Here is a 113,080-nt window from a genome sequence, read left to right on the forward strand (position 1 = left end):
GTCAGGGTACATTCCAGTTCCTGATCAGTTTTTTTCTAATGCTGTATCTGTTGTTCTTCCTCATTCGAGACGGACGAGACCTGGTCGTTCGGATTCGACGAGCACTACCTCTGAGCGATAATCAGAAGCGTAGGTTGTTCAGCAAGTTCACCCGTGTGGTCAGGGCTACGGTTAAAGGCAACATTGTGGTTGCAGCTATCCAAGGCTTTCTCGGAGGGGCGATCTTTGCAGTACTGGGAATTCCAGCGGCCGCGCTCTGGGGCGTTCTCATGGCATTCCTGTCGTTGCTTCCGGCGGTTGGGGCAGGGCTGATATGGACGCCGGCAGCACTCTATTTTCTGATGAAGGGCATGGTTCTGCAGAGCGTGATTCTTACGCTCTATGGAATCCTTGTAATTGGCTTGGTCGATAACATCCTGCGGCCAATTCTCGTAGGCAGGGACACCAAGATGCCAGACTATCTGGTGTTGATTTCGACGCTGGGTGGGCTCGCTCTGTTCGGTCTGAATGGTTTCGTGATCGGCCCGCTCATTGCTGCCCTTTTTATGTCGACGTGGGGATTGTTCACTTCACCCGAGGGGAATCGCTAATTAGCCGCGTCCGACCATGCCGGACGCGGCCGCAAACTAAATCACTCGACCGCCATCGTCACGGCTGATTATCACCGTGGCGGAACGTGGCCGGCGTCCCGCGCCATCGGGCCATGTGCTGGTGTACTCGGTGGAGGTTGAACCTTCGCCGGGGTGTTGGATGTTGACGAACAACGTGCGGAAATCCGGCGTTGCAGTTATTCCCGTCACCTCGGCGCCTTGGGGACCTACAAGGAATCGCTTGGTTTCGCCTGTTCTGGGATCTGATACCAGCATTTGGTTGTTGCCAAACGGCCCGTCGCTCAGTTGGCTGCCGCTCATATCGGTCTGTATCCAAAGCCGCCCGTCGTTGTCGAACCAGAGTCCGTCAGGGCTCGCCAGTATATTTTCCTCGGTCAACGGTTTGCCGCGAGGATCACGGCTGTCGTTTTGTGGGCCGGCGAGAAGATACAAGTCCCACTGAAACCGAACGCCGGTGTGGCTCCTTCCCTCTTCGCGCCAACGAATGATATGTCCGTAAGGATTCGGCGCGCGTGGGTTCGCCGCGTCGGTGTCCCGCCGAGAGCTATTGTTCGTCAACGTGAAATACACCTCGCCAGTGTCAGGGTGTACGGCTCCCCATTCAGGACGATCCATTTTCGTCGCACCGACAATATCGGCAGCGAGGCGGGTATTGATCAACACCTCGCCTTGGTTGGCAAACTCAACATTGGCGGCAGCACAAGCCTGTTGAAAATCAGCGTTTTCAATGTCAAGCGGCAGCCAGTCACCGCTGCCGTCTGGGTTGAATCGGGCCACGTAAAGCGTTCCGTCATCAAGGAGCTGGCCGTCGCTGCGCAGCGGGCGATACCTATCGCGGCTTACATACTTATAGATGTATTCATTTTGCGAGTCGTCTCCTGAATAGCAGACCACCGGCCAGCCAGGCTTGACGGGCGCGAACACCAGTCCTTCATGTGCAAATCGGCCGAGTGCGGTGCGCTTTACCGGTGTGGAGTCGGGGTCGAACGGATCGATTTCGACGATCCAGCCAAATGTATTGGGCTCGTTGCGATAGTCGGCTCTGAAATCCTCTGCCGTTGCCGTTGCGTCGAAGCGCTGGAATTCATCACCCGGAATCGTTTCCCAGCCGTAACGGCTAGTCGAGGGAAGACCATAGCGCCGCAGGTGGCGGGGCAGTTCAGAATCGCGACTCGCGAAATAGCCCGCCCAGTTTTCCTCGCAGGTTAGATAGGTTCCCCACGGTGTGTAGCCGTTCGCGCAATTGTTCAACGTTCCTCGTGCAGATGTGCCGCTTGGGCTGTAGCGGGTCTTCATCAGATCATGACCTCGCGCGGGCCCTTCGATCCGCATGGGGGACGCGCCAGTGATGCGCCGGTTGCGGGCTGATGGCAATACCGCCCATTCGCCGCGGGCGTTGCGGCGAATCTCTACAATCGAAACGCCATGAGCGTTTATTTCCTTACGGACTTCATCGGCGTCGACGCGTTTGCCGTTGACGACAGTGGCGCCGTTGCGATGTAGCAACGGTACATCTATGTATTCATGGTTAAGCGCGAGCAAGCCGTGATCGCTCTTGCGGCCCTTGAATTTGGCATCCATAGGGAAGAAATGCATGCCGTCGTGGTGCATGCCGGTCTGCTGTGCCTGATCTTCCGCGCTGTTGCTAGCGTCTTCGAGATACGCAGGATAGCTTCCGCAAATCGGCGTGCCCCAAGGAATGAACGCTGTTGCGGAGAACCCGGACGGCACTGTCACCGTGTCAGCTCTGGTAATGCTTACCGCACCAAATGGGAGTCGGGTCCGACGTTGGAAGGGCAAGCCACGGTCAGTAGCTGGAGCTGCTGCGTTGGTAATCGCAGGTAGACCGCCGAGAAACGCAAGTGCGCCGACTGCCGCACCGCTGGTGAGCACCTTGCGCCGCCCCGCGTTGATGACATCCTGGATATGGGGATTGGCTGAACGATTGCTCGGCAATTCATCACCGTTGCCAAACATGAGGTTGTCGTTATTGTCAGTCACGATGCAGCTCCTTAGGTAATCGACGGAACTGCGACGCTAGGCTGAACTCGCGACAGATTAATGACAATCCAACAGCGGCCGACAAGCGGTTCGCTTGATGATTTTTGAATACAAACAAAAGCCCCGGTATCTACCGGGGCTTTTTTACACCACCAGCTCGGGCCGAGGCCCGAGCCAGAACCATTCTTTAGTGGAACTGGTTCATGGTGTTGTCTTTACCGCTTGCCTTCAAAGCCGCTTCGCCAGCGAAGTACTCCTTGTGGTTGTCGCCAATGTCGGAGCCAGCCATGTTCTGGTGCTTAACGCAGGCAATGCCTTGGCGCAGTTCTTGACGCTGAACCCCCTTGACATAGGCCAGCATGCCTTCCTCTGCGAAGTATCCTTTGGCCAGATTGTCGGTCGACAGCGCAGCGGTGTGGTAAGTCGGCAGCGTGATCAGGTGGTGGAAGATACCGGCGTGGACGGAACCGTCCTTCTGGAAGGTGCGGATCTTCTCGTCAGCTACCTGGGCCAGTTCGGTTTCGTCATACTCCACGCTCATCAGCTTGGCGCGGTCGTAGGCGGAGACGTCCTTGCCCTCGGCGACCATGGCGTCGAACACCTGCTGACGGAAGTTTAGGGTCCAGTTGAAGGACGGGCTGTTGTTGTAGACCAGCTTGGCATCCGGAATGGTCTTGCGGATTTCGTTGACCATCTCGGCGATCTGGCCAACGTGCGGCTTCTCGGTTTCGATCCACAGCAGATCGGCGCCGTTCTGCAAGCTAGTGATGCAATCCAGTACGCAGCGTGCTTCGCCTGTGCCCTTGCGGAACTGGAAGAGGTTGGACGGCAGACGCTTCGGACGCAACAGCTTGCCTTCGCGCTTGATCACGACATCGCCGTTGCCCAGTTCGGCTTCGGTGATTTCTTCGCAATCCAGGAAGGAGTTGTACAGGTCGCCCAGGTCGCCCGGCTCTTTGGTCACGGCGATCTGCTTGGTCAGGCCGGCACCCAAGGAGTCGGTACGCGCAACGATTACGCCGTTGTCGATGCCCAGCTCGAGGAACGCATAGCGAACGGCCGCGATTTTGGCGAGGAAGTCGGCGTGGGGAACGGTCACTTTGCCGTCCTGGTGGCCACACTGCTTCTCATCCGAAACCTGGTTCTCGATCTGGATGCAGCAGGCGCCTGCTTCGATCATGCGCTTGGCCAGCAGGTAGGTGGCTTCCGGGTTACCGAAGCCGGCGTCGATGTCGGCAATGATCGGGACGATGTGAGTTTCGTAGTTGTCGATCTGGTTCTGGATTTCCGCTGCTTTGCCGCTGTCGCCAGCTTCGCGAGCGGCGTCCAAGGCGGTGAACAGCAGGTCCAGTTCGCGGGAATCAGCCTGGCGCAGGAAGGTGTAGAGTTCTTCGATCAGGTTGGAGACGGCAGTCTTCTCGTGCATCGACTGGTCCGGCAGCGGGCCGAATTCGGAGCGCAGCGCGGCAACCATCCAGCCGGACAGGTAGAGGTAGCGCTTGTTGGTGGTCTTCAGGTGCTTCTTGATGGAGATCAGCTTCTGCTGACCGATGAAGCCATGCCAGCAACCCAGCGACTGGGTGTAAACGGACGAATCGGCATCGTACTCAGCCATGTCCTTGCGCATGATGTCGGCGGTGTACTGAGCAATCTCCAGACCGGTCTTGAAACGGTTCTGAGCACGCATACGGGCAACGGATTCAGGGTTGATAGCGCTCCAGCTGCTTCCAGCTACTTCCTTCAGAGCGGCAACGGCCTTGATGTCGTTTTGATAAGCGGACATGGTCAATCCTTTCAAAAAAAATTCGTGTTTGGTTGAGCACCGACTGTTCCCACCGAAACCTACGTGCTGATCGCATGATGATGCGGGCAACACGCGGCAGAGCGTCGAAATACTGACCGGGACGAGGATTGAACCAAGAGAGGAGGGTGTGCAGTTACGACCGCTGGAAGATTCGGCTAGCTGTGGAATGATCGTGGCATTCCGGCACACAGCGGCTTAGGCCGTCGGGCGACTCAGCAGAACTGGCATCTTCGAGCTGATGCGTTAATCGCTTCCCCGTCCCTCAGGACGACTCGTTCCAGTCGCAACCTCGTCAGTCCGCCTTGTGGGCAGTACAGTCACGGACCCCTCAGCTGGTTGGCTAAGTATGACCCGGAGGCCCGTGACAGGGCCCCTGATTAGCGGGAGCGGGGCCATGATGCTCCGGCCAAAATGGTTCGTCAATTGTTTTGTAGTGAAATTTTCAAGGCACTACATTTTTCTACAAACATCGAATCTCTCTAAGTCGTTCTATTTCAGCATGTCGACTTTGAGTCGTAGCGACAGACTCTGGCGACCCTCAGTGGAGTAGCGTCGCAGCGTTGCGCTGTCATTGGAGCTGGCGGATTCGTCGATGCCGCCAAGCGATATCCATTCACCGAGGCGTCCGTTTACACGGGTATCGGTTTGCTGAACATTGATAGTATCCGGCCGATAGGCGCTCATCCGGTCGTTATGGCTGCTAACGGTGACTTGCACTTGATCACCATGAACCGTGGCAGTGGCGTAGAAGCCGCGCGTGACATTACGATATTGGGTCTGCTGATAGATCTGGCCGTAGCCATCGGCGCCAGTGGTGGTAATAGGCACGCTTTGGCCGACCTGTATCAGAGCAGGGTAGCCCTCGGTAACCTGAATCTGTTGAACGCCTCCGCCTTGGCTGTTGGTGCTGCGACGGATGATGCGGACCTGATCACTGCCTCTGGCTTCCCCGCGCCCGGTCTGGATTTCCACGTCACCGATACGGGCGGAGCCATCGACTCGATAGCCATTGTCACTACTCATCGCCGAGTTTTGCGTATCGACACTGATGAGCAATCGACGGGGCTCAGTATCGATCTGGGACAGCACGTCCTGCAGCTCAGCGATTACAGCGGAAGGCGCGTTCACGATCAGCTGATTCCCGTAAGCGTTTACCTTGCCTTGATTGCCGACTACCGATTGCGCGATTGGCAATACGTCTTCGGCCATACGGAATTCGAGAGGGATTACCTGTGTCGCGGCATGAAGCGAGAGGCTGACGAATGCCAGGAACACGGCGAGGAGATAGCGCTTCATAGCAGGAAACTCCGCAGGTCGGGGTCAGACAGGCTGTGGTCCCAGGCGTTGTCGAATAATCGCTGTCGCTGGCGGGCGCGACCGGGATCCCGGTATAGCGCATGGCCGGAAAATTGGTCTGGCTCAGGGCGAACCAGCACGCCACAGTTGTCGGCTATCAGGAAAGCGCACGCTTGCATCGGATAGTCCGGATGAAATTTGCGAATCGCCAGGTTGCTGGTCAATCGGCGCGCCAGCGTAACCAGACGATGCCCTTGCTTGACGGCGCGGGAGGAATCGCCGACCAGAATTCGCAGGCGATTGCGTGGGTGTGCCAGAAGAAAGTGCGAGCAAGCCTGTTGAATACAGCTGTGGTTGTACAGCCAGGGCTCCAAGTCTGGCGTGTAAATATTCAGACTACGTCGGGCCTGTTCAATCAGCGCTAACGCATGCTGGCGAGCCTCAACCGCGCTGTTGAAGGCCTGAGCTGGGCTACTACCCAGAACGAATGAAGCAGAGCTCCATTGCTCCAGGCCTGTTGGCGATGCCGATGGGTTATTGATTTCGAAACGACCCGGTGAGTGAAAATCGATATCTGCCAACTCTGCGGAGGTGGCTGGTCGATCCGGGTCATTGCGATTCATGGTGGATCAGTTGCTCTTTCGAAGCATATCGACGTGGGGCAGGCCCGCTTCCAGGAACTCCTCGCTGATCACTTCAAAACCGAGGCGTTCATAGAACGAGGTGGCATGGACCTGGGCGGTCAGTCGTTGTTCGCGGAGACCACGACGTTCTGCTTCTTCGATCGCGGCCTTCATCAGCGCGCCTCCAACATGCATCCCGCGCCAGTCGCGTAGCACGGAGACGCGACCGATATGTCCATCATTCAGCAAGCGCGCCGTGCCTATGGGATAGCCACTTTCAAGGGCGAGGAAATGCACGGCCTCGGCATCGTCCGCATCCCATTCGAGCTCAGGCGGCACCGACTGCTCGGCGATGAAAACGGTCTCGCGAATTCGACGCAAATCGGCGTTGTCCTGCTGCCAGTCGGCGATGCGAACTTCTATATCACTCATCAGCAAACTCCAGACTTCCCTGCTTGACCAACTGCCACACCAGATTACGCCCATCTTCGTCGTTCAGCCACGGTGTGAGGTTTTCCGCATGTATCGCATCAGCCGAGCAGATCAGTTTCAAAAGATCTTTCAAATGCGAAGGCAGTAAGCGGCTCTGGCCGCTGGCGAACAGCAGAAGGCCAATGTCGACCTCGCTCCAGGCCAGGCGCGCGCTGAGATTACGGATCAGGACCGCGCCATCTTTCAGCGCAGCGAGTAGCGCATGCTCCTCTATGTCCGGGCCCTGCACGCGTTCCGGATAGCGAGGTTCGGTCATGAACTGGCCGAACCAAGTGAGCAGCAGGCGCTCATCGCCCATGTGTTCGGTGAGCATCGCCCGCAGCCGATCGAGCGCGTCGCCCTGGATCTGGTAGGGATCATCGGTGGGAGTGAGGTCAGCGTCGCTATAGCGTTCTTCGTCGGGTAGGAATTGAGCGAGAAAGTCGGTGAAGTGTGTCAGGACTTCAGCGGCGCTAGGCGCTCTGAAGCCGAGCGAATAGGTCATGCAGGCATCTTCGGCGGTGCCGAAATGCGCCAGCCGAGGTGGCAGATAAAGCATGTCGCCGGGTTCCAGAACCCATTCATCGGTGCCTTGGAAATCCGCAAGGATGCGCAAGTCGGCGTGTTGCAGCATGAGACTGTCGCCGTCACACATCTGTCCTACGCGCCAACGGCGTTGACCCTGAGCCTGCAGGAGGAAGACGTCATAGTTGTCGAAATGCGGGCCGACGCCGCCTCCCGGGGCCGCGAAGCTGACCATCACGTCGTCGATCCGCCAGTTGGGCAGGAAACGGAAATGTTCGATGAGCTCGGCGACTTCTGGAACCAGTTGATCGACCGCCTGGACCAGTAGCGTCCAGTCGCGCTCCGGAAGATGCTGGTAAGTATCTTCGCTAAACGGCCCGCGGCGCAGTTCCCAAGGGCTGTCGCCATGTTCGATGACCAGGCGCGACTCGACTTCCTCTTCCAGCGACAGCCCGGCTAGTTCGTCGGGCGAAACCGGACTTTCGAACGAGGGAATCGCCTGACGGATAAGCAGTGGTTTTTTTTGCCAGTAATCGCGCAGGAACTCGCGCGCGCTTATGCCGCCGAGAATTTGCAATGGAATATCGGAAGTCATGCAGGTACCTTGCTCTGCTACAGAGCTGCAAATAAAAACGCCCGGCACAGCCGGGCGGCAAAAAGGAGGCGTCGTTCAGATCCGCTTGGCCTGGGCGGCCGCGTTGCCGATGTAGCCAGCCGGGGTGAGCTTGCGCAGCTCGGCTTTGGCTTCGGCTGGTATATCCAAGCTCTCGATGAAAGTTTGCAGGGCCTCGGGGCTAATGCCTTTGCCTCGGGTCAGCTCTTTGAGCTTCTCGTAGGGATTTTCGATGGCGTAGCGGCGCATCACCGTCTGGATCGGCTCAGCCAGCACTTCCCAGCAATTGTCGAGGTCTTCGGCGATACGCGCCTGGTTGAGTTCCAGCTTGCCAATACCTTTGAGGCTCGCCTCGTAAGCGATGAGACTGTGGGCAAAGCCGACGCCAAGGTTACGCAGGACTGTGGAGTCGGTCAGGTCTCGCTGCCAACGGGAAATCGGTAGTTTGCTCGCCAAGTGCTGTAGCAGGGCATTGGCGATTCCCAGATTACCTTCGGAGTTCTCAAAATCGATCGGGTTAACTTTGTGCGGCATTGTCGAGGAGCCGATTTCACCGGCAACGGTGCGTTGCTTGAAATAGCCCAGCGAGATGTAGCCCCAGATGTCGCGGTCGAAGTCGATGAGGATGGTATTGAAGCGCGCCACAGCATCGAATAACTCCGCGATGTAATCGTGAGGTTCGATCTGAGTGGTATAGGGGTTCCAGGTCAGGCCCAGGTCATCTTCGATAAACGCCCGCGCGTTGGCTTCCCAGTCGACCTCGGGATAGGCAGACAGGTGCGCGTTGTAGTTGCCGACAGCACCGTTGATTTTACCCAGCAGCGGAACGGCTTCGACCTGTGCGATCTGTCGCTCGAGGCGATAGACCACATTGGCCAACTCCTTGCCCAAGGTGGTTGGCGAAGCGGGCTGGCCATGAGTGCGGGACAACATGGGAACATCGGCGTGCTCGACCGCCAGCGCGCGAATGGCATCGGCCAGCTGGCGCATCACTGGCAGCAGTACGTTGTCGCGGCCTTCACGCAGCATCAATGCATGGGACAGATTGTTGATGTCTTCGCTCGTGCAGGCGAAGTGGATGAATTCGTTTACTTTAGCCAGTTCGGGCAGTTGCTTGGCCTGCTCTTTCAGCAGGTACTCCACCGCCTTCACATCGTGGTTGGTGGTGCGCTCGAACTCTTTGACCCGCTCGGCATGCGCCAACTCGAAGTTTTCAGCCAATTGATTGAGCAGCGCATTGGCTTCCGAGGAGAAGGGCGCGACTTCTGGGATACCGCTGTGCGCGGCCAGACGCTGCAACCAACGCACCTCGACCTGAACGCGGCAGCGAATCAGACCAAACTCGCTGAAAATAGGGCGCAGGGCGCTGGTTTTGCCGGCGTAGCGGCCATCGACGGGGGAAACCGCGGTGAGCGTGGAAAGCTGCATAAGAGGCATCTCGGCAGTCGAGCAACGAAAAGAGGGCGCAGATTATACACGAAAGCGGCGGGGTGACCGTCGCCGTGCCGCACCGATGGCGCTTATTCCGACCGGAGCATGGGGTACAGTGCATCGAGGAGTTTGCGGCGGCTGAACACCATTTGCCAGCGGTGCCCACCGAGCTGGCGCCACAGCCGCGCGGAACGAATTCCGGCCAGAAGAAGCGCGCGGATCTTGGCGGCATTGTCGGTTTGCTGAAGGTGACGCATGTCGCCTTGCACCTGGATGCGCTGCCGGAATGTGCTGAGCGTGTCCTGATACAGACCGCCGAAGGAGGCGATCACATTTTCGTGGGTCAGCCCGAAATGGTCGACCTGCTGTTGTATCTGATCGAGGCGACTTCCTATGACCTGTAGCAAGTCGCTGCGTTTATCCAGCTGACGCTCGAGGCCAATCATGGCCAAGGCATAGCGCAATGGCTCGCGCTGCAGGCTGCTGGTGTCGCGCTCCAGCGCACCGACGAGTGCTCGATAACCATCGCGTAGATTGAGGTCGTCGCCGCCATAGATTTCCCGTGCCGGCTTGTCCTCCCGAACGAGCAGGCTGCCTAGCATGCTGCCAAGCGCGGCGTTAGGGACCTGACCGGTGCGGGCGATCCGATCGACCAGTGCAGCAGCTTCGAATACCGCACCGAGCGCGACCAGCTGTTCCTGCAGGGGCGTCATGGGCGAACTCCGGCAAACCAGGGTTCGGCAGTTTCGATGACGCCACCACCGAGGCAGACCTCGCCGTCGTAAAACACCACGGACTGCCCAGGCGTGACGGCGCGTTGAGGATCATCGAATATGGCTCGGTAGCCATTGGCTGTCTGCTCCAAGGTGCAGAGCTGATCGCTCTGGCGATATCGAACCTTAGCGGTGAGGCGTAGAGGTGCGGACAGCTCCAACGGATTGACCCAATACATCTCGGAGACGAGCAGGGCGCGGGAGAAGAGCCAAGGGTGATCGTTGCCCTGTCCCACCACGAGTACGTTGCGCTCGAGATCCTTGCTCAATACGTACCAGGGTTCATCGCCGGCATCCTTGAGGCCGCCAATGCCCAGCCCCTGCCGCTGACCGATGGTGTGATACATGAGGCCGTAGTGGCGACCGATGGTTTCGCCGTCGATGGTCTCGATATCGCCGGGCTGGGCTGGCAAGTATTGCTTGAGGAAATCGCTGAACCGGCGTTCACCGATAAAGCAGATACCCGTCGAGTCCTTCTTTTTAGCCGTCGCGAGGCCATGTTTTTCGGCCAGGGCACGGACGGCTGGTTTTTCCAGTTCGCCGACGGGAAACAATGTCTTGCTCAGCTGCTCGCCGCCCACGGCATGAAGAAAGTAGCTTTGGTCTTTGTTCGGGTCGAGGCCCTTGAGCAGCTCGCTGCGTCCGTCGGTGTCGCGGCGGCGTACGTAATGGCCAGTGGCGATCAGGTCCGCACCCAGCGCCAGAGCATAGTCCAGAAAGGCTTTGAACTTGATCTCGCGGTTGCACAGGATGTCCGGGTTGGGCGTTCGCCCAGCCTTGTATTCGGCCAAGAAATGCTCGAATACGTTGTCCCAGTATTCAGCCGCGAAGTTGGCGGTATGCAGCCTGATGCCGAGCCGATCGCAGACGGCCTGAGCATCGGCCAGATCCTCGCGCGCGGTGCAGTACTCGGTGCCGTCATCTTCCTCCCAGTTCTTCATGAACAGGCCTTCGACCTGATACCCCTGTTCGAGCAGAAGCAGAGCGGAAACCGAAGAATCGACGCCGCCGGACATACCGACTATGACGCGAGGGTTTTCAGGAGCAACGGATGTGGAATCAGACATAAAAACTCAGGGCTGACGACAAAGAATCGAATTCTAACAGGCTGGCCAAGCCGGCGGTTAAGGCGGATCAGTCGCGTACCACGGTCAGGTCGTACGTCGGCCCCGCCAGATAGTCGTCGATGCAACGGAGAATGAGTTCGCTGCGCCAGCGTTCCGGCTGCGCTGACAATTCATCACGAGACATCCAGTGAGCGCCGACAATACCGGTGTCGAGTTCACGCTGCGGGTGATGACGAACCGGATTGGCCGCAAAGCAGACACGCTGATAGGTCACGCCATTGCTCGGCGCAGTGTAGAGGTAGATGCCAACCACGCCGTTCAGCTCGACCTCCCATCCTGTTTCCTCGAGTGTCTCGCGCACCGCTGCTTGCCGCAGCGTTTCGTTGGGTTCGAGATGGCCTGCCGGCTGATTCAGCACCAGTCGACCACCTTTCGATTCCTCGACCATGAGAAAGCGGCCTTCTGCTTCGACGATGGTCGCGACTGTGATGTGGGGGTTCCAGGTCATGTTCGGGCTTGTCCTCCGGCTGAATAGTAGCGTCAGGGTGTGTTGGAAAACGGAAAACCCCGGCACGAGGCCGGGGTTTCCATGTAACGCAACGGCGCTAGGTTAGCGCCAGCCGTCTCAGACCATTGCGGCGAGTGCCGCGTTGAAGGTCGCGCTTGGACGCATTACCTGGCTGGTAAGCTCCGGGTTGGAGCGGTAGTAGCCACCAATGTTTACTGGCTTGCCCTGGACTTCTGCAAGTTCAGCAACGATAGCTGCTTCGTTTTCGCTCAGCTGCTTGGCCAGCGGTGCGAAGTGAGTCTGCAGCTCCATATCTTCGGTTTGTGCCGCCAGTTCCTGGGCCCAGTACAGCGCCAAGTAGAAATGGCTGCCGCGGTTATCCAGCTCGCCGGTGCGACGCGATGGCGACTTGTTGTTGTCGAGCAACTTGCCGGTCGCGGCGTCCAGGGTCTTGCCCAGCAGCTTGGCTTTCGCGTTGTTTGTCTTGATTCCAGTTTCTTCCAGTGATACCGCAAGCGCCAGGAATTCACCGAGCGAATCCCAGCGCAAATGGTTTTCTTCAATCAGCTGCTGCACGTGCTTGGGCGCCGAGCCGCCAGCGCCCGTCTCGTACATGCCGCCCCCGGCCATCAGCGGGACGATCGAGAGCATCTTGGCCGAGGTGCCGAGTTCCATGATCGGGAACAGATCGGTCAGGTAGTCGCGTAGTACGTTACCGGTAACCGAAATGGTGTCCTGACCGCGGACCAGACGCTCCATGCTGACGCGGATGGCTTCGTTGTAACCCATCATGCGAATATCCAGGCCGTTCAGGTCATGGTCTTGCAGATAGGTTTCAACTTTCTTTTGAAGCTCGCGATCGTGGGCGCGCTCCGGGTCGAGCCAGAAAATCGCCGGGGTATTCGACAGGCGGGCGCGGGTGACGGCCAGCTTGACCCAGTCGCGGATCGGCGCGTCCTTGGTCTGACAGGCACGCCAGATATCGCCTTCCTCAACTTCGTGCTGCATCAGCACGGTACCGTCGTTCAGCACGACGCGCATGGTGCCGTCGGCGATCATTTCGAAGGTTTTGTCGTGCGAGCCGTACTCTTCCGCTTTCTGTGCCATCAGGCCGACGTTGGGCACCGTGCCCATGGTGGTCGGATCGAATGCACCATTGGTTTTACAGAAGTTGATCATTTCCTGATAAATACGGGCGTAAGTGCTTTCCGGCATCACCGCCTTGGTGTCTTTCAGCGTGCCGTCCTTGCCCCACATTTGCCCGGAGCTGCGGATCATCGCGGGCATCGAGGCGTCGACGATCACGTCGCTCGGGATGTGCAGGTTGGTGATGCCCTTGACCGAGTCCACCATCGCCATTTCCGGGCGGCGGCTATAGCAGGCGTGGATATCGTCCAGGATCTCTTCTTGCTGCGAGACCGGTAGGCTCTTGATCTTGTCGTGGACGCTGCTCAAACCGTTGTTCGGATTGACGCCCAGCTCCTTGAACAGGTCAGCGTATTTATCGAACGCTTCCTTGTAGTAGACGCTGACGGCGTGACCGAAAACGATCGGATGGGAAATCTTCATCATGGTTGCCTTCACGTGCAGCGACCACATGACTCCGGTTTCTTTGCAATCCTGCAGCGTCTTCTCGAAGAACTCGCGCAGCTTCTTGCAGCTCATGAACATGCTGTCGAGGACTTCGCCCTCCTCGAGCGTGAGCAGCTTCTTGACCTCAACCTTACCGTCTTTGCCGACGAACTCGATGCGCACGTCACCGGCCTTAGCCATGGTGACGGATTGCTCGCTGGAGAAAAAGTCGCCGCCGCGCATGTAGTCCGCGTGGGATTGCGACGCCATGCTCCACTTGCCCATCGAATGCGGGTGCTTGCGAGCGAACGCCTTGACCGCGGCGGGCGCGCGGCGGTCGGAGTTGCCTTCGCGCAGTACCGGATTCACCGCACTGCCAAGCACTTTGCTGTAGCGAGCGCGTACCTCTTGCTCTTCGTCAGTCTGCGGGTCTTCCGGGAGGTTCGGGACGTTGTAGCCCTGAGCTTGGAGCTCGGCGATGGCGTTGCGCAGTTGCGGCACCGATGCGCTGATGTTCGGCAGTTTGATGATGTTGGCTTCTGGCTGAGTCGCCAGAACGGCCAACTTGGCGAGGTCGTCATCGATCCGCTTATCCGCGTCCAGTTGATCCGCGAAGGCCGCAAGAATGCGCCCTGCAAGAGAGATGTCACGTGTTTCGACGGAGATGTCAGCGGAAGCGGCAAAGGCTTCTACAATAGGCAGAAGCGAGTAGGTGGCCAGCGCCGGGGCTTCGTCGGTGAAGGTGTAAATGATCTTCGAGCGGGTGGACATGTAGAGTTAACTCTCTCTTGCTGAGCGTGCACAGAATCTCGAAACGCAGGTAGGCGGCCTGGCTACGTTCATTGAGCCAGCATCGAGATTCGCCGCGATGATGTTGGATGCAGCACCACTAGAGTGTTGAGTGTTCGATCCGTCCGGCTGCGGTTAGCAGCCTGGCGGTACAGGGCCAAGGGTCTCGTTGGCTCCTCATGACTCGTTAGTCACCTAAGCAGTATATCACCGCGGCTCGTTGTCAAAAAATGCCCGTGGCCATAGACCAATGAACAATATGGTTTCGGCTGATTCAACTGGGTTACTCTTCGGAGATGACCGCTGTTTAATGTTTAACCACAAAAACGGAGTCCAGCATGGGATACCAAAAGATCCAGGTGCCTGCCAACGGTGACAAAATCACCGTCAATGCCGATAACACCCTGAACGTTCCCGACAATCCGATCATTCCCTATATCGAGGGTGACGGGATTGGCGTTGATATCAGTCCGGTAATGATCAAGGTGGTCGACGCGGCTGTAGAGAGAGCCTATGGCGGCAAGCGCAAGATCGCTTGGATGGAAATCTATGCTGGCGAGAAAGCGACTCAGGTCTACGACCAGGACACCTGGCTGCCAAAGGAGACGCTGGAGGTCGTTCGCGACTACGTCGTGTCCATCAAGGGACCGCTGACCACACCGGTTGGTGGTGGTATCCGTTCTCTCAACGTCGCGCTGCGCCAGGAGTTGGATCTGTACGTTTGCCAGCGTCCGGTTCGCTGGTTTACCGGTGTACCTAGTCCGGTCAAGAAGCCGGCCGATGTCGACATGATCATCTTTCGCGAGAACTCCGAGGACATCTACGCCGGTGTCGAGTGGAAGGCGGGCTCTGCGGAGGCGGAGAAAGTTATCAAGTTCCTCACTGAGGAAATGGGCGTCAAGAAGATTCGCTTCACCGAAAACTGCGGCATCGGCATCAAGCCGGTTTCGCTGGAAGGCACCAAGCGGCTGGTGCGCAAGGCGCTGCAATACGCGGTAGACAATGACCGCAGTTCGGTAACCTTCGTGCATAAAGGCAACATCATGAAGTTCACCGAAGGTGCCTTCAAAGAGTGGGGCTACGAAGTCGCGCGCGATGAATTCGGTGCCGAGTTGCTGGATGGTGGGCCCTGGATGCAATTCAAGAACCCGACCACTGGCAAGAACATCGTCGTCAAGGACGCCATTGCCGACGCCATGCTTCAACAGATTCTGCTGCGTCCGGCCGAGTACGATGTCATCGCCACGCTTAACCTCAATGGCGACTATCTGTCAGACGCGCTGGCGGCGGAAGTAGGCGGTATCGGTATCGCCCCGGGCGCTAACCTATCCGACACCGTCGCCATGTTCGAAGCGACCCACGGCACCGCACCGAAGTATGCTGGTCAGGATAAGGTCAACCCCGGCTCACTGATTCTCTCCGCCGAGATGATGCTGCGCCACATGGGTTGGGTGGAAGCGGCAGATTTGATCATCAAATCGACCGAGCGCGCGATCGCTGCGAAGACGGTGACCTATGACTTCGAGCGTCTGATGGACGGCGCGAAACTGATGTCCTGCTCGGAATTTGGCGATGCCATGATCTCGCACATGTAACTGCGCAAGCGACACAAAAAGGCCGATCACAGATCGGCCTTTTTGTTGCCTGGGATCAGGCGTCTACGGTTGCGCTCTGTAAAACAGGTGCCGCTACATCCACAGTGGTCTGCAGCGACCTGATGTTGGTTGCATGCAGGCCCTTGGGACCTTGCAGAATATCGAACATGACCGCTTGCCCAGCTTTTAGAGTTCTGTACCCTTCCATTTGGATGGCCGAGTAGTGGGCGAACAGGTCCTCATCGCCGCCGTCTGCTACGATGAATCCATAGCCTTTGGCGTTGTTGAACCACTTGACCTTACCGCTTAGCATGCTGTTATCCCTCTGCAAAGGAGTCCATCACTGGAGTAACATCCATTTCATTCCGCGCTGATGCAGCACTTGGCCCATACGCGCAGCCCGTTGCCGTTGTGGCACATTACTGTTTGTATCATCGTTTTGCCGATAGTCAAGGCGACTCGTCAGGTGGCTGTGAAGCCTTTCCACTTACCCGGCCTCGGCGCCCCGATTTAGAACTGTCATACGCATGCGTGCATCTCCAACATTTCAACTAATATTCAATCAGGATCGTCCAAAACCGTTGGATGACGACTCTTCCGGCTTGGCGGTCGAAGAAGCCAAGCCGCAACTGAAGGCACCACCGATGTTCAAAGTTGTCATGTTTAATGACGACTACACGCCGATGGATTTCGTCGTGGAGGTGCTCGAAGGAATTTTCAATCACAATCGGGAGGTCGCCACCAGAATCATGCTGGCGGTTCATACCGAAGGACGAGCCGTCTGTGGTGTTTACACGCGAGACGTCGCAGAAACCAAAGCGATGCAGGTCAATCAATATGCAAGGGAGTGCCAGCACCCGTTGCTTTGTGAGATCGAGAAGGACGGTTAAACCCGACTGCTGGGTAAGAGGTGAAAGCTATGTTGAACCGTGAGCTCGAAGTCACTCTGAATCTGGCTTTCAAGGAGGCTCGTACCAAGCGTCATGAGTTCATGACGGTCGAGCATCTTCTGTTAGCTCTGCTGGATAACGAAGCGGCCGCAACGGTGTTGCGCGCTTGCGGGGCCAGCCTCGATAAATTGCGCCATGACCTACAGGAATTCATCGATTCCACCACGCCTCTGATTCCCCAGCATGACGAAGAGCGCGAAACCCAGCCAACCTTGGGTTTCCAGCGAGTGCTTCAGCGGGCGGTTTTCCATGTACAGAGTTCTGGCAAGCGCGAAGTCACTGGTGCGAATGTGCTGGTTGCGATCTTCAGCGAACAGGAAAGCCAAGCGGTGTTCTTGCTAAAACAGCAGAACGTCGCTCGTATCGACGTCGTCAATTACATTGCTCACGGCATTTCCAAGGTGCCGGGTGATAACGGCAATCCTGACGGCGATTCGGAAATGCAGGATGAGGAGGGTGGAGAGTCCGCCACTTCGGGCAACCCGCTCGATGCCTATGCCAGCAACCTCAACGAGCTGGCTCGCCAAGGCCGTATAGATCCACTCGTTGGACGAGAGCATGAAGTCGAGCGAGTCGCGCAGATCCTGGCGCGTCGTCGCAAGAACAATCCCTTGCTGGTTGGTGAGGCTGGTGTCGGTAAGACCGCGATTGCCGAGGGCTTGGCAAAACGCATCGTGGACAATCAGGTGCCGGAGCTGCTTGCCAACAGCGTTGTTTACTCTTTGGATCTCGGTGCCTTGCTGGCCGGGACCAAATACCGGGGTGATTTCGAGAAGCGGTTCAAGGCGCTGCTGAATGAGCTACGCAAGCGGCCTCAGGCGGTTTTGTTTATTGATGAGATTCACACGATCATCGGAGCTGGCGCGGCTTCGGGTGGTGTGATGGATGCCTCCAATTTGCTCAAGCCACTGCTTTCGTCCGGAGAGATTCGCTGTATCGGGTCGACCACATTTCAGGAGTTCCGCGGCATCTTCGAAAAGGATCGTGCTCTGGCTCGACGCTTCCAGAAGGTCGATGTTTCCGAGCCGTCCGTCGAGGACACCATCGGCATCCTGCGTGGCTTGAAGGGGCGTTTCGAGCAGCATCACAGCATTGAGTACAGCGATGAATCGCTCCGTGCTGCTGCAGAACTGGCTTCGCGCTATATCAACGATCGGCATATGCCGGACAAGGCGATCGATGTGATCGACGAGGCGGGAGCATTCCAGCGCCTACAGCCGGAAGATAAGCGCGTCGCTCGAATCGATGTGGAGCAGGTTGAAGATATCGTTGCCAAGATAGCGCGGATTCCACCCAAGCATGTCAGTACGTCTGACAAAGAGCTATTGCGCAATCTGGAGCGTGATCTGAAGCTGACCGTTTTCGGTCAGGACGATGCGATCGATTCGCTCGCCACGGCCATTAAGCTGTCGCGTGCCGGGCTGAAAGCGCCTGACAAGCCTGTGGGCTCATTCCTGTTCGCTGGCCCTACCGGCGTCGGCAAGACGGAGGCGGCGCGGCAGCTGGCGCGGGCGTTGGGTATCGAATTGGTGCGCTTCGACATGTCCGAATACATGGAGCGTCATACCGTGTCGCGGCTGATCGGTGCTCCGCCCGGCTACGTCGGTTTCGATCAGGGTGGGCTGTTGACCGAGGCGATCACCAAGCAACCGCACTGCGTGCTCTTGCTTGATGAGATAGAGAAGGCCCATCCAGAGGTATTCAATCTGCTGCTGCAGGTGATGGATCACGGGACGCTGACGGATAACAACGGCCGCAAAGCCGATTTCCGCAACGTCATTCTGATCATGACCACCAATGCTGGTGCGGAAACGGCAGCACGCGCTTCGATTGGTTTCACTCATCAGGATCACGCATCCGATGCGATGGAGGTGATCAAGAAGAGCTTTACGCCGGAGTTCCGCAACCGCCTGGACACCATTATCCAGTTCGGCCGCTTGAGTCACGAAGTCATCAAGAGCATCGTTGACAAGTTCCTCATCGAACTGCAGACGCAGCTCGAGGACAAGCACGTCACGCTTGAGGTGTCCGACGCAGCGCGTGGTTGGTTGGCCGAGCGTGGTTACGACGTCCAAATGGGCGCGCGGCCGATGGCTCGCCTAATTCAGGATAAGATCAAGCGGCCGTTGGCCGAGGAAATCCTTTTCGGTGAGTTGGCGGAGCACGGTGGTGTGGTGCACATCGATATTCGCGATGGTGAGCCATTCTTCGAGTTTGAAACCTCGGCTGAATTGGCTTAACGCATACTGGTATCGCAGCGCTGACAGAAACGCCCGGCATTGCCGGGCGTTTCTGTTTGGATCATCCGGCGAAATGCAGAAGGCGGGTGGGCCTGTGAGGAGTGGTGATCGGTTGTAGCGGGCACAAACAAAAAAGCCCGGTCATAACCGGGCATTCTTTCTCGCGTACCGTTAACGGGCGCGGTAGGTGATGCGACCTTTGCTCAAATCGTACGGTGTTAGTTCTACGCGAACCTTGTCACCGGTAAGAATCCGGATGTAGTTCTTGCGCATCTTTCCAGAAATATGCGCAGTAACGACGTGCCCATTTTCCAACTCCACACGAAACATGGTGTTGGGCAGGGTGTCGACGACAGTACCTTCCATTTCGAAGCTGTCTTCTTTCGACATTCAGTAAAGCCCTCGGTGTCCAATGATTGACCCGGCGCAAGCATGCGCGGGTAAAAGCGGCAAGCATTGTGCCTGAAAGGGCTCCGAGAGCCAAGGGCTCAGCTCAGAGTAATCCAGCGCTGATTGACCAGGAGTTCGATTGGGCGGTACTCGGTTTTGTAATTCATCTTGCGGCAGTTCTTGATCCAATAGCCCAAATAAATAGCCTTCAGGCCTAGGCGAGCTGCCTCGTTGACCTGCCAGAGAATGGCGAAGCGTCCCAGGCTGCGGCGCTCCTCGTTGGGGTCGTAGAAGGTGTAAACCGCAGAGAGGCCATTGGGCAGCACATCGGTCACTGCCAGCGCCAGCAGGCGGCCTTCCAGGCGGAATTCATAAAAGCGGGAGAAGGGGAGGTCGCGGACCAGAAAGGTGTGGAACTGGTCCCGGCTTGGCGGGTACATATCGCCGTCAGCATGGCGCTGCTCGATGTAACTTGCATAAAGCGAATAATATTCTTCGGTGAACGAGGGGCGAACATCCGTCACGGACAAGTCAGCGTTGCGTTTAAGGATTCTTTTCTGCTGACGATTGAGTTGCAGCCCATCGGAAGGTATCCGTGCTGGGATGCAGGCGGTGCAGCGTTGGCAGTGTGGGCGGTAGAGATGATCGCCGCTGCGGCGGAAGCCCATTTCGGACAGTTCTGCGTACACCTGTACGTCCATCGGCTGGCTGGGGTCGAGGAAGAGCGTCGTGGCCTGCTCGTCGGGCAGGTAACTGCACGCGTGAGGCTGGGTTGCGTAGAACTTGAGACGAGCCAGTGAAGTCATGGTCAGCTCTCGAAAAACTTGAACTCAGTGTAGGTCAGCTTGGCTTAGTCGACTAGGGCTCCCATCGGGCTGAGCTAGGTTCGTCCAGGTACTTGGTAAGCGTCTCGGCGAAGGCCTCGCGGGATATGGAGCGCGCGCCGAAACTGGCCAGGTGTTGCGTCGGCATCTGGCAGTCAATCATTTTGAATCCCCAATCTTGGAGGCGTTCCACTAATGTCACGAACCCAATTTTGGACGCATCGGTTGCCCGACTGAACATCGATTCGCCGAAGAATAGTCGACCCATGGCGAGGCCATAGAGCCCGCCGACCAACTGTTGGTCCTGCCAGACTTCAACCGAATGTGCGATGCCGAGTTGATGCAGCCTCACATAGGCGTGCTGCATCGTTGTCGTGATCCACGTGCCGTCGGCGTAGCTGCGCGGGGCGGCGCAGCCTTCGATTACTTCTCGAAATGCACGGTCGAAGGTGACACTGAATGGGCCCTGGCGTAATTTCTTGCGCAGGCTACGCGAGATATGCAGTTCCTCCGGATAAAGAACCGTGCGCGGGTCGGGTGACCACCAGAGCATTGGCTGCCCGTCCTGATACCAGGGAAAGCAACCATGCCGGTAGGCGGCCAGCAAGCGCTCCGAAGACAAATCGCCTCCAGCGGCGAGCAGTCCGTTGGGTTCGCGCAAGGCCTTTTCTAGCGGGGGGAACGACAAGTCGTCGCGCTGCAGCCAGGTCAGCATTATCGGTGCGTCACGAAGGGGGGGGATACGCATACTATCCGCCCGGCTGTGGTCACTGATCCAGATACTTTTCGGCATCGAGCGCGGCCATGCAGCCGGCACCCGCGGACGTGATGGCCTGACGGTATACGTGGTCGGCCACGTCGCCAGCTGCAAAGACGCCTGGGATAGTCGTGCAGGTGGCGTCGCCCTCGCTGCCGCCCTTGATCTTGAGGTAACCGTCCTTCATCTCAAGCTGACCCTGGAAGAGATCGGTGTTGGGCTTGTGGCCAATGGCGATGAATACGCCCGACAGTTCAAGCTTCTGCTCTTCGCCCGATACCGTGCTCTTCAGCCGCACGCCCGTGACGCCGCTGGCATCGCCCAGAACCTCTTCCAACGTGTGATTCCAGTGCAGCCGGATATTGCCGTTGGCCGCTTTGTCCATAATCTTGTCCTGCAGGATCTTCTCAGAACGCAGCTTGTCGCGACGATGAATCAGATGCACTTCCTTGGCGATGTTCGACAGATAAAGTGCTTCCTCGACGGCCGTGTTGCCGCCACCGATCACAGCCACTACCTGATTGCGGTAGAAGAAGCCGTCACAAGTAGCGCAGGCCGACACGCCGCGGCCGGCAAACGCCTCTTCGGACGGCAGGCCGAGATACTGAGCTGAGGCGCCTGTGGCAATGATCAACGCGTCGCAGCTGTAGGTAGCGCTGTCGCCTTTGAGGATGAAGGGACGTTGCTGTAGCTCAGCCGTGTGGATGTGGTCGAAAACCACTTCGGTATCGAAGCGCTCTGCGTGTTTCTGCATCCGCTCCATCAGCGCGGGACCGGTAAGACCTTCGACGTCGCCCGGCCAGTTGTCCACTTCGGTAGTGGTCGTGAGCTGACCGCCGGGCTGAATGCCGGTGATCATCACGGGCTTCAGGTTAGCGCGGGCAGCGTATACCGCGGCGGTATAGCCGGCCGGGCCCGAGCCGAGGATGATCAGACGTGAATGCTTGACTTCACTCATAAAAAGCCCTCATAAGCCTTTGTCGCAAATAGAGAAGCGTGCTCCAGTCGAGCCGCGCTGAAAAGCTGGGCGTTTATGCTACACCGAAGCATCGAGAAAAGCCCAAGCGGCACGGAACCGGAATGCCATCGAATCGACAAAGCCGTACAATGTCGGGGTTCAGGCTGACCACGGTTCATAGAGCGCGCCGCAGGCGCAGGAAATAAAGCGTTTTGAAGAATACCTCCTCTACCGCGCCGGCTTCCGTCTGGCGACAGCAATTGCATTACCGTCTCAAAGAGGGCGCGTTGATCGCGCTCGGCGCTTTGTGTGCCTATTTGTGGATGGCTCTGCTGACCTACGATCCGTCCGATCCCGGCTGGACGCACACCAGCAATGTCGAACAAGTTCAGAACGCAGCCGGCCGTGCCGGGGCCTGGTTCGCCGACGTACTGTTCATGGCGCTTGGCTATTTCGCGTTCCTGTTTCCCTTGTTGCTGGGCGTCAAGACCTGGCAGGTATTTCGTGCGCGTCATCAGCCTTGGACGTGGAACGGCTGGCTGTTTTCGTGGCGGTTGATCGGACTCGTCTTTCTGATTTTGTCCGGCTCTGCGCTGGCTTACATCCATTTCCAGTTCGCCAACAGCCTTCCTGCTTCGGCAGGTGGTGCATTAGGCGAGAGCCTCGGTCAGCTAGCCGAGGCCGCGCTTAACGTTCAGGGCAGTACGTTGTTGCTACTGGCTTTCTTCCTGTTCGGTCTCACGGTGTTCACCGATCTATCTTGGTTCAAGGTGATGGACCTGACCGGCAAGATCACGCTCGATCTGGTCGAGCTGATTCAGAGCCTTTTCAGCCGTTGGTGGTCTGCGCGCAATGAGCGCAAGCACATCGTTGCGCAGCTGCGTGAAGCCGATGAGCTGGTAAACGACGTGGCTGGTTCGCTACCCGACCATCGTGAGCGCGCAAAGGTGAAGGAGCGTTTGCTCGAGCGTGAAGAGTCGCTGAGCAAACACATGAGCGAGCGGGACAAGCGTCCGGCTCCGGTGATTCCGCCTGCCGTCCCCCCGAAGCCGGTGGAGCAAAGCAAGCGTGTGCTGAAGGAAAAACAGGCCAATCTGTTCGTCGACCCCTTGATCGAAGGCAGTCTGCCGCCGATTTCCCTGCTCGATGCCGCCGAGAAGCAGCAGAAGCAGTATTCCCCCGAATCTCTGGAAGCCATGTCCCGGCTGCTGGAGATCAAACTGAAGGAGTTCGGCGTCGAGGTGATCGTCGAGTCCGTGCATCCGGGCCCGGTGATTACCCGCTTCGAGATCCAGCCGGCCGCCGGGGTCAAGGTCAGTCGCATTTCCAATCTGGCCAAGGACCTGGCGCGCTCGCTGGCGGTGATCAGTGTTCGCGTGGTCGAGGTGATTCCCGGCAAGACTACTGTGGGTATCGAGATTCCCAACGAGGACCGGCAAATCGTGCGCTTCTCTGAAGTGCTGTCGTCGGCACCTTATGACGACGCCAAGTCGCCGGTGACCATTGCCCTGGGCCACGATATCGGCGGCAAGCCGGTGATCGCCGATCTGGCGAAGATGCCGCACCTGCTAGTGGCGGGCACGACCGGTTCGGGTAAGTCGGTGGGCGTCAACGCCATGATCCTGTCGATCCTGTTCAAGTCCGGGCCGGAAGATGCGCGGCTGATCATGATCGACCCGAAGATGCTCGAACTGTCCATCTACGAAGGCATTCCGCACTTGCTGTGTCCGGTGGTGACGGACATGAAGGAAGCGGCCAACGCGCTGCGCTGGAGCGTTGCCGAGATGGAGCGCCGCTATAAATTGATGGCGGCCATGGGCGTGCGCAACCTGGCGGGCTTCAACCGCAAGGTGAAGGAGGCGGAGGAGGCCGGCACGCCGCTTACCGACCCGCTGTACCGCCGCGAGAGCATGGAAGACGAAGCGCCACTGCTGCAAAAATTGCCGACCATCGTGGTGATTGTCGACGAATTCGCCGACATGATGATGATCGTTGGCAAGAAGGTCGAAGAGCTGATCGCGCGTATCGCGCAGAAGGCTCGGGCAGCAGGCATTCACCTGATCCTCGCGACCCAGCGGCCTTCGGTGGACGTGATCACCGGCCTGATCAAGGCCAACATTCCGACCCGCATGGCGTTCCAGGTGTCCAGCAAGATCGACTCGCGGACCATTCTCGACCAGGGCGGCGCCGAGCAGCTCCTGGGTCATGGTGACATGCTCTATCTGCCGCCTGGCACTGGTCTGCCGATTCGCGTACATGGTGCCTTCGTGTCCGACGATGAAGTGCATCGCGTGGTCGAAGCCTGGAAGGCGCGTGGCGCGCCCGATTACATCGAGGAGATTCTGGTCGGTGCCGAAGAGTCCGGTAGCGGTTTCGACGGCGGTGGCGAGAGCGGCAGTGGCGAAGGCAGCGAGGAAGATCCGCTGTACGACGAGGCTGTGCGCTTCGTTACCGAAAGCCGCCGCGCGTCGATTTCCGCCGTGCAGCGCAAGCTGAAAATCGGCTACAACCGCGCCGCCCGGATGATCGAAGCTATGGAGATGGCCGGCGTCGTGACCTCCATGAATACCAACGGCTCGCGCGAAGTGCTCGCGCCGCCGCCTATGCGCGACTGAGTCGCACCGAGGAATTATGCAATTGATTCGTTTGCTGTTCGCCTCCGTTCTGTTGTTTGCGCTGGTTCCGGCCCAGGCCGACCAGGCCGCCTCTGTCCAGCGCCTGACGGGCCTGCTGCAGAAGGCCGAGACCCTGACCGGGCGCTTTTCCCAGCTGTCGCTCGATGGTACCGGCACCCAACTGCAGGAAACCTCCGGCGAGATGGCACTGAAACGGCCGGGCCAGTTCCGCTGGAAAACCGACGAGCCGATGGCGCAGCTGCTGGTTTCAAATGGCAAGAAGGTTTGGCTGTACGACCCGGATCTGGAGCAGGTCACCATTCAGACCCTGGATCAGCGCCTGACCCATACGCCGGCGCTGCTGCTGTCCGGAGACGTTTCGGCCATCAGCGAGAACTTCCAGGTCTCGCACAAGGAGGCCGGCGAGGTCGTCGATTTCACGCTCGAGCCGAAAGCCAAGGACACGCTGTTCGATAGCCTTCGGCTGTCCTTTCGCAATGGCGTGATCAACGACATGCAGATGGTTGACGGCGTCGGTCAGCGCACCAACATCCTCTTCCATGGCGTCAAGCTGAACGATCCGCTCAAGGCGGACCTGTTCACCTTCGAGATTCCCGAAGGAACCGATGTCATTTCCGAGTAAGTCGTAGAGCCCTTGATGGACCTGTTCAGCCGTGCCCCTGTTGCCCAGCCGTTAGCCGCACGCTTGCGTGCCGCCAGCCTCGACGAATACGTCGGGCAGGAGCACCTGCTGGCGCGCGGCAAGCCGCTGCGCGAGGCACTGGAGCAGGGCGCGCTGCACTCGATGATCTTCTGGGGACCGCCGGGCGTGGGCAAGACCACGCTGGCGCAGTTGCTGGCCAAGGTATCCGACGCCCATTTCGAAACCGTCTCGGCGGTGCTGGCCGGGGTGAAGGAGATCCGCCAGGCCGTTGAGATCGCCAAGCAGCAGGCGGCCCAGTATGGTCGACGCACGATTCTCTTCGTCGATGAAGTACATCGCTTCAACAAATCCCAGCAGGATGCTTTTCTGCCCTATGTCGAGGACGGAACGCTGATTTTCATCGGTGCGACCACCGAGAACCCGTCCTTCGAACTGAACAACGCCTTGCTGTCCCGCGCGCGGGTCTACGTGCTGAAAAGCCTCGACGAAGCCGCCTTGCGCAAGCTGGTTGAGCGCGCGCTGAGCGAGTCGAAAGGGCTAGGCGACCTGCATCTGACCCTGCCCGAAGAGAGTTTCCAGATGCTGGTGGCTGCGGCCGATGGCGATGGCCGGCGGTTGCTGAACCTGCTGGAGAACGCCTCGGACCTGGCCGAAGAAGGCGGCGAGATCAGCGTCGAGTTGCTGCAAGATCTGCTGGGCGACAGCCGCCGTCGTTTCGATAAAGGCGGCGAGGCCTTTTACGACCAGATCTCCGCATTGCACAAGTCGGTGCGCGGTTCCAATCCGGATGCGGCGCTGTACTGGTTCGCGCGGATGCTCGACGGCGGTTGCGATCCGCTCTATATCGCGCGGCGCGTGGTGCGCATGGCCAGCGAGGAAATCGGCAACGCCGATCCGCGAGCGGTTGGCCTGTGCCTTTCCGCCTGGGACGTCCAGGAGCGCTTGGGCAGCCCCGAGGGCGAGTTGGCGGTAGCGCAGGCGATCGTCTATCTCGCCTGCGCGCCGAAAAGCAATGCGGTCTACATGGCCTTCAAGGCCGCCAAGCGTGACGTAGCCGAAAGCGGCTCGCAGGAAGTCCCGCTGCATTTGCGCAATGCGCCGACCCGCCTGATGAAGGAGCTGGGCTACGGCAACGAATACCGCTACGCCCATGACGAGCCGAACGCTTACGCCGCTGGAGAGGATTACTTTCCCGAGGCCATGGAGCCACGCCAGTACTATCATCCGGTGCCGCGTGGGCTGGAAGGCAAGATTCGCGACAAGCTGGAGCACCTGGCCCGACTCGATCGCGAAAGCCCACGGCAACGGAGAAAGACATGATCCGCTTGGTGCTGGCCGTTGCCGCGGGCGGGGTGATCGGCACGCTGCTGCGTTTTGCCGTGTCGACCTGGGTATCGGCGCACTGGCCGCGTCATTTCTATCTGGCGACGCTTGCGGTTAACCTGCTGGGCTGCTTGCTGATCGGCTACCTCTACGCGCTGTTTCTCATGCGCCCGGACGTATCGCCGGAACTGCGCGGCGGCTTGATCCTTGGCTTTCTGGGGGCGTTCACCACCTTTTCCAGCTTCTCTCTCGACGGCGTGCGGCTGCTCGAGAGCGGCCAGCTTGCCACGGCCTTCGGCTACATTGGCCTCAGCGTGCTCGGAGGCCTGGCGGCAACCTGGGCAGGCCTGGCCCTCGGCAGGTTATGAAGCGGGCCGCTATCGCAGTAAACTCCGCTTCCTCTTCGCCTTTCCTCAAAGCTTTCACAGACGAGACTCACCATGCTTGATTCGAAACTGCTACGCACACAGCTGCAAGATGTCGCCGATCGGCTGGCTACCCGCGGTTACCAGCTGGACGTGGCGCGTATCGAGGCGCTGGAAGCACAGCGCAAGACCGTGCAGACCCGCACCGAGCAACTGCAGGCCGAGCGCAACGCCCGCTCCAAGTCGATCGGTCAGGCCAAGCAGCGTGGCGAAGACATTGCACCGCTGCTCGCCGACGTCGACCGCATGGCCTCCGAGCTGGATGCCGGCAAGCAGGAGCTGGACGGCATCCAAGCCGAACTGGATCAGTTGATGCTGACGCTGCCGAACCTGCCGCATGAGTCGGTGCCGGTGGGCAAGGATGAGGACGAGAACGTCGAGGTGCGTCGCTGGGGCTCCCCGAAAAACTTCGACTTCCCCGTTCAGGATCATGTCGCGCTCGGCGAGCAGCACGGTTGGCTGGATTTCGAGACCGCCGCCAAGCTCTCCGGTGCACGCTTCGCCCTGATGCGCGGGCCGATCGCCCGCCTGCATCGTGCGCTGGCGCAGTTCATGCTCGACCTGCACACCCGCGAGCATGGCTACGAAGAGGCCTACACGCCTTATCTGGTCCAGGCGCCGGCGCTGCAGGGCACCGGCCAGCTACCCAAGTTCGAGGAAGATCTGTTCAAGATCAGCCGCGAAGGCGAGGCCGATTTCTACCTGATCCCGACCGCGGAAGTCTCGCTGACCAATATCGTCGCCGGCGAGATTCTCGATGCCAAGCAGCTGCCGCTGAAGTTCGTCGCCCATACGCCGTGCTTCCGCAGCGAAGCCGGTGCGTCCGGTCGTGACACCCGCGGCATGATTCGTCAGCATCAGTTCGACAAGGTCGAAATGGTGCAGATCGTCGACCCGGGCCAGTCCTTCGAGGCGCTGGAAAGCCTGACGGCGAACGCCGAGAAAGTGTTGCAGCTGCTGGAGCTGCCTTATCGGGTGCTGGCGCTGTGCACCGGCGACATGGGTTTTGGTGCGGCCAAGACCTACGACCTGGAGGTTTGGGTGCCGAGCCAGGACAAGTACCGTGAAATTTCCTCCTGCTCCAACTGCGGCGACTTTCAGGCACGCCGTATGCAGGCACGCTACCGCAACCCGGAAACCGGCAAGCCCGAGCTGGTGCATACGCTCAACGGTTCCGGTCTTGCGGTGGGTCGTACCCTGGTGGCGGTGCTGGAGAACTACCAACAGGCGGACGGCAGTGTACGTGTGCCGGAGGTGCTGAAGCCTTACATGGCCGGCATCGAGGTCATCGGCTGAAAGGCCGATTCCGGCGGTCCTGAGGTGCTGCCGGTGCGGTAAATTGCCCCGATATGCGCTGCTTCAGGGCTCGATCCGGACTCCTTGATTCCCGACAAGGGCCACCATCGGCGTAACGGCTGAGATGGCCCTTACCTTCATGGACACCAGGATTCACTGATGGATTTCTTGCCGCTGTTCCACAACCTCAAGGGCCGCTTGGTGCTGATCGTCGGCGGTGGCGATATCGCACTGCGCAAGGCGCGGCTGTTATCCGAAGCGGGCGCGGTGCTGCGTGTGGTGGCGCCCCAAATTGAGGCACAGCTGGCCAAATTGTTGCAGCAGAGCGGCGGGCATTCCTTCAAGCGTGGTTATGCGAGCGACGATCTAGCTGGCTGTGTCCTGGCGGTAGCCGCCACCGATGACGAGCCGCTCAACGCGCTGGTGTCACGAGATGCAAAGGCACTCGGCATTCCGGTAAATGTGGTGGATTCCCCCGAACTGTGCACGGTGATTTTCCCGGCCATCGTCGACCGCTCGCCACTGATGATTGCCGTCTCCAGTAGCGGCGACGCACCGGTGCTGGCGCGCCTGGTTCGCGCACGGATCGAAACCTGGATTCCCTCGGCGTACGGACAGCTGGCCGGGTTGGCGAAGAAATTCCGTGCCCAGGTCAAGGCGTTGTTGCCAGATGTGCAGCAGCGTCGGGTGTTCTGGGAGGACGTTTTTCAGGGGACCATCGCTGAGCGCGCGCTCGCCGGACAGGAACTAGAAGCCGAACGGCTGCTACAGGCCAAACTGTCAGGCGCGGCCCCTCGAAGCCTGGGCGAGGTCTATCTGGTCGGTGCCGGCCCAGGCGACCCCGATCTGCTCACTTTCCGCGCCCTGCGCCTGATGCAGCAAGCGGACGTGGTGCTCTACGACAGGCTGGTGGCACCCGCGATTCTCGACATGTGCCGGCGTGATGCCGATCGCATCTACGTAGGCAAGCAGCGCGCCGATCATGCCGTCCCACAGGAGCAAATCAACCAGCAATTGGTAACGCTGGCACTGCAAGGCAAGCGAGTGCTGCGTCTGAAAGGTGGTGACCCCTTCATCTTCGGTCGTGGCGGCGAGGAGATCGAAGAGCTGGCGGCCAACGGTATTCCCTTCCAGGTCGTGCCGGGCATTACCGCCGCCAGCGGTTGCGCAGCCTATTCCGGTATACCCCTGACTCATCGTGATTACGCGCAATCGGTCCGTTTCGTCACAGGGCATCTCAAGGACGGCAGTTGCGATCTGCCCTGGGCCGACCTGGTCGCGCCGAGCCAGACCCTGGTGTTCTACATGGGCCTGGTTGGCTTGCCGGTGATCTGTCAGCAACTGATCGCTCATGGCCGCGGCGCCGATACGCCGGCGGCGCTGATCCAGCAGGGCACCACCAGCAATCAGCGGGTGTTTACCGGAACGCTGGGTGATCTACCCGAGCTCGTCGCGAGCGAGCAGGTCCAGGCACCGACACTGGTGATCGTCGGTGAGGTCGTGACGCTTCGCGACAAACTGGCCTGGTTCGAGGGCATGGCCAAACCGGAGTAAATCAGCGCGACCAGATACCCTTGCCGGGCAGTCGTTCGCGATCATGTGCGCGGTCCAGCGACAGCTGCGGGCCCTTGGGAACGATGCCGTTGGCGTTGATTTGACGATGGCTTGCGTAGTAATGGCTCTTGATGTGGGTGAAATCGACGGTTTCGGCGATACCCGGCCATTGATAGAGCTCGCGTAGCCAGTTCGACAGGTTCGGATAATCCTCGATCCGCCGCAGGTTGCACTTGAAGTGGCCGTGATAGACGGCGTCGAAGCGGACGATGGTGGTGAAGAGCCGCCAGTCCGCCTCGGTGAGGAATTCACCGGTCAGGTAGCGCCGCTCCGCCAGGCGCTGCTCCAGCCAATCCAGTTCGCTGAAGACTTCGTTGAAGGCCGCTTCGTAGGCCTTCTGCGTGGTGGCGAATCCGGCACGGTAGACGCCGTTGTTTACTCTGGGGTAGATCCGCGCGTTGAGGTCGTTGATTTCCGCGCGCAGTGGTTCGGGGCAAAGATCCAGTTTCGAGCCGGTCAATCCGTCGAAGGCATTGTTGAAAATACGGATCAGCTCGGATGATTCGTTGTTGACGACCCGCTGCTGTTGGCGATCCCAGAGCACCGGCACCGTCACGCGGCCGGTGTAGCTGTCATCATCGATGATGTAGCGCTGGTGGAGATACTGCAGCCCATCGAGCGCATCACCGCTGGAGCCGGTGCTCCTGTCGAAGGTCCAGCCATGCTCGGCCATCAACCAACTGACCACCGATACGTCGATCAATGGTTCGAGCTGCTTGAGCTTGCGGTAGATCAACGTGCGGTGGGCCCAGGGACAGGCGAGCGAAACATAGAGGTGATAGCGCCCGGCTTCGGCCTTGACCGCCGGCCGACCATCGGGACCGGGCGAGCCGTCCGCGGTCACCCAGTCGCGACGTTGCGCCTGCTCGCGCTGGAACTCGCCGTCATCGCTGTTCTCGTACCACCGATCCTGCCACTGACCATCGACCAGAAGTCCCATGACTGCCTCCTCGTTATGAACGTTAGGGGCACTCTAGGAGACAAGGTTCGATGGATAGGACCTAATGACGGGACAAATCCATCGTTCAGTTCGATGAATTCCTGTACTGCCAATACTGCCTTGCCAGCGCGAATGCCTGTTCTCGAGGCCTACCCAGGCCTCGCAGGACCAACGCCATGGTCGCCACGACGGCCAGTTCACCATAGGCGTCCTCGGCGCCGTTCCATACGGCCAGCAGATGCTGCGGGTCCAGCTGTGAGGGCTTTACGTGACGCTGCGGCGAGAGGGCAGGCCAGTCCTCATCCCAGCTGGCGCCGGTTTCGGTGCCGTAAAGATGAGCAATACCGTCAGGGTTGACTTCAATTTCGCCGCCTTCGCCCTTGATGACGATTGCGGTGTCGCCCAGCAGGCGGCTGGCTTCGCGGTGATTGGCCTGGTAGCCGGGGTGGAAGATGCTCTGCAGGCCGCAACGGGCGCCGAGCGGGTTGAGAATGCGCGCCAGCGAGTGAATCGGCGAGCGCAGCCCGAGCACGTTGCGCTGATCGATCATTCGCTGCAGCAGAGGCATCCAGGCACGCAACGGCATGAAGGCCACCTCGCCGCGATCCAACGTAGCGGCGACCGTTTCCCAGTCTTCGCAGCGGGTGATGCCGAGCAACTCGAGCAACTGCTCGGTATACATGCGCCCAGCGGTGTGGGCGCCGCCGCCATGCATCAGGATGCGAACGCCATTCTGCGCCATACATTTCGCGGCAAGTAGATACCAGGGCAGATGCCGCTTCTTGCCGGCGTAGGTCGGCCAGTCGATATCTGTGGCAATGACCGGCGCCTGAATTCGCTCACGAACGGCTTCGGTGAAACCGGCGAGTTCTTCGGCACTTTCCTCCTTGTGGCGCAGCAGCATCAGGAAGGCACCGAGCTGGGTATCTTCGACTTCGCCATCGAGCAGCATGCCCATGGCTTGACGCGCTTCCTCGCGGGTCAGGTCGCGAGCGCCGCGCTTGCCTTTGCCGAGAATCCGCACGAAGACGGCGAAGGGGTGTTCTGCTGGCGTGACGATGCTCATATGCAGTTGCTCGGTTTCGGCAGGCCAGCCAGCTTGGCGGCGAGCTTGGCCGGCGTGCCTTTGAATAGACGGTTGAGGTGCATGCTGTTGCCCTTGTCGGGGCCGAGTTTCAAGGCGGTGTATTTGATCAGCGGGCGCGTTGCGGGCGACAGCTGGAACTCATCATGAAAAGCACGTAGCAGACGCAGGATTTCCCAGTGCTCATCTTCCAGCGCCAGGCCTTCCTGCAGGGCGAGGGCCTCGGCCACCGGCGCGCTCCAGTCGTTCAGGTCAGCCAGATAGCCTTCCTGGTCGATTTCGATGGGTCGGCCGTCGACGATCAAGGTGTTCATAACCAGGCATTGGTCCGGTCATAGCGACAGCAGAGCTCGACGAAGCCGGCATAGTCGATCGTTTGCAATCTTTCGGGTAGCGCCGCCAGGCTGCGCGCGACGACATCTTCCTCCAGGGCGAACAGCGCGATGCTGACAGGCATCAACTCCAGGGCCTGGCGCTGGGCCGTGCCGGTCTGCAACGCGTAAACGGCATCGCCAGTCAGCAACAGAGCATCCTCCGCTGACAGCAGTTGCAGGCAACTGGCCAGGCGACTGTCGGCGAAAGGAGAGTGCGAAAGCAGGTGCAGGGTGGCCATCAGAGCGTTATCACCTGGTCGTAGCGGTTGATGAGGGCGCGCAGCGCGGTGTCGTCCAGGACTTCTACCGGTAGCGACAGCGCGTTCTGGTCCAGGCCGCGCTCCTGGAGGCTGCGCTGGGCCGCATACAGCGAGTCGACACCGAACATGGGCAGCGCCTGCAGGTTGGCTGTTAGATCTTTCTGCTGCAGTTGCGCTGCTTGCTGTGCCTGCACCAGCTGCAACACACCATCGTCGAGAAACAGCATGCCCAGGGGCAGCTCGAAGGCGCCTCCGGCCAGCGCGATATCCAGCGCTTCGCGCGCCGATGGACCGGACCAGGGCGATTGCCGGGTGATGATCAGCATCGAGCGCGGCATCAGTGACCTCCGAAGCAGACGAGGCGATCGGCTTGTTGTGCCGCTTCGTGCAGCTGGCCCAGGCCGGAAAGCTCCCAGGCGGGCAAGAGGTTGGCAGCGGGGCGCGAGTGGCGTTTGGCTTCCTGTTCGTCCAGTACGCCCCGGCGTAAGCCTGCGGCGATGCAGACGACGCCGTCGAGCGCATGGCTACGAACGAAACGCTCCCATTCACCGGCCAGGTCGAGCTCATCCTGCGCGGTCACGATATTGGCCGAGGCACTGTGCACCCCGTCCTGATAGAGAAACAGCCGGGTAATCTCGTGCCCACCGGCCAGTACGGCCTCGGCGAAGCGCAATGCGCGCCGCGAAGCGGGGGAGTGGGCGGGTGAAAACAGAGCGATTACGAATTTCATGGTGCACCTTGCTAACTGGGCGACATGATACGCCAGCTGCAGAAACGAAAAAGCCCGCCGAAGCGGGCTGATTCGAAGAGCGACTATCAGTCGTCGCCACCCATGATACCCATCAGCTGCAGCAGGCTGATGAACAGGTTGTACAGCGAAACGTACAGACCGATGGTGGCCATGATGTAGTTGCGCTCGCCGCCATGGATGATGGCGCTGGTCTGGTAGAGGATGCAGACCGAGGAGAACAGTACGAAGCCAGCGCTGATCGCCAGCTGCAGGCCGCTGATCTGGAAGAAGAAGCTTGCGACCATCGCGCCCAGCAGGACGAAGAAGCCGGCGGTGATGAAGCCGCTGAGGAAACTCATATCCTTGCGGGTGATCAGCACGAAGGCGGACAGACCGAAGAACACCAGCGCCGTCATCGATAGCGCCGAGGCGATCAGTTCACCACCGTTGGCGGTACCCAGATACATGTTGAGAATCGGGCCGAGCGTATAACCCATGAACCCGGTCAGCGCGAAAGTTGAAAGCAGACCCCAGGCCGAATTGCGCAGCTTCGCTGTGAGGAAGAACAGGCCGTAGAAGCCGATCAACACCACGAAGATGTTCGGGTAGGCCGCATTGGCCTGCATGGCCATGTAGGCGACCAGGCCGCTGAAGCCGAGGGTCAGAGCCAGAAGGCTATAGGTGTTGCGCAAGACGCGGCTGACTTCCCGTTGTTCAACCTGCGTGTGCGTAGATGCGTACTGTTGCTTGAGCATTGCGACACTCCTGTAGATGTCTTCAGCCTGAGGCGAATTGACTCGGATCATAGCAGAGCTTTTGTTGCAGCCTAACAACAGAGTTTGACAGTGTGTTTCGTTCCGGTACTATTGCGCCCGCTCTCTGCGGAGGAGTGGCAGAGCGGTTGAATGCAACGGTCTTGAAAACCGTCGAAGGGGAAACTCTTCCGTGAGTTCGAATCTCACCTCCTCCGCCATATCGTAACGTGAAGGCCCCGTTTTCGGGGCCTTCAGCGTTTCTGGGAAGAAGAAAGTAAGTGCTCCCATCTTCTTCCTATGCAAGACAGAGCATCAGGCTGAATGCATCCTTACGGCTGTTCGACGTTGGCGCGGCAGGAATTCCGAAAGGCCGTATGGGGTTGCGGCGGGATGCGCGACAAATGTGACCCGCCATAGCGATATGCCGTCTAGATCGGACTGTAGGGAGGTAACCATGCGCGATCCTTTTGAAGAATCCTTGCGTGACATGCTTAACGCCCAGACCGCACATGATGACGACGCTTGTCTGGATCGCGTGTTGAAGACCGCCAACCGCCAGGTTGGCGCTGGCGACCTGTTCGGTCTGATGGGCCATTGTGTGCAGGCCGTGCTGATTGCTCTCAGCAGCGGTGCACCACACACCTCGACTGTCGCGCGCCGCCGTTCTTCGTCCCATTCTTCTTTTTTCGATAGGGCTGACTGATCATGGAACTCGATCCCTGGAGCCAGAGCTTACTAGGTGCGATGAGCGCGCTTTGGGCTCCTGTTGCTGCGTTCATACCGCGTTTGTTTGGCGCGTTACTGGTCGTAGCCGTCGGCTTTGTGGTTGCCAAGCTGTTGGACACCTTGCTATCCAAGGTTCTGGCGAAGGTGGGTGTGGACCGACTCGTTGCCGGCACCGGGGTAACCAAGTTGCTTGGGCGTGCCGGGATTCGCCTGCCGATATCGGCCCTGATCGGAAAGATCGTCTATTGGTTCGTGCTGTTGATTTTCCTTGTGTCGGCTGCCGAATCTCTGGGTCTCGCTCGAGTTTCCGCGACACTGGATATGCTCGCGCTGTATGTCCCGAAGGTCTTCGGCGCAGGAGTGATTCTGCTTGTCGGCGTGCTGCTGGCCCAGCTGGTCAATGGCCTGGTTCGTGGCGCTGCAGAAGGTGTTGGTCTCGAGTATGCCAGCGGGCTCGCGCGGATCGCTCAGGGGCTGGTGATCATCATCATCATTTCGGTAGCAATCGGTCAGCTCGAAGTCAAAACCGAGCTGCTCAACTATGTGATCGCGATTGCTCTGATCTCCGTTGGTTTGGCCGCAGCGCTGGCGCTGGGCCTCGGGAGCCGTGAACTGGTCAGCCAGATCCTTGCAGGCATTTATGTTCGCGAACTCTATGAAGTCGGCCAGCGGGTACGTCTTGAGGGATCGCAGCTGGAAGGCGAAATAGAAGAGATCGGCACAGCCAAGACCTTGTTGCTCACCGATGAAGGTGAGCTGGTCTCGGTCGCAAATAGAGTGCTGCTGGAGCAGCGCGTAAGCAGCCGTTAGGCCCGGTAATCTGCTAAAGTGCGCCGCCCCTTTTCGATGTCTACCGTGAACGGCGGCCACGACTTTTGCCGGTTCGAAGCGTCTTGACTAAAACCCATCCATCTACCACGAGCTACGATCCGCGCCAGCTTTCCGATGAAGAGCTGGTGCAGCGTGCCCATGCCGAGCTGTTCCATATAACGCGTGCTTACGAAGAGCTGATGCGAAGGTATCAGCGTACTCTTTTCAATGTATGTGCTCGTTACTTGGGAAACGACCGAGACGCGGATGATGTTTGCCAAGAAGTAATGCTCAAGGTTTTGTACGGTTTGAAGAACTTTGAGGGTAAGTCAAAGTTCAAGACCTGGCTGTACAGCATTACCTACAATGAGTGCATTACCCAGTATCGAAAAGAGCGGCGCAAGCGGCGCTTACTTGATGCGCTAAGTCTCGATCCGGTCGAAGAAGCTTCCGAGGAAAAAGCGCCGAACATCGAGGAAAAGGCGGGGCTAGACAAGTGGCTGGTTCATGTGAACCAAATTGATCGGGAGATTCTGGTTCTGCGTTTCGTAGCGGAGCTCGAGTTTCAGGAAATTGCCGATATTATGCACATGGGTTTAAGCGCAACGAAGATGCGATACAAGCGCGCACTGGATAAGCTGCGCGAAAAATTTTCGGGAATCACTGAAACTTAACGGCAACAAGCTGTCCTATTGATAGCGAACAGCTTGGGCCTACAGACAGCCGGTTTCCTTAGATTGTTCTGATACTCACCACCAGATGGGGATTTACGGATGAAACTTAAAAACACCTTGGGCGTTGTAATTAGCTCTATGGTTGCAGCCACTTCGCTTAGCGCGCTTGCCCAAGGGCAGGGTGCAGTAGAGGTGGAAGCATTCGGCAAGCACTACTTCTCCGACAGCGCCCGTGGCTTCGAAGACGAAGGCGAGCTTTATGGCGCTGGCGTCAGCTATTTTCTCACCGACGACGTCTCCCTGGGCCTGTCCTATGGTGAGTATCACGACGTCACTTCGGACGATCCGGTAGCGGGCGGCGGCCACAAGAACATCAAGGGTAGCCTGACCTCCCTCGACGCGGCCTACCACTTCGGTCAGCCGGGTGTCGGGCTGCGGCCTTACGTCTCCGCTGGTATGGCTCACCAGAGCATCGGCCAGGCTGATCGTAGCGGTCGTAACCACAGCACCTTCGCGAACATTGGTGCCGGTCTGAAGTATTACTTCACCGAGAACTTCTTCGCCAAAGCCAGCGTTGATGGCATGCACAACATCGATGCTGGTGACAGCGAGTGGATGGCTGGCGTAGGCGTTGGTCTGAACTTTGGTGGCGGTGCGCAGCAACAGGTTGCCCAAGTCGAGCCTACTCCTGAGCCCGCACCGGCTCCGATCGTCGACAACGAGCCAGAGCCGGAACCAGAACTGGTTCGCGTTGAGCTCGACGTCAAGTTCGACTTTGACAGGGCCCGCGTACGCGAAGAAAGCTACAGCGACATCAAGAACCTGGCTGACTTCATGCAACAGTACCCGCAGACCAGCACGACCGTTGAAGGTCACACTGACTCCGTCGGTACCGATCAGTACAACCAACGCCTGTCCGAGCGTCGTGCTCAGGCTGTTCGCGAAGTCCTGGTCAATCAATACGGTGTCGAAAGCCAGCGTGTTGACTCGGTCGGTTATGGTGAAGCTCGTCCGGTTGCCGACAACAGCACCGACGAAGGTCGTCAGATCAACCGCCGTGTAGAGGCCGAAGTCGAAGCACAGGTTCGTTGATTCGTATCTGACTTCACGAAGCCCAGTGCCATAAGGCTGTTCCTCAGGTAGAACGGCCTTATGGTTCATCAAATGGGTATTCGGCTCTTCACCGTCCTTGGTCTTGAGGCCTTGGACGGTGACCAAACAGCACTCTGACTCCTCCCTCCTGCGCTGCCCAGTTCGGGCAACCATCACGATCGCTAAGGTGCTCGCTCATAGCAAAACCGCAGATCCTGCGGGCATTGCCGTCATCCTGTTCGCCTCCTCAACTGCTCGCCCAAGCCTTTCTTGCGTTTCTGCAATGAGCGGCACGGTTGCTTCCAACGCCAGACCACAACGACGGTGCGTCACGTCTTGCTTCATCCCCGTTTCACATTGTTGAAAAGCCCGTAACTTCATGCGGAGACCAGGCTCAATTTAGATATGCGCCTCAACAACGAGCCGGTCTGCTTGCGAGTTTGGTGTCCGTCTGTAAGACCATTTTTGTATGAGCGAGACCGGGTCGGAATCGCTCACCAAGCCGAGCCTCAGTACCGATGATCCCTCCGGCTCGGCCAGGTGGCCGGGACGAACCCGGGAAACTGCACCGCTAAACAAAATGCTCTCTGTGCTTATTGTCCTCGCTGCGGCTATCTAGAATGGCTGCTCAAATGTCCGCGCCATGGTCGTTCTCATGTCTTCGCGCCGCTCATCGTTGTTGCTCGTGGGTGCTTTCCTCGCGCTCTATCTGATCTGGGGCTCGACCTATTTTGTGATCAAGGTGGGCGTGCAATCGTGGCCGCCGATGCTGCTTGCCGGGCTGCGTTTCGTCATTGCCGGTGGTTTGATGTTCGCTTGGCTGCGCTGGCGCGGTGTGCCTGTGCCGACGGCCAAAGAGTGGCGCTCATGCGCCATTGTCGGTTTCCTGCTGCTCAGCTGCGGTAACGGTGGCGTGACCATTGCCGAGCATCTGGGCGTAGCCTCGGCAGTGGCTGCGCTTGCGATCGCGACGGTGCCGCTGTTCGCATTGCTGTTCGGGCTGATCTGGGGCCAACGCACCGCTGGGCTGGAGTGGGGCGGCATTCTGCTCGGGCTGATCGGAATCGGCCTGCTCAATCTCGGTCATAACCTGCAAGCCAGTCCATTGGGCGCAATGCTGGTGCTGATCGCGGCGGCGAGCTGGGCGTTCGGCTCGATGTGGAGCCGGCATCTCAGCCTGCCGGGCGGCGCGATGGCGAGCGCTGCGCAGATGCTTGTCGGCGGAGTGGTATTGCTTCTCGGCAGCGCCGCGAGCGGTGAACGCATGCACCAGGCACCTGATTTCGCCGGCTGGCTTGCGCTTGGCTATTTGACGTTGTTTGGCTCCATCGTCGCGTTCAGCGCTTATCTCTACCTGCTCAAACACGTACGACCTGCCGCGGCCACCAGCTACGCCTATGTCAATCCGGTGGTTGCGGTACTGCTGGGCATCACCTTTGCCGGCGAGCGGATCGGTGCAGAGGAGTGGTTGGCGATGACGGTCATCGTAAGCGCCGTAGTGCTGATTGGATTGCCGCAATGGCGCCGACCGAGGGTTGCGGCGAGTGTGAAGTCTGCCTGACGCGCTGGTGTCACCAGCGCGCAACGGTTGTATGATGAGTTCGCTTTTCTGTGATTGAGCCTTCCGTGCCACTGTCTGGATAGCACTCCCGGCCTTGTCACCTAACTCGCGTTTCATCACCTCGACAGGCGAATCGATGCCCACTGCAAAATCTTCCGCCAACGACACGTTTTTCATCCTGTCGCTAGTTGTCTTCAACTTCATTTCCTTCATTTCGATCGGCATCCCACTCGCATCGCTGCCGGCCTATATCCACGAAAATCTAGGTTTCAGCACTGCCGTCGCGGGCATCGTCATCGGTGCTCAGTACCTCACTACCTTGCTCTGCCGTCCCTTGGCTGGGCGTCTTGCGGATGAGCGGGGCGCGAAGAAAACCGTGCTGATCGGCATGGCGTCCGGGCTTGTCAGTGGTGTGCTGCTACTGATTTCAGCATTGCTCGAATCCTGGCCGATGGTGGGTATCGGCGTGATGGTCATGAGCCGGCTCGTCCTGGGCTTCACGCAAAGCTTGATCGGTATTTCCGCTATCAGCTGGGGCATCACCCGTCTCGGACCGCAAAGCACGGCACGTATGATTTCCTGGAACGGTATCGCGGCTTATGGCGGCGTCGGTATCGGCGCGCCGCTGGGTGTGTTTCTTGCTCAATCGCTGGGGCTGTGGAGTCTGGGGGCGGTGACCATGCTGTTGGCTGCGCTCGGCTTGACGCTGGCCTGGCGTCGGGACGATGCGCCGCTCAATCCGGGGGAGCGGCTGCCGTTCGGTAAGGTGTTGTGGAAGGTCGCGCCGCCTGGCATCGGTCTGGCGTTGGCCACCATCGGCTACGGGACGTTAACGGCTTTCATTGCGCTGTATTACAACGCGCGAGGTTGGGATGGGGCCGCCTGGTGCCTGACGGCCTTCGCCTTCGCCTTCATCGGGACACGGCTACTATTTCCCAATCTGATCAACCGAGTGGGCGGCTACTCCGTCGCGGTGATCTGTTTAGCCGTGGAGATTCTTGGCCTGGTTATGCTTTGGCTCGCCGAGGCGCCGGGCGTTGCACTGGCCGGGTCGGCGCTGACCGGATGCGGCCTGTCCTTGCTCTATCCGGCGTTGGGCGTAGGGGTGGTGTCGCGTGTTGGGGTCGCCAACCGCAGTTCGGGACTCAGCGTGTTCGCCATGTTCTTCGATCTGGCACTAGGGTTATCCGGCGCGATCATGGGGGCGTTGGCCGTTTACATCGGTATGCAGAGCATCTTTCTCGGTGCAGCTGCCATGGCAGTCGCCAGCCTGGTGATCGTATGGCTGCTGCTGAAGCAGGAGCGCAGGGCACGGGCCGATTAGCGCCGGCTTCTCACGGCTCGCTGGCGGGTGCCGTCGATATATCGCCGTTTTCAATCTGTCCCAGGGCGATGGCTCCGAGATCGGCTTGCAGCTTACTCAGGTAGTGCAGAAAGTTGACGCTGTCATCGAAGCTGAAGCCCTTCAGCCCTTGCTCATAGAACTCCTGGATGCGTACCTGCAGTGTGTCCCAATAGGCTTGGCCTTGAGCGGTCAGCCTGACCAGCCGTGCACGCCCATCGTCCGGATGCGGCACGCGCTGCACATGATGATCGCGCTCCATGCGCTTGAGCACACCGTCCAGGCTCTGGCGGCTGACCACCAGATACTCGGTGAGCTGATTGAATGAAATGCCATCCTCGTAGCCTGGCCGCGATAAAGCTCCAAGCACGGCCCATTGCACGGTGCTGATGCCCATCTCTTTCTGCACCTGTCGCTGCAATACGTTGCCGGTTTGAAACAACCGGAAGAAAAGCCGGTTGGGAATGCTCTTGGTTTCAATCGCGGTCATTTCGTTTCCTTGCGACCCATGGAGGAAGGCGGCGATGCACAGCCGGTATGAGGGCGGGGTTATCGGGGCAGGTATTCGCGGGCGATGATATTTTTCATGATCTGCGCCGTGCCGTCACCAATCTGTAGCCCTAGCACGTCACGCATGCGCTGAGCGAAGGGCAGATCCTCGCCCCATCCGGTGTGGCCGTGGGCGAGCATGCACTGTTTGACCACATCGAACGCCAGTTTCGGTGCCCACCATTTGTTCATCGCGGCTTCGGCATTGTGCCGCTGACCGGAATCTTTCAACCACAATGCGTAGAAGCATTGCAGACGAGCCGCCTGCACGTAGGTCTGGTACTCGGCGAGCGGGTGAGTCAATCCCTGAAACGCCGCCAATTGCTGGCCGAACGCCTGTCTTTCGGTGAGCCACTGCCAGGTTTCGTCCAGCGATTGCTGAGCCACCGCGACGCATTGCAGGCCAATCAGTGCGCGGCTGTAGTCGAAACCCTGCATGACCTGCTTGAAACCTTTGCCGTCGTCACCCAGCCGATGGCTGGCGGGCACCTCGACATTGTCGAAGAAGATCGAGCCACGTCCGATGGCGCGCTGTCCGGCATCTTCAAAGCGGGTGGTGCTGATACCGGGCAGGTTCATGGGTACGAGGAAAGCGCTGATGCCGTTAGCGCGCGACTCCTGAGTGCCGGTGCGGGCGAACACGACCGCGACGTCCGCTTGGTCGGCCATGGAAATGGAGGTTTTCTCGCCGTTCAGAATGTAGGTGTCGCCCCTGTTTTCGGCTTTCATGCGTAAGCTTGCCGCGTCGGAACCCCCGCTGGGTTCGGTCAGCGCAATGCAGACGATCCGACGCCCGGCAGTGATCTCGTTCAGCCATTCGCCAGCCAGTTCCGGGCTGGCGTGCTGGCTGATGATCTGGCCGTTGAGCGAGGCCAGCAACGGGATGTAGCCGACATTGAAGTCGCCACGGGAAATTTCTTCGATGATGATTCCGGCGGTCACGCAGTCCAGGCCGCTGCCGCCGTATTGTTCCGGTAGTTCGCCGCCTAGCAGACCCATATCGCCCATCTGCTGAATCACTTCGCGCTCGATGACGCCCGTCTGATCGCGTTTGCGATAGCCGGGAGCGAGCACTTCGGCGCTGAAGCGAGCGACGCTATCGCGGATGGCGTTCTGTTGTTCGTTGAAGGCGAAATTCATAAGGTTCTCCAGCATTGCTGCGCCGCTGTTCGATAGATTCGGCCGGGCGCCCCGGTTCCCGGAGCGTCCCGCGAGGCCGAATACGCCGCGTTATTTGTAGAACTTGCGGAAGTCCGGCTTGCGTTTTTCCTTGAACGCGGCGGTGCCTTCCTTGGCCTCGTCGGTGTCGTAATACAGACTCAGCGCCTGCATGCCGAGCCCGCCGATGCCGGCGATGTTTTCGCTGTCGGCATTGAACGAGCGCTTGGCGATGGAGAGGGCGGTGGGGCTCTTCTCGAGAATCTCGTTGCACCATTTCTGTACTTCCGCATCAAGCTCCTCGTGCGGCACCACGGCATTCACCAGCCCCCATTCCAGCGCCTGCTGAGCGCTGTACTTGCGGCACAGATACCAAATTTCCCGGGCGCGCTTTTCACCGATGACACGCGCCAGGTAGGCGGTGCCGAAGCCGGGATCGACCGAGCCGACTTTGGGCCCGACCTGACCGAAAACGGCCTGATCCGAGGCGATGCTGAGATCGCAGACCACGTGCAACACATGCCCGCCACCAATGGCGAAGCCGTTGACACGCGCGATGACCGGCTTGGGCACCTCGCGAATCAGCCGCTGCAATTCCTCGACCGGCAGGCCGATCAGCCCGCGGCCGTCGTACTGGCCCGCATGAGCGCTCTGGTCGCCACCGGTGCAGAACGCTTTGTCGCCAGCGCCCGTGAAGACGATAACGCCAACGGACTTGTTCCAACCCGCGCGGTTGAAGGCGTCGATCAGCTCCATGCAGGTCTGGCCGCGAAAGGCGTTGTAGCGGTCTGGGCGATTAATGGTGATGGTCGCGACGCCGTCGTTTTCGGTGTAGAGAATGTCTTCGTAATTCATGATGAGTCTCCTGTTTAGCCGGCCATGGTCAGGCCGCCGGACACGCTGATGACCTGTCCGGTGATGAAATCGGCGTCGTCGCTGGCGAGTAGACAGACGATGCCTGGATAGTCTTCCGGCTGGCCGAGGCGACGCTTGGGTACGGCGTTCTTGAAGGCTTCGAGCAGTTTTTCCGGGTTGTTGGAAGTCGCCGCCACGCTTTTCAGCAGCGCCGTGTCGGTGGGGCCGGGGCAGACCACGTTGAAATTGATGTTCTTGCTCGCCAGCTCACGAGCAAGAGTCTTTGACAGACCAATCAATCCGGCCTTGCAGGCGGCGTAGACCGCCTCGCCGGACGAGCCGACACGCGCGGCATCGGAGGCGATGTTGATGACCTTGCCGCCGCCAGCTTCGAGCATCTTCGGTAGCACCACGTGGTGCATGTTGAGCGCGCCGGTCAGGTTGATGTCGATCAGTTGCTGCCATGTGCCGGGTTCGGTCTTGAGGAACGGCATGAAACGGTCGAAACCGGCGTTGTTGACCAATATGGTCGGCACGCCCAGTTCGCTTTCCACACGGTTCACCGTCTCGACGATCGCGGCGTAGTCGGTGATGTCGGCGGCGTAGGCCTTGGCCTGGCCAGCCGCTTCGACAATCAGTTCAGCGGTCGTCTGAGCGGCCGCTGCGTCGCGGTCGAGCACCGCGACACGGCTGCCCTCAGCGGCGAAACGCAGGCACAGGGCACGGCCAATTCCGCCGCCGCCGCCGGTGATGATCACGGTTTTTTCACGTAGGCCTTTCATGTGCGTACTCCAGTTGAAAACGTGTCAGGGTTTTGCCGCCGAGAGGCAGATGCCCTTGGCCTGTTCGCGCAGTTTGAATTTCTGGATTTTTCCTGAAGGCGTGCGCGGCAATGCCGGGAGCACTTCAAGGTACTCGGGCAGGTAGTTGCGGGTGAGTTTTTGCTCGAGAAGAAAACTGACCACGTCCTGCAGGCTCAGTGATTGATGGCCTTCATGCAGCGTGACGTAGGCGCAAAGGCGTTCGCCCAGACGGGCATCGGGACAACCGACCAGCGCCACGGCGGAGATGGCCGGGTGCTTGTAGAGCAGGTTTTCGATCTCTACCACTGGCACGTTTTCGCCGCCTCGGATCACCACGTCCTTGGTACGGCCGGTGATGCGGATGTAGCCCTGTGTGTCCATGCGCGCCAGATCTCCGGTGGGAAACCAGCCGTGCTCATCCACGTCGTACAGATCAGGGCGTTTCAGATAGCCGATGAACAGACTGGCGCCCCGCACCAGGAGGTTGCCTTCCGTGCCGTGCGGCACCGGTTCGCCGCGCTCGTCGACAACGCGCACCTCCATGTAAGGCAGCGCCACGCCATCGGTGCCGATGGCCCGTTCCGGATCGTCATCCGGATGCGTCATGGTCACGGCGCCGTTCTCGGTCATCCCCCACGCGGAGACGATCCGGGCATTGATGGCGGCGCCGGCTCGCTCGACCAGAGCGCTCGGTATCGGCGCACCGGCGGAGACGAAGATGCGTAGCGAAGCCAATTCTTCCTGATGCTTAGGCGCCACCTCGATCAGATCGGCCAGAAACGGCGTGGAGGCCATGGTGAAGGTCGGCCGCTCTGCCTTGGCGACCTGGATGGCATACGCCGAATCCCATACGTCCTGCAGCACACACGCGCCGTTCAGGTAGATGGGCATCATCAGGCCGTAAAGGAAACCGGTCTGATGGGCCATGGGCGAGGCCATGAAGACGATGTCGTCATTGCTCAGGTGCAGGCGATCGGCATAGGGGCGGATGTTGCTCCACAGCGTATTGCTGCTATGCAGGACGCCCTTCGGCTCGCCCGTGGTGCCGGAGGTGTAGAGCAGCTGCACGACATCGTCGCCGTGCGGTCGCCGCTCGGCGAACAGCACCTGGGTATCGAGTTCTTCTTCCCAGGCGCGATCCAGCAGTACCCGTCGAAAACAGCGGTTTTCGTCCTGGCTGTCGATTACCAGCACATGCTCGAGCGCAGGCAGCTCGCCGCGCAGACTATCCACCATCGCCGCATAGTCGAAACCGCGAAAGGACTGTGGGATGACCAGCACGCGGCTCTGGGCGTAGCTGAGCATGAAGCGCAGCTCACGTTCGCGAAAGATCGGCATCAGCGGATTGAGCACAGCGCCGATGCGCACGCAGGCGAGGTGCAGCGCGGTCATCTGCCACCAGTTCGGAAGTTGGCAGGACACCACTTCTCCCTTGCTCACGCCAAGCGAGGCCAGGCCGGCAGCCATGCGATTAACGATTTGGTTCAGCTCCGCATAGCTGAGCGCGCGGCGCTCATTTTGATTCACGCGATAGGCGATGATGGCGGGGGAATCGGCTGCGCTGGCTACGGCTTGGTCTAGATAATCCGTAATGATCATGTCATTCCAGGCGCCGGATCCGAGCATCGATGCGCGGCGCTCGGCTGACACCGTTGCGGTGATATTCATGGATAAACCACCTCTTGTTTTGGGTAGCGTTGTTCTTGTCGTGGGCGAAGGGGACTGCTGATCGCTGAGGTGGAAGATAAGATTGCATAGATAACTATGTCAACATGTTGTCTTTATGTTGGGTGTGGCTAGACTCGTTGCATACCGCTCAGCTACGCCCTGTGCAAAGCGGGACAACGGGAGAATGCTCATGGAATACAACAACATCCTGACCGAACGGCACGGTGCTGTTGGGCTCATTCGATTGAATCGCCCGCAGCTACACAACGCATTGAACGATCGGCTGATGACCGAACTGGGCACCGCGTTGCGCGGGTTTGAAAGCAATAGCGATATCCGAGCAATGGTCATCACGGGTAACGAAAAGGCCTTTGCCGCAGGTGCAGACATCGGCGAGCTGCGGCACAAGACGTTCGCCGAGGCTTACCTGGAAGATTTCGTCACAGCCAACTGGGAGGAAGTCACGCGCTGCCGCAAGCCGGTCATCGCAGCGGTCGCCGGGCTGGCGCTCGGAGGCGGCTGCGAGTTGGCCATGATGTGCGACCTGATCATTGCGGCGGAAACGGCGCGTTTCGGCCAGCCCGAAATCAAGCTGGGCACTTTGCCTGGGGCTGGCGGGACCCAGCGACTGACCCGTGCGGTAGGGAAGGCCAAGGCGATGGACCTGTGCCTGACGGGCCGTACCATGGGTGCCGAAGAAGCCGAGCGTTGTGGGCTAGTCAGCCGAGTGGTGCCGACAGCCGCCCTGCTGGAAGAGGCCATGCAGATTGCGACCCTGATTGCCGGCTACTCGGAAGTAGCGGTGAAATTGAATAAGGAGGCCGTCAATCTGGCGTTTGAAACCACCTTGAACCAAGGGGTGAAATTCGAGCGCCGGCTGCTGCACGCAAGCTTCGCCACGGCGGACCAGAAAGAAGGGATGCAAGCGTTCACGCAGAAGCGAGAACCTCGGTGGGCTCACCGTTGATCGGTGCCGCCCGCTGCCCGAGCAATTGCAAGGCAGCGGATGCGGCAGGGCTATCTTCCCGTCGCGCACATGCCGAGATCCAGAGAGGCGCGTCTGGCCAGCGCTGCGGCGCTCGGGCGACAGCTGCTCTTGCCTCGTTGCAGTTGCTTCCAGAACTCAAGCGGCTGATTGACGCTCAGGTCAGACTGCTTCACCAGATTTTCCAGGGTTTTGCTGTTCATGCGGCCTCCAATAGCTCAATCCGAGTGGTTGGTGGTCCTTGAAAAAAGTCGCGTCCTTGCGCCAGCCGTCGCGGCTTTCCATTGATGCTGAGAATGCTTGCGGCGGGTTACAGCTTGTTGACAGCGTCATCGACCTCTTGGCCAAGGGACGAACGGTCCGTACGGAAGACGCCTATGCCACGCGGGGAAAAGGAGGGTATACACGCAAAGGCTGATCAGTTCTGGTATTGCCGTTTCGTTGCTATTGAAATGCAACTAACAAAGTGTCATCGCATAGACATATCTCGCCGTTTGGTTTCGTTTGGCTTATTTAAACCGTTCATCGTTTGTCGTGATTGTTTTCGAACTCTTAAGTGCGTGACGCCCTCCGAGATAGGGAGGCGACTGCACTGCGGACGTCAGTTTATTTAGCATTTATTCACACTGGAGATAGATCTCATGTCGAATGATAAGAGCGGAAATCCGGGTAACTTTGCAAACGATCGCGAGAAGGCTTCCGAAGCCGGTCAAAAAGGCGGTCATAACAGCGGCGGCAATTTCGCCAATGACCCACAGCGCGCCTCTGAAGCTGGCCAGAAAGGCGGCCAGAATAGCGGTGGTAACTTCGCAAACGACCGCGAGAAGGCGTCCGAGGCCGGCCAGAAAGGTGGCCAGAATAGCGGCGGCAATTTCGCGAACGATCGCGAGAAAGCCTCCGAAGCAGGCAAGAAGGGCGGCCAGAACAGCCACGGCGGTGGCCGTAACTCCTGATTATTAGTATCAGTAGCCGGTAAAGCGGAGCTCGTTAAGCGAGCTCCGCTTTTTTATGTGATTGAAAAATTGGCATAGATTCTTGGAGCGAAACGTAATCCGAACTAACTGGCACTGATTGCGTTATTGTTTCGCTGTATATGCTTATGTCTATTAGTTAATAGGTCTGGTTGTATCGAAAGTATGTTAGGCAGTGCATAAAGGTTTCGCTCTTCTTGCAGATGGCTGGCCACGTACTATCCAAAGCAACGGGCCAGCCTGTTTCAGCGAGGTCTGTTACGGGCACTGGCCCGCTTCGTATAGACCTGGGCTGGATTCGCGAACCCAGGCATTGCTACCCGATATCTGACCCAGCGCGTCGTTACCACCCTGTGTGTAATAACCCATTTGGTAGTAGGCCCGGCCGGCTGACAAATGCTGAAGATTGGTGCTGTACCAGTCTTGGCAAGTGTGACCGTCGTTCCCGCCTTCGCCGGCACGACAGGCCTCCGGTTCTGCGGCGTACCACGTGCCCGGCTCGCCCTGGTACAGCTTGACTGACGTCCAGGTATCGAAGGAGCCACCGATGTCCTGACGGTCGGTCAGAGACAGCGCACGCAGGCTGGAAATACCTCCGGCGACGGCACGGCCGGCGCTGATATGGGCGTTGGGCGACGCGCTGGCAACCTCGCAGGTCGCGGTCGGTGCGTTGGGGTCGAACACCGAAACAGTGCGAGTCCGGGTGGCGGTATTGTTATCCGAATCGGTTACTTCATAGGTGCAGTTGTAGTCGCCAACGGTGTTGGTATCTACGCTGGAACAGTCGGCCGTAACCGTCAGGTCGCCGTCTTCGCGGTCGGAGGCCGTCGCACCCGGATCGGTGAAGGACTGGCCCAGTGCGACTTTCAGCGGGTTGTCACCCAGCACGGTAATAGTTGGTGTACCGTTCTCGCCGCCGCCATCACGGGCGTGGCGACTGAAGAAGTCCCAGATGATGTTCGGATAACTCGGGCCGGCGCGTACCGCCCAAGGGCCTTCGCTGCCGTTGGTTCCGCCGACCCAGTAATGCCCGTGGTTGGTATCGGTGGTGTTGGCCGTGTTCTGCGGGCCGTTGAAGAAGACCGTCTCGACGATGGACCGCCCGTCGCCTGTCCCGTAGCGGGTGTGCTGGCAGTTGAAGTTGTTCTGATGGTAGGGGCTGCAGGCTGCCTGGCTCTGCTGGGCCTTGGCTGGTGTGTCGCGACTGGTGCCGCCGAATACTTTCAGATGGGCGTCGCGAAGGTTGCGGCCGGCTGGCTGGATGACGGTGCAGTCGTTATTGCTCTGCAGCACCATCAGCGGAATCGCGTAGGTGTCGTTCAGCTCCGCCCGCATGTCGTTGGCGACCTGGTCGACATTGTGAAACGTCGCATAGCCGGGGCACTGGCCGGACAACGAAACCGATGCGGCATCTTCACCATACGGCAGACCGGCGGCGCTCGCCGCAGCGGCCCAGTACTCGTTATGCGTCGTCGCCGCCACGACCGCCATCGCGCCGCCAGACGACAGGCCGGTGATGAATCGCCGGTTGGTGTCGATGCTGTGCTGCGCCTCGACCGCCTGGGCAATTCTCACCAAATCCTGCGGTTCGCCTGCACCTTCATGCTGGTGCTGGTCGAACCAGAAACCCCAGCAGTTCTGGTTGCGCAGGCCGTCGTAGCTGGTGATGAAGGGCGTCACCAGGATAAAACCATTTTGGTCCGCAGCCGCCTTCAAACCCCACTCGTCGAGCGCGTTGGCCTGGGTCTGGCGGCAACCGTGGAGCGCCATCACCATGGGCGCCGGCGTTGATAGCCCGCTGGGGACATATACCTGGTACTGGCGCTCCCGCGAACCGGGATGACTGCCGGCCGGGAGCGAAGCGGAGGTGACGGTGCCCGCCTGTGCGGGCGTTACGGCGGTATTCAGGGCGATCGCTGCGGTGATCGCAAGCAAACCTCGGATCTTCATAGCTTTTCCTTCCATCTTGTTTTTGTAAGGAATCGCGCGGACGGAACATCCCGCAGCGAAGCGGGCCATGCGCAAGTTGTGCCATGAAAGGAAATGTTAGGAAAAACAAGAAGTTGACATGATCGCGCCACGATCGTGGCGAGCACGCTCCAGCAATCTGGACATCGATCAGAGCTGCCCGGACGCCGATGGCTGGTTTAGAGCCCGTCAGGCGGATTCACGGTTGTCCGGACGTTCAGACAGCTGTCCGCTGCGCTGGACAATCCGGCACGAGATGCGTTGGGAAATATCCTGACAGCCAATATTGATTGTAAATGACCGGGTTTATGAAACCTTACGGCAACAACCACGTAACGCAGAGCGTCTTCTATGGCTGATACCGGGCAGAACGGGCACGCGGATCTGGAAGAGGTAATCGACGGGATCGTCGAACTGGGCAGGAAGCAGGATAAGGTCGCCATCAGCGAGATTCAGGACAGCCTCGGGCGCCGTAGCTTTGGGCCTTTTCTGTTCGTTCCGGCAATCATCGAAATCAGCCCGGTCGGCGGGATACCCGGCCTGCCGACGGTGCTGGCTCTGATCGTTGCGTTGTTCTCGATCCAGATGCTGATGGGGCGCGACCATTTCTGGATGCCGGATTTCCTCGCCAAACGCACGGTCAGCGGCGCGAAGCTCGACAAGGGCCTGAACAAAGTGCGCCGGGTCGTGCGATGGTTGGACAAGATCAGCCGCGCACGCCTCGGTTGGGCCGTCCACAAGGGGTTTCTGCGCCTGATCGCGGTGCTTTGCGTGTTGCTCGCTACTTCGGTTCCGCCGCTGGAGTTGATGCCGTTTGCCAGCACGGCGCCATTCGCGGCGATCGCGCTGTTCGGCCTCGGTATCACCACACGGGATGGATTACTGGTGATCCTGGGACTGATCGTCACAGTCGGCGCGTTCGTACTGGTCGGCATGGGGCTGCTGGGCTGAGCATGGCCACGACAATCCAATGTGCCGTGCTCGCATGTCTCAATTGCGGGCGCGCCTCATGCAGGCCAGGTGCCGGTCGTTGACCCGGTTGGCGAACCAGGCGGTGGTCAGGTTGCGGGTGATTTTCGGACTCTCGAGACGGATGCCCGGAAGCACCGCTCGTGGCAGCGGTTTGCCTGCGCGCTTCTCCGCTAGCTCATACACGCGTTCGTAGAGCCGAGTTTTCTCGAAGCCGTGGGTGTCGCCACGTTCCAGCGCGTTGCGTATCGCGGTTTCGCTCATGTCGAGTTTGCCCGCCAGTGATCGTACCGCCGTCTCGGTCTGCCCAGCCTTGCTGCTGCCGTGAATGATCAGGTCACCATCGAGGGCCAGCTTGCTGCCGCTGGCCCGCGCCACCGCATTCTGGAACGCGGCGTTGCGGCTGGCGTACCAGCCGGCATTGAAGTCGGCGAAGCGATAGAGCGGCTGCGTGTAGCTGGTGGGATAGTCCAGCAGGTGAGCGATGCCGAAGTACATGCCGCCACGGCGAGTGAATACTTCGTCGCGGATCGAGCCCTTGTGCTCGAAGGGGTACTCCCAGCGGCGCGCTTCGGCGAAGGCGATGCTGACCTGCATCGGTCCGCCGGTCTTGACCGGGTTGAGCGTGCCGAACAACTGCTCGCCAAGCGGCACGATGCCAATGAAGTCATCGAAAATCGCACTCAGCTGTTCTTCCGTGCGCACCGCATCCAAGCGCTCGTTGTAGGTCTTTCCATTGGGCGAGCGTACATCCAGCGCAGCATTCACCACGAAGCGCGGGACATGCAGGCGTGCGGCGCGGCGATAAATCTCTTCACGCGAAATCTTGGCCAGGCCAGGCACTGGAGGCGTGGCCTGAAAAGTGGACTCCTGCACGGTAACCGCGAGCACTGCACAGAGATTTTCATCGCTCGGAGGAATTTCCAGCGCATCGAACGCGGCATAGATGTCGGTGGCCCAGCCTTGGCGATCCGGAATGTCGCTGGGGATCAGACGGACGATTTTCGCCCGCACCTCATCGGGACGCGGTGCCGGTATTTCCGGCTGCCGGCTACCGCAGCCGGCCAGGCTCAAAAGTACGACGCTGCCCATAACGGTGAGCGCCCTATGCAAGGCTGCGGTATCGACCCGCCGCGCAATTGCAGTTAAGGATTCGATGGCCGCTGAAGCCTGCCGGTGAGGAAAGTGAAAAGCCATGCCGTTCCGTTTGTCTCGTGCTGTGGGGCTTGGACAATAAAACAGACGAAGCTGCTGACAAAAGCTGCGCCGCAAGGAAGTTTCCTACCAGCCGCTGAACGTTATCCTGAACCCGGCGGCGCGACCCGCTACGAATGCTGGCTTTGATTTCAGTCAGATTTCTGCCGGAACTTGCCCTCTGCGCGTTGTCCCAACCAGACAGATCCGTCCGCACGCCGTGCCCGCACCCGTGCCAATAGAGCGTCTATTCATGAGCGAAAAGAACTTTGATATTCGGCGGCTTGAGCGCTACGGCAGCGATACCTGCGAGTACCTGCTGGCGATCATCACCGATGAGGACCATGCCTCTCTGGTGGAGTTGGACGACGGTGGAACCGGCTGGCAGTCCACGCTGCGTCACGATCGAATCTACCGCGAGGTAGATCCTCACACCGGCCGGCCTCGTTATCGGTTCGAGGACATACCGGAGGATCAGGGCGGTCAGTATCGGCTGATCAGCCAGATCGCCGAAGGCGGGCGGGGCGCCGAGTTTTCCGAGCTTGTGATGTTCGGCAAACGCCTTGTGACCTTCGATGATCGTACCGGCCTGGTCTGCGAGATCCGCGATCAACGCCAGCTGGTGCCGCGGCAGATTCTGATGACTGGCAGCGGTGATGAGGCATTCAAAGGTTTCAAGAGTGAATGGGCGACGCTTTGGAATGATCGAGTCGTTGTCGGCAGCCATGGTAAACGGCCGACTGAAGAGTGGGTGAAAATGCTCGACCGCAACTATGGCGTGCGCAGCGTCGACTGGGCTGAGCGCTACCAGCGCATCCGCGATGCGCTCGGAGTAGGGCCGGACGGCTACGTCATTCACGAGGCGGTCGAATGGCATCCTTATCGCCGCGAATGGCTGTTCTTCCCTCGCAAGATTTCCACCTCGCCGTTCGATCAGGCGATCGACGAATGCGAACGCGGCGCCAATACCTTGATTATTGCCAACGAAGACTTCAGCGAAATTCGTACCGTGCAGGTAGGCGACTGCAATCCCGAACGCGGTATTTCTTCGTTCAAGATCCTGCCGGGGCATCCCGACGAATGCATCGGGCTCAAAAGCGTGGAGATCGGCGACCGCACCGAAAGCTACCTGTTCTGCTTTAACCTCGACGGTGAAGTGTTGCAGGACGATATATTCATCGGTGATTACAAATGCGAAGGGTTAGAAATTCTCTGAACTCCGGCTACGCTGATGCTTTCTCGAAGTAGCCGCAACAGACCGGATCATGAGCCTGCCGAACCGAACGCCCATAGCACCCATTTCCCAATTCTGGCGGGACGCGGCGCTGCCGTTTATCGAAGCACGCACCGTAGCTGACGGACGCCGCGTCTGCTACTCCCGACACAGCCATGAAACCTTTTCCATCGGTTTGATCGACAGTGGCTGTAGCACCTATATCAACCGCCATCATCAGTGCCGTATCGATGCAGGAACGCTGGTATTGATGAACCCGGGCGATGTGCATGCCTGCAATCCGATCGAGAACCAGCCCTGGGCGTATCGCATGCTGTACGTCGATGCCGGTTGGTTGGCTGGTCTGCAGGACGACCTGGAAATGGGCGGCACCGGCTTTCGCCGCTTCTCACCCATCCTGACGCGCGATCCGCTGCTCCAGGCCGGGTTTCGCCATTTCCATGGCGTCTTGACCGATGAGCTTGCCGAACCTTCGCACAAGCACGGCGCCGCGGTGGAGTTCTTCAGTCTGTTGCATCGGCGGTTGCGGCTGGACGTGGCCGCGCCGGTGAGCGACTCGAAGTTGCGGCGCGCTGCCGAACTCATTGCCGACAACTATCAGCGCCCGCTCAGGCTTGACGAGATCAGCCATGCGGCCGGGGTGTCACCGTCGAGCCTGATCCGCTCATTCAAGAAACACTTCGGGATGACCCCGCATGCGTATCTGACCAATCGCCGTGTGCAGTTCGCTCGTGCCGAACTGCGACGTGGCATACCCATTGCCGAGGTAGCGCTGGCGGCGGGTTTTGCCGATCAGGCGCATCTGCAGCGCGCTTTCAAGCAGTTGCTGGCGGCCACTCCTGGCCACTATCGCGGCGTACGTTGCGCTGATAGCGATCAGAACAACAGCAGATAAGCTGCGCAGCCCGATAGTAGTGCGGCCATGATGCGGTTGAACAATCGCACCCGCACGGGGTTGTTCAGGTAGTGCTGCAAAAAGGTCCCGGCATAGGCCCAGCAGGCCAGCGAGGCGTAACAGATCACGAAATAGATCGCCGCGAAGCGCCACACCGAGGGCGCATCCCCGGCCGCCGCGAACAAACCCATGCCGGCCACCGAGGCCAACCAGGCTTTGGGGTTGAGCCATTGCATCGCCGCGCCATAAAGCATGCTGGGCCGCACCGCCGGTTTGTCAGCGTCCAGACTCCCGTCGTCGATAGCCAGCCGAAATGCCATGTACAACAGAAACGCGACGCCGGCCAGCCGGATCGACTGGGTCAACCAGGGCCAGCGCAACAGCAGCTCGCTCAGCCCGAGGCCGATCAACAGCAGTAATAGGGTGAAGCCGATGGTCGCGCCACTGACGTGGCGCATGGCCTGACGCAGACCGAACTGCGCGCCGGCACTGAGGGCGACGATATTGACCGGGCCGGGCGAGATGGAAGAGGCCAGCGCAAAGGCCGCCATGGACAGCAACAGACTCATCGGTAACTCCTAGTTCACGCAGGGGATGTCAGCGCTAAGGCTAGGAGCGAACGCAGCGCTGGTATTGAACGAAATGCGCACGATGCTCGGATGATGGTGACTGGCGCAGCGAACGGCGTGCTGCAAGAACATTTGTCCCGGCTACCGGGCGCCGGTCGTCATTGGCCTCCGCGCCGATGCGGAAGAGTTGTCGGCATGCGCAACAGCAATGGATGCGACGCGCAATTGCCATCGAAGCGGCGTAAAACTCGGCATGCTTGGCGCAGTCCAAGCTGGCGCGGCGCTATTGCCGCGCGTCAATCACCAGGAGATCCGATGGCCACTATCGACCTGCTGATCAGCGATTGCGATGGCGTGATCGTCGACAGCGAGATCATCAGCCACCGCGTGCTGTTCGAGTCGCTGAGCCTCTATGTTCCGGCGGACCTGCTGGGCGATGCATTGGAAGGGACGTTCGGCCTGACGGTGCCGAGCATCATCGACCTCATCGAAAAGCGCTTCGATTTGAAGTTGCCGAAGACTTTCGATGAAGATCTGCGGCGTCACAGCGAGAAAGCGGTAGCCGAGCAAGTCCGGGCCATCCCAGGCGTACGTGACGCACTGCTTGCCATCGATCTGCCGCTTGCGGTGGCGTCCAACAGCCGTCTGCACAATGTCGAGTCGTCGCTGCGCCGCGCCGGGCTGACCGAGCGGGTTGCTGGGAATATCTTCTGCGCCGAAATGGTGGCTTCGCCGAAGCCCGCGCCGGATGTCTATCTGCTGGCTGCCGAGCGCATGGGCGTCGCGCCGGGGCACTGTCTGGTGGTTGAGGACAGCCCGACCGGTGTCCTGGCGGCACGCACCGCGGGCATGCAGGTGATCGGCTTTACCGGCGCGAGCCATATTCCCGCCGGGCACGATCAGGCGCTGCGGGAGCTGGGCGTGGCGACCGTGATCAACGACATGCGTGAACTGCCGGCTGCGGTCGCGGCGCTGGCGGGCTGAAACGAGACGGTCTACGAAGAAACCCCTTTTTTTCGCAACGGTGCGGTGACGCTCTTGTCTGTACTGAAACGGACCTGAGCGCGAGTCGCAGATGATCGAGCGTTGGAAGTGGTTTCTCATCCGCATCAGCAGGCGACCCTGGTTCAGGGCCAGCCTGTTTTCTGTCCTGGGCATCGCGGCTGCGCTGGTGGCATTGGCTGTGGCGCCCTATATCCCCGACGATGTCCCGACCAAGATCGGCTCCGATGCGGTCGATAACATCCTTGGCGTGCTGGCATCGAGCATGCTCGCGGTCACGACCTTTTCGCTGAGCATTATGGTGGCCGCCTACGGTTCGGCGACCAGCAACGTCACCCCGCGGGCCATCTCGCTGCTGGTGGAAGACCCCACGACGCAAAACACCCTGTCCACCTTCATCGGTTCGTTCATCTTTAGCCTGGTCGGCATCATCTCCCTGAGCACAGGGCTTTATGGTGATAAGGGCCGGGTCGTATTGTTCGCGGCGACAATCGTTGTCGTGGTTTTGGTGGTCTACGCGTTGTTGCGCTGGATCGATCAGCTGTCGGGGCTGGGTAGGGTTGCGGAGACCACGGCGAGGGTGGAGGACGCCGCAACCCGGTCGTTGTGCCAGCGCATGGAACAACCCTATTTGGGTGGCTGCCCGCTCGAGGTTGACCCCAAAGCACTGCCGGGCGCGCGTCCGCTGTACGCCCGGAAGATTGGCTTCGTGCAGCACATCGACATGCCGGCATTGGGCACGTTGACCGAGTCGGAGAGCAGCTCGGTCTATATCTGTGTGCTGCCGGGTACCTTCGTCGAGCCGACGCAGCCGATCGCCTGGTCCGTGGGTGTAGGCGAAGAGTGTGACGACGCACTGCGCGCGGCCTTCGTCATCGGCGCACAGCGAACCTTCGACCGCGACCCACGCTTCGGAATGACCGTCTTGGCCGAGATTGCGTCGCGAGCCTTGTCGCCTGGTATCAACGATCAGGGGACCGCAGTTGATGTAATCGGTCGCGGTCTGCGCGTGCTGTCGCATCTATCCAGGCCGACTCCACCGGAGGAGCCCAAATTTGACCGGATATTCGCACCTGGCCTGAGCGTGGCGGACATGCTCGACGACTTCTTTACACCCATCGCGCGCGACGGGGCTGCGCTGGTCGAGGTGGGCATATGTCTGCAGCAGGCGCTGGCATCGCTGGGGCGGCTGGGTGACGCAGCGGTCAGAATCGCGGCCGACCGACATATCGAGCTGGCGCTTAAACGGGCAGAAGCCGCGCTCGTTTTGCCCGAGGATCATCTGCGTGTACGCCAAGCGGCCGAACAGGCCGGGTTCGAAACGACCGGCCTGGATGCGATCAGATAAACGATCCCTATCGGAAATTGCTGCGGCGAAACCTTACGGTTCCTTTACCTCCGCTTCACACGAAGCTGACTGTACAAGGCGTAGAGTTCTTCACAGGCTGACGGAACAGCTTGCTCCCTTGGGTGGGTTTGCCGTGGCCGGGCTGTTGAACAGCGTTCGAGCGCACGGCGGCCCGCTGCTTTTTTTGGCTGGATGGCCACACTCAAGTTCGTTTAACCAATTTTCCATCGTGGGAGACCTGTCACCATGATCCTTCGTAAAGACCTTCTGGCAGTCGTAGCCGGCGTGGCGTTATTCGGACAGGCGCTGATCGCCTATGCGGATCTGCCGGATTTCACGCCGCTGGTCGAAGATGCCTCGCCGGCGGTCGTGAACATCAGCACCAAGCAGAACAAACCCGCGCGTGGCGCGCTGGCACAGACTCCGGATCTGGAAGGCATCCCGCCCATGTTCCGCGAGTTCTTCGAGCGTGGTATCCCGCAACGGCCCGAGCGCCGAGAGGCTCAGTCGCTGGGTTCGGGCTTCATCATTTCAGAAGACGGTTATGTGCTGACCAATAACCACGTGGTCGCCGATGCCGATGAAATCATGGTGCGTCTGCCTGACCGCAGCGAACTGCAAGCCAAGCTGGTCGGAGCCGACCCGCGCAGTGACGTGGCGCTGCTGAAAATCGAAGGGGACGATCTGCCGACGGTCAAGCTCGGTAGCTCCGAGGCGTTGAAAGCAGGCGAGTGGGTTGTCGCCATCGGTTCCCCGTTCGGCTTCGATCACACCGTGACGGCTGGCGTGGTCAGCGCGACCGGTCGCAGCCTGCCGAATGAGAGCTATGTGCCCTTCATTCAGACGGACGTAGCGATCAACCCAGGCAATTCGGGTGGCCCGCTGTTCAACCTCGACGGCGAAGTGGTGGGCATCAACTCGCAGATCTTCACCCGCTCCGGTGGCTTCATGGGGTTGTCGTTCGCCATCCCGATCGACGTCGCCATGGATGTCGCCAACCAGCTGCGTGAAGACGGCAAGGTCAGCCGCGGTTGGCTCGGGGTGGTCATTCAAGAGGTGAACAAGGATCTGGCCGAGTCGTTTGGTCTCGAGCGTCCAGCCGGTGCGCTGGTGGCGCAGGTCATGGATGGTGGCCCGGCAGCCAAGGGCGGCCTGAGGGTGGGTGACGTGATTCTGAGCGTCAACGGCAAGTCCATTGACATGTCCGGCGATCTGCCACACCTCATCGGCGCGATGAAACCCGGCACCACCGCCAAATTCGAGATCGTGCGTGACGGCGACCGCGAGACCTTGAGCATCGATGTCGGTGCCTTGCCCGCAGACGGCGATTTGCTGGCCTCGGCTGGTGGCGCGGGCGGTACTACCCACAGCGATAACCGCCTCGGTGTTTCGGTGACCGAGCTGACCGACGCACAACGTCAGGCGCTCGAAATCAATGGTGGTGTGGTGCTCAGTGAAGTCAATCAAGGCCCTGCGGCGATGATCGGCCTGCGTCCGGGTGACGTCATCACGCATCTGAACAACCAAGCCATCGACTCGGTAGAAACCTTCAGTCAGGTGGTCAAGGCGCTACCGAAGAATCGCTCCGTGTCGATGCGTGTGCTGCGCGACGGACGGGCTAGCTTCATTACGTTCAAACTACCGAAATAAGGACCTAGCCCTGAACACGAACTCCGGCCCGCTTCATGCGGGCCTTTTTCGTGCCCATGACTGTTTGGTTAGACGAGCGATGGCGAAGACGGGCCGTTGGAACTTACCGAACGATAGGGGCCGGGCTGCAACGTTGCGGCTTATATACGCGTTGTGTGGACGCCGGATTATTAGCGAGTTTCGCAGCGGGGCGACGGGGGCGGGCCACCAGTTCGCCGCCGCAGTTGGGGCAGATGAAACCAAGTTTCGACTCTGCGCACTCCGTACAGAAAGTGCACTCGAAGGAGCAGATCAACGCTTGCGCAGATTCTGGCGGCAAATCAATGTTGCAGCATTCGCATCCAGGCCGAAGTTCTAACATGCAAATCTCCCAAGGATTCAATTATCTGGCAGCGCCTTGCCACCTGAAGATGTGAATGAACTGGTCCGTAGCAAGGACCCTCCAAGTGCTGATACTCGTCGCACGGATTGCTTAAACTAATGCGTGCCGCTCGGCGACGCACCGTTTCGCCGAGTTTTTTACGCCTTGATTCCAATCAGGGTGTCAGGGGAAGAACTATTGAATCAGGCAAGAGCGAAACCGACCCGCTCGGTACCGTTGCGCAGCCGTCTGCTGACGATCGCGCTTGCCGGAATTCTGCCTCTGGCACTGGTCGCCGGGCTGGGTCTGGTATCGATAGTCAACGATCAGAAGCTACTGGCGAAGCAGCGTAGCCTAGAAGCCACACGCCTGGCCGCCACGGCAGTCGAGGTCGAACTCAGGCGCTCCCTGGACGTGCTGCAGGCGTTATCGCAATCAACGCTGCTCGATGAGGATGATATCGACAGCTTCGCCGGTATGGTCCATCGCGTATTGCCCTCGGTGCCTAGCTGGTATGCCCTGCTCGTCATCACACCGGAGGGCCAGGTCATCCGGCGTATTTCGCGGCACGACTCGCCCGCATCCGAGGCGATTGCCGAGCCGCGCAGTTTTGCTGAACTGATGCGCACCGGTGAGCCGCAGGTGGGCAATATGGGGCTGGGCCCCGGTGGGCTATGGGGGATTCCCATACGCGTGCCGGTCGATATCGAGGGGAAAACCCGCTACGTCCTGACCGCGGTGCTCAAGCCTGAATCCATCGTCGATGTGATCAGCGACCGTCGATTACCTCAGGGCTGGATCACCACAGTGCTGGATGCCAGAGGCATGCGCATCGCACGTTCTCAGCGGCACCAGGAAACCGTGGGGCAGCCCGCATCTCCGACGCTCCAGAGCATGCTCGTGGACAATCCCGCCGATGAAGGAGTGGGCATGGCCATGACGGTCGAAGGTGCTTCGGCGTACACCGCATTCGTCCGCCTGCGTCCGTCGAGGTGGGTCGTCGCCACGGGTGCGCCAACCGAAACGGTGGAAGCTGGCGCCGCTCGGGCTTTCACGCTCTATGGCGGGGGACTGTTGCTGTCCCTGATGTTTGCCGTCGCCGCGGCATTGTTCGCGACGCGGAGAATCAACGTGCCGATGCGTCAGTTGCGTCGGGCGGCGCAGGCCATCGGTCAAGGCCAGTCGTTACAACAGGTACCAGACAGCGAAATCGAAGAGGTGCGCGAGGTTGGCCGGGCACTGGCTGCCGCTGCGCAGGCGCGTAGGGCGAGCGAGGCCGAACGTGACAGCATGCTGTCGCAGCTGGAACTGGCTCAGCAGGACCTGACCGAGCAGATAAGTGATCTGAATTCACTGCACACGCTCGGTAACCGACTGCAGCAATTGCCGACGCTGGATGCTCAGCTGCAGGCGATTATCGATGTGCTGTGCGAGCTGCACGGTGCGACCCACGGCCTGCTGGCACTAAGCGATGGCCAGTCGCCCTTGCGCATTCATGCGTCGAAGGGTTTTTCGCCGGCCTCGCTGGAACTCATGGACAACGTAGCGCCCGGATGCGGCGTTTGCGGCGCAGCGGTACAGGAAGGCTGTCGGGTGGTTGTGACGGACACCGAAACCGATCCGCGCTTCACCGAATTTCGCGTCGTGTCCCGTATCGAAGGGTTCCGCTCCGCTCACAGCACTCCGATTCTGCATAGCGACGGCGGAGTCCTCGGCACTCTGACCGTGCAACTCAAAGAGACGCGTCCGCCGACCGAGCGTGAAATTCGCCTGGCCGATCTTGCGGCTGGCCTTGCTGCGGTATTCATCGACCGGGCACGGGCGCAGAGCAAGGCCGGCATGCTTGAGAGGCGACTGCAAGTGGCGCTGGATTCGTCTACCGTTCCGTTCGCCATTCTTTCCCCGCACCTCAATGGTGCGGGCGAGCTGCATGACTTTCGGCTGGACTTCATCAACCCGACCGGTGCCGAGAGCTTGCAGGGAACGGTTGTTGAACTGACGGGGCGGCGCATCAGCGAAGTGCTCGGACCCAATGCCAATCCACAAGCGATCGACACGCTTGTGGCGGCGGCGACGCAGCAACGGCCGCGTGACGTAGAGATGCGCAGCACTGCCTTTGCCAGCGAGCGCTGGGTGCGCCTGATCGCCACGCCTTTCGAGCACAGGCTCGCCGTCTGGTTCGCTGACGTGACCAAATCCAAACGTCAGGAGCAGGCGATCCTGGAGGCTGATCGACGCAAGGACGAGTTTCTCGCGACACTGGCGCATGAGCTGCGTAACCCGCTGGCACCCATTCGCCTGGCGGCTGGCCTTTTCGGCTCTCCCTCTGCATCCGAAGCCCAGAAATTGCGTAGCCAGCAGATCATTGAGCGGCAGGTGCGACATATGGCCCTGCTGCTGGACGATCTGTTCGATATCTCCCGCATCACCCTCGGTAAGCTGGTGCTGCGCAAGGAATCACTGGATCTCCGAGCGGTGGTCGAGGCTGCCGTCGAAACTGCACGGGCCAAAATCGAGTCAAAACGACATGAGTTGATCGTCGAACAGCCGACGGAACCGATCCTGCTCGACGCCGATCCCCTGCGGCTCGAGCAGATACTCGTCAATTTGCTGAACAACGCCGCCAAGTTCACCGCTCAGGGTGGACAGATCCGAGTTCGCGCCGCGTTGAAAGAAGGAATGGCAACGGTGTCGGTGGCCGATAACGGCTTAGGCATTGCTCGCGAGCATCTCCAACTGATTTTCGAACGATTCGCTCAGGTGCCAACGACCCAAACACAGGTCAATGCTGGCCTGGGCATCGGGCTGGCGCTGGCCAAGGGGCTGGCCAATCTTCATGGCGGCGACATCCGCGTGAGCAGCGAAGGGGTTGGGTTGGGGGCGGAATTCGAGTTGAATCTGCCGGCGCTGGCCCCACCGCAGCGCGACGCGCAGCCTGTGAAAGCCGGCGAGTCTGCGGCCCATACGCGGCGGGTTTTGGTCGCTGACGACAACCGGGACATCGCCGAAACCATGGCCGAAGTCCTCCGGCTGGAGGGCCACGAGGTACATCTGGCCTTCGACGGCGTCGAAGCCTTCGAGCGCTATCGGCAGCTCGAACCAGAAGTGGTGTTATTGGATATCGGCATGCCTGGCCTGCGTGGCGATGAGGTTGCTCGGATGATCCGCTCGTCGGATTCACGTGTTCGGCTGGTAGCGATCACCGGCTGGGGGCAGCCGAGCGACAAGGAAAATGCGCTGGCGGCCGGGTTCGATGTACACCTGACCAAGCCCGTCGATATCGCCCAGCTGATAGCACTGGTGGGCTCCTGAAATCATGCCTGTAACGCGGGTGATGGTTCATGGCGCGCCGCTGAAGCGATCGACTGTATCGTTCCTTAGTCGTACGGCAGAAAAAATTGGGTTGCAAAGGGGCCGTTTTCTGGCACCTTGAGCACGACTGCATCACTGGATCGATTTCGATCGGTCCGGCACATGAAGTATGTGGACTCGGGAGAGACTGCAGCGACATCGTCGCCGGCAGCGCCGAAGGAGCAACCGCCCCGGAAACTCTCAGGCAAAAGGACCGATTCCACAGGTTTGACTCTGAAGAGCCGTCGGGTGTCGTCGCCCGTCGCACCGAAGGAGCAAGCGGACTCCGCTCGTTGGAGCTCGCGAAACTCTCAGGTCCAGAACAGAGGGGGCGTCTGATCCGCATGTCGCGGACGGACTCTGACCCTTGACGTTCTGGAGCGACACAATGAAAACAATCGCTGTCATTGGTGGCGGTATCACCGGCATCACCACCGCCTATGCGTTGGCCAAGCGCGGTTTCGACGTAACCCTTTTCGAAAAGCACCGCTACGCCGCGATGGAAACCTCCTTCGCCAACGGCGGGCAGCTCTCCGCCTCGAATGCTGAGGTCTGGACTCACTGGTCAACCATCCTCAAGGGCATGAAATGGATGCTCAAGAGCGACGCGCCATTGCTGGTCAACCCCAAGCCCAGCTGGCATAAGCTGTCCTGGTTCGCCGAGTTCATCGGTTCCATCCCGCAGTACCGTCAAAACACCATCGAAACCGCACGCCTGGCCATCGCTGCCCGTGAGCATCTGTTTGCCTGGGCTGAAGAAGAGGGCATCGACTTCGATCTGAAGAAGGCCGGCATTCTGCACATCTACCGCGACAAGGCTGGCTTCGAGCACGCTGGCACAGTCTCTACACTGCTGGCCCAGGGTGGGCTGCCGCGCCGCAGCGTGACGCCGGACGAGATGCGGGCCATCGAGCCAACGCTGGCGGGGCAGTACTACGGCGGCTACTACACCGAGTGCGATTCCACCGGCGACATCCACAGTTTCACCAACGGCCTCGCTGCGGCGGCCATTCGCCTGGGTGTCGAATGCCGTTACGGCCAGGATGTTAAAGCTGTGGCGACCAACGGTAGCCAGGCTAGCGTCATTCTCGGCACGCCGGGCGGCGACGAAACCCTGGAATTCGACGGCATGGTCGTCTGCGCCGGTACGGCTAGCCGCGCTCTGGCTGCACAACTGGGCGATCGGGTGAACATCTATCCGGTGAAAGGTTATTCGATCACCGTCAACCTCAACGACGAAGCCAGCCGTGCCGCGGCCCCGACCGTGAGCCTGCTGGACGACGAAACGAAGCTGGTGACCAGCCGCCTTGGAGATAACCGCCTACGCGTCGCGGGGACCGCTGAGTTCAATGGTTACAACCGCGACATTCGGGCCGATCGTATTCGTCCGTTGGTGGACTGGGTCAACGAATGCTTCCCAGGCGTCAGCACTCAGAGCGTCGTGCCTTGGGCCGGACTACGCCCGATGATGCCGAACATGATGCCCAAGGTCGGCCGCGGAAAATCGCCCTGCATCTTCTACAACACCGGCCATGGCCACCTGGGCTGGACCCTGAGTGCCATTACGGCGGACATGATCGGTGACGTGGTAGGGCAATCGCTGGGCTCACAGGCGCCAATATCCACCGGAACCGGACAGGCTGCATTAGCCTGACCCCATACTGATAGTCGCGGCTAATGCCGCGACTATCACTCATCCCGAGTCAGCACTTCCAACAGCTCGATCTCGAAGAGCAGGTTCGAGTTCGGCTTGATGTGTTCGCCGATCTGTCGTTCGCCGTAGGCGAGATGGGCGGGAACGAAGAGTTTGCGTTTGCCGCCGACTTTCATACCCATCAGCCCGACGTCCCAGCCTTTGATGACGCGTCCGGTGCCGATTACGCATTGGAACGGCTTGCCGCGATCGTAGGATGAATCGAAGGTGGTGCCGTCTTCCAGCTGGCCTCGGTACTGAGTGGTGATGAGGGCACCCTTGACCACTTCTTTACCGTCGCCGACCTGGATATCCTCGATCTGCAGTTCGTTGCTCATCGATTTCTCTTCTTATGCGTTTGACCAGCACCTGGCGGGCGCCGAGATGATCCCGCAGCGGGTGAACCTCATGTGCTGCCGGCGGGGGCAGGCATTTTACCGTCCTGCGTGGTGGATTCCTGCCCATCAGTGCTTTCACTGAGCGGGTGAATCGATGATGTCGTTCCAGTCTGGGTGCTTCTTCACATAGGCGGCGACGAATCCGCAAACCGGTACGATGCGCTTGCTGCGCTGGCGGGCATCGTCGAGTGACTGGCGAATCAGTACGCTGCCCATGCCTTGGCCTTCGAGGCTCGGATCCACTTCGGTGTGGGTGAACACCAGGCTGTCTCCGTCTTCGCGGTATGCGGCAAAGCCGAGTGTTTCGCCTTCGATGTCCAGCAGGTAGCGCTGTTGATCTTTGTCGTGTCGAACCTTCGCGTTGTTATCGCTCATCGGTGGTTTCCTAGGATGGTAAGCAGGGCAGGGCGCGCCAGAAGGTGGCGGCCGATTCACTCTTGATCGACTTCGAACTACAGCTCATCGACCAGCCGTTTGCCCAATTCCGTGCCGCGCTCGAGCGCTTCGTCGAAGCTGCGGTAGTGCTGGGTCTGGTCCACGCTCACCGGGACGACGATCTCGCGATCTTTCACGACCTCGGCGCCCACCGCCCAAAGCGTCTCGCCAAAGGTTTCGTATTCATAACCGGTGAGATGCACGATTACGTCGTGGTCGCGATAGACCAGCCGGTGGCTGTGCGGAATCTGGTGATCGCTGCCGTTGGGGATGTGCGCAGGGGTTTCGAAGTAAGGTTGTTCGGCGTCCGGTTTGACTGCCTTGGTCATCGCTGGGCCTCCCATGGGTTGGCTAGGGTCTGTTGACGTTTCGTCGCAAGCCGCGTTGCTGCGCCAAATTTCGCCAGGCAAGGCGCGGGACGCAGGTAATGGTTGTTCCCTTGCCAAGTCCCGCAACGCCGCATGGCGATATTTGCCGCGCAACCCTTCGGGCCGGGCCTGTTTTTGCGCGATGCGGCGTTCCTCGTCGCTCATTTGGAACAACCAAACTTCACTCCTCGTGCCTTGCCTCGCGCAAAAACAGGCTCCGGCGCGGCCGCGACGAAACGTTAACAGACCCTAGATTGGGCCCGATGTCGATGTGCATCGTTCCATCGTGAGGAGCGCGAGCGACGGGCGCATCGCTCTGCCGGCGTTTCCCCATCGCGGCAAGTGACCGATGAGTTCTGCAATAACGCATGAGCGATCTGCAGCATTTTCCTGTTGTTCTGCTGATTCATCCGGTTAGCATCGGCTGAACCGCCGCGCCGGATTGGCCGGAGCGACCCCCATTCAACAGAAGAGAACCCCCATGACTGAACGCGAAATCGTCGTTGTCGGTGCGGTGCGCACGCCAATCGGCTCCTTTGGCGGCGCGCTGAAGGACATCGATCTGACCACCCAGGCGACGACCGTCTGCCGCGCAGTGCTGGAGCGCTCCGGCACGCCGGCGGATGCCGTTGGCCACGTGGTGATGGGCAACGTGATACCCACCGAGCCGCGGGATGGCTATCTGGCACGAGTCGCTGCGGTCGACGCCGGCATACCGCTGGAAACTCCCGCGTTCAACGTCAATCGCCTGTGCGGCTCAGGCCTGCAGGCAATCATTTCCGCCGCGCAGTCGATCCTGCTCGGCGATACCGATGTAGCCATTGGCGGCGGCGCGGAGAGCATGAGCCGCGGGCCGTTCATTGTGCCGAACATGCGCTGGGGCGCGCGTCTCGGTGATGGCGCTGTGATCGACTACATGAACACGCTCCTGCACGATCCCTGGGGCAAATTCCATATGGGCGTGACCGCGGAGAACGTAGCCGAGCGCTACGGCATAAGTCGCGAACAACAGGATGCCTTGGCATTGGAAAGCCAAGCGCGTGCCGCCCGGGCGCTGGAGAACGGCTACTTTCGCGAACAGATCGTTCCGGTCGAAATCCGCAGCCGTAAAGGCACCGCTTATTTCGACACCGACGAGCATCTGCGCGCCGACCTAACTCTGGAGCGCCTTGCGGCATTGAAGCCGGTGTTCAAAAAGGAGGGCGGCACCGTAACCGCAGGCAACGCGTCCGGACTGAACGACGGTGCCGCGGCGCTGATACTGGCCGAGGCGGGACGGGCGAAAGCACTCGGGCTGACGCCCATGGCGCGATTGGTCGGTTATGCCCATGCCGGCGTCGACCCGGCCTACATGGGCATTGGTCCGGTGCCGGCAGTGCGCAAGGTGCTGGAGCGTACCGGGATCAGTCTGGACCAGATCGATGTGATCGAGGCCAACGAGGCCTTCGCCGCCCAGGCCTGCGCGGTGATGCAGGAGCTCGGTATGGACCCGGCGCGAGTCAATCCCAACGGCTCTGGCATCTCGCTCGGGCATCCGGTGGGTGCGACCGGCGCGATCATCACCGTCAAGGCGATCCATGAGCTGCAGCGCATCCAGGGCCGCTATGCGCTGGTGACCATGTGCATCGGCGGTGGACAGGGCATCGCGGCGATCTTCGAGCGCTGCTGACCGGGAGCGCGGCATTTAGCAGAAGCCGTTCAGATGACTGAAGATTTCGCCGTTCCAGCCGACAAGGCTCTAGCGAGGTGATATCTACGCCACGAGAACGGCTTTCCCACAGGATCATTCATGAATAACACATCCGCCACCGACTCCTTATCGCTTCTGCTGTTCACGCTGCGCAGCGGCAAGCAGATGGCGATCAACCTGTTGAAAGTCAGCGAGATCATTCCGACGCCATCGCTGACCCGGCTTCCCGAGTCGCATCCCCATGTGAAGGGCGTCGCCACGCTGCGGGGTCAGCCGTTGACGGTCATCGACCTGAGCTTGGCGATCGGCATGGCGCCGCTGCAGGACCCCAAGGGCGGTTGCCTGATCGTCACCGAAATCAGCCGCTCGAAGCAGGGGCTGCACGTTCAGGCGGTGGTGAAGATCGTCCACATCCAGTCTTCGAAAATCCTGCCGCCGCCGTACGGTGCGCGCAACAGCTCCTTCATTACCGGCACGGCTGAGGTAGACGGCGAGCTGATCCAGATTCTCGATGTGGAAAAGGTGATCCACACCGTCGCGCCTGCTCCCGCAGAGGCCGACATCTCCGATTTGGATGATCAGGACGCGCAGCTGCTTACCGAAACCCGCGCCCTGATCGTCGATGACAGCCAGGTGGCCGTGCATATGTCGGTATCGGCCCTGAGCAAGATGGGCGTCACCTGCCATGCGGTGCGCAGCGCCCGTGAGGCCTTCGAGAAGCTCGACAGCCTGAAGGACAGCTACGACGCGATCAACGTGGTGGTATCGGATATCGAGATGCCGGAGATGGACGGTTACTCCTTCACCCAGGCGCTGCGTAAGCATCCCGACTACGCCTCTATTTACGTGCTGCTGCATACCTCGCTGGACAGCACCATCAGTACCGACAAGGCAAAGACGGCCGGGGCCAATGACATCCTCACCAAATTCTCCCCGCCGGAGATGGCCAAATGCATGTTGCGTGCGGCGCGGGTGATCCATCTGGGTGAGGACGTCGCGGCAGGCTGATCAGCCGTTCCGATGACGCCCGGCTGGTGATGGCGCTCCATCCGTAGCCCACCGAGCGGCTTTGCCGGTTCGGTGGGCTTCTCGTCAGCATCTGCCGTTCGATCCTCAGCATTTTGCGATGTATGAATCCTGTTCTGTGCTCAAGCTTCATGGCTGGGCGCCGATACGGTGCGCGCGGGACCCAGGCTGGCCGCAAATAAAAACAATCATTCAACCTGAAAGACCCTGAATCGAATTTTTGAATGGACGTTTTTAATGAACAGCTGGTTTGGCAACATCGCGATCAACAAGAAGTTGGGGCTGGGCTTTGGCTCGGTGCTGATATTGACTCTGGTATTGGCCTGGAACGGTTGGGGTAGCCTTGGCAGCGTCATCCAGCGCAGCGGATGGATGACTGAAATATCCGCCTTGAATGACACGCTTACCGGGCTGCGGATTGCCCGGCTGCAGTTCATGCTGGCCAACGGCGATCAGGTTTCTACCGAGCGCCTTGACGACAAGCTCGAGATCTATCTGGCTCAGCAGTCGAAGCTCCTCGGCACCTTCAAGAACCCCATCAATGTGGAGATGCTCAAAGAGCAGAGCGGGTTCAACGACGACTATCAGCGTTCGCTCGACAAGATGCGCAAGGCCTACATCGAAGCTAACGCCGCGCAAGGGGCGGTCAACGCCGCGGTGGGCGTTCTGGAAGAGCGGACGGGCGCGATCTATCAGCGAGTGATCGGCCTGTCGGACTATGACAGTTCCCGTTTTGCGCAACTGCAAGGCATCGCGCGGATAAGAGAAGAGCTGAAGCAGGTACGGTACTTATTCAGTGCCTATACCGCCAAGCCTACCGCCCAGAACGGCGATGCCATGATCGCTCAGCTGGATGCCGCGCAGTCTGCCCTGACTCAGTATGAGCGGACGTTGGAAGGCAGCGCGAATGATCTGAATGTGATCGAAACGACGCTCGGGCAGTACCGCTCGGCCCTGCTGAATTTCCGAACTGCGACCGACACGATTGCCGTTGCACGCCAGGAAATGACCGACGTCCAGGCCGAAATCGTCAGAATCAGCGACGCCTTGTACCAGTTTCAGCTGGATCGGCTAGACATCGAAAGCGGCGACGCGCGCACTCGCCTGATCGTCAGCACTCTGCTCGCGCTCCTGTTGGGCATCCTGGCGGCATGGGTGATCACGCGCCAGATCACACGTCCGTTGCAAGACACACTGAGAGACGTCGAACGTATTGCTGCGGGTGACTTGTCTGCGAGCGCGCCAGTGACGCGTCGTGATGAGATGGGCACCCTGCAAAAAGGTATTCAGCAAATGGGCTCGACGCTACGAGACCTCATCGGCGGGATCCGCGATGGCGTGACCCAGATCAGCAGTGCCGCTGAGGAGTTGTCTGCGGTCACCGAGCAGACCAGCGCCGGGGTGAACAGCCAGAAAATCGAGACCGACCAGGTCGCCACCGCCATGCATGAGATGTCGGCGACGGTTCACGATGTCGCACGCAATGCAGAGCAGGCAGCGTTTGCCGCGACAGAGGCCGACCAGGAAGCGCGAGCGGGTGATCAGGTGGTCTCGGAGGTTGTCACGCAGATCGAACGCCTGGCCGCCGAAGTGATTCGCTCTACCGAGGCGATGTCGGTTCTGCAAGGAGAAAGCGACAAGATCGGAAGTGTCATGGGTGTGATCAGGGCGGTTGCGGAACAGACCAACCTCTTGGCGTTGAATGCCGCAATCGAGGCGGCCAGGGCCGGCGAGGCGGGGCGTGGTTTTGCGGTGGTCGCTGACGAAGTGCGTGGCCTTGCACAGCGCACGCAAAAATCCACCGAGGAAATCGAAGGGCTGGTGGCTGGCTTGCAGAACGGCACCAAGCAGGTCGCGACGATCATGCTGAGCAGCCGCGAGCTGACGGACAGCAGCGTGGCTCTTACTCGCAGGGCTGGCGAGTCGCTGGAGAACATCACGCGCACCGTTTCGAACATTCAATCGATGAACCAACAGATCGCCGCAGCCGCCGAGCAGCAGAGCGCCGTGGCTGAGGAAATCAGCCGCAGCGTCTTGAATGTTCGAGACGTTTCCGAGCAAACCGCAGCGGCGAGTAACGAAACCGCAGCGTCTAGCGTGGAGCTGGCCCGCTTGGGTAATCACCTGCAAATGATGGTGAGCCGGTTCAGGATGTGACATCCGGCATCGGGCTGTTGCTCTCTATGATTTCTCGAAGGAGGGCGGCGATTCTGGGTTCAGCAAGAGCCTTGTGACATAACGAACAGCCCGAGCCGACAGGGTGGCTTTGCAGGCGCCACCCTGTCATTTTCGTCCTCTCAGGGCCTGGCCCCAGGTATGAGCATGCCGAACGTAGCGTCTCGTGTATTGACGTACAGCGCGTAGATCGAATGGCTGCTCGCCATGAATAACCGATTGCCCTTGCTACCGCCGAAACAGAGATTGGCGCAGCGTTCGGGCAGCCTGATCTTGCCGATCGCCGTGCCCTGCGGATTGAAGATCATCACGCCGTCCAGCTCGGCGGTTTTGGCTTCCGGTGAGCCAGAACTGCCCCAGCCGCACCAGAGATTGCCATCCTCGTCGCATTTGATGCCGTCGAGCGCGCCATGGGTGGGAGCTTCGATGTGCTTGCGGCGCTCGCCTAAGGTGCCGTCATCATTGACCGAGTAGGCCCAGACGAGACGATTGGGCTTCGCACGGCCTTCGACCACGTAGAGTTCCTTTTCGTCAGGCGAGAAGCAAATACCGTTGGGGCCAGCAATCGAATCGATTACTCGGGTCACTGCACCGGTTTTTCCATCGATGCGGTAAACCGCGTCTGGCAGTTCGGTCTCGATCTTGTGCCCCTCGTAGTAATTGGCGGTCTGGAAGGGCGGATCGGTGAACCAGATCGAGCCGTCCCGTTTGATCGTCAGATCGTTGGGCGAATTGAAGCGCTTACCCTCGAAGTTGTCGGCTAGCACCGTAATGCTGCCATCCGGTTCGGTGCGGGTGACTCGGCGGCCCTGACCGTTGGTGGTCGAGCCTTCACAGACCAGTAGCCGACCCTGCATATCGCGGTTCAGGCCGTTGGAGTGGTTCGAGGTCTCGCGATAGGCATCGAACGAGCCCGTGATTTCGTCCCAGCGCATGATGCGGTTCTCTGGAATATCGCTGACCAGCAGGTAGCGACCATCACCGACCCAGACCGGGCCTTCCGCCCAGCGCATACCAGTGGCGAGCTGCTCGACGCTGGCGTTGAACAGTCTGTACTTGGCAAAGCTTTCATCGAGGATCTCAACCAGCTCGTCTGGGTAACGCTGGGTCAGTGGCTGCGCAACCGCGAGTCGGGACAGGCCCAGACCGCCCATGGAGGCCACACCCGCCGACACCATCAGCGAGTTCTTTAGAAATGCACGGCGCGCGTTGCGCTGATCATCGGTAACGGAGTCATCGTTCGTAGTTGTCATGGCGGTGCGTCCTAACGTGAATGTCTTTTTATGGGCGAAGCAGCCCATACCCGCGAAATACAGATTGCGCGGATCGGGCGAATCAGCGAGTTGCTAGCGGTTCAGACGAGGTGGGCTGTGTGCGTAGAGAAACTGAGACAGGAGCGTTTCCGGTTTCGGCATTAACGAAGGGGACATGGTGGATCCATTGTTATTGTTTGGTTTTTGTCATCGTACAACTTGGCTGAGTATTGTTAGCCTTTGTAAGGTTGTCAAAGTGAGACGCACTAAATAGCGGTTTCTAGAAGCCCTGTTTACTGAATGCTCGCCCTGTCATCGTATGACTGGCTCGGCTGCCGTTCCTCGCGCCTGTCCAGGCAATGCCACGTAGAATGAGCGCTTACGAGAGAGGTGGGGATGGCAAACAGTGGATGTTGAGCAGGGCTTCGTCCTGACCCGGCACTGGCGCGACACGGCGGCCGGGACCGAGGTGGAGTTCTGGCTGGCGACCGATACGGGGCCGCGTCGGCTCCGCGTGCCGTATCAGCCTTCGGTTGCGTTCATTCCGGCGGCGCAACAGCGCAAGGTCAAACTGCTGCTCAAGGGCGAACGCGACGTCGAGCTGCGGCCGTTGAATCTGACCGATTTCCGTCATCGTCCGGTGCTCGGGTTCTATTGCAAGCAGCATCGGCAGCTGATGAATCTCGACAAGCGCCTGCGCGTCGCGGGCCTCGACGTCTACGAAGGTGATATTCGCCCGCCGGAGCGCTATCTGATGGAGCGCTTCATCACCGCGCCGGTCAGCTTCGTCGGCCAACTGGACGCCTCAGGTGTGCTGGTCGATGCGCAACTCAAGCCGGCACCGGGTTACCGGCCGCAGCTGAAGCTGGTCTCGCTGGACATCGAAACCACCATGCGTGGCGAGCTGTATTCCATTGCGGTGGAAGGCTGCGGGCAGCGTCAGGTCTATATGCTCGGGCCGGCCAACGGTGACGCCAGTACGGTGGATTTCCAGCTGGAATACTGCGACAGCCGCAAGCAACTGATCGAGCGGCTGAACGACTGGATGGCGTTGCATGATCCGGATGCGATCATCGGCTGGAACCTGGTGCAGTTCGATCTGCGGGTGCTGCGCGAACAGGCTCAGCGTTATCAGGTGCCGCTGCGGCTGGGGCGTGGCGGCGAAGAGATGGCCTGGCGCGAGCATGGCAGCCGCAACAATCATTTCTTCGCGGCGGCGGCGGGGCGGTTGATCATCGACGGCATCGAGGCGCTGCGCTCGGCGACTTGGAGCTTCCCCTCGTTCAGCCTGGAAAACGTCGCGCAGACGCTGCTCGGCGAAGGCAAGGCGATCGACACGCCGTACCAGCGCATGGATGAAATCAACCGCATGTTCGCCGAGGACAAGCCGGCTCTTGCGCGCTACAACCTCAAGGACTGCGAGCTGGTCACGCGAATCTTCCACGAGACCGAAGTGCTGACCTTCCTGCTCGAACGCGCCACGGTCACCGGTCTGCCGGCTGATCGCAGCGGCGGCTCTGTGGCCGCGTTCGAACATCTCTACATTCCGTTGATGCACCGCCAGGGCTTCGTCGCGCCCAATCTCGGCGAGCGCCCGCCCGAAGCCAGCCCCGGCGGTTTCGTGATGAATTCGCAGCCGGGCCTGTACGAATCGGTGCTGGTGCTGGACTACAAGAGCCTTTACCCGTCGATCATTCGCACTTTTCTCATCGACCCGGTGGGACTGGTCGAAGGCATGCGGCACGAGGATGACGATTCGGTGCCGGGCTTTCGCGGGGCGCGTTTTTCCCGAACGCGGCATTGCCTGCCGGCCATCGTCGAGCGTATCTGGGAAGGGCGCGAAGCGGCTAAGCGCGAGGGCAACAAGCCGCTGTCGCAAGCGCTGAAGATCATCATGAACGCCTTCTACGGCGTGCTCGGCTCCAGCGGCTGTCGTTTTTTCGATCCGCGGCTGGCCTCGTCCATCACCTTGCGTGGGCACGAGATCATGCGTCGCACCCGCGAGCTGATCGAGGCTGAGGGCTACAGCGTGATCTACGGCGATACCGACTCCACCTTCGTCTGGCTCAAGCGCGCCCACGACGACGAGGACGCGGCACGCATTGGCAAGCGCCTGGTGCAGCGGATCAACGCCTGGTGGCGTGACCATCTGCAACAAGAGTACGGCCTGCAAAGCGCCCTGGAATTGCAGTACGAGAGCCACTTCAAGCGCTTCCTGATGCCCACCATTCGCGGCGCGGAGGAGGGCAGCAAGAAGCGCTACGCCGGGCTGGTCACGCGCCCCGATGGCAGCGATGGGCTGGTCTTCAAAGGACTGGAAACGGTACGCACCGACTGGTCGCCACTGGCCCAGCAATTTCAGCAGGAGCTGTACCGGCGCATCTTCAATCGCGAGCCCTATCAGGATTACGTGCGCGACTATGTACGCCGCACGCTGGCCGGTGAACTGGACGAGTTGCTGATCTTCCGCAAGCGATTGCGTAGACGGCTGGATGATTACGATCGCAACGTACCGCCACATGTGCGGGCTGCGCGGATCGCCGATGACTACAACCTGCAGCAGGGCCGCCAGCGGCAATACCAGAACGGCGGCTGGATCCAGTACCTGATCACCGTGGCCGGGCCGGAGCCGCTCGAAGTGCGGCGCGCGCCGATCGACTACGACCATTACGTGACCCGCCAGCTGCTGCCGATTGCCGATGCGATCCTGCCGTTCGTAGGTGACAGCTTCTCAGCGCTGATTGACGACCAGCTCGGATTGTTCTGAGTTGCGCTCTATCGTGATCACAGCAAGCCAGTTTTATGGTCAGTTATACATATATGTATTTAATAGTTGAAATAATACATATGCGTAGTAATCTGTTGGCTATGCGATAACCAGGCAGAAGTAACGATGAAAACCGAACAGGCAATCAGCAAGCCGGACATCCATTCACCCGATGCGGGGCGAGTTGCGCTGACGTTCTTCTTCAACCTCATGCAACTGTGGGAGTGCAGCGCCGAGCAACAGCGTGTTCTGCTCGGTTCAGTGGGCAATACCACCTATTTCAAGTACAAGAAGCTCCCCGAAGTTCGTTTACCGCGCGATACGCTGGAGCGGATTTCCTATCTGATGGGCATCCACAAGGCGCTACGGATCATCTTCAGCAATCAGGCGGAGCGCGCGTACGAATGGGTGCACAAACCCAATGACGCCGCGCCATTCAATGGCATGAGCGCGCTCGATTACATGCTCGGTGGGCAAGTGGTCGATCTGGCGGACGTACGTCGTTATCTCGACGGGGTTCGTGGCTGATGGCGTGGCAGGAGGTTCTGCCGGCCTGGCGGCGGGCGTATCGCATCATCAATAGCTCGTTTCCGCCGTTGACGGTGTTCGAAGACACGCTCAGCCCGGAGGATCTGGAAATCGCTTTTGCGCTTGAAGCCATGACCAACGACCGTTTGCGCGAAGAGGCGGGGCTATTGCAGCGCGTGGCGCCCGGTGACCGAGTCAGCGGGCCCGGCTCGACGCCGGTGATGGCAGCCTTTACCCATATCGGCAATGCCAGTCGGTTCAGCGATGGCAGTTACGGTGTCTATTACTGCGCCAGTTCCATCGATGCGGCCATCGCCGAAACCAAGTTCCATCTGGAACGTTTCCTGACAGCCACGCGTGAGGCGAATGTGGAAATCACCATGCGCGCGTACGTAAACAAGATCGTCAAACCGGTGATCGACGTACGCGACATGCCTGAGTTGCATCAGCCCGATCCGGCCGCCTATGGCAACAGCCAGGCATTCGCCCGCGAACACCGTGACGGCAAGGCCTGGGGCCTGCTTTATCGAAGCGTGCGGCTAGACGGGCATGAGTGCGTCGCTGCATTCCGCCCGCAAACGGTCTCGCTGCCGGTGCAAGGCCCGCATTTTCGCTACGTGTGGGATGCGCGTGCGGGCGCGATTACCCACATTCTGCAGATCAGCGAGGTGCTGGTTTGAGCCTCAGCGGGGCGTTGTTGATCATGATCAAGTCCGCGCGGGGAATGGCCGAGTAGCCTGAGCGCTCAGCTAGCGCACAGAGGCCCGAACATGGCCAAGAAATTCCCGATGAATCCTCCACACCCCGAACGCATCTGCTGGGGCTGCGATCGCTATTGTCCGGCCGACTCGCTCGCCTGCGGCAACGGTGCCGGTCGTACCCAGCACCCGGCGGAAATGATGGGGGACGATTGGTACCTGTACGGCGATTGGGGTTTCGATCTGATCGCGACCGACAAACCGGACGAAAAGGCGGGTTGAGCGACCGAGCGAGTCGTGTTTGGTTTGTGTCGGTCTAGTTACGATTGAGCCGATTCGCCGAGGCCGTATCGAGCACTCGGCGCACCTTGGCAAGTAGCTCGCTGATTTGAAACGGCTTGACCACCATATCCATACCTTCGGCCAGAAAGCGGTCGCGACGCACCGCATTTTCCGCATAACCGGTCATGAACAGCACTGGCAGGGCGGGACGATGGGTCCGCGCAACATCGGCTAGCTCGCGCCCCGAGAGTTGTGGAAGGCCCACATCCGTCAGCAGCAGGTCGACGCTTGGATCGTCCTGCAGCACCGATAACGCCGTCGCGACATCTCCCGCCTCGCTGCACCGATAGCCCGCTTCGCTGAGCATCTCGAGTACCAGCATGCGCACCGCCGGCATGTCTTCGACGATCAGTACATGCTCGCTGTTGCCCTTTGGCGTGTCGCCGATGGGGGCGGCGGTGTGGCCGATGTCAGTAGCTGCGGGCAATACCAGCGTCACTTCGGTGCCCTGGCCAACGACACTGTCGATCCGTGCCTCACCACCTGACTGACGGGCGAAGCCATATATCGAAGACAGGCCCAGGCCGGTGCCCTGGCCGAGCGGCTTGGTCGTGAAGAAGGGGTCGAATACCTTGCCGATGACCTTTGCGGGAATCCCGGCGCCATCGTCCTTCACGCTCAGCGCGACGTAATCACCATCGGCAAGTTCGGTATTGCCTGTGGATCGCATGGATGTCGTACGGATGACGATATGGCCGCCGTCAGGCAATGCGTCCCGTGCGTTGATGACCAGATTCAGCACAGCGCTTTCCAGCTGATTGGCATCCACCTGTGCGATCGCACCTTGCTCGCAGAGGTCGAGCTTCAGCTCGATGCGCTCGCCGATGGTGCGCTGCAGCAGCTCTTCGAGGGAGCGAATCTGATCGTTGATATTGGCGGGGCGGGCGTCCAGCGGTTGTTGGCGGGCAAAAGCCAATAGCCGATTGGTCATCGAGGCGGCGCTGCGTGCGGAGCTCAGGGCGGTGTCGGCGAAGCGCAATACCGCGTCGCTGCGGCCTTCCTGAAACCGCTGTTTGAGCAGCTCGATGCCGGTGATGATGCCGGTCAGCAAGTTGTTGAAGTCATGTGCGATGCCTCCGGTCAGCTTGCCCAGAGCGTCCATCTTCTGTGCTTGCATCAGCTGCGCTTCGGTGCGCACACGTTCGGCCACCTCGCGTGCGAGTTCGCTGTTCACGCTGTCGATCTGTTGCAGTTGCGAGCGTTCGCGTTGGCGTTGCTCGGTGACGTCCTCGACGAACACGAGGCCAAGGTCAACGGCGCGATAGGGCGAAACCTGCCATTTGGTTTCACGCAGCTGACCGGCAACGTGCATGTTCAGCGTGCCCTGCCAGCGAGCACCGCTGGCCAAGCTTTGACGAAGCTGCTGCAGCTTGTCTTCCTGGTTATCGGCAAGGCGGGCGAGCAATGCCGAAGCACCGTCACGATCCCCCAGCAGCAGTTCGAATGCCGGGTTGCATTCATGGATCTGCAGCTGCGCATCGATCACGACAATCGGTGCGGCCACGCTGGTAAAGATTTCACGAAAGCGCGCTTCGCTTTCACGCAGCGCATGCTCGGTGTCACGGACGCGCAATAGCGTGCGCAGCGTGGCGAGCAACACGTCCGGGTCGACCGGATGAATGAGGTAGGCATCCGCACCGGCATCGAGCCCGGTGATGATGTCTCCGGTCTGGATCGACGCGGCAGATACGTGAACCACGGGCAGCAACTGGGTGCGCTCGTCGGCACGCAACTGCCGGACGATATCGAAACCGCTCATATCGGGCAGGTTCACGTCGAGAATCAGCGCATCGATTGCTTGCTCGGCGATGAGTGTCAGGCCTTCGTCGCCGGTTCCGGCTTCGAACACGTCATAGCCGTGCCGCTCCATCACCCGACGTATCGCGTAGCGCGTCGCGGCGTTGTCATCGACTACCAACAGTTTGCACTTACGCTCCATCGACCGGCTCCGTGGTAATAGATAGTGGAATGATGACGAAGAAGGTGGAGCCGACACCCGGTGTGCTTTCCACTCCGACGCGCCCACCGAGCAGTTCGGCGAACCGCTTGCACAGCGACAGTCCCAGACCGGTGCCGCGCAGACGCTTCTGCAGAGGCGTGTCGATCTGCACGAAATCTTCGAACAGGTTGCCGTGCAGGTCGTGCGGTATGCCGATACCGCTGTCGGTGACGGCGAAACAGACTTCGTGCTCGCCTTCGCGGCGTGCTGAAATGCGTACTTCTCCGCGCTGCGTGAACTTCAATGCGTTGGAAATGAAATTTCGCAGAATCTGCGCCAGCTTCTTGTCATCGGTATACAGGCGCGGGATGTCCTGTGGTTCTTCGAAGATCAGATCCACCGTCTCGGCGTCGACGATGGGGCGAAACATGCCGCGCAACGCGGCGAACAGATCGAGCATGTCGAACCACGCCGGCGAAATGCTGATTCGACCTGCCTCGATCTTCGCCAGATCGAGTAGATCGTCCACCATGTCGCTCAGCTCGGAGGCCGCACCGCTGATGAACAGGACTTGCTTGTGCTGCTCGCTGCTCAGCGGCCCGTCCAGCTCGTCGCTGAGCAAGCGCGTGATGCTGCGAATCGAACCCAGCGGAGTGCGAAACTCGTGGCTCATGTAGGACAGAAAGCGGCTTTTGAGATCGGAGGCCTGACGTAGCTGCTCGGCTTGAATGTCGAGTTCGGCATACAAAGCAAGAACGCCCTGATTGGTTTCGTCGAGCTCGGCGCGTAGCGACTCGTTCTCGCTGCGCAGCCGTTCCAGCTGGCTGAGGTCGGTATCGTTACCGCCGTTCGAATCAGTCACGCGTTGCCTCCAGAGCGATTACCAGAACGGTCGCATCGTCGCGTCCGCGACAATAATCACGGTGTAGTACCGTGGCAATGATGGCCGGGTGGCGGTGTGCCAGCCCCGGATAGTCGCGCAGATTCCAGCGAGATTGCAGGCCATCGCTATACATGATCAGCAGTTGAGCCCCCTCGACGGGATAGTCGAATGCGCGCGCTTTGCGAAACTGCGAACCGACTATTCCAGGATGCGAGGCCAAGCCCCGACTTTTTTCCGCGTTGAGCAGGCTGGCGCCAATGTTGCCAATCCCGGCGAAGCGCAATACCCCGAGGCGGGGGTCGAACAGCGCGACGGCTGCGGCGCCGCCGCGGGTTCCGTTCATTGCCTGATGCATATCGGCAATGCTGATTTCCGGCTCGGCGAAAGGCTCAGCGGCAAATACGCTGGCACCACATTTGCCGGCATGCTCCGCCTCTTCGCCGTGGCCGATGCCGTCGATCACCAACGCGCTGATTCGCTGTCCGTCGATAGCCACATGCCAGACGTCACCGCATGCGGGATCGTTATTTAATGAATGTTGGCTGACACCAAAGCGCACAGGCAGCGCTGCGACGCCGCGTCGGAATAGCTGTACGAGTACGACCGATCCTTTGTGATCCGAGTAGGCGTCGAAAACCTGCGCTTGGCGCATCAGCGCGCCCAGCCCTGTACCTTGCGTGCCGCCAGTGGAAAAGCCATCGGCCAGGCACTCGTTGAGTGAGAAGCCTGGCCCTCGATCCACCGCAACGATCTCGACACCACTTCCGTTTTCTGCCGTGATCGAGCGCAGGTGAAGGGCGCCCTGGCCGGCATGCTTGAGCAGGTTGGTGGCGAGCTCGGTAGTTGCCAGCGCGACACGTCCAGCATCGGTTTCATCGAAACCCAAGTCCGTGGCCAGGCGCTGCGCAACGCGGCGGGCATGGCCCACCTGGCTGCTGTCGTCGATGGGTAGCACCTGCGTCAGCGAGCCGGGGAGATTCATGCCCATCGGACGATACTGATTCGGGTACCGATGCCTGGAGTACTGTCGAGTTCGAACTCATCCACCAGCCGTTTCGCACCGGTCAATCCAAGACCGAGCCCACCGCCGGACGTCCAGCCATCGGTCATGGCCAGCTTGATGTCGGGTATTCCGGGGCCTTCGTCACGGAACGTCAGGCGAATACCGGTACGGGCGCTTTGCTCGATGATCTCCCAGTCCATATCGCCACCGCCGCCGTAGACAACGGTGTTACGGGCCAGCTCGCTGACTGCGGTTACCAGCTTGGTCTGATCGATCAGGCGCATGCCGCAATCCTGTGCGATCCGGCGGACCGCCTGACGCGCCAGTACCACATCCTGTTCGATGCGTACCGGCAGGCTGCCACTGGCGCGCACGGTCATTTATCGGCCATCCGTCTGTGCAGCAGTTGCATGCCTTTTTCGACATCCAGCGCCGTACTGACGCCCTGCAGGGTCAGGCCCAGTTCGACCAGCGTGATGGCGACGGCCGGCTGCATGCCGACCACGACGGTCTCGGCGTCCATGATGCTTGAGAGGCCGGAAATCGAGCTGATCATGCGGCCGATGAACGAGTCGACCATGTCCAATGCGGAAATATCGATCAATACGGCACGGGCCGAAGTCGCGCTGATGCGTTCGGCAAGGTCGTCCTGCAGGGTCATGGCCAGCTGGTCGTGCATGTCGACCTGAATGGTGACGAGCAGGAAGTCACCCATTCGCAGTATAGGGATGCGTTCCATCACACCGCCTTGGTTACAGTCAGGCCGGAGCGGCGCAAGGCCAATGCCAGTGCGTCGGCGAGGGATGCCTTGGTGACGATGCCCTGTAGATCGAGGCCGAGGTGAACGATGGTCTGAGCGATCTGCGGGCGCACGCCGCTGATGATGCAGTCAGCGCCCATCAGGCGGATGGCCGTGACGGTCTTGAGCAGATGTTGCGCCACCAGGGTATCGACGGTAGGCACGCCAGTGATGTCGATGATGGCGATTTCCGATCCGGTGTCGACGATGCGCTGCAGCAACGACTCCATCACGACCTGAGTCCGCTGCGAATCCAGCGTGCCGATCATGGGCAACGCCAGTACGCCATCCCATAGTTTGACGACCGGCGTTGAGAGTTCCAGCAGTTCTTCCTGCTGGCGCTTGATCACCGCCTCGCGGGACTTCTGGTAAGTGCGCACGGTATACAGACCGAGGTCGTCGATCAGTTCGGACAATGCCCAGAGCTGCTCGGCCAGCAGCGCCGGCTCGTCGGCGTATTCGCTCTGCAACAATGGCATCAGCGGGCGTTTGAGCGAAAAAATGAAGCCTGCGGTCTGCTGTGAATCGAAACCCAGCTGCACCCGGCTATGGGACAGTTTTTCCAGGTACTGACGCATCTCGTCCCAGCTGGCTGCCTTGACGTCACCCGACTCGGTTCTGCTGGCCCCAGCGATCAACAGGCGGATGAATTCTTCCGTTTGCTGGCGAAAATCTTCGGTTTTGATAGTGCGGTACAGGCCACTGGATTCCAGCTCGGCAGACCATTTGGTGAGCAGCTCTGACTGATTGCTGGCGATGACGTTGAACGTGCGTTGTTGCAATAGAGCCATTGGCGCTGCTTCCTGAGTAGACGCATGCTGGGGACGGCTGCGCATGCGGATATGATTCGAATGAATTGCTGACGTTCCGGCTGACGCGAGGAGTTTTGCCTCAGCGTTTGAACCGCAGCGATCCTGTTTGCCGGACCCTTCGAAACGCCGAATAGCCCGCATTTCGCCTCAAGTTGTGCACTGGGTCAAGGATTTTACACCCCTGATTCTGACTGGAAGGCTGGGTGTGGCTGCGCAAAACGCAAATATGGACTTGAGGGTTGTACCGAGGCCTATCAACTTGCCAGCGATGTCGATTGGCATAACGACCCACAGCAGCACGGCGTGCATTGGTCTGACCGGCGCTACCCGTTCGGCGGATATGTGTTGCCCGCTCTTCAGAAAACGTCTCAGCGAGCGATGAACTGGCATGTCGGTGAGGCCAGTGCAACGCAGCCCTTCGCAGGAACCCAAACCATGCTGGTTGGTAGCTATAACGAAATCCTGGTGTTCTTCTCGTTCCTCGTCGCTGTGCTTGCGTCCTACACCGCGCTCGACATGGCGGGGCGCGTTGCGACCGCTGAAGGTCGTGCGGCGCGCCTATGGTGGATCGGTGGCTCGTTTTCCATGGGGCTGGGCATCTGGTCGATGCACTTTGTCGGCATGCTGGCCTTCAGTTTGCCGATTCCGCTTGGCTACGACCCCTTGATCACCACGGCCTCGCTGGTCATCGCAATCGCGGCGTCTGCCTTGGCGCTCTGGCTGGTGTGCCAGCAGACGCTGCCCTGGCTGCGGCTCGCGCACGGCGCGGTTCTGATCGGCTGCGGTATCGCGGTCATGCACTACAGCGGCATGGCGGCGCTGCGAATGCAGCCGGGCATCGTGTATGACATGGGATGGTTGAGCGCTTCGGTGGCCGTCGCCATCCTGGCCTCGGCCGCTGCTCTCTGGCTCGCATTTCGCCTGCGCGCAAACGTTTTTCGCGTACGGTTATGGCGGGGCATCGCCGCAGTGATCATGGGGCTCGCGATCGCCGGCATGCATTACACCGGCATGGCTGCGGCGAGCTTTCCGGACGGGAGCTTCTGCGGCGCGTCCAATACCGGTCTGGATACCAACTGGCTGGCTCTGTTGGTGATCATGCTGACGCTGGCGGTCCTGGCAATCGCGCTGATCGTCTCGATACTGGACGGCCGCATGCAAAGCCGTACCTCGATGTTGGCCAGTTCGCTGGAAAAGGCCAACAGTGAGCTGATCCAGCTTGCCCTGCATGACAACCTGACCAGATTACCCAACCGTCTGTTGCTCGAAGATCGGCTAAGCCAGGCGCTCAAGGTCACCCAGCGGGAGTCGTCCACCTTCGCCGTGATGTTCATGGACTTGGATGGCTTCAAGGCCGTGAACGACGCCTTCGGTCACCATATCGGCGATGAACTGCTGATGAGCGTTACCGAGCGGCTGCGCGCGTGCATTCGCGCCCAGGACACGCTGGCGCGGCTGGGTGGGGATGAGTTCGTGCTGCTGGCCGCCATCACCGGACCTGATGACGCCGCAACGCTGGCCGACAAGCTGGTGCAGTGCATCGATGAGCCCTTCGCGCTGTCCCGTTACCAGCTGCGGGTGTCGCTCAGCGTCGGCATTGCGGTGTACCCCAGCGATGGCGAAACCGAGCGCGACCTGCTGCTGCATGCCGATGCCGCCATGTATCACACCAAGAGTGCCGGCCGGAACGGCTACAGCTTCTTTGAAGCCTCGATGAACGCGAACGCGGCTGAGCAATTGCAACTGCTGCACGATCTGCGCATGGCTGAAGAGCGGAATGAGCTGCGCCTGCTTTACCAGCCGAAATTCGAAGTGCCGACCGGGGATGTGCAAGGCTTCGAGGCATTGCTGCGTTGGCAGCACCCGACGCGTGGCTTGCTCGCGCCCGACGTCTTTCTGCCGATGGCCGAGAAAACCGGCTTGATCATATCCATTGGAAAATGGGTGCTGGCCGAGGCGTGCTGCCAATTGCGCGAATGGCATCTTCAGGGGTTCAGCCATTGGAGTATCGCCGTCAACCTTTCAGCTGTGCAGTTCGAGCAACCGGGCCTGCTCGAGATGGTGGCCGAGGCGATCGACCGCCATTGCATCCCCGCTGCGAATCTGACCCTCGAAATCACTGAAACCGTAGCCATGCGCAACGCGGAAGCGACCATCGAAACCTTGAGGAGCCTCACCGACTTCGGCGTGAAAGCCTCCATCGATGACTTCGGTACGGGATATTCGAGCCTGCTTTATCTGAAGCGACTTCCAGCCAGCGAGCTGAAAATCGACCGTGCGTTCGTCAAAGAGATGAGCGTCGGCAACGAAGACTCAGTGATCGTCTCGGCGATCATTGCGTTGGGTAAAGCGCTGGGCCTGGAAATTGTCGCGGAGGGCGTGGAAACGCCCGAACAGCGGGCGTTCCTCACCGAACTCGGTTGTGAAACGCTTCAAGGCTTTCTACTCGACAGGCCAATGCCCGCCGCGCAAATTCTCGAGCGCATGATGCAGGCAGGGCCGGGTTGGTCATCGTCCGTGGCAGGCGTCACGAAGCGGATATCCGAACCCGGTTAGGTGGGCTAGAACCAACGGTCGTTGCGCTTGCGCCCGCGCGTCATGGCCGGAATGATCAACCCGGCCAGCAAGCCCGCGCCGGCGATGCTGCCGCCGTAAACCATGTAGCGCATCAGCACCTGATTGTTCTCGTCACCCAGCCGAGCCTGGGCGTCGCGCAGGTCCGACTCGGTAGCCGTGAGTGCTTCGTCGAGCGCTCTGCGGCGCGCTTCCAGCTCATCGATCAAGGCCTTGCGTGAGTCCAAGGTCTCTTGCATGCCTTGCACGCGGGCCTTCCAGTTGTCGTCGATTGTCTTTAATTCTTCACTGAGTTCGGCGACCTGCTGCTCGAGCTGCGGCAGGCGCTCGGCCTGGCCGGGAATTTCTTGCAGATCACTGCTGCGGATCCAGACGCGATCGCCGTTCTCGCCGCGAACCTGGCTGTAGTCGCCCTGGGTATCGAGCAACTCGACTTTCTGCCCTGACGTAAGACTACCGACGATGCGATAGCCGTCGGTTGGGCCGCTGCGTACGTAGGTGCTCAAGGTATCGCTGACCCAGCGATCGTTGGTCGCTTGCTGGGCTTGGGCCGGTGCGACGACGGCCAGCAGGGTGCCGAACACACCGACACGAACGACGCGGCTCTGAGTGGTCAACCAAGTAAAACGGGATAGAAGAGCGAGACGATGGCGAGATAAGGACATTGGCGGTCTTCGCGTTGAAAAATGAAGGCCCCGGTGAACGGGCCGAAAACAAACGACCCGGCGCTGGCGAGTTGACCAGCATGCCGGGATGGGGCGAACAGCAGACGTACGGATGTGCCGATTGGGAGAATGTCTTATCCCAGGGGTTGGGCACGTGACCCCCTGTAGGGCTGCAGACTGGACTGACAGCGGGACGCCTTGAGGGTTCATTAAATTTCATCATTTCATGCAGTGCTGGGCGCGACCCGGCATGACGTTCGGCTCTGGCTTTAACCAAGCGGCGGGAAGGAGGCTGAACACCGTTATAGCCGCTCGACCGGATGCGCCTGGATCAACACCTGCTCCTGACGGAAGCGGGTTTCCAGCGAAGTTCGGTAGTCGCTCCACCAGGAGCGATTGAGTTCGGGCGCCAGCACTTCGTAAATGATCAGGTCGTCGCGCACGGCCGCGTTGTCATCCTCAAGCCACAATCCGTTGACTGGCGCGCGGGTGTGAGCGGTCAGGCCGCCGAACTGCTGCATGAGTTCGTCGCGCACCTCGGCGAACAGTGATTTAGGCAAGGCTTGCCCGTCATTGTCGTAAAGCGGGAGCAGTAGTTGGATCAGGTGCATGGGGCAGGTTCCAATGCGTAAGGGGATTTATCGTGTGCCGCCGGGACGGGATCGGGCCTCGCCGCCATTAGTGAGCGGAACGGACAAGCAGCCAGGCGCAAATCCAGCACTGTTCATCATCTGGCAGCCCATCGTGCGCGGACGTTCCGGCCAGGAGCCGAGCGGCAGTCGTCCTTAGAGGTTTGATGGCCTGGAATCGCCGTCAAATACCTACCAGCGGCGCTGCGGTCTGATAGGCGGAGACGAATTCACCGACGCAGCCGGACTCCAAGCTAGACAAAATTCGTTGGAGGAGCCTGAAAAATGGAATCGTCTAACCCCTCGGTAACCGCCTTGCAACAGGCTCAGGACATCACATCGCGCTGGTCGGACGGGGAGTTGGGGGCCGAAGAAGCGCAGCAAGCCCTCAAGGCCGTATTCGATAATTGGCAACCCGGCGTCCCTACGACCGAGGCCGAGCACGTTACGGAGGCGGCGCTGTCGGGCGCGCGGATCGCTTTTCAGGATTGGTTGCAGCGCGGCGAAAACTGCGAGGAGCTGGTCACCCAATTGCGCTGGATTCTCGACCCGTCGAAAGACGGTGTCACCGATCCTCAGCTCAACGTCTACGCGCCGCAGCGCTCCGAGTGAGGCATCGCAACGGGCCGAAAGTTTGCAGACCTCAACGCACCATCAGCACGACCACCGTAATGGCCAGCACTAGCGAAACGCTTTTCCAGAACAGCACCGGGTTGCGCTCCATCAGCGGCGGCCTGGCTTTGTTGAGAAAGGCCTGGTTGGGCTGGCGCAACTCGAACACGAACTCGGACAAGTCCTCGTAGCGCTTGTAAGGGTCAGGGTGCACTGCCTTGCGCAGTACATCATCGATCCACGCCGGTACCTCGCGGTCATGCTCGCGAATCGGGCTGTAGCTGAGCTTGTTCTGCGCCGCGCGGGTGCGACAGCGGGCGACCGCAGCGCCGTAGGGCAAATTGCCGGTGAGCATCTGATAAGTAATGACTGCCAGCGAAAACATATCCGAGCGGGGAGTGCCACTTTCGCCGAGGAAGTATTCCGGCGCGGTGTATTGAGCGGTGCCGAGCAGATCGCCGCGTCCGATGGGCGAAGCGATCTCCATGATGCCGGCGACACGGGTCGAGCCGAAGTCGATGATTTTCACCGTGCCGGTGGCGTCGATCATGATGTTCTCCGGCCGCAGGTCCTGATGCAGCATCTCCAGTCGGTGAAACGCGCGTAGCCCTTTGGCGATCTGCTCGACGATACCGCGAACCGTTTCCAGGTCCGGCCTGGGGTGGTCGATCATCCACTGGGTCAGCGTCTGGCCTTCGACGAACTCGGTCACGCTATAGAGAAAGTTGCGCTTGCGGGTCTGCAGGCATGGCTTGGCCACGTGGGCGCTCTCGATGCGCCGCGCGACCCATTCTTCGGTAAGAAAGCGTTCGAGGTATTGCACGTCCCGCTGCAGGTCGATCGATGGCGTCTTTATGATCACCGGCGTTTGGTTGTCGTCGTCGGTCGCCAGGTAAACATGACTGCGGCTACTGGCGTGCACTTCGCGAACGATGGTGTAGCCGTCGAACCGGGCTCGCGCCTCCAGGATGGGCGGGAAGGGCAGTTCAGTGAGTTGCAGGTAGAGTTCGTCCGCCGCCCTGATCGGCAGCTCGTCGATACGCAGTATCTGTACCGTGAGGTTGTCGTCGCTGCCCTGTTGCAACGCCTGGGCGACGATTTCCCGCGCAGCTGCATCAAGATCGTCCGGATTATCTGCGATGGCCTGAAGCATCGACGACGCGCTGACGAATTCGTAGACGCCATCGGTTGCCAGAATAAAGGTGTCGCCCACCTCGACCTGCTCGGCGCGGTAGTCCAGTTCCAGCTGTGAATGAATGCCCAACGCCCGGCTTAGGTAGCTTTTGTCTTCCGTGACCCACATCCGATGATCGTTGGTCAGCTGTTCCAGCGCATTGCCCTGGACGCGATAGATGCGTGAGTCGCCGGCATGGAAAAGGTGCGCGGTGGTCGACTTGATGACCATCGCGCTGAAAGTGCAGACGTAGCCGCGGTCCTTGTCGTAACGGTACTGGCTCTGCTGGCTTTGCGCATGCAGCCAGGAGTTGGTCGCCGCCAATACGCGTTGCGCCGAGGTCTTTACCGTCCAGGCGTCGGAGGTGCAGAAATAGTCGGCAAAGAATCCGGTAACCGCCGATTCGCTGGCGATATGGCTGACGGCGCTGCTGCTGATGCCATCGGCGAGCGCGATGGCAATGCCCTTGCTGCTCAGTTGCGGTTCTTTGGGAATATAGACGCCGTGGAAATCCTGATTGCTTTCCTTGCGGCCCTTGTCGGTGTGTTGGCCCACCGAAACCTTGAGTTGGCTGTTCATGGCATGTAGCAAACCCCGGTCGCTCCGGGGTTTGCCGTCATCTATCAGCGCACCAATGCGCGTTTGGCGCCCGTCTTGACGTGAGTGGTGTAAAGCGTCAGACCAGTGAAGGCCAGACCGCCGACCAGATTGCCCAGCGCCGTGGGGATCTCGTTCCAAAGCATGTAATCCATGATCGAGAAGTCGCCGCCCATGATCATGGCGGAGGGGAACAGAAACATGTTCACCACCGAGTGCTCAAAGCCCATGAAGAAGAACAGCATGATGGGCATCCACATGGCGATGGCCTTGCCGCCTACGGTCGTGGAAATTATTGCCCCGACCACACCCATCGAGACCATCCAATTGCACAGCATCCCGCGCAGAAAGATGGTGAACCAGCCGGCTGCACCGAATTCGGCGTACCCCAATGTGCGTGCTTCACCGATGGTGGAGATTTTTTCTCCGATCGGACCCGGATCGGTGGAGAACCCGGTAGTGAACATAAAGGCCATCATGAACGCGACCAGCAGCGCCCCGGCAAAGTTACCGACGAACACCAGCCCCCAGTTGCGCAGCACACCGTTAACCGTCACGCCCGGACGCTTGTCCAACAGGGCCAATGGAGCCAGGACGAAGACGCCGGTGAGCAGATCGAAGCCCATCAGATAGAGCATGATGAAACCGACTGGAAACAGCATGGCGCCCACCAGCGGCGAGCCGGTTTGTACCGTGACGGTCACGGCGAACACGGCGGCCAGCGCCAGGATCGCACCGGCCATAAATGCTCGGATCAAGGTGTCCCGCGTGGACATAAAGATTTTCGACTCACCGGAGTCGACCATCTTGGTAACGAATTCCGAAGGAACGAGATAGGACATTTCTGATTCTCTGGTTGTGTTGGCAAAGCAGGTCTTGGCCTGCCGTTGGCGTATCGCTACTCGTTGTGTCGCGCCGCAGTTAGGCTGCGGCTATTTCCACTGCATCGCCATTTAGGCGTACTGGCCATACTCGCAATTGTTGTTCCGGATACTCCAGGCAGCTGCCGTCGGCCAGGCGGAAGTGCTGCTTGTACAGCGGCGATGCGATGACTAGGTCGCCCTTGAGCTGGCCCAGAATCCCCCGACCGATGACATTGGCGCCCGATTTCGGGTCCTTGTTGGCGATGGCGAAAACCTGCTCGCCGGTCTCCGTTTCAGGCACGTGAAACAGCGCCACCTGTTCGCCGTCCAGCCAGGCGACCACGCCTGAATTGGCGACCAGATCGCGGCGGCTGCACAGCGCCCGCCAGCTGGCGGATTCACTCGGTTGCATGCGTACAGCGTTGGGCTGGCTCATCAGAGCATCTCCTCGGTTACGGGAATCAGGTGGAGTTCGGACGCGTGCACCGGACGGCGCTGGCCACGTTCCTTGACGAAATGGATGTCCGGGTCGCCGCGCTGGTCGTTGACGAAGGTGCGGAAGCGCTTGAGCTTCTCAGGATCGTTGATGGCGTTGGCCCATTCGCATTCGTAGCGATCGACCACCAGCTGCATCTGCGCTTCCAGCTCGGCGGCGAGATTCAGGCTGTCGTCGATGATGACTTCCTTGAGGTAGTCGAGGCCGCCTTCGAGCGACTCGCGCCAGACCGAGGTGCGCTGCAGCTTGTCCGCGGTGCGGATGTAGAACATCAGGAAGCGGTCGATGTAGCGAACCAGGGTTTCGTCATCGAGGTCGGTGGCGAACAGCTCGGCGTGACGCGGACGCATGCCGCCGTTGCCCGCGACATACAGGTTCCAGCCGTTTTCGGTAGCGATCACGCCGATGTCCTTGCTCTGCGCCTCGGCGCATTCGCGGGTGCAGCCGGAGACGCCGAACTTGATCTTGTGCGGCGAACGCAGGCCCTTGTAGCGATCTTCCAGGCGCAGCGCCATGCCGACGCTGTCCTGCACGCCGTAGCGGCACCAGGTGCTGCCGACGCAGGACTTCACCGTGCGCAGCGACTTGCCGTAGGCGTGACCGGTTTCGAAGCCAGCCTCGATCAGCTCGCTCCAGATATCCGGCAGCTCGTGCAGCTGAGCGCCGAATAGGTCGATGCGCTGGCCTCCGGTGATCTTGGTGTAGAGGTCGTATTTCTTGGCGACCGCGCCAAGGGCGATCAGCTTGTCCGGGGTGATTTCACCACCGGCGATGCGCGGCACTACCGAGTAGGTGCCGTTCTTCTGCATGTTCGCCATGAAGGTGTCGTTGGTGTCTTGCAGCGGGATCATCCCTGGATCGGTGATCGGCTGATTCCAGCAGGACGCGAGAATCGAGCCCACCGCCGGCTTGCAGATATCGCAACCGGTGTGGCCGCGGCCGTGCTTGGCCAGTAGTTCGTTGAAACTGATGATGCCCTCGACGCGGACGATGCCGTACAGCTCCTGACGGGTGTGAGCAAAGTGCTCGCACAGACTCTTGTCGACTTCGACGCCGCGGGCGGTCAGCTCATGTTCAAAGACCTGCTTGAGCAGCGCGCTGCAACCCCCGCAGCCAGTGCCGGCCTTGGTCGCAGCCTTCAGTTCGCCGAGGTCGGTGATGCCGGCGTCGACCTGGCAGCACACCGCGCCTTTGTCGACGTTGTGGCAGGAGCAAATAGTGGCGGTATCGGGCAGGGCTTCGGCACCCAGGGTCGGTGCGCCGTCGGACAGCGGCAGGATCAGGCTGGACGGGTCGGCCGGCGGCTTGATGCCGTTCTGCGCGTATTGCAGCAGGGTGTCGTAGTAGCTGTTGTCGCCGATCAGCACGGCCCCGATGACGCGCTTGCCGTCTTCGGACAGTACCAGGCGGCGGTAGCTGGCGTTGGCTTCGTCGATGAAACGGTAGCTCTTGGCGCCCGGCGTGGCGGCATGCGCATCGCCGATGGAGCCTACATCGACGCCGAGCAGCTTGAGCTTGGTCGACATGTCCGCACCGCTGAACGGCTGGTGCGGTTCGCCAGTGAGCAGGGCGGCGACGTTACGCGCCATGGTGTAGCCCGGCGCAACCAGGCCGAAGACCATGCCGTTCCAGGAGGCGCATTCGCCGATGGCGAAGATCGACGGGTCGCTGGTGCGGTAGTCGGCATCGATCACGATGCCGCCGCGTGGTGCGATGTCCAGCTCCGCGCTACGGGCCAGTGCATCCTGCGGGCGGATGCCGGCGGAGAAAACGATCAGATCGGCTTCTAGAAAGTCGCCATCGTTGAAGTTCATCCGGTAGGCATATTCCTCGCCGATGACGATCTCCTGCGTGGCGCGCGACAGGTGCACGCCGACGCCCAGCGACTCGATGCGTGCCTTGAGCGCCTTGCCGCCTTCTTCATCCAGCTGAACCGGCATCAGGCGCGGGGCAAATTCGACCACGTATGCTTCGAGGCCGAGGGATTTGAGCGCATTGGCAGCTTCCAGACCGAGCAGGCCGCCTCCGACGACGACGCCACGCTTGGCATTGCTGGCCGCGGTGCGGATGGCGTCGAGGTCATCCAGGGTGCGGTAGACCAGACGCGAATTGCCCTCGGCACCCGGAATCGGCGGTACGAAGGGGTAGGAACCGGTCGCCAGGATCAGTTTGTCGTAGGCCTGCCGGCCTTCGGTGGTGACCACTTCCTTGCGCTGCCTGTCGATCTCCAACACCTGCACGCCGAGGTGAACATGCACGCCATGGATGACGTAGTAATTGGCGTCGCACATCGCCAGGGAGTCGGCATCGCGGCCGCCGAAGTATTCGGACAGATGCACCCGGTCATAGGCTCTCTGACGCTCCTCGCCGTACACATGCAGCTGGTACTGGCCCAGAGCACCGCGCTCGATCAGCTGCTCGACGCAGTGATGACCCACCATGCCGTTGCCGATGACGACCAGCGTTTCACTCTTGATCGGGGTGACGATTGCGTTCATGACCGGTTCCTCCGTCGAAGCCGTTTGCGGCGTCGTCGTACAAAAACAAAAAAGGCGCCTGGAGCTGAGGGGCAGCTCCAGGCGCCTTTGCCTGGTATTCATGGATTTTGGTTAGATGAGGTCCGAGCCGCGTTGCTCGGTTCACCCGTCCCGTGCCGCTTGCGGCTGATGATCTACGTTGACCTGCGGGACGCTCCGCCGAATCGATCGGCAGGCTTTGTATGTGGCATAGCAGGTTGCGTGCCAGCGACGGGTGAGATGTCAGGGCGGAGAGAGCCGCTGCCAGGTGTTGGTGGGCTGAAGCCCACCCTACAAGCCTTCCAATGCCGTAGGGTGGGCTTCAGCCCACCAATAGCGCTAACGGCAGACACGACAGGCTCCGCTCGTCAGTGCGCGACATTGACCCACAAGAGTGCGGTACTCGCTCGACGGTCCCTTTTTTGGGGCGATACGCAGAACATTGTCATTGGCACCGAGCTAACCTTCGGAGCCGAACCTTGCCTCGCGGGTTCGGTCAGTACATCCACTTACAAGGCCTGGCATCTTCACCGTTGCCTTATGCCTCTTTCACCAATCGCGGAGATCACTTGAACAAGGTCGTCGAACAACCTTTGCTGCTGGGCATGATGCGTCTGATGCAATACCCAGAGTTGGCGCAGCCGCAGGCACTGCTGAGCTTTTTGGATCGCTGTGTCGAGCGTGGCGTGAGCGCTTTCGACCACGCTGACATCTATGGCGCTGGAGAATGCGAGACGCATTTTGGCGCCGCGCTGAAACTGCAGCCGGCGCTGCGTCAGCAGATTCAATTGATCGGTAAGGCTGACATCGTGCCAGCTTCGCAAGATCGCTCTCGCTGGCAGGTCAAGCATTACAACACCCAAGCGGCGTACCTTACCGAGGCGGTCGACGGGTCTCTGAAGCGGCTCGGCGTGGAGCGCCTGGACGGCTTCCTGCTGCATCGGCCGGACCCTTTGCTGCAGGTCGATGAGGTTGCCCGGGCGCTGAACGACCTGGTCGGCAGCGGCAAGGTTGGTTGGCTCGGCGTATCCAATGCCGAGTTGCTGCACTGCCAAACGCTGGCGCGCGAACTGCCCCTGCGCTGCAACCAGATCGAGTTGTCGCTGCAAGCCCAGGAGACCGTATGGGACGGGCGCCTGCATGCCATGGAAAGTGAGGGCCTGCATGTGCTGGCATGGTCACCGTTGGCAGGTGGCCGTTTCAGCCCGGCGCTACAACAGGCGCTTGAAGAGGTCGGCGCGGCATCGGGCGCTACTGCCAATCAGGTCGCGCTGGCCTGGTTGCGCAAGCTGCCCGGCAAGCCAGTGCCCATCCTCGGCAGCCTGCGTTGGGATCGAATCGAGGAAGCCCTGGAGGGCGCCGAGCTGCGGCTGGATACTCAGGCCTGGTTCTATCTCGCTCAGGCGGCACGTGGACATGAGGTGGCCTGAGACGCCAGCTTGAGACCGAGTTGCATCGTGCAACTGAGTGGTCTAGCGTCAGCTTGCCGACGCTGCGTCAGCTTTAGCCATATTCCTGACACAGTCGCTTCCTAAGGTTGTTCTCCGATGCCAGAGCGTCGTGCATGTCGCGCGGCGCTGGCTCCGACCGGATGGAGACACTGACTCATGCGAATCCCGAAGCCGCTGGTCGTGGCGCTTGCCGCTGCGATCTCCGCCCCTGCGATGGCCGCCAGCAACACCCTGGTAGGCTGGGCGATGATGCCCGCCGACACCTTTTCCGACGGTCCGACATCGGGTCAGATGGCCAGCGCCAACCCTTACGGCACCTTTGCGCCACCGTATGAGAATCGCCAGCCGGTGCAAGGCTTTTCCGCAGTGCTGCCGGGCGCGGATGAAAACAGCTTCATATTCATGACCGACAACGGCTTCGGTGGGCAGACGAACTCCGCCGACACGCTGTTGCGGCTCTACAGCGTGCGGCCCGATTTCCGTACCGCCAACGGCGGCAGCGGCAAAGTCAGTGCGAGCGACTATCTCAGCGGTGCGCCACTGGCTCGCTTCACCCACACGTCGCGCCTCACGCTTAACGACATCAACCAGAAGCTTGAGCTGCCGATCCAGGCCGATTACCGCTTTTATTACAACGACGGCTCCAAGCCACGCGTCGACAGTGCAATCGATTTCGGCCGCCTGTTGACGGGCGCTGACCTGGACATCGAATCGGTGCGCCGAGACAAGAATTGCGCGATGTGGTTTGGCGACGAGTTCGGGCCATACCTGATCAAGACCGATGCGTCGGGCACCGTCACTCGCAGCGCCATCTCACTGCCCGGTGTCTACGCGCCGCAGCATGCCGATGTGGTGGCGGGGCGAGCAACCGCCAACCTGGGCGGGACCGGCGGTTTCGAAGGCATGGCGATCAACCCTCGCGGGGACCGGTTGTACGCGCTGCTGGAAAAGGCTGTCAGCGGTGATGCGGCCGGTACCTTGCGTATCAACGAGTTCGACATCGATCAGGAGCGCTACACCGGTAAGGTGTTCTTCTACCGCCTGCAGGAACCCGAACACGCCATCGGTGACATGACTGCGATCGATGAGACGCGATTCCTGATCATCGAGCGCAACAACGCAACCGCCACCAACGGCGCTCCGTTCAAGAAAATCTACCTGATCGAAACCCGCGGTGTCGCCAGTGGCGGGGAAGTGCGCAAGACCGAAGTCGTCGATCTCATGCAACTGGCCGATCCCGATGACCTGAACGGCGACGGGCAACGGACATTCACCTTTCCCTACGTGACCATTGAAAGCGTGTTGCCGCTGGATTCGCGCACCTTGCTGGTGACCAACGACAACAACTTCCCGGGCGGCGGCGGGCGAGCCCTGGCGGCGGACGTGACCGAGTTTCTGAAGATCCGCCTGGCTAATCCGATTCCTGGCGTCCGTCCGCCGCACCAGCAGCAGGCCAGAGATGCTCGCCGTTGCGATGTGTCGGCTGGGCTGAGCCAGGGCTGATTTGGTTTGAGGCGTAGGCGAGGGCTTACCTGAAGACCAAGCAGCGCTCAACAACAACTGTCCGGCGCTCACCGAGGCAGGGCGGGCTTTTAGCCCACCAGGGAAAGCGCCGCGGCAGCAATGCCAGTTGGCAATGTCCAACGCGTAGGGTGGGCTTTAGCCCACCAAAATAAAGCGCTGCGGCAGCGGCAGGCTACTCAGGCATCGCCCACCTGCACCACCAGCTTGCCGAAGTTCTTGCCTTCAAGCAGCCCGATGAATGCCTCGGGTGCGTTTTCCAACCCTTGCACAATCTGCTCGCGGTACTTGATCTTGCCCTCGGCATACCAGGCGCTCATGTCTCGGGCGAACTCGTCATAGCGATGGCCATAGTCGTTGAAGATGATGAAACCCTGCATGCGCATACGCTTTTTCAGGATGGTATCGAGTAGCAACGGCAGACGGTCCGGCCCGTCCGGCAGGTCGGTGCTGTTGTACTGCGCGACTACGCCGCACACCGGCACTCGCGCGCTGGTGTTGAGCAGCGGTAACACCGCATCGAATACCTTGCCACCCACGTTCTCGAAATAAATGTCGATGCCGTCAGGGCATCGCTCGGCCAATTGCTGGGTGAAATCGTCGGCGCGATGATCGATGCACGCGTCGAAACCGAGCGTCTGCACGGCGTGACGGCATTTATCGGGACCGCCGGCAACGCCCACCACACGACAGCCTCTCAGCTTGCCGATCTGGCCAACCGTGGCGCCGACTGGCCCGGTGGCGGCCGCCACCACCAGCGTTTCTCCGGGTTTCGGCTGGCCGATGTCGAGCAGCCCCATGTAAGCGGTAAAGCCCGGCATGCCGAGCACGCCCAAGGCATGGGAGGGGTGCTGCATTTCGCGACCGAGCTTGAGCAACCCTTCGCCGCCCGACAGGGCATAGTCCTGCCAGCCGTTGCTGCTGAGCACCCAGTCATCTTCCTGATAATCAGGGTGACGGGACTCGACGACCCGGCAGACCGTACCACCGACCATGACATCGCCCACTTCCATCGGTGGTGCGTAGGACGGCCCGGCGCTCATTCGGCCGCGCATGTAAGGGTCCAGCGAGAGATAGACGGTGCGCAACAACAGCTGACCGTCTTCGGGGCTCGGCACCGGGCTGGTTTCCAAGCTGAAGTTGTCCGGCGTGGGTGCGCCGCTAGGGCGTGAGGCGAGGCGAATGCTGCGGTTGTGTTGCGATTGCTGGGGCATCGCGGTCTCCGATGGATCGTCAGGGCAGTTCAAGGTGGGAGCGTGTGGGGCGCGTGATGTTCCATCGATACGGAGAACAGCAGCGGGTGTACGTAGAGGGCGAGGGGGATCAAGAGACCCAAAATAGAGCCGCCCCATCGAGGGGGCGGCTACATCGCCGATAAAGCGCTACGCAACGACGTCAGACGTCGAGCCAACCTTCATCGCGGAAGCTGTTGAACTCGTCTTGATTCAAGTCGCCGCTATTCGATTTCTCCCGGTGTCGCGGATTTGTGGTTTCGGCTGCGCGAGTAGGGTCAACGAAGCGAAGCGCCTTCGGGCTTGCACACCAGCAAGGCGATTGGTCCACCAGCGGAATATTTGCCTGGCACGCGCATGACCGCTTGCTCGTTAGGGCTGATCGAAACCACCGGGGTCGCCGTCATCACGGTTTCTTCAGGCAAGGCGTGAAACTGGCACGAGGCTATTTCCTGGCTGCGATTGGTCACCTTGATGGCCGGGACGCCCTTCAGATCGACCTTGCTCGAGGACGCTTCCGGCACACCAAGTTCTTCCAGTTCGAGGTCCATGCCGTTCAAGCGTGTGGTTACCAAGGGCTCTTGCCCGAGGGCAGGGAGCGCGAACGCCAGACTGACCAAGGTCAATAAAGATCTTTTCATTCTGCTTCTCCGTCTTGGCTATCTATTTATGTGAACAGGGCTGACGCGTTGAGTTCGGGTCGCGTATGGGACGTCTGCGCGGAGTCCGTGTTGGCTGCGTCGAACGAGGCGTAACGTGATGGCGGCTTTGTGTACCCGAGTCCAGCGTGAGGGTTAGCCGGCCCGTTGCGTCTGTTGCTCAACAGGCCAGGCGTACGGCTGAAAGCGTTTGGCCACATTTCGTTGCACTTTACTGAACCCCGTTCTTCCTCCTAGGTCAGAGCTGAGCGCCATGGCCAAAGGCCCATGACGCCACCGCAGCGCACTCCTGCCGCTCATGCGATCAGGTCGTTGTTCGACTGTTCGGTTGGAATCCCCACCGCCTTCTTGACTAGATGCCGAGCGCCTCAATGGATCAGATATTCGCCGTCGTACTCTCGTACAAGCGCAAGGATTTGCTAGCGCGTTGCCTGGATGGGATCAATGCCCAGACCCGACCTTGCGACGGCATCATCGTCGTCGACAATGCCAGCAATGACGGGACCGAGGAGATGCTGCTCCAGACGGGGCTGGCGAACCTCAAGGTGTATGTCCTCTCGCACAATACCGGAGCATCGGGAGGCTTCAGTGCTGGATTCCGTCTCGCCTATCAGCAGGGCGCCGACTTTGTCTGGATGATGGATGACGATGTGATTCCCGAGCCGGACGCCTTGCAGAAGCTGCTCGAGGCCGATGAGCAATTGCGCGCTCAAGGCAAGCCGCACTCGTTTCTGGTCTCCAAAGCCCATACCAGCGAAGGGCTGTTGACCAACGTTCCGCGCATCGACGAACGGACCAATGAAATCGACTATGAAAACTGGCCGGAACTGCTCGACATCGGTGTGGTTCCGGTTCGTCCCGCAACCTTCGTCTCGATCCTGGTGCCCAGAGCATCGCTGCAACGCCACGGCTTGCCCATCGCGTCCATGTTTATGTGGGGCGACGATACCGAATTCACCATGCGTATCAGTCAGGACATACCCGGTTACTTGGTAACGGCAAGCAGGGTGCTGCATATGCGACGGGTCAGCGGCGCCATCGATATCCTTCGGGAAACCGACCCGAACCGGGTCGCGTTGCATCGGCATCTGGTGCGCAACGAGTTGTTCGTGGCGCGTAAATACTTTCGCAAGCGTCGCGTCCTGGGCTTGTTGTTTTCCCGCTTGGGGCAGGTGGCTCGCATGCTTCAGCGCGGTCAGTTCGCCAAGGCGAAGATCGTGGCGAAAGGTCTGCTCGAAAGCGCCCGCTTCGCACCGGAGCCGGAAGCCGCCGATTCGCCGCTGGAAACGCTTGGCGTCAGCGTACGCGAGTTGATCCCGGTGCCGACGACCGTTACGTCGAAGGTCGTCGAGACTTCGCCGCTTCCGGCCATTGAATCAATCGAGGCTGATTGGGGCGCAATGCAATCAACCGATGCTGAATCGAAACAACCCCGATCGTTCAGAACGAACATGCGCGTGCTGGTATGCGGCGCAGGCGGGCAGGTGGGGCGCTGTCTGGTCAACCAAGCTCCGAGTTTTGGGCTGGAAGCCATCGGCCTGCTGCATAAAGACGTCGACATCACATCTTCTGAGCAAATTGCCCAGGCGATCGAGCGCTACCGGCCGGCGCTGATCATCAACGCGGCGGCCTATACCAATCTCGATCATGCCGAGGCGGAGGTCGCGCATGCCGAAGCGGTGAATCGCGACGGCGCTGGAAATCTGGCCCAGGCCGCCAAGCGGTTCGGCATTCCGCTGTTTCACCTGTCCAGTGAATATGTCTTTTCGGGTGATGGCTCGCAGCCTTATCGAGAGACCGACCCGGCCCTGCCGATCTGCGTCTATGGCAAAACGCGGCGGGCGGGGGAGGTCGTCATCAGCGAAACCCTGGATCGATATCTGATACTGCGCACCAGCTGGATCTACGGCGAGCATGGCAACAACTTCGTGCAGACGATGCTTAATCTCGGCCGCAAAACGAACGAGATATCTGTCGTAAGCGATCAGGTCGGCTGCCCGACTCGCTCACGAAGCGTCGCCAGGGTGTTGATCGAGCTCGCGTTGCGCTATTGCCGCGATGGTGATTTGGAATGGGGGCTGTACCACTACAGTGGATTGTCGTCGTGCTCGTGGGCCGAGTTCGCCGTCGAGATTTTCCGTGAAGCGGAACGGACCGGCTTGATAGACAAAGCGCCGCAGGTGCTGCCGGTGACGAGCGGAAGCCTACCGCGCGCCGCGGCCCGGCCGGCCTGGTCGGTTCTCGATTGCAGCCGGATCGAGGACACCTTTGGCATCAGGCCCAAACCATGGCGCGACGAGCTGCGGCATGTGATCAGGCACATGAGCGACATCCCAGCGACGCTTTTCGGGCCGGCGCCAAGTCGCGTGCCGTTCCGGACTCACCCACAAAACGAGGCGGCTGGGCCATGCCTGACTCGCTTCGAGTGCGCGCAAGGAGCAAGCCAGCGGTAAAGCTACCCGTTTTAAACTTTTTCCAAATGTAACAGTCTGAGCTTCACGCAAAACCAAAGGGACTTTCGTTATGGGCGAATCAGCAGTTAGACGAGTGGGTGTTTCAGGCACAGGGATGATTTCGCATTGCTTCGTCCGGCTGATCATGCAGCACTACAAGGATCTGCAGATCAGTCGGGTTCTGACTCGCAGGAACATTGGAACGCTGAGCGACTTCCCGCTGCGAGATACGTTAACCAACTCCGTTGATGAGCTCATTTCGAACTCGGACATCATCGTCGAGTGCACGGGCGATGTGTTCTTCGGAACGGAAGTCATCGAGCGCGCATTCGAAGCCGGGCTGCCGGTGGTCACGGTCAATGCCGAACTTCAGGTCACCACCGGTTCTTATCTATCAGGCAAGGGGTTGCTGACCGAAGCCGAAGGTGATCAGCCGGGCTCCCTCGCTGCGTTGCGAGAAGACGCCTTGCAGATGGGCTTCAAGCCGCTCGTCTACGGCAACATGAAGGGCTATCTGAACCACAACCCGACACCCGAAGACATGGCCTACTGGGCCAAACGGCAGGGTATCAGCATCGAGCAGACCACATCCTTCACCGATGGCACCAAGGTGCAGATCGAGCAGGCGGTGGTCGGTAACGGTTTCGGCGCGACCATTTCCCGTCAAGGTCTGGAAGGGGTGGCTTCAACCGACCTGAACCTCAGTGCAAGCGTCCTTGGCCTGATTGCGGACGGCATCGGGCAGCCCATCGTCGACTATGTCGTGCCCAGCGGTTATCCGGCTGGTGGGGTTTTTCTGGTGTGTCGCCACGATGAAGCCCAGGCACCGGCGATCGAGTATTTCAAGCTGGGCCCCGGTCCGTATTACGTGCTGACGCGTCCTTTCCATCTATGCTCGCTCGAAGTCGGAAAAACAGTCCGTCGAGTGCTGGCCGGAGGCGGCGTACTGCTGAACAACGCGACCGAACCGACCCTGGGCGTCGCGGCGATAGCCAAGCGGGTCATGAAGTCGGGCGACGTGATCGGTCGTGGTATCGGAGGCTTCGATGTGCGTGGCGAAGCGGTGCGGCTCGCCGATGAGCCTAACCATGTCCCCATCGGTTTGCTCCGCAACACGGTGCTCAAAAGAGCCGTCGAGCCTGGGCAGTTGATCACCTTCGACGACATCGACATTCAACCCAGCCGCGTGCTGGATATCGTGCTGCAGCAGCGCGAGAAAGTGTTTCAGCGGATCGATGTATCGCCCGTGGTTGACGACATCCAGCAAGCACTCAGATGAGCAGGATGGGAGACGGAGCGCGCTGACAGATCGGCAACTGACCGGTTAGCTCGGCGCCGTTGTGCTCAGAGGGACCGTGCAAAGCGCAGTCCAAACGCTCCGAGCAAGCTGAACGGCTGCGCCGCCAAAGGAGGCGGCTTCGTTCTGAGCTTCCTGCTCGTTATCGAACACCGCTAACACGCTGCCGTAGGAATAAACCACTCCCCAGTGTCCAGCTTCTTCGCCGTCGAGCTTTATAGCGTCCATTAGTGTCATCCTGAGAGTTTTACGAAATGTGACGAAATCACGTCGCATAAATACCATGCCGCCAAAATGCCGACAATTGCCGTTCGGCGGCGCTCTCGAACGCACTGGTGCGAAGCGGATTGCTGTAGTTTCAGTTAGAACTGCCCTTCCAAGTCGAGGACCCGTCGTGCGTCAGCAAACTGGTCCATCAACTTGAGCTGGCAGTGAATAACGATCGACCTGCCTGCGCCGCTTTAGCTGGTGCGTTGCTCACCCGGGTGGGTTTCATGCCCCATCGGGGTGGTGTCCGGTAGCTTCACTTCGGGCTCTACGAAGTCTGGGCTGTGCACTTCCGAGTCGAGCGGCATATGGCTATAACGCTGCTTGTTGGCCAGGTCTTGAGTGCGATGCTGCTGTTCGGTCTCGGTCAGTATGCGCTTGGCCTCGCAGCGTCCGCTGATGCCACGTGCCAACGCCATGCCGCCCATTGCGAGCTGCAGCAAACCGCTGATGCCGCCGCGACGCAGCCCTTTGCCCAACAGCATCAAGCCGCCCGCCACTGACGCGGTGCGCTCCCAACCATGCACGTTTTGCGGAGCGGTCTTGTCGAAAAGCCGATTCATGGTGATCTCCTTTGCTCGCTTTCTCGTTGTGCTTTCGGCAACGCCACCCTGCGATTCGTTCTGGGCGGCGGATGAAAGGCTCGAGCGTTAGCGAAGGAGCAGGCCGATTGCTTTTTCGGTAGGCTCTGGCCCCTCCAATCAGGATGACTCGACATGTGGCATATCGATCCGGTATCGCTTCGGCTGTTCATCGCGGTGTGCGAAGAGGGAGCCATCAGCAAAGCCAGCGAGCGGGAGTTCATCGCGCCCTCGGCCGTCAGCAAGCGAATCGCTGACATAGAGGCGGATATCGGCACGCCGATGCTGTTGCGTAGCAAGAAAGGCGTGGTGCCGACCCCTGCTGGCCAGGCCCTTCTGCGGCACGCTCGGCAACTGTTGCGCAGTATGGAGCGCCTGCAAGGCGAGCTAAGCGAGTACGCCGAGGGCGCGCGTGGACACGTAAAGATTCTCGCCAACGTGTCGTCGATCATCGAGTTCCTGCCTGAGGAACTGTCGGATTTCATGCTGGAAAATGCGCATATCCATGTCGATATCGAAGAGCGCTTCAGTCCCGATGTGGTGCGTGGCGTTGCGGAGGGGCAGGCGGACCTCGGTGTGTGCCGCAAGTCCATGGTCGCTGGTGATCTCGAATTCATCGACTACCGCAGCGACCATCTAGCCGTCGTCGTCAACGGCGATCATCCCCTGGCCGGGCGCACTCAACTCGCCTTTGCCGAAACGCTGGATTACGACCACCTGGGCCTGTCCGCCTACGCCACGCTGAACGCCTACATGCAACAGGCTGCCGCCCAGGCGGGAGGCGAAGTGCGCTTTCGCACCCATGTGTCCTCGTTCGATGCGGCCTATCGCTTGATCCATGTGGGGCTGGGACTCGGCATCTTTCCGAGTGAGGCGGTGAGTCGCTACACGGACTTGTTCGATCTACGAGTCATTCCGCTGACCGATGATTGGGCACTCGGCCAATTCGTCATCTGCGTCCGCGATGCCGAGGCGCTGTCGCTATCGGCGCGTCGACTGCTCAATCACCTGCTGGCACGGGTACCCCGCTAGCAGCATGCCTGAGCTGGCCATCCATCGTGGTTGGCGATGGATAGAGGCTTGAATAACGTCTTTTCGCGGCGTGGCAGGCTTCTTAGTCTCTCCCTCAAGCGACATGCCTTGCGAGAGACCTCATGACAAAAATAACTATCAATGAGGTGGGATTGCGGGACGGCTTGCAAAGCCTCCAGCGCACCATGCCCACCGCCGACAAATGCAAGTGGATCGACGCGGCCTACGCCGCTGGCGTTCGCCACATGGAGGTTGCCTCCTTCGTGCCGGCCAAACTGCTGCCGCAGATGGCCGACGCCAGCGAAGTGGTGGCGCACGCGCTCACCTACACCGACCTCAATGTCACTGTCCTAGCGCCCAACCTGCGGGGTGTCGAAAACGCCCTGACTAGCGGTGCGCATCGGATCGTCGCGCCGATCTCGGTCAGTGCCGCCCACAGCCTCGCCAACGTACGCCGCAGCCCGCAGGAAATGGTCGAGGAATTCGGGCGGATGTGCGACTTGCGCGGCAGCTCCGGGCGTAACGGGGTTGTCATGGTTGCCGGTATGTCCACCGCCTTCGGCTGTACCCGCCAGGGTGAAGTGCCGCTTGCCGATCTTTGCGAGCTGGTTCGCCTGGTACTTGAGACCGGTTGCGATCAGGTTTCGCTGGGCGATACCACCGGTTATGCGACGCCGGGTCAGGTGGGTGAAACCATTGACGCCGTTCGCGCCATTGCCGGCGACAAGCTGCAAGCTGCGCATTTTCACGACACCCGCGGGCTGGCCCTGGCCAACAGCCTGGTCGCCGTGCAGCACGGCATTCGCGAACTCGATGCCTCGCTCGCCGGACTCGGCGGATGCCCATTCGCACCGGGCGCCTCGGGCAATACCGTCACCGAAGACATGGTGTTCATGCTGCAGAGCATGGGCTATGAGACCGGCATCGACCTGCAACGACTGATCGAGTCGCGCGCGGTGCTCGAAGCCGCGTTACCCGGGGAAACCCTGTACGGCTACATCGCCCGTGCCGGCCTTCCGAAGAACTTCGTGGCGCCGCCTGCCGCCTGATCGCGCTTTCATTGCTGGAGTAAAGAAATGTCGAGTCTTCCACTTGACGGGATTCGTGTTGTCGAAATTTCCCACATGGTCATGGGCCCCACCTGCGGAATGATCCTGGGCGACCTGGGCGCCGAGGTGATCAAGATCGAGCCGACCAAGGGCGACGGTACTCGCCGCCTGTTGGGTGCCGGCGCGGGGTTCTTTCGCACCTTCAACCGTAACAAGCAGAGCATCGCCGTCGACGTCGACACGCCGGAAGGCAAGGATGCGGTCCTGAAGCTGCTCGACAGCGCGGATGTGTTTATCGAGAACTTCAAGCCTGGCCGGATGGATTCGCTTGGCTTCGGCTATCAAGCAGTCAAAGCACGCAACCCGAAGATCGTTTACACCAGTCTCAAAGGGTTCCTTGCCGGCCCTTACGACAAGCGCCTGGCCCTCGACGAAGTGGTGCAGATGATGGCCGGCCTGGCCTACATGACCGGCCCGGTTGGCCGCCCATTGCGTGCTGGCAGCTCGGTCAACGACATCATGGGCGGCATGTTCGGTGCGATCGGCATCCTCGCCGCGCTCAACGAGCGCAACCGCACCGGGCTCGGCCGCGAAGTGCAGAGCGCGCTCTACGAAAACTGCGTACTGCTCGCGGCGCAACATATGCAGCAGTATGTGGTCACCGGCGAAGCGGCGGCGCCCATGCCCAACCGCATCAGTGCCTGGTCGATCTATGACGTATTCACCTTTGCTGGCGGCGAGCAGATGTTCGTCGCGGCCACTGGCGATGGCCAATGGCGAGCGCTGTGCAAGCTGATCGGTCAGCAGGCGTTGCTCGATGACCAGAGCCTGGCCACCAACAACGACCGCGTACTGCAGCGTCCGCGGCTGCTGGCACATCTCGGCGAAGTTTTCGCCACTTTCGACGCCCAGGCGCTGGCGCCGCAACTGGAAGCCAACGGCATTCCCTTCGCGCCGATCCGCAAGCCCGAGGAATTGTTCGACGACGCGCATCTGATCGAAAGCGGCGGGCTTGCCAAGCTTCAGCTCGAAGACGGCTCCTACACCGACATGCCGCTGCTGCCCGTCTCCCTCGACGGCCAGCGGCTGGGCCCGCGCCGCTCCATCCCGCGTATTGGCGAGAACACACGCGAAGTCATGCGCGGGCTGGGTTACAGCGACGCACAGATCGACGAATTGCAGCATGCCGGCGTGTTCCGCGGCGAATGACTACCGCCGAGAAGGCAAGGAGATAGACATGGCGATTTATGAATTCGAAGGCCAGAGGCCGGAAATCCACGACAGCGTTTACGTAGCCGAGGATGCCACGGTAATCGGCAAGGTCGCGCTCGGCGAGGGCGCCAGCGTTTGGCCGCAGGCAGTGCTGCGTGGCGACAACGAGCTGATCGAGATCGGCAACGGCAGCAACGTACAGGAGGGCGCGGTGCTGCACACCGATCCGGGCTATCCGATGCGCATCGGCAGCGACGTGACCATCGGCCACCAGGCCATGTTGCACGGCTGCACGGTGGGCGAGGGCAGCCTGATCGGCATTCAGGCAGTGGTGCTCAACGGCGCGAAGATCGGCCGCAACTGCGTGGTTGGCGCTGGTGCGATCGTTACCGAAAACAAGGAATTTCCCGACAACTCGCTGATCCTCGGCGCGCCGGCCAAGGTGGTGCGCGAGCTGACCGAAGAGGCCGCCGCTGCGTTTCGCCTCAATGCCAAGGATTACGTCGCCCGTGCGCAGCGACACAAGAACGGGCTGCTGCGCATCGGCTAACAGGCTCATGCCTGATGGCCAGGCATGCTCGGCTGCTTTCAATACGTTGGAAGCAGGCAACGCGTCCCCTTGGGACAAACCAATAATAAAAAAGGGTTGCACAACAATGATAAGAAAAGCGTCTCTTCCGCTCGCCGGGTCCTTACTGCTGTCATCGATGGCCGCCGTACCGTCCGCCTTTGCCGATTTCATTGGCGACGCGAAGGGCAGTCTGAACACCCAGAACTACTATTTCAGCCGCGATTTCCGCGACGGCGCGGGGCAGTCCAAGCGCGAGGAGTGGGCCCAGGGGTTCATCCTCAAACTCGAATCCGGGTATACCGAAGGCACCGTCGGCTTTGGCGTCGATGCGATGGGTATGCTTGGCGTCAAGCTCGACTCCAGCCCTGATCGTACTGGCACCGGCTTGCTGGCACGCGGCGCGGATAGCCGGGCCGAGGATGAGTATTCGAAGCTTTCGCTGACCGCCAAGGTGCGCATGGGCGAAACCGAATTGTTCGTCGGCGGCCTCAGCCCGACCTTGCCGCTGCTCGCGTCCAACAGCAGCCGGCTGTTTCCCCAGATCTGGACCGGCGCGCAGCTGATCTCACGCGACCTGGACAAGTTCACCTTCCACCTCGGCCAGGTGGGCAAGGTCAAACAGCGGGACTCCACCGATTCCGAAGACCTGACGACCATGGCGCAGATCGGGGCTTACTCCGGTTCCGCGACAAGCGACAGCTACACCTACGGCGGGGTCGATTTCGAGCCGATCGAAAAAATGCAGATCAGCCTGCACACGAGCGAACTCGAAGACTTCTATCGGCGCAACTACCTTGGCTTCAAGTACGCGATGCCGCTGAGCGAAAACTCTTCCGTCTTTACCGAGATCCGTTATTTCACTGCCTCCGAAACCGGGGCCGAAACGCTGGGTGAAGTCGATAACCGCGTGATCAGCAGCCTGATCGGGTATTCCTTGGGTGGGCACCGCATCAGCGGCGGTTACCAGAAAGTTTCAGGGAACACCGCTTACGCCTACATCGGCGGAGCGGATACCTACCTCTTCAGCGAACAGCAGGTAAGCAATTTCGCGCTTCAAGATGAACGCGCGCTGCATGCACGTTACGACTACAACTTCGCCGCCATCGGTGTTCCCGGTTTGACCTTCACGCTGCGCTACGTCAAGGGTGACAACGTCGACCCAGAAAACATTGCCACGGCACAGGCGGCTGCGCTGCGTGCTGCGGGTGAGGAGGGGCGTGAGTGGGAGCGCACCACCGACATCACTTATGTGGTACAGAGCGGGCCGCTGAAAGACCTCAGCATGCGCTGGAGAAATGCCACGAATCGTTCGACCTATGCGCGCGGTGCCGATGAGAATCGGGTGATGCTCGGCTACACGATCAAGTTCTAAGACCGCTCCGCCGAACCCCACAGGGTTTGGCGGCCGTAACGACAATTACAAGAAGAGACCACCATGAAAAAGACAGCCCTTGCGTTAGCCGTCCTGCTCTCCGGTACGGCCTTGTCCCAGGCCCATGCAGCCGATTACACGATGCGCCTGAGCCATCAGTTGCCGGCGTCCCATCATGTCGCCAAAGCGCTCGAGCAGTTCGCCGAAGATGTAAAAACCAACACCAATGATCAGGTCGAAGTGCAGATCTTCGGTGGCGAGCAATTGTTCAAGGCAACTCAGAACCACGCCGCCGTAGCTCGTGGCCAGGTCGAAGCGGCCTCGGTGGTGAGCCTGCTGTGGGGCGGAACCGTGCCGGAGGTGCAGGTGTTCAGCATTCCGGGCCTGATGACGACCCGCGCCCAGATCGAGAATTTCTACGACTCGTCCGCCGAAACCTTTCTGAACGGCAAACTGCAGAAAAAAGGTGTGCTCAACATCGGCTGGCTGTTGGACGCCAACAACATCACATTCACCTCACAGAAACATCCGCTGATCGCGCCGGCAGATTTCGATGGCGTGAAGATCCGCGGCCTCAGTCGCCTCAGCGATGTCGGCTTCATTGCCTTGGGCGCGGCGCCGTCGACCATGCCGGGTTCCGAGGTTTACCAAGGGCTGCAGACCGGTGTGATCGACGCGGGCGCCAGCAGCGCCAGTGCCATCCATGCAAGGCGCTATTACGAGGTGCAGAAGTACGCCGTCGCGACGCCGTTGATCACCGTGTGGCAGAACCTGATCGTCAATCCGCGCTGGTGGGCATCCCTGCCGGCCGATGTGCAGGCGGGCATCGAGAAATCTGCCCAGGCTGCAGAGCGGCAACTGCTACCCGAGAGCGACCAGATCGATCCTGAGGGCATAGCCAAGCTCAAGGAGACGGGCATGGACGTGACGGTCGTTTCTGCGCAGCAGCTTCAGGAACTGGTGTCGATCATGCAGCCGCCCGTCGTGGAGGAATTCAAAAAGACCACCAAGGACGGTGAACAGCTGATCGAGATGATCAAGCAACTCTGACCGGTTGTGCGGGGGACGGGCGGAGCGTGGTTGGCTCGCGACGCTCGGCTCCCGCTCCTGTTGCATGCGTGCCGAGGTGAAGCCATGAATACCAAGCAAGCCTATCTGAGCAGCCAGATGAATGAGATCAACCCCCCGGCGTTCTGCCGAATCTTCAGCACGGCGGTGGCCGGGCTGTTCACCTTCGCCATGGCGCTCTCCGCCATCTGCGTGCTGGTCGCGTTGGCACTGATCGGCTACTCGATCGTGGTGCGTTATTTCGTTGGGCAGCCCTCGCTGTGGATCGACGAGGTGGTGGGCTTTCTAGTGGTCGGCATCGTCATGTTCGGCGCCGCCTGTGCGCTGCGTGAAGGCCGCCATATCGGGGTCGATCTGGTAACCGAAATGATGAGCCCGCGCTGGCAGCGCTGGACGCAGGTATGGTCGATGTCCGTGGTGCTGGTGCTGTCGGTTTTTCTGATCGTCAACGGCTGGCAGACGGCGATGTTCTCCAAATCCATCGGCATGGTGACGCAGGGCTACCTTGAGCTGCCGATGTACCAGCTGCAGCTGTTGATTCCGCTGGGAGGCTTCCTGCTCGCGTTGGCGGCTATCGATAGCCTGTTGCGCCTGGCCTGTGGTGCCTCGGCCTTCGTGGCCCATGAAGAGGAGAAGCACTGATGCTCGCCATTTCCCTGTTGCTAGTGGGCTTGATCCTGCTGCTTCTCACTGGTTTGCCGATCTTCGCCGGGCTGTCGCTGTTCGGTGGTTTGCTGTTGATGGGCGAGCCGGGCGGCTTGGATATCGTTTCCGATATCGTCTTCGCCAAGACTGGTATGTATGTGTTGGTCGCTATCCCGCTGTTCGCCTACATGGCCCATGTGATGATTCGCGGGCGAATCGTCGATGACCTTTACAGCACGGCGTACACCCTGACACGGCACCTGCCGGGTGGTGTCGGCATCGCCACCATCATTGCTTGCATGATCTTTTCAGCGATTTCCGGCTCCAGTGTAGCGACAGCGCTGACCATCGGTGCGGTGGCGATTCCGCAGATGATTCGTTACGGCTATGACCCGAAAATCGCCTACGGGTTGGTCGCGGCCGGCGGCACCTTGGGCATCCTGATTCCACCGTCCGGGCCGATGATTCTCTACGGCGTGGCGACCGATACGTCCATTAGTGGGCTGTTCATGGCGGGCGTGGTGCCAGGCTTCATGCTGGCGGGAATCTTCTGCGTCTATTGCATGTTCCGTCAGCGCGGCGCGCAGCGTGAACCGCGTGCCAGCGCCGAAGAAATGCTCGTCGCGATTCGCAAGTCCGGTTGGGCGATCACGCTCCCCGCTCTGGTGCTCGGCGGAATGTATGCGGGCGTGTTCACCGCCACCGAGGCGGCCGCGGCGGGTGCCCTGCTGGCCTTGGCGATTGCCGCGCTGATCTATCGCAGCATCGGCCTGCGCGACATCTGGGAATGTGCGAAAGATGCCGCGCGCACCTCGGCGATGCTGTTCATGATCCTTGCTTCGGCGGCAGTGTTCAGCTACGCGCTGACCAAACTGATGGTGCCGCAGCAGATCGTCGAGACGGTCACCGAGATGGATATGGGCGCACTCGGCTTCATCTTGGCGATGATGGTAATGATCTTCGTGCTGGGCATGTTTCTCGAGTCGATCGCGATCATCCTCATCACCTCGCCGGTGATCATGCCGGTAATGGCGCACCTGGGCATCGATCCGATCTGGTATGGCGTGCTGCTGGTGATCAACCTCGAAGTGGCGATGATCACACCGCCGGTGGGCATGAACCTGTTCACCATCAAGGCCGTTACCCAGTCGCCGATGGGGCCGATCATCCGTGGCTCGGCGCCATTCGTACTATTGATGCTGCTTGGCCTTGGGCTGGTGGTGGCGTTCCCGCAGCTGGCGACGATGTTGCCGCAAAGCATGATGAATCCGATGTGATAGCGCTTGATCGCCGTGCGGCCAGAACACGTTGGAGTAGTAGCTGATGCGCAACAGGAGTTGGCTGACGTCGCGTCCGCGTCCGCGTCCGCTGCCGCTGCCGCTGCAGTGGCTAGCACTGGTCCTTTGTGCCGGGGCGTTGGCTGGGCTGTTTCGGTTGATCGAGTTGCCGGCGGCGTTCTTTCTCGGGCCGATGTTTGCCGGGATCGCTTTCGGCGTGATGGGCAGTGCGGCGCAGGTGCCGTTGCGGGCTTATCAGTTTTCCATCGGCTTGGTCGGCGCGCTGGTAGCGCAGTCGATCACGCTCGGCGTGCTGGCATCACTGTTTCAGGATTGGCCGCTGATGCTTGGCGCCGCGGTGCTTACCGTGTTGTTGAGTCTGGTTGCGGGATTGGCACTCATTTGGCTCGGTCGGCTTCCGCCCAGCAGCGCATTGTGGGGAACGGCACCGGGTGCCGCGCCGGTGATGATGTCGATGTCGGAAAGCCACGGAGCCGATCCGCGCCTTGTCGCCACCATGCAGTATGTGCGGTTGATTTGCGTGATCGCTGTCAGCGCGCTACTCGGCCATCAGCTGGCGTCCGCACCGGATGTGGTCACGCAGGCTCCATCGATTCCGCCGAGTGTGCCTACGTACTTGCAGGATGTGGCGCTCAGCCTGGCGTTGGTGTTGGTGGGTGTCGTACTTGGATTGCGCGTGCCGGCGGGCTTGATGCTTTGTCCGCTCATGCTCGGCGTATTCGCTCAACTGAGTGGCGCGTTTCAGATCACGCTGCCAGGTGCGCTGATGGCGGTGGCCTACGCGTTGATTGGCGGTTACGTCGGGCTGCGCTTCGATCGCACCACGCTGGTTTATGTGGTGCGCAAGCTGCCGATGATGCTTGCAGCCGCGCTGTTGCTGATCGCGCTCTGCGCCGCTTCGGCGTGGTTGTTCGCGGCTTTGCTGGAGCGCGACTACCTGTCGATGTTTCTCGCTACCAGCCCGGGCGGCCTGGATTCGTTGTCGATCATCGCCATGGAGGCGGGCGGCGATGTTGGTCTGGTGGTGGCGTTGCAAACGCTGCGGTTGTTCGCCGTCGTGCTGCTCACGCCACCGCTGATCAAGCTCAGCCTGCGGCTATTCTTGCGTAAGGCCGAATCAGCTTCGGATCAGAAGGCTTGACAGTCGAATCTTGCTGACGCAGATTCCACTAAACGTAATTTGATTACGCAAAAACAATAATGCGCTCTGAAAATGAAGCGCGACCTTGCAAACAGCGTGGCCTCGAAATGGAACTACACACCTACTACCGCTCTACGTCGTCCTACCGGGTGCGCATTGCGCTTGCGCTGAAGGGCCTGGATTACCGCGCGGTGCCGGTCAACCTGATCCGTGACGGTGGCGAGCATCGCCAGCCGGCCTATCTCGCGCTGAATCCCCAGGGCAGGGTGCCGATGCTCCGCACCGACGAGGGCGAGCGGGTGATTCAGTCGCCAGCGATCCTCGAATATCTGGAAGAGCGCTATCCAGAACCGGCACTGCTGCCCCAAGACATCATGGCGCGTGCACGGCATCGTGCGGTGGCTGCGCTGATTGGTTGCGATATCCATCCGCTGCACAACGTCGCGGTGCTCAATCGCCTGCGCGGGCTGCAGGTTGGTGAAGACGAGGTGCTGGCCTGGATCGGCCACTGGGTAGGCGAGGGCCTCAAGGCGGTCGAAGCTCTGATCGGCGATGAAGGCTACTGCTTCGGCGAGCCCGGTATGGCCGATGTGTATCTGCTGCCGCAGCTCTATGCGGCGCGACGTTTCAATGTCGACTTGAGCGCACTGCCCCGCATTCTTCGCGTCGAGCGCCTGGCGCTGGCGCATTCGGCCTTCCAGCAGGCGCATCCAGATGTTCAACCAGACACGCCGCTGACATGAAAATTCTTGGCTTTCGACTGACCTTGGGCGACCACCTCGGGCGTAGCGTTCGCGGGATCTCCTGTGCGCCGCCGGGCTGACGTTCCCTTACGTCATTCCTAATCAATGCACAGCCAGTCAAGGAGCCAATCATGGCCGACCTATTTGAAAATCCCATGGGCCTCATGGGCTTCGAGTTTATCGAATTCGCCTCGCCCACTCCGAACGTCATCGAGCCGGTGCTGGAAAGCATGGGCTTCTCCCATGTCGCTAACCATCGCTCGAAGGATGTAGCGCTGTATCGACAGGGCGAAATCAACGCCATCGTTAATCGCGAGTCCAAGGGCTTGCCTGCGTATTTCGCCGCCGAGCATGGCCCATCGGTGTGTGGCATGGCGTTCCGCGTGAAGGATGCACAAAAGGCGTATACCCGCGCGCTGGAACTGGGCGCTCAGGCCATCGAATTGCCTACCGGGCCGATGGAGCTGCGCCTGCCGGCGATCAAGGGTATCGGCGGCGCGCCGCTGTATCTGATCGACCGCTTCGGTGAAGGCAGCTCGATCTACGACATCGACTTCGTGTTCCTGGAGGGCGTCGATCGTCATCCGGTCGGTGCCGGCCTGAAGATCATCGATCACCTGACCCATAACGTGTATCGCGGCCGCATGGCCTACTGGGCGGACTTCTACGAGAAGCTGTTCAACTTCCGCGAGATCCGCTACTTCGACATCAAGGGCGAGTACACCGGCCTGACCTCCAAGGCCATGACGGCGCCGGACGGCATGATCCGCATCCCGCTCAACGAAGAATCGTCGAAAGGCGCGGGGCAGATCGAAGAGTTCCTCATGCAATTCAACGGTGAAGGCATCCAGCACGTGGCCTTCCTCACCGATGACCTGATCCAGACATGGGACAAGCTGAAAGCAAGCGGCACGGTGTTCATGACCGCACCGCCGGAGACCTATTACGAAATGCTCGAAGGGCGGCTGCCGAACCATGGCGAACCGGTCGATGAGCTGAAGTCGCGCGGCATCTTGCTTGACGGTGCGTCCGAGAACGGCGAGCAGCGTCTGTTGCTGCAGATATTCTCCGGCACAGTGCTGGGTCCGGTGTTCTTCGAATTCATTCAGCGCAAGGGCGACAGCGGCTTCGGCGAGGGCAACTTCAAGGCGCTGTTCGAATCCATCGAGCGTGATCAGATCCAGCGCGGTGTGCTCAGCACCGCCGAGTGATCGCATTGACGGCAGCCGGCTTCGGCTGCCGTTCGCTTTTAATCGGCTCGAATCGAGCCGCTACAACGGCCTGGGCGCGGCGGGTGCGCTTTCGAGCGCCTCCGCCTTGATGAAGTCGACGAAGGCCCGGAGCGGCAAGGGCATATGGCGGCGCCCATGGTAGTAGAGGTAGGGGCCGTCGAAGTGCTGCCACCAATCCTCGAGTATGGGCACCAGGCGTCCATCGGCGAGCGGCTCGCGCAGGAAATCCTCGAAGGTGTAGATGACGCCAAGGCCATTGATGGCCGAGCGGGTCTTCAGATCATGCGATGAGGTCAGCAGTTGCCCGCGTGGTGGAATGCGCAGGATGCGGCCGTCTTTCTCGAACTCGAATACACCCACCTTTCCGCTTTCGAAGCGATGGCCCAGCAGCTCGTGGCCTTCCAGCTCCTCGGGATGACGGGGCGTGCCGTGTGCCGCCAGATAGGCGGGGGCCGCGGCGGCGACGAAGCGTTGTCGGCGCGGCCCGATCGGCACGGCGATGGTGTCCTTGGCCAGGCTTTCCTCATAACGCACCCCAGCGTCATACCCACCAGCGTTCACGTCGATGAAGGTGTTATCCATCACTACCTCGACGCTGACGCCGGGGTAGAGCTTGAGGAAGCGTGCCAGCAGGTCCGGTAACAGGAAGCGCGCCACCGGCACCGGCACGTTCAACTTCAACGTTCCGACGGGGCGATGTGCCTCGTCGTCCAGGTCATTGAAAGCGGCGTCGATTTGCTGCAGTGCCGGACGCAGGCGCTCAAGCAGCCGCTCGCCCGCAGCGGTCGGGGTGACGCTGCGTGTGGTGCGGTTCAGCAGGCGCAGGCCTACGTCACTTTCCAGGCGGCGCATGCAGTCGCTCAGCGATGAGGCCGAGAGGCCGCGCTTCTGTGCCGCAGCGCGAAATCCTCCGGCGTCCACCACGGCGGCGAACAGCGCGACATCGGTCAGGTTGGGTTGGCGCATGGCAGCTCCTCACTGTGGGCGAACTGTACGCCAGACCGTACGGGGCATCCATGAATATCCGGCTTATCCTCGGATATCCGTACACCAATAATCCCTCTCGTCCGGACGCACCGGACATTCAAAAGACGAGAAGAGGATTTAGCCATGTGGAACCTACCCACCTTCCATTCGACGAACACGGCGAGCAGGTCTTGCCGCGTTTTGCAGATGGCCCGCGCGTTGATCGCAGGCGTCGCGCTGGCAGGGACTCTTGCCGCAGAGGCCACGAACCGTACCGCGCCAAAGCCCGACTGGTCGGCCAGCGACATCCCCAGCCAGCAGGGCCGCATCGTTCTGATCACGGGCGGTACCAGCGGCATGGGCTATGAAGATGCGCTGGCGCTTTCACGCGCTGGCGCCGAAGTGATCATTGCCGCGCGCAACCCCGAGCGTGGCCAGGAAGCGATCACGAGCATCCAGCAAGCAGTACCCGATGCCCGCGTGCAGTTCGAAGTCGTGGATCTGGCCGATCTGGAGTCCGTACGCAGCCTGGCGAGCCGCTTGCAGGCGCGGCTCTTGCTGATCAACAACGCCGCCATCATGGCTCCGCCGACTCGCGGCACGTCCGCTGACGGCTATGAGCTGCAGCTGGCGACCAACTATCTCGGGCATTTCGCCCTTACTGGCTTGCTGTTACCCATGCTGCGCGAAAGCGAGGACCCGCGAGTGGTCAGCCTGTCGAGCATCGCCAGCGCGCGTGGCC

At 60.2% G+C, this 113,080-nt stretch carries 104 protein-coding genes, 1 tRNA gene, 1 pseudogene and 1 riboswitch (1 of these 107 cut by a window edge); of the genes and pseudogenes, 53 read left to right on the forward strand and 53 right to left on the reverse strand.

Translation table 11 applies throughout. The features are described 5' to 3' along the window. On the forward strand, positions 1-590 hold a 590-nt coding region (locus V6943_RS16800; RefSeq protein ID WP_340554756.1), incomplete at its 5' end, for an AI-2E family transporter. A 36-nt stretch (positions 591-626) separates the two neighbouring features. Here V6943_RS16800 and V6943_RS16805 read toward each other — a convergent pair. The 11 genes from V6943_RS16805 to V6943_RS16855 form a co-directional block, all read right to left on the reverse strand. Next, positions 627-2,588 carry a PhoX family protein gene (locus V6943_RS16805; RefSeq protein ID WP_445324159.1) on the reverse strand — a complete coding sequence of 654 codons (1,962 nt, stop codon included), beginning with the start codon at positions 2,586-2,588 and terminating at the stop codon, positions 627-629. Between the two features lie 211 nt (positions 2,589-2,799). Continuing rightward, on the reverse strand, positions 2,800-4,395 hold the full coding sequence (locus V6943_RS16810) for an isocitrate lyase (RefSeq protein WP_340554758.1): 1,596 nt from the start codon (positions 4,393-4,395) through the stop codon (positions 2,800-2,802). Between the two features lie 510 nt (positions 4,396-4,905). After that, positions 4,906-5,712, reverse strand: a complete 807-nt coding sequence (locus V6943_RS16815; RefSeq protein ID WP_340554760.1) for a secretin N-terminal domain-containing protein — start codon at positions 5,710-5,712, stop codon at positions 4,906-4,908. After that, complete coding sequence (locus V6943_RS16820) at positions 5,709-6,335, reverse strand: DUF7931 domain-containing protein (protein ID WP_181104419.1); 627 nt, start codon at positions 6,333-6,335, stop codon at positions 5,709-5,711. The genes V6943_RS16815 and V6943_RS16820 overlap by 4 nt, the downstream gene beginning before the upstream one ends. Before the next feature lie 6 nt (positions 6,336-6,341). Continuing rightward, positions 6,342-6,767, reverse strand: coding sequence for a GNAT family N-acetyltransferase (locus tag V6943_RS16825; protein WP_131651961.1), 426 nt, complete (start codon positions 6,765-6,767; stop codon positions 6,342-6,344). Beyond that, positions 6,760-7,926, reverse strand: coding sequence for a ribosomal protein uL16 3-hydroxylase (locus V6943_RS16830; protein WP_340554763.1), 1,167 nt, complete (start codon positions 7,924-7,926; stop codon positions 6,760-6,762). The genes V6943_RS16825 and V6943_RS16830 overlap by 8 nt, the downstream gene beginning before the upstream one ends. Before the next feature lie 75 nt (positions 7,927-8,001). Continuing rightward, entirely contained in the window at positions 8,002-9,372 is a 1,371-nt protein-coding gene (gene purB / locus V6943_RS16835; RefSeq protein WP_181104412.1) for an adenylosuccinate lyase, read from the reverse strand. Positions 9,373-9,464: 92 nt separating this feature from the next. Beyond that, on the reverse strand, positions 9,465-10,088 hold the full coding sequence (gene hflD, locus V6943_RS16840; protein WP_131651964.1) for a high frequency lysogenization protein HflD: 624 nt from the start codon (positions 10,086-10,088) through the stop codon (positions 9,465-9,467). Next, positions 10,085-11,215, reverse strand: a complete 1,131-nt coding sequence (mnmA, locus tag V6943_RS16845; protein ID WP_340554767.1) for a tRNA 2-thiouridine(34) synthase MnmA — start codon at positions 11,213-11,215, stop codon at positions 10,085-10,087. Before mnmA ends, hflD begins: the two co-directional genes overlap by 4 nt. A gap of 67 nt (positions 11,216-11,282) precedes the next feature. Then, positions 11,283-11,723: an NUDIX hydrolase gene (locus tag V6943_RS16850; protein WP_340554769.1), complete on the reverse strand. Its 441-nt coding sequence runs from the start codon at positions 11,721-11,723 to the stop codon at positions 11,283-11,285. 117 nt (positions 11,724-11,840) lie between these two features. Beyond that, positions 11,841-14,066, reverse strand: a complete 2,226-nt coding sequence (locus V6943_RS16855) for an NADP-dependent isocitrate dehydrogenase (RefSeq protein WP_340554771.1) — start codon at positions 14,064-14,066, stop codon at positions 11,841-11,843. A gap of 356 nt (positions 14,067-14,422) precedes the next feature. Here V6943_RS16855 and icd point away from each other — a divergent pair, with 356 nt between their 5' ends. After that, on the forward strand, positions 14,423-15,679 hold the full coding sequence (gene icd, locus V6943_RS16860) for an NADP-dependent isocitrate dehydrogenase (RefSeq protein ID WP_340554773.1): 1,257 nt from the start codon (positions 14,423-14,425) through the stop codon (positions 15,677-15,679). 55 nt (positions 15,680-15,734) lie between these two features. Here the strand turns inward: icd and cspD are convergent, their stop codons facing one another. Further along, positions 15,735-15,992, reverse strand: coding sequence for a cold shock domain-containing protein CspD (gene cspD / locus V6943_RS16865; protein WP_131651968.1), 258 nt, complete (start codon positions 15,990-15,992; stop codon positions 15,735-15,737). 214 nt (positions 15,993-16,206) lie between these two features. Between cspD and clpS the strand changes: the two genes are divergently transcribed. Then, positions 16,207-16,569 carry an ATP-dependent Clp protease adapter ClpS gene (clpS, locus tag V6943_RS16870; RefSeq protein ID WP_131651969.1) on the forward strand — a complete coding sequence of 121 codons (363 nt, stop codon included), beginning with the start codon at positions 16,207-16,209 and terminating at the stop codon, positions 16,567-16,569. A 29-nt stretch (positions 16,570-16,598) separates the two neighbouring features. Further along, positions 16,599-18,869, forward strand: coding sequence for an ATP-dependent Clp protease ATP-binding subunit ClpA (gene clpA / locus V6943_RS16875; RefSeq protein ID WP_131651970.1), 2,271 nt, complete (start codon positions 16,599-16,601; stop codon positions 18,867-18,869). Between the two features lie 171 nt (positions 18,870-19,040). Here the strand turns inward: clpA and infA are convergent, their stop codons facing one another. The 4 genes from infA to trxB form a co-directional block, all read right to left on the reverse strand. Further along, the gene (gene infA / locus V6943_RS16880) at positions 19,041-19,259 is read right to left on the reverse strand and encodes a translation initiation factor IF-1 (protein WP_002553999.1); all 219 of its coding nucleotides are present in this window, start codon (positions 19,257-19,259) and stop codon (positions 19,041-19,043) included. Between the two features lie 98 nt (positions 19,260-19,357). Continuing rightward, entirely contained in the window at positions 19,358-20,065 is a 708-nt protein-coding gene (locus V6943_RS16885) for an arginyltransferase (protein ID WP_340554779.1), read from the reverse strand. A 52-nt stretch (positions 20,066-20,117) separates the two neighbouring features. After that, positions 20,118-20,798 (reverse strand): leucyl/phenylalanyl-tRNA--protein transferase, encoded by a 681-nt coding sequence (aat, locus tag V6943_RS16890; protein WP_340554781.1) that lies wholly within the window; start codon positions 20,796-20,798, stop codon positions 20,118-20,120. 52 nt (positions 20,799-20,850) lie between these two features. Further along, complete coding sequence (gene trxB / locus V6943_RS16895) at positions 20,851-21,798, reverse strand: thioredoxin-disulfide reductase (RefSeq protein ID WP_340554783.1); 948 nt, start codon at positions 21,796-21,798, stop codon at positions 20,851-20,853. Positions 21,799-22,010: 212 nt separating this feature from the next. Here trxB and ftsK point away from each other — a divergent pair, with 212 nt between their 5' ends. The 6 genes from ftsK (at position 22,011) to cysG (ending at position 29,675) form a co-directional block, all read left to right on the forward strand. Next, a complete protein-coding gene (gene ftsK, locus V6943_RS16900) occupies positions 22,011-24,413 on the forward strand; it encodes a DNA translocase FtsK (protein WP_181104394.1) in 2,403 nt (800 codons plus the stop codon). Between the two features lie 16 nt (positions 24,414-24,429). Then, positions 24,430-25,056, forward strand: a complete 627-nt coding sequence (lolA, locus tag V6943_RS16905) for an outer membrane lipoprotein chaperone LolA (RefSeq protein WP_340554785.1) — start codon at positions 24,430-24,432, stop codon at positions 25,054-25,056. Positions 25,057-25,071: 15 nt separating this feature from the next. Continuing rightward, complete coding sequence (locus tag V6943_RS16910) at positions 25,072-26,397, forward strand: replication-associated recombination protein A (RefSeq protein ID WP_340554787.1); 1,326 nt, start codon at positions 25,072-25,074, stop codon at positions 26,395-26,397. Then, positions 26,394-26,768 (forward strand): fluoride efflux transporter CrcB, encoded by a 375-nt coding sequence (gene crcB, locus V6943_RS16915; RefSeq protein ID WP_340554790.1) that lies wholly within the window; start codon positions 26,394-26,396, stop codon positions 26,766-26,768. The genes V6943_RS16910 and crcB overlap by 4 nt, the downstream gene beginning before the upstream one ends. Positions 26,769-26,840: 72 nt before the next feature. Continuing rightward, entirely contained in the window at positions 26,841-28,121 is a 1,281-nt protein-coding gene (serS, locus tag V6943_RS16920; RefSeq protein ID WP_340554791.1) for a serine--tRNA ligase, read from the forward strand. 159 nt (positions 28,122-28,280) lie between these two features. After that, on the forward strand, positions 28,281-29,675 hold the full coding sequence (gene cysG / locus V6943_RS16925) for a siroheme synthase CysG (protein ID WP_197445190.1): 1,395 nt from the start codon (positions 28,281-28,283) through the stop codon (positions 29,673-29,675). A gap of 1 nt (position 29,676) precedes the next feature. On the opposite strand, the gene V6943_RS16930 is transcribed toward cysG, so the two are convergent. From V6943_RS16930 to V6943_RS16960, 7 genes are all read right to left on the reverse strand, one after another. Further along, positions 29,677-30,675, reverse strand: coding sequence for a glutathione S-transferase family protein (locus V6943_RS16930; RefSeq protein WP_197445189.1), 999 nt, complete (start codon positions 30,673-30,675; stop codon positions 29,677-29,679). Between the two features lie 85 nt (positions 30,676-30,760). Further along, positions 30,761-31,741 (reverse strand): glycosyl transferase family protein, encoded by a 981-nt coding sequence (locus tag V6943_RS16935; RefSeq protein WP_340554794.1) that lies wholly within the window; start codon positions 31,739-31,741, stop codon positions 30,761-30,763. Then, positions 31,738-32,073: a TusE/DsrC/DsvC family sulfur relay protein gene (locus V6943_RS16940; RefSeq protein ID WP_340554796.1), complete on the reverse strand. Its 336-nt coding sequence runs from the start codon at positions 32,071-32,073 to the stop codon at positions 31,738-31,740. The genes V6943_RS16935 and V6943_RS16940 overlap by 4 nt, the downstream gene beginning before the upstream one ends. After that, entirely contained in the window at positions 32,070-32,372 is a 303-nt protein-coding gene (gene tusB, locus V6943_RS16945; protein WP_065983455.1) for a sulfurtransferase complex subunit TusB, read from the reverse strand. Before tusB ends, V6943_RS16940 begins: the two co-directional genes overlap by 4 nt. Then, entirely contained in the window at positions 32,372-32,731 is a 360-nt protein-coding gene (gene tusC / locus V6943_RS16950) for a sulfurtransferase complex subunit TusC (protein ID WP_312244028.1), read from the reverse strand. Before tusC ends, tusB begins: the two co-directional genes overlap by 1 nt. Beyond that, entirely contained in the window at positions 32,731-33,123 is a 393-nt protein-coding gene (tusD, locus tag V6943_RS16955; protein WP_340554801.1) for a sulfurtransferase complex subunit TusD, read from the reverse strand. The genes tusC and tusD overlap by 1 nt, the downstream gene beginning before the upstream one ends. 86 nt (positions 33,124-33,209) lie before the next feature. Next, positions 33,210-33,878, reverse strand: coding sequence for a Bax inhibitor-1/YccA family protein (locus tag V6943_RS16960; RefSeq protein WP_125863907.1), 669 nt, complete (start codon positions 33,876-33,878; stop codon positions 33,210-33,212). Between the two features lie 128 nt (positions 33,879-34,006). Here V6943_RS16960 and V6943_RS16965 point away from each other — a divergent pair. The 7 genes from V6943_RS16965 to V6943_RS16995 all read left to right on the forward strand — a co-directional run bounded on the left by V6943_RS16965 (position 34,007) and on the right by V6943_RS16995 (position 40,065). Next, positions 34,007-34,096 (forward strand) — tRNA-Ser (locus V6943_RS16965). Between the two features lie 236 nt (positions 34,097-34,332). Further along, the gene (locus tag V6943_RS16970; RefSeq protein ID WP_340554803.1) at positions 34,333-34,581 is read left to right on the forward strand and encodes a CrfX protein; all 249 of its coding nucleotides are present in this window, start codon (positions 34,333-34,335) and stop codon (positions 34,579-34,581) included. Positions 34,582-34,583: 2 nt separating this feature from the next. Next, on the forward strand, positions 34,584-35,414 hold the full coding sequence (locus tag V6943_RS16975; protein ID WP_131651666.1) for a mechanosensitive ion channel family protein: 831 nt from the start codon (positions 34,584-34,586) through the stop codon (positions 35,412-35,414). 83 nt (positions 35,415-35,497) lie between these two features. After that, positions 35,498-36,088: an RNA polymerase sigma factor SigX gene (gene sigX / locus V6943_RS16980; RefSeq protein WP_131651665.1), complete on the forward strand. Its 591-nt coding sequence runs from the start codon at positions 35,498-35,500 to the stop codon at positions 36,086-36,088. A gap of 99 nt (positions 36,089-36,187) precedes the next feature. Next, positions 36,188-37,180: an OmpA family protein gene (locus V6943_RS16985; RefSeq protein ID WP_131651664.1), complete on the forward strand. Its 993-nt coding sequence runs from the start codon at positions 36,188-36,190 to the stop codon at positions 37,178-37,180. Positions 37,181-37,835: 655 nt separating this feature from the next. Next, positions 37,836-38,741 carry a drug/metabolite exporter YedA gene (gene yedA, locus V6943_RS16990; RefSeq protein ID WP_197445186.1) on the forward strand — a complete coding sequence of 302 codons (906 nt, stop codon included), beginning with the start codon at positions 37,836-37,838 and terminating at the stop codon, positions 38,739-38,741. 136 nt (positions 38,742-38,877) lie between these two features. Continuing rightward, positions 38,878-40,065: an MFS transporter gene (locus V6943_RS16995; RefSeq protein WP_340554807.1), complete on the forward strand. Its 1,188-nt coding sequence runs from the start codon at positions 38,878-38,880 to the stop codon at positions 40,063-40,065. Positions 40,066-40,075: 10 nt separating this feature from the next. Here the strand turns inward: V6943_RS16995 and V6943_RS17000 are convergent, their stop codons facing one another. From V6943_RS17000 to V6943_RS17020, 5 genes are all read right to left on the reverse strand, one after another. After that, the gene (locus V6943_RS17000) at positions 40,076-40,573 is read right to left on the reverse strand and encodes a MarR family winged helix-turn-helix transcriptional regulator (RefSeq protein ID WP_131651661.1); all 498 of its coding nucleotides are present in this window, start codon (positions 40,571-40,573) and stop codon (positions 40,076-40,078) included. Between the two features lie 59 nt (positions 40,574-40,632). Beyond that, complete coding sequence (aliB, locus tag V6943_RS17005) at positions 40,633-41,772, reverse strand: cyclohexanecarboxyl-CoA dehydrogenase (protein ID WP_340554810.1); 1,140 nt, start codon at positions 41,770-41,772, stop codon at positions 40,633-40,635. Positions 41,773-41,862: 90 nt separating this feature from the next. Next, on the reverse strand, positions 41,863-42,645 hold the full coding sequence (locus V6943_RS17010; RefSeq protein WP_197445182.1) for an enoyl-CoA hydratase-related protein: 783 nt from the start codon (positions 42,643-42,645) through the stop codon (positions 41,863-41,865). Between the two features lie 14 nt (positions 42,646-42,659). Then, on the reverse strand, positions 42,660-43,427 hold the full coding sequence (locus V6943_RS17015; protein WP_197445181.1) for an SDR family NAD(P)-dependent oxidoreductase: 768 nt from the start codon (positions 43,425-43,427) through the stop codon (positions 42,660-42,662). Positions 43,428-43,451: 24 nt separating this feature from the next. Then, entirely contained in the window at positions 43,452-45,116 is a 1,665-nt protein-coding gene (locus V6943_RS17020; RefSeq protein ID WP_340554813.1) for an AMP-binding protein, read from the reverse strand. A 190-nt stretch (positions 45,117-45,306) separates the two neighbouring features. Here V6943_RS17020 and V6943_RS17025 point away from each other — a divergent pair, with 190 nt between their 5' ends. Continuing rightward, positions 45,307-46,083, forward strand: a complete 777-nt coding sequence (locus V6943_RS17025) for an enoyl-CoA hydratase (protein ID WP_340554815.1) — start codon at positions 45,307-45,309, stop codon at positions 46,081-46,083. Positions 46,084-46,133: 50 nt separating this feature from the next. Here the strand turns inward: V6943_RS17025 and V6943_RS17030 are convergent, their stop codons facing one another. After that, positions 46,134-46,304, reverse strand: a complete 171-nt coding sequence (locus tag V6943_RS17030) for a hypothetical protein (protein WP_165914266.1) — start codon at positions 46,302-46,304, stop codon at positions 46,134-46,136. 438 nt (positions 46,305-46,742) lie between these two features. Here V6943_RS17030 and V6943_RS17035 point away from each other — a divergent pair, with 438 nt between their 5' ends. Then, complete coding sequence (locus tag V6943_RS17035) at positions 46,743-47,054, forward strand: con-10 family general stress protein (protein WP_019339525.1); 312 nt, start codon at positions 46,743-46,745, stop codon at positions 47,052-47,054. A 276-nt stretch (positions 47,055-47,330) separates the two neighbouring features. Here V6943_RS17035 and V6943_RS17040 read toward each other — a convergent pair whose 3' ends face one another. Further along, positions 47,331-49,022 (reverse strand): extracellular catalytic domain type 1 short-chain-length polyhydroxyalkanoate depolymerase, encoded by a 1,692-nt coding sequence (locus V6943_RS17040; RefSeq protein ID WP_340554819.1) that lies wholly within the window; start codon positions 49,020-49,022, stop codon positions 47,331-47,333. A gap of 369 nt (positions 49,023-49,391) precedes the next feature. Here V6943_RS17040 and V6943_RS17045 point away from each other — a divergent pair, with 369 nt between their 5' ends. Beyond that, a complete protein-coding gene (locus tag V6943_RS17045; protein WP_340554821.1) occupies positions 49,392-49,991 on the forward strand; it encodes an exopolysaccharide biosynthesis protein in 600 nt (199 codons plus the stop codon). Between the two features lie 39 nt (positions 49,992-50,030). On the opposite strand, the gene V6943_RS17050 is transcribed toward V6943_RS17045, so the two are convergent. Continuing rightward, positions 50,031-51,101, reverse strand: a complete 1,071-nt coding sequence (locus V6943_RS17050; RefSeq protein WP_340554823.1) for a DUF1615 domain-containing protein — start codon at positions 51,099-51,101, stop codon at positions 50,031-50,033. A 355-nt stretch (positions 51,102-51,456) separates the two neighbouring features. Between V6943_RS17050 and V6943_RS17055 the strand changes: the two genes are divergently transcribed. Both V6943_RS17055 and V6943_RS17060 read left to right on the forward strand, forming a co-directional pair. Continuing rightward, positions 51,457-52,419 (forward strand): hypothetical protein, encoded by a 963-nt coding sequence (locus V6943_RS17055; RefSeq protein ID WP_340554825.1) that lies wholly within the window; start codon positions 51,457-51,459, stop codon positions 52,417-52,419. A gap of 49 nt (positions 52,420-52,468) precedes the next feature. Next, positions 52,469-53,332, forward strand: a complete 864-nt coding sequence (locus V6943_RS17060) for an AraC family transcriptional regulator (protein ID WP_340554827.1) — start codon at positions 52,469-52,471, stop codon at positions 53,330-53,332. Here V6943_RS17060 and V6943_RS17065 read toward each other — a convergent pair. After that, positions 53,314-53,901, reverse strand: coding sequence for a LysE family translocator (locus tag V6943_RS17065; RefSeq protein WP_340554829.1), 588 nt, complete (start codon positions 53,899-53,901; stop codon positions 53,314-53,316). The genes V6943_RS17060 and V6943_RS17065 overlap by 19 nt on opposite strands. 315 nt (positions 53,902-54,216) lie before the next feature. Here V6943_RS17065 and V6943_RS17070 point away from each other — a divergent pair, with 315 nt between their 5' ends. The 3 genes from V6943_RS17070 to V6943_RS17080 all read left to right on the forward strand — a co-directional run bounded on the left by V6943_RS17070 (position 54,217) and on the right by V6943_RS17080 (position 57,901). Further along, a complete protein-coding gene (locus V6943_RS17070; protein WP_340554830.1) occupies positions 54,217-54,885 on the forward strand; it encodes an HAD family hydrolase in 669 nt (222 codons plus the stop codon). Between the two features lie 91 nt (positions 54,886-54,976). Further along, positions 54,977-56,251: a DUF2254 domain-containing protein gene (locus V6943_RS17075; protein ID WP_131651648.1), complete on the forward strand. Its 1,275-nt coding sequence runs from the start codon at positions 54,977-54,979 to the stop codon at positions 56,249-56,251. A gap of 246 nt (positions 56,252-56,497) precedes the next feature. After that, a complete protein-coding gene (locus V6943_RS17080) occupies positions 56,498-57,901 on the forward strand; it encodes a DegQ family serine endoprotease (protein ID WP_181104331.1) in 1,404 nt (467 codons plus the stop codon). A 103-nt stretch (positions 57,902-58,004) separates the two neighbouring features. On the opposite strand, the gene V6943_RS17085 is transcribed toward V6943_RS17080, so the two are convergent. Next, entirely contained in the window at positions 58,005-58,262 is a 258-nt protein-coding gene (locus tag V6943_RS17085) for a DUF1272 domain-containing protein (protein WP_181104329.1), read from the reverse strand. A gap of 198 nt (positions 58,263-58,460) precedes the next feature. Between V6943_RS17085 and V6943_RS17090 the strand changes: the two genes are divergently transcribed. Beyond that, positions 58,461-61,574, forward strand: a complete 3,114-nt coding sequence (locus V6943_RS17090; protein WP_340554831.1) for an ATP-binding protein — start codon at positions 58,461-58,463, stop codon at positions 61,572-61,574. 168 nt (positions 61,575-61,742) lie between these two features. Then, positions 61,743-61,840: riboswitch (glycine riboswitch) on the forward strand. 161 nt (positions 61,841-62,001) lie between these two features. Next, entirely contained in the window at positions 62,002-63,267 is a 1,266-nt protein-coding gene (locus V6943_RS17095; RefSeq protein ID WP_131651644.1) for a D-amino acid dehydrogenase, read from the forward strand. Between the two features lie 35 nt (positions 63,268-63,302). Here V6943_RS17095 and V6943_RS17100 read toward each other — a convergent pair whose 3' ends face one another. The 3 genes from V6943_RS17100 to V6943_RS17110 all read right to left on the reverse strand — a co-directional run bounded on the left by V6943_RS17100 (position 63,303) and on the right by V6943_RS17110 (position 64,468). Beyond that, complete coding sequence (locus tag V6943_RS17100; RefSeq protein WP_340554832.1) at positions 63,303-63,644, reverse strand: FKBP-type peptidyl-prolyl cis-trans isomerase; 342 nt, start codon at positions 63,642-63,644, stop codon at positions 63,303-63,305. 135 nt (positions 63,645-63,779) lie between these two features. Further along, positions 63,780-64,079 (reverse strand): GNAT family N-acetyltransferase, encoded by a 300-nt coding sequence (locus V6943_RS17105; RefSeq protein WP_131651642.1) that lies wholly within the window; start codon positions 64,077-64,079, stop codon positions 63,780-63,782. A gap of 77 nt (positions 64,080-64,156) precedes the next feature. Continuing rightward, on the reverse strand, positions 64,157-64,468 hold the full coding sequence (locus V6943_RS17110) for a hypothetical protein (protein ID WP_131651641.1): 312 nt from the start codon (positions 64,466-64,468) through the stop codon (positions 64,157-64,159). A 520-nt stretch (positions 64,469-64,988) separates the two neighbouring features. Between V6943_RS17110 and V6943_RS17115 the strand changes: the two genes are divergently transcribed. The 4 genes and pseudogenes from V6943_RS17115 (at position 64,989) to V6943_RS20530 (ending at position 69,380) form a co-directional block, all read left to right on the forward strand. Further along, complete coding sequence (locus V6943_RS17115; protein WP_340554833.1) at positions 64,989-66,176, forward strand: acetyl-CoA C-acyltransferase family protein; 1,188 nt, start codon at positions 64,989-64,991, stop codon at positions 66,174-66,176. A gap of 120 nt (positions 66,177-66,296) precedes the next feature. Next, entirely contained in the window at positions 66,297-67,205 is a 909-nt protein-coding gene (locus V6943_RS17120; protein ID WP_181104319.1) for a chemotaxis protein CheV, read from the forward strand. Positions 67,206-67,595: 390 nt separating this feature from the next. After that, positions 67,596-68,525, forward strand: a pseudogene (locus V6943_RS20525) (methyl-accepting chemotaxis protein); the annotation flags it as partial. Then, positions 68,517-69,380 (forward strand): methyl-accepting chemotaxis protein, encoded by an 864-nt coding sequence (locus V6943_RS20530; RefSeq protein WP_445324160.1) that lies wholly within the window; start codon positions 68,517-68,519, stop codon positions 69,378-69,380. The pseudogene V6943_RS20525 and the gene V6943_RS20530, both read left to right, overlap by 9 nt. Positions 69,381-69,520: 140 nt before the next feature. Here the strand turns inward: V6943_RS20530 and V6943_RS17130 are convergent, their stop codons facing one another. Continuing rightward, positions 69,521-70,651 (reverse strand): SMP-30/gluconolactonase/LRE family protein, encoded by a 1,131-nt coding sequence (locus V6943_RS17130; protein ID WP_340554835.1) that lies wholly within the window; start codon positions 70,649-70,651, stop codon positions 69,521-69,523. A gap of 406 nt (positions 70,652-71,057) precedes the next feature. Between V6943_RS17130 and V6943_RS17135 the strand changes: the two genes are divergently transcribed. The 4 genes from V6943_RS17135 (at position 71,058) to V6943_RS17150 (ending at position 74,926) form a co-directional block, all read left to right on the forward strand. Then, entirely contained in the window at positions 71,058-73,418 is a 2,361-nt protein-coding gene (locus tag V6943_RS17135) for a DNA polymerase II (protein ID WP_340554836.1), read from the forward strand. Positions 73,419-73,544: 126 nt separating this feature from the next. Next, positions 73,545-73,946 (forward strand): MbcA/ParS/Xre antitoxin family protein, encoded by a 402-nt coding sequence (locus tag V6943_RS17140; RefSeq protein ID WP_197445173.1) that lies wholly within the window; start codon positions 73,545-73,547, stop codon positions 73,944-73,946. Beyond that, positions 73,946-74,626 (forward strand): RES family NAD+ phosphorylase, encoded by a 681-nt coding sequence (locus V6943_RS17145; RefSeq protein WP_340554837.1) that lies wholly within the window; start codon positions 73,946-73,948, stop codon positions 74,624-74,626. Before V6943_RS17140 ends, V6943_RS17145 begins: the two co-directional genes overlap by 1 nt. Before the next feature lie 90 nt (positions 74,627-74,716). Further along, entirely contained in the window at positions 74,717-74,926 is a 210-nt protein-coding gene (locus V6943_RS17150) for a DUF3079 domain-containing protein (RefSeq protein WP_131651633.1), read from the forward strand. Between the two features lie 34 nt (positions 74,927-74,960). Here the strand turns inward: V6943_RS17150 and V6943_RS17155 are convergent, their stop codons facing one another. The 6 genes from V6943_RS17155 to V6943_RS17180 are packed head-to-tail and all read right to left on the reverse strand — an operon-like array spanning position 74,961 to position 80,401. Further along, complete coding sequence (locus tag V6943_RS17155) at positions 74,961-76,925, reverse strand: response regulator (RefSeq protein WP_340554838.1); 1,965 nt, start codon at positions 76,923-76,925, stop codon at positions 74,961-74,963. After that, the gene (locus V6943_RS17160) at positions 76,915-77,745 is read right to left on the reverse strand and encodes a sensor histidine kinase (RefSeq protein WP_219853161.1); all 831 of its coding nucleotides are present in this window, start codon (positions 77,743-77,745) and stop codon (positions 76,915-76,917) included. Before V6943_RS17160 ends, V6943_RS17155 begins: the two co-directional genes overlap by 11 nt. A 34-nt stretch (positions 77,746-77,779) precedes the next feature. Then, positions 77,780-78,790: an ATP-binding protein gene (locus V6943_RS17165; protein ID WP_181104437.1), complete on the reverse strand. Its 1,011-nt coding sequence runs from the start codon at positions 78,788-78,790 to the stop codon at positions 77,780-77,782. Continuing rightward, positions 78,787-79,191, reverse strand: a complete 405-nt coding sequence (locus V6943_RS17170; protein WP_181104298.1) for an anti-sigma regulatory factor — start codon at positions 79,189-79,191, stop codon at positions 78,787-78,789. Before V6943_RS17170 ends, V6943_RS17165 begins: the two co-directional genes overlap by 4 nt. Continuing rightward, a complete protein-coding gene (locus V6943_RS17175; protein ID WP_131651629.1) occupies positions 79,188-79,550 on the reverse strand; it encodes an STAS domain-containing protein in 363 nt (120 codons plus the stop codon). The genes V6943_RS17170 and V6943_RS17175 overlap by 4 nt, the downstream gene beginning before the upstream one ends. Beyond that, complete coding sequence (locus V6943_RS17180; protein WP_181104295.1) at positions 79,550-80,401, reverse strand: STAS domain-containing protein; 852 nt, start codon at positions 80,399-80,401, stop codon at positions 79,550-79,552. The genes V6943_RS17175 and V6943_RS17180 overlap by 1 nt, the downstream gene beginning before the upstream one ends. A 456-nt stretch (positions 80,402-80,857) precedes the next feature. Between V6943_RS17180 and V6943_RS17185 the strand changes: the two genes are divergently transcribed. Next, positions 80,858-82,978 carry a putative bifunctional diguanylate cyclase/phosphodiesterase gene (locus V6943_RS17185; protein ID WP_340554839.1) on the forward strand — a complete coding sequence of 707 codons (2,121 nt, stop codon included), beginning with the start codon at positions 80,858-80,860 and terminating at the stop codon, positions 82,976-82,978. Between the two features lie 5 nt (positions 82,979-82,983). Here the strand turns inward: V6943_RS17185 and V6943_RS17190 are convergent, their stop codons facing one another. Both V6943_RS17190 and V6943_RS17195 read right to left on the reverse strand, forming a co-directional pair. After that, a complete protein-coding gene (locus tag V6943_RS17190; protein WP_197445169.1) occupies positions 82,984-83,661 on the reverse strand; it encodes a TIGR04211 family SH3 domain-containing protein in 678 nt (225 codons plus the stop codon). Positions 83,662-83,963: 302 nt separating this feature from the next. Then, positions 83,964-84,272: a hypothetical protein gene (locus tag V6943_RS17195; protein ID WP_131651625.1), complete on the reverse strand. Its 309-nt coding sequence runs from the start codon at positions 84,270-84,272 to the stop codon at positions 83,964-83,966. 303 nt (positions 84,273-84,575) lie between these two features. Here V6943_RS17195 and V6943_RS17200 point away from each other — a divergent pair, with 303 nt between their 5' ends. Beyond that, positions 84,576-84,902, forward strand: a complete 327-nt coding sequence (locus tag V6943_RS17200; protein WP_131651624.1) for a hypothetical protein — start codon at positions 84,576-84,578, stop codon at positions 84,900-84,902. 31 nt (positions 84,903-84,933) lie between these two features. Here V6943_RS17200 and V6943_RS17205 read toward each other — a convergent pair whose 3' ends face one another. The 4 genes from V6943_RS17205 to nirB form a co-directional block, all read right to left on the reverse strand. Beyond that, on the reverse strand, positions 84,934-86,655 hold the full coding sequence (locus V6943_RS17205; RefSeq protein ID WP_340554840.1) for a bifunctional protein-serine/threonine kinase/phosphatase: 1,722 nt from the start codon (positions 86,653-86,655) through the stop codon (positions 84,934-84,936). 44 nt (positions 86,656-86,699) lie between these two features. Continuing rightward, on the reverse strand, positions 86,700-87,515 hold the full coding sequence (locus V6943_RS17210) for a formate/nitrite transporter family protein (protein WP_340554841.1): 816 nt from the start codon (positions 87,513-87,515) through the stop codon (positions 86,700-86,702). A 79-nt stretch (positions 87,516-87,594) separates the two neighbouring features. Beyond that, positions 87,595-87,972: a nitrite reductase small subunit NirD gene (gene nirD / locus V6943_RS17215; RefSeq protein ID WP_181104282.1), complete on the reverse strand. Its 378-nt coding sequence runs from the start codon at positions 87,970-87,972 to the stop codon at positions 87,595-87,597. After that, positions 87,972-90,530 (reverse strand): nitrite reductase large subunit NirB, encoded by a 2,559-nt coding sequence (nirB, locus tag V6943_RS17220; RefSeq protein ID WP_340554842.1) that lies wholly within the window; start codon positions 90,528-90,530, stop codon positions 87,972-87,974. The genes nirD and nirB overlap by 1 nt, the downstream gene beginning before the upstream one ends. A 623-nt stretch (positions 90,531-91,153) precedes the next feature. Here nirB and V6943_RS17225 point away from each other — a divergent pair. Next, positions 91,154-91,978: an aldo/keto reductase gene (locus V6943_RS17225; RefSeq protein ID WP_340555019.1), complete on the forward strand. Its 825-nt coding sequence runs from the start codon at positions 91,154-91,156 to the stop codon at positions 91,976-91,978. Between the two features lie 177 nt (positions 91,979-92,155). Beyond that, positions 92,156-93,502 (forward strand): esterase-like activity of phytase family protein, encoded by a 1,347-nt coding sequence (locus V6943_RS17230; RefSeq protein WP_340554843.1) that lies wholly within the window; start codon positions 92,156-92,158, stop codon positions 93,500-93,502. Positions 93,503-93,699: 197 nt separating this feature from the next. Here the strand turns inward: V6943_RS17230 and V6943_RS17235 are convergent, their stop codons facing one another. Next, entirely contained in the window at positions 93,700-94,734 is a 1,035-nt protein-coding gene (locus tag V6943_RS17235) for an NADP-dependent oxidoreductase (protein ID WP_340554844.1), read from the reverse strand. A gap of 296 nt (positions 94,735-95,030) precedes the next feature. Continuing rightward, the gene (locus V6943_RS17240) at positions 95,031-95,393 is read right to left on the reverse strand and encodes a hypothetical protein (protein ID WP_340554845.1); all 363 of its coding nucleotides are present in this window, start codon (positions 95,391-95,393) and stop codon (positions 95,031-95,033) included. Between the two features lie 389 nt (positions 95,394-95,782). Between V6943_RS17240 and rfbD the strand changes: the two genes are divergently transcribed. Both rfbD and V6943_RS17250 read left to right on the forward strand, forming a co-directional pair. Next, the gene (gene rfbD / locus V6943_RS17245; protein ID WP_340554846.1) at positions 95,783-97,864 is read left to right on the forward strand and encodes a dTDP-4-dehydrorhamnose reductase; all 2,082 of its coding nucleotides are present in this window, start codon (positions 95,783-95,785) and stop codon (positions 97,862-97,864) included. Positions 97,865-97,979: 115 nt separating this feature from the next. After that, the gene (locus V6943_RS17250) at positions 97,980-99,143 is read left to right on the forward strand and encodes an NAD(P)-dependent oxidoreductase (RefSeq protein WP_340554847.1); all 1,164 of its coding nucleotides are present in this window, start codon (positions 97,980-97,982) and stop codon (positions 99,141-99,143) included. Positions 99,144-99,622: 479 nt separating this feature from the next. On the opposite strand, the gene V6943_RS17255 is transcribed toward V6943_RS17250, so the two are convergent. Further along, positions 99,623-99,991: a YgaP-like transmembrane domain gene (locus V6943_RS17255; protein WP_181104269.1), complete on the reverse strand. Its 369-nt coding sequence runs from the start codon at positions 99,989-99,991 to the stop codon at positions 99,623-99,625. Positions 99,992-100,144: 153 nt separating this feature from the next. Here V6943_RS17255 and V6943_RS17260 point away from each other — a divergent pair, with 153 nt between their 5' ends. From V6943_RS17260 to hppD, 11 genes are all read left to right on the forward strand, one after another. Next, positions 100,145-101,041, forward strand: a complete 897-nt coding sequence (locus V6943_RS17260; RefSeq protein WP_131651612.1) for a LysR substrate-binding domain-containing protein — start codon at positions 100,145-100,147, stop codon at positions 101,039-101,041. Between the two features lie 122 nt (positions 101,042-101,163). Further along, positions 101,164-102,090, forward strand: coding sequence for a hydroxymethylglutaryl-CoA lyase (locus V6943_RS17265; protein ID WP_340554848.1), 927 nt, complete (start codon positions 101,164-101,166; stop codon positions 102,088-102,090). A gap of 27 nt (positions 102,091-102,117) precedes the next feature. Next, a complete protein-coding gene (locus tag V6943_RS17270) occupies positions 102,118-103,299 on the forward strand; it encodes a CaiB/BaiF CoA transferase family protein (protein WP_131651610.1) in 1,182 nt (393 codons plus the stop codon). 28 nt (positions 103,300-103,327) lie between these two features. Then, complete coding sequence (locus V6943_RS17275) at positions 103,328-103,852, forward strand: gamma carbonic anhydrase family protein (protein WP_131651609.1); 525 nt, start codon at positions 103,328-103,330, stop codon at positions 103,850-103,852. 157 nt (positions 103,853-104,009) lie between these two features. Beyond that, positions 104,010-105,245 carry an OprD family porin gene (locus V6943_RS17280; RefSeq protein ID WP_340554849.1) on the forward strand — a complete coding sequence of 412 codons (1,236 nt, stop codon included), beginning with the start codon at positions 104,010-104,012 and terminating at the stop codon, positions 105,243-105,245. Positions 105,246-105,308: 63 nt separating this feature from the next. Beyond that, entirely contained in the window at positions 105,309-106,295 is a 987-nt protein-coding gene (gene dctP, locus V6943_RS17285) for a TRAP transporter substrate-binding protein DctP (RefSeq protein WP_340554850.1), read from the forward strand. 84 nt (positions 106,296-106,379) lie between these two features. Continuing rightward, on the forward strand, positions 106,380-106,955 hold the full coding sequence (locus tag V6943_RS17290; RefSeq protein WP_131651606.1) for a TRAP transporter small permease: 576 nt from the start codon (positions 106,380-106,382) through the stop codon (positions 106,953-106,955). Continuing rightward, complete coding sequence (locus V6943_RS17295; RefSeq protein WP_181104256.1) at positions 106,955-108,235, forward strand: TRAP transporter large permease; 1,281 nt, start codon at positions 106,955-106,957, stop codon at positions 108,233-108,235. Before V6943_RS17290 ends, V6943_RS17295 begins: the two co-directional genes overlap by 1 nt. A 46-nt stretch (positions 108,236-108,281) precedes the next feature. Then, on the forward strand, positions 108,282-109,397 hold the full coding sequence (locus V6943_RS17300) for an AbrB family transcriptional regulator (RefSeq protein ID WP_340554851.1): 1,116 nt from the start codon (positions 108,282-108,284) through the stop codon (positions 109,395-109,397). Between the two features lie 107 nt (positions 109,398-109,504). Next, on the forward strand, positions 109,505-110,140 hold the full coding sequence (gene maiA / locus V6943_RS17305) for a maleylacetoacetate isomerase (RefSeq protein WP_181104251.1): 636 nt from the start codon (positions 109,505-109,507) through the stop codon (positions 110,138-110,140). Positions 110,141-110,271: 131 nt separating this feature from the next. After that, on the forward strand, positions 110,272-111,351 hold the full coding sequence (hppD, locus tag V6943_RS17310) for a 4-hydroxyphenylpyruvate dioxygenase (RefSeq protein ID WP_181104248.1): 1,080 nt from the start codon (positions 110,272-110,274) through the stop codon (positions 111,349-111,351). 60 nt (positions 111,352-111,411) lie between these two features. Here the strand turns inward: hppD and V6943_RS17315 are convergent, their stop codons facing one another. Next, the gene (locus tag V6943_RS17315; RefSeq protein WP_131651601.1) at positions 111,412-112,338 is read right to left on the reverse strand and encodes a LysR family transcriptional regulator; all 927 of its coding nucleotides are present in this window, start codon (positions 112,336-112,338) and stop codon (positions 111,412-111,414) included. Between the two features lie 144 nt (positions 112,339-112,482). On the opposite strand from V6943_RS17315, the gene V6943_RS17320 reads away from it, so the two are divergent. After that, on the forward strand, positions 112,483-113,080 hold the 5' portion of the coding sequence (locus V6943_RS17320; protein ID WP_340554852.1) for an SDR family oxidoreductase. Its footprint extends 443 nt past the window's final position; 598 of the gene's 1,041 nt are visible here — the first part of the coding sequence; its start codon is at positions 112,483-112,485; its stop codon lies beyond the right edge, outside the window.

Origin of the sequence: Pseudomonas sp. CBC3 (assembly GCF_037967085.1) — a bacterium.
GTDB lineage: Bacteria > Pseudomonadota > Gammaproteobacteria > Pseudomonadales > Pseudomonadaceae > Stutzerimonas.

What these genes read in the sequence shown, in the direction of transcription:
- V6943_RS17170 (WP_181104298.1), bottom strand. Translation starts at nt 79,191, where the DNA reads ATGACCGTGCGCGCCAGTGGCAGCCTGCCGGTACGCATCGAACAGGAT.
- V6943_RS17010 (WP_197445182.1), bottom strand. Translation starts at nt 42,645, where the DNA reads ATGAATTACGAAGACATTCTCTACACCGAAAACGACGGCGTCGCGACC.
- V6943_RS16960 (WP_125863907.1), bottom strand. Translation starts at nt 33,878, where the DNA reads ATGCTCAAGCAACAGTACGCATCTACGCACACGCAGGTTGAACAACGG.
- V6943_RS16810 (WP_340554758.1), bottom strand. Translation starts at nt 4,395, where the DNA reads ATGTCCGCTTATCAAAACGACATCAAGGCCGTTGCCGCTCTGAAGGAA.
- V6943_RS16805 (WP_445324159.1), bottom strand. Translation starts at nt 2,588, where the DNA reads ATGTTTGGCAACGGTGATGAATTGCCGAGCAATCGTTCAGCCAATCCC.
- V6943_RS16930 (WP_197445189.1), bottom strand. Translation starts at nt 30,675, where the DNA reads ATGGGACTTCTGGTCGATGGTCAGTGGCAGGATCGGTGGTACGAGAAC.
- V6943_RS17075 (WP_131651648.1), top strand. Translation starts at nt 54,977, where the DNA reads ATGATCGAGCGTTGGAAGTGGTTTCTCATCCGCATCAGCAGGCGACCC.
- V6943_RS17035 (WP_019339525.1), top strand. Translation starts at nt 46,743, where the DNA reads ATGTCGAATGATAAGAGCGGAAATCCGGGTAACTTTGCAAACGATCGC.
- rfbD (WP_340554846.1), top strand. Translation starts at nt 95,783, where the DNA reads ATGGATCAGATATTCGCCGTCGTACTCTCGTACAAGCGCAAGGATTTG.
- aliB (WP_340554810.1), bottom strand. Translation starts at nt 41,772, where the DNA reads ATGAATTTCGCCTTCAACGAACAACAGAACGCCATCCGCGATAGCGTC.
- V6943_RS17260 (WP_131651612.1), top strand. Translation starts at nt 100,145, where the DNA reads ATGTGGCATATCGATCCGGTATCGCTTCGGCTGTTCATCGCGGTGTGC.
- V6943_RS17185 (WP_340554839.1), top strand. Translation starts at nt 80,858, where the DNA reads ATGCTGGTTGGTAGCTATAACGAAATCCTGGTGTTCTTCTCGTTCCTC.
- hflD (WP_131651964.1), bottom strand. Translation starts at nt 10,088, where the DNA reads ATGACGCCCCTGCAGGAACAGCTGGTCGCGCTCGGTGCGGTATTCGAA.
- V6943_RS17060 (WP_340554827.1), top strand. Translation starts at nt 52,469, where the DNA reads ATGAGCCTGCCGAACCGAACGCCCATAGCACCCATTTCCCAATTCTGG.
- V6943_RS16830 (WP_340554763.1), bottom strand. Translation starts at nt 7,926, where the DNA reads ATGACTTCCGATATTCCATTGCAAATTCTCGGCGGCATAAGCGCGCGC.
- V6943_RS17120 (WP_181104319.1), top strand. Translation starts at nt 66,297, where the DNA reads ATGAATAACACATCCGCCACCGACTCCTTATCGCTTCTGCTGTTCACG.
- V6943_RS17085 (WP_181104329.1), bottom strand. Translation starts at nt 58,262, where the DNA reads ATGTTAGAACTTCGGCCTGGATGCGAATGCTGCAACATTGATTTGCCG.
- V6943_RS17105 (WP_131651642.1), bottom strand. Translation starts at nt 64,079, where the DNA reads ATGAGCGATAACAACGCGAAGGTTCGACACGACAAAGATCAACAGCGC.
- V6943_RS16855 (WP_340554771.1), bottom strand. Translation starts at nt 14,066, where the DNA reads ATGTCCACCCGCTCGAAGATCATTTACACCTTCACCGACGAAGCCCCG.
- V6943_RS17015 (WP_197445181.1), bottom strand. Translation starts at nt 43,427, where the DNA reads ATGAAAGGCCTACGTGAAAAAACCGTGATCATCACCGGCGGCGGCGGC.
- V6943_RS16885 (WP_340554779.1), bottom strand. Translation starts at nt 20,065, where the DNA reads ATGACTTCACTGGCTCGTCTCAAGTTCTACGCAACCCAGCCTCACGCG.
- V6943_RS17190 (WP_197445169.1), bottom strand. Translation starts at nt 83,661, where the DNA reads ATGTCCTTATCTCGCCATCGTCTCGCTCTTCTATCCCGTTTTACTTGG.
- tusC (WP_312244028.1), bottom strand. Translation starts at nt 32,731, where the DNA reads ATGCCGCGCTCGATGCTGATCATCACCCGGCAATCGCCCTGGTCCGGT.
- mnmA (WP_340554767.1), bottom strand. Translation starts at nt 11,215, where the DNA reads ATGTCTGATTCCACATCCGTTGCTCCTGAAAACCCTCGCGTCATAGTC.
- V6943_RS17000 (WP_131651661.1), bottom strand. Translation starts at nt 40,573, where the DNA reads ATGACCGCGATTGAAACCAAGAGCATTCCCAACCGGCTTTTCTTCCGG.
- V6943_RS16910 (WP_340554787.1), top strand. Translation starts at nt 25,072, where the DNA reads ATGGACCTGTTCAGCCGTGCCCCTGTTGCCCAGCCGTTAGCCGCACGC.
- clpS (WP_131651969.1), top strand. Translation starts at nt 16,207, where the DNA reads ATGCGTGCATCTCCAACATTTCAACTAATATTCAATCAGGATCGTCCA.
- V6943_RS17045 (WP_340554821.1), top strand. Translation starts at nt 49,392, where the DNA reads ATGGCTGATACCGGGCAGAACGGGCACGCGGATCTGGAAGAGGTAATC.
- V6943_RS17205 (WP_340554840.1), bottom strand. Translation starts at nt 86,655, where the DNA reads ATGAACAGCCAACTCAAGGTTTCGGTGGGCCAACACACCGACAAGGGC.
- tusB (WP_065983455.1), bottom strand. Translation starts at nt 32,372, where the DNA reads ATGGCCACCCTGCACCTGCTTTCGCACTCTCCTTTCGCCGACAGTCGC.
- V6943_RS17095 (WP_131651644.1), top strand. Translation starts at nt 62,002, where the DNA reads ATGAAAACAATCGCTGTCATTGGTGGCGGTATCACCGGCATCACCACC.
- V6943_RS17115 (WP_340554833.1), top strand. Translation starts at nt 64,989, where the DNA reads ATGACTGAACGCGAAATCGTCGTTGTCGGTGCGGTGCGCACGCCAATC.
- maiA (WP_181104251.1), top strand. Translation starts at nt 109,505, where the DNA reads ATGGAACTACACACCTACTACCGCTCTACGTCGTCCTACCGGGTGCGC.
- V6943_RS17150 (WP_131651633.1), top strand. Translation starts at nt 74,717, where the DNA reads ATGGCCAAGAAATTCCCGATGAATCCTCCACACCCCGAACGCATCTGC.
- V6943_RS16825 (WP_131651961.1), bottom strand. Translation starts at nt 6,767, where the DNA reads ATGAGTGATATAGAAGTTCGCATCGCCGACTGGCAGCAGGACAACGCC.
- yedA (WP_197445186.1), top strand. Translation starts at nt 37,836, where the DNA reads ATGTCTTCGCGCCGCTCATCGTTGTTGCTCGTGGGTGCTTTCCTCGCG.
- V6943_RS17175 (WP_131651629.1), bottom strand. Translation starts at nt 79,550, where the DNA reads ATGGAACGCATCCCTATACTGCGAATGGGTGACTTCCTGCTCGTCACC.
- V6943_RS17250 (WP_340554847.1), top strand. Translation starts at nt 97,980, where the DNA reads ATGATTTCGCATTGCTTCGTCCGGCTGATCATGCAGCACTACAAGGAT.
- V6943_RS17055 (WP_340554825.1), top strand. Translation starts at nt 51,457, where the DNA reads ATGAGCGAAAAGAACTTTGATATTCGGCGGCTTGAGCGCTACGGCAGC.
- V6943_RS17315 (WP_131651601.1), bottom strand. Translation starts at nt 112,338, where the DNA reads ATGCGCCAACCCAACCTGACCGATGTCGCGCTGTTCGCCGCCGTGGTG.
- infA (WP_002553999.1), bottom strand. Translation starts at nt 19,259, where the DNA reads ATGTCGAAAGAAGACAGCTTCGAAATGGAAGGTACTGTCGTCGACACC.
- V6943_RS16975 (WP_131651666.1), top strand. Translation starts at nt 34,584, where the DNA reads ATGGAACTCGATCCCTGGAGCCAGAGCTTACTAGGTGCGATGAGCGCG.
- V6943_RS17165 (WP_181104437.1), bottom strand. Translation starts at nt 78,790, where the DNA reads ATGAATCTCCCCGGCTCGCTGACGCAGGTGCTACCCATCGACGACAGC.
- V6943_RS20530 (WP_445324160.1), top strand. Translation starts at nt 68,517, where the DNA reads ATGGGCTCGACGCTACGAGACCTCATCGGCGGGATCCGCGATGGCGTG.
- V6943_RS17070 (WP_340554830.1), top strand. Translation starts at nt 54,217, where the DNA reads ATGGCCACTATCGACCTGCTGATCAGCGATTGCGATGGCGTGATCGTC.
- clpA (WP_131651970.1), top strand. Translation starts at nt 16,599, where the DNA reads ATGTTGAACCGTGAGCTCGAAGTCACTCTGAATCTGGCTTTCAAGGAG.
- V6943_RS17240 (WP_340554845.1), bottom strand. Translation starts at nt 95,393, where the DNA reads ATGAAAAGATCTTTATTGACCTTGGTCAGTCTGGCGTTCGCGCTCCCT.
- V6943_RS17145 (WP_340554837.1), top strand. Translation starts at nt 73,946, where the DNA reads ATGGCGTGGCAGGAGGTTCTGCCGGCCTGGCGGCGGGCGTATCGCATC.
- V6943_RS17155 (WP_340554838.1), bottom strand. Translation starts at nt 76,925, where the DNA reads ATGGAGCGTAAGTGCAAACTGTTGGTAGTCGATGACAACGCCGCGACG.
- hppD (WP_181104248.1), top strand. Translation starts at nt 110,272, where the DNA reads ATGGCCGACCTATTTGAAAATCCCATGGGCCTCATGGGCTTCGAGTTT.
- V6943_RS17230 (WP_340554843.1), top strand. Translation starts at nt 92,156, where the DNA reads ATGCGAATCCCGAAGCCGCTGGTCGTGGCGCTTGCCGCTGCGATCTCC.
- V6943_RS17030 (WP_165914266.1), bottom strand. Translation starts at nt 46,304, where the DNA reads ATGAACAGCAAAACCCTGGAAAATCTGGTGAAGCAGTCTGACCTGAGC.
- nirB (WP_340554842.1), bottom strand. Translation starts at nt 90,530, where the DNA reads ATGAACGCAATCGTCACCCCGATCAAGAGTGAAACGCTGGTCGTCATC.
- icd (WP_340554773.1), top strand. Translation starts at nt 14,423, where the DNA reads ATGGGATACCAAAAGATCCAGGTGCCTGCCAACGGTGACAAAATCACC.
- lolA (WP_340554785.1), top strand. Translation starts at nt 24,430, where the DNA reads ATGCAATTGATTCGTTTGCTGTTCGCCTCCGTTCTGTTGTTTGCGCTG.
- V6943_RS17255 (WP_181104269.1), bottom strand. Translation starts at nt 99,991, where the DNA reads ATGAATCGGCTTTTCGACAAGACCGCTCCGCAAAACGTGCATGGTTGG.
- V6943_RS17110 (WP_131651641.1), bottom strand. Translation starts at nt 64,468, where the DNA reads ATGACCAAGGCAGTCAAACCGGACGCCGAACAACCTTACTTCGAAACC.
- V6943_RS17200 (WP_131651624.1), top strand. Translation starts at nt 84,576, where the DNA reads ATGGAATCGTCTAACCCCTCGGTAACCGCCTTGCAACAGGCTCAGGAC.
- V6943_RS17050 (WP_340554823.1), bottom strand. Translation starts at nt 51,101, where the DNA reads ATGGGCAGCGTCGTACTTTTGAGCCTGGCCGGCTGCGGTAGCCGGCAG.
- V6943_RS16850 (WP_340554769.1), bottom strand. Translation starts at nt 11,723, where the DNA reads ATGACCTGGAACCCCCACATCACAGTCGCGACCATCGTCGAAGCAGAA.
- crcB (WP_340554790.1), top strand. Translation starts at nt 26,394, where the DNA reads ATGATCCGCTTGGTGCTGGCCGTTGCCGCGGGCGGGGTGATCGGCACG.
- V6943_RS17270 (WP_131651610.1), top strand. Translation starts at nt 102,118, where the DNA reads ATGTCGAGTCTTCCACTTGACGGGATTCGTGTTGTCGAAATTTCCCAC.
- nirD (WP_181104282.1), bottom strand. Translation starts at nt 87,972, where the DNA reads ATGAGCCAGCCCAACGCTGTACGCATGCAACCGAGTGAATCCGCCAGC.
- V6943_RS16985 (WP_131651664.1), top strand. Translation starts at nt 36,188, where the DNA reads ATGAAACTTAAAAACACCTTGGGCGTTGTAATTAGCTCTATGGTTGCA.
- V6943_RS17235 (WP_340554844.1), bottom strand. Translation starts at nt 94,734, where the DNA reads ATGCCCCAGCAATCGCAACACAACCGCAGCATTCGCCTCGCCTCACGC.
- dctP (WP_340554850.1), top strand. Translation starts at nt 105,309, where the DNA reads ATGAAAAAGACAGCCCTTGCGTTAGCCGTCCTGCTCTCCGGTACGGCC.
- V6943_RS17100 (WP_340554832.1), bottom strand. Translation starts at nt 63,644, where the DNA reads ATGAGCAACGAACTGCAGATCGAGGATATCCAGGTCGGCGACGGTAAA.
- V6943_RS17295 (WP_181104256.1), top strand. Translation starts at nt 106,955, where the DNA reads ATGCTCGCCATTTCCCTGTTGCTAGTGGGCTTGATCCTGCTGCTTCTC.
- serS (WP_340554791.1), top strand. Translation starts at nt 26,841, where the DNA reads ATGCTTGATTCGAAACTGCTACGCACACAGCTGCAAGATGTCGCCGAT.
- V6943_RS17275 (WP_131651609.1), top strand. Translation starts at nt 103,328, where the DNA reads ATGGCGATTTATGAATTCGAAGGCCAGAGGCCGGAAATCCACGACAGC.
- V6943_RS17300 (WP_340554851.1), top strand. Translation starts at nt 108,282, where the DNA reads ATGCGCAACAGGAGTTGGCTGACGTCGCGTCCGCGTCCGCGTCCGCTG.
- V6943_RS17225 (WP_340555019.1), top strand. Translation starts at nt 91,154, where the DNA reads ATGATGCGTCTGATGCAATACCCAGAGTTGGCGCAGCCGCAGGCACTG.
- V6943_RS16820 (WP_181104419.1), bottom strand. Translation starts at nt 6,335, where the DNA reads ATGAATCGCAATGACCCGGATCGACCAGCCACCTCCGCAGAGTTGGCA.
- cspD (WP_131651968.1), bottom strand. Translation starts at nt 15,992, where the DNA reads ATGCTAAGCGGTAAGGTCAAGTGGTTCAACAACGCCAAAGGCTATGGA.
- V6943_RS17065 (WP_340554829.1), bottom strand. Translation starts at nt 53,901, where the DNA reads ATGAGTCTGTTGCTGTCCATGGCGGCCTTTGCGCTGGCCTCTTCCATC.
- V6943_RS16935 (WP_340554794.1), bottom strand. Translation starts at nt 31,741, where the DNA reads ATGAGCATCGTCACGCCAGCAGAACACCCCTTCGCCGTCTTCGTGCGG.
- V6943_RS17130 (WP_340554835.1), bottom strand. Translation starts at nt 70,651, where the DNA reads ATGACAACTACGAACGATGACTCCGTTACCGATGATCAGCGCAACGCG.
- V6943_RS17290 (WP_131651606.1), top strand. Translation starts at nt 106,380, where the DNA reads ATGAATACCAAGCAAGCCTATCTGAGCAGCCAGATGAATGAGATCAAC.
- V6943_RS17140 (WP_197445173.1), top strand. Translation starts at nt 73,545, where the DNA reads ATGAAAACCGAACAGGCAATCAGCAAGCCGGACATCCATTCACCCGAT.
- V6943_RS17210 (WP_340554841.1), bottom strand. Translation starts at nt 87,515, where the DNA reads ATGTCCTATCTCGTTCCTTCGGAATTCGTTACCAAGATGGTCGACTCC.
- V6943_RS17265 (WP_340554848.1), top strand. Translation starts at nt 101,164, where the DNA reads ATGACAAAAATAACTATCAATGAGGTGGGATTGCGGGACGGCTTGCAA.
- tusD (WP_340554801.1), bottom strand. Translation starts at nt 33,123, where the DNA reads ATGAAATTCGTAATCGCTCTGTTTTCACCCGCCCACTCCCCCGCTTCG.
- V6943_RS17280 (WP_340554849.1), top strand. Translation starts at nt 104,010, where the DNA reads ATGGCCGCCGTACCGTCCGCCTTTGCCGATTTCATTGGCGACGCGAAG.
- V6943_RS17025 (WP_340554815.1), top strand. Translation starts at nt 45,307, where the DNA reads ATGGAATACAACAACATCCTGACCGAACGGCACGGTGCTGTTGGGCTC.
- V6943_RS17040 (WP_340554819.1), bottom strand. Translation starts at nt 49,022, where the DNA reads ATGAAGATCCGAGGTTTGCTTGCGATCACCGCAGCGATCGCCCTGAAT.
- V6943_RS17180 (WP_181104295.1), bottom strand. Translation starts at nt 80,401, where the DNA reads ATGGCTCTATTGCAACAACGCACGTTCAACGTCATCGCCAGCAATCAG.
- purB (WP_181104412.1), bottom strand. Translation starts at nt 9,372, where the DNA reads ATGCAGCTTTCCACGCTCACCGCGGTTTCCCCCGTCGATGGCCGCTAC.
- V6943_RS17195 (WP_131651625.1), bottom strand. Translation starts at nt 84,272, where the DNA reads ATGCACCTGATCCAACTACTGCTCCCGCTTTACGACAATGACGGGCAA.
- trxB (WP_340554783.1), bottom strand. Translation starts at nt 21,798, where the DNA reads ATGAGTGAAGTCAAGCATTCACGTCTGATCATCCTCGGCTCGGGCCCG.
- V6943_RS16940 (WP_340554796.1), bottom strand. Translation starts at nt 32,073, where the DNA reads ATGAACACCTTGATCGTCGACGGCCGACCCATCGAAATCGACCAGGAA.
- cysG (WP_197445190.1), top strand. Translation starts at nt 28,281, where the DNA reads ATGGATTTCTTGCCGCTGTTCCACAACCTCAAGGGCCGCTTGGTGCTG.
- V6943_RS17080 (WP_181104331.1), top strand. Translation starts at nt 56,498, where the DNA reads ATGATCCTTCGTAAAGACCTTCTGGCAGTCGTAGCCGGCGTGGCGTTA.
- V6943_RS16815 (WP_340554760.1), bottom strand. Translation starts at nt 5,712, where the DNA reads ATGAAGCGCTATCTCCTCGCCGTGTTCCTGGCATTCGTCAGCCTCTCG.
- V6943_RS16995 (WP_340554807.1), top strand. Translation starts at nt 38,878, where the DNA reads ATGCCCACTGCAAAATCTTCCGCCAACGACACGTTTTTCATCCTGTCG.
- V6943_RS16970 (WP_340554803.1), top strand. Translation starts at nt 34,333, where the DNA reads ATGCGCGATCCTTTTGAAGAATCCTTGCGTGACATGCTTAACGCCCAG.
- V6943_RS17020 (WP_340554813.1), bottom strand. Translation starts at nt 45,116, where the DNA reads ATGAATATCACCGCAACGGTGTCAGCCGAGCGCCGCGCATCGATGCTC.
- aat (WP_340554781.1), bottom strand. Translation starts at nt 20,798, where the DNA reads ATGCTGACCTGGCTGCAGCGCGACGACTTGTCGTTCCCCCCGCTAGAA.